The sequence below is a fragment of the Ruegeria arenilitoris genome, from assembly GCF_013035315.1.
Classification (GTDB): Bacteria; Pseudomonadota; Alphaproteobacteria; order Rhodobacterales; family Rhodobacteraceae; genus Ruegeria; species Ruegeria arenilitoris_D.
In genome coordinates this window covers 54,938-144,420 of the sequence record NZ_WQHP01000010.1, presented here as the reverse complement: position 1 = coordinate 144,420, position 89,483 = coordinate 54,938, and the positions used below count along the sequence as shown (strand labels likewise).

80 protein-coding genes (1 of these 80 cut by a window edge) are annotated in these 89,483 nt (G+C 56.5%); 50 read left to right on the top strand and 30 right to left on the bottom strand.

Annotated elements, in window-relative coordinates:
* Positions 1-65: 65 nt before the first annotated feature.
* The 5 genes from GOV53_RS18770 to GOV53_RS18750 all read right to left on the bottom strand — a co-directional run bounded on the left by GOV53_RS18770 (position 66) and on the right by GOV53_RS18750 (position 8,567).
* On the bottom strand, positions 66-872 hold the full coding sequence (locus tag GOV53_RS18770; RefSeq protein ID WP_170469327.1) for a hypothetical protein: 807 nt from the start codon (positions 870-872) through the stop codon (positions 66-68).
* A gap of 58 nt (positions 873-930) precedes the next feature.
* Positions 931-2,394, bottom strand: a complete 1,464-nt coding sequence (locus GOV53_RS18765; RefSeq protein ID WP_170469324.1) for a sulfatase-like hydrolase/transferase — start codon at positions 2,392-2,394, stop codon at positions 931-933.
* Positions 2,395-2,499: 105 nt separating this feature from the next.
* Positions 2,500-4,425 (bottom strand): DUF3604 domain-containing protein, encoded by a 1,926-nt coding sequence (locus GOV53_RS18760; protein WP_170469321.1) that lies wholly within the window; start codon positions 4,423-4,425, stop codon positions 2,500-2,502.
* Between the two features lie 112 nt (positions 4,426-4,537).
* On the bottom strand, positions 4,538-6,109 hold the full coding sequence (locus GOV53_RS18755; RefSeq protein ID WP_170469318.1) for a DUF1214 domain-containing protein: 1,572 nt from the start codon (positions 6,107-6,109) through the stop codon (positions 4,538-4,540).
* A 100-nt stretch (positions 6,110-6,209) separates the two neighbouring features.
* On the bottom strand, positions 6,210-8,567 hold the full coding sequence (locus tag GOV53_RS18750; RefSeq protein WP_170469315.1) for an arylsulfatase: 2,358 nt from the start codon (positions 8,565-8,567) through the stop codon (positions 6,210-6,212).
* 246 nt (positions 8,568-8,813) lie between these two features.
* On the opposite strand from GOV53_RS18750, the gene GOV53_RS18745 reads away from it, so the two are divergent.
* Entirely contained in the window at positions 8,814-9,767 is a 954-nt protein-coding gene (locus GOV53_RS18745; protein WP_170469312.1) for a helix-turn-helix domain-containing protein, read from the top strand.
* A gap of 81 nt (positions 9,768-9,848) precedes the next feature.
* On the opposite strand, the gene GOV53_RS18740 is transcribed toward GOV53_RS18745, so the two are convergent.
* Positions 9,849-10,976 (bottom strand): AI-2E family transporter, encoded by a 1,128-nt coding sequence (locus GOV53_RS18740; RefSeq protein WP_170469309.1) that lies wholly within the window; start codon positions 10,974-10,976, stop codon positions 9,849-9,851.
* Positions 10,977-11,527: 551 nt separating this feature from the next.
* On the opposite strand from GOV53_RS18740, the gene GOV53_RS18735 reads away from it, so the two are divergent.
* Positions 11,528-11,926, top strand: coding sequence for a hypothetical protein (locus GOV53_RS18735; protein ID WP_170469306.1), 399 nt, complete (start codon positions 11,528-11,530; stop codon positions 11,924-11,926).
* Between the two features lie 452 nt (positions 11,927-12,378).
* On the opposite strand, the gene GOV53_RS18730 is transcribed toward GOV53_RS18735, so the two are convergent.
* Both GOV53_RS18730 and GOV53_RS18725 read right to left on the bottom strand, forming a co-directional pair.
* Positions 12,379-12,681 carry a hypothetical protein gene (locus GOV53_RS18730; RefSeq protein WP_170469303.1) on the bottom strand — a complete coding sequence of 101 codons (303 nt, stop codon included), beginning with the start codon at positions 12,679-12,681 and terminating at the stop codon, positions 12,379-12,381.
* Between the two features lie 9 nt (positions 12,682-12,690).
* Positions 12,691-13,038 (bottom strand): hypothetical protein, encoded by a 348-nt coding sequence (locus GOV53_RS18725; RefSeq protein ID WP_170469300.1) that lies wholly within the window; start codon positions 13,036-13,038, stop codon positions 12,691-12,693.
* Positions 13,039-13,519: 481 nt separating this feature from the next.
* On the opposite strand from GOV53_RS18725, the gene GOV53_RS18720 reads away from it, so the two are divergent.
* Positions 13,520-13,843, top strand: a complete 324-nt coding sequence (locus GOV53_RS18720; RefSeq protein WP_170469297.1) for a hypothetical protein — start codon at positions 13,520-13,522, stop codon at positions 13,841-13,843.
* A 262-nt stretch (positions 13,844-14,105) separates the two neighbouring features.
* Here the strand turns inward: GOV53_RS18720 and GOV53_RS18715 are convergent, their stop codons facing one another.
* Entirely contained in the window at positions 14,106-15,500 is a 1,395-nt protein-coding gene (locus GOV53_RS18715) for an alpha/beta fold hydrolase (protein ID WP_170469294.1), read from the bottom strand.
* 636 nt (positions 15,501-16,136) lie between these two features.
* On the opposite strand from GOV53_RS18715, the gene GOV53_RS18710 reads away from it, so the two are divergent.
* From GOV53_RS18710 to GOV53_RS18700, 3 genes are all read left to right on the top strand, one after another.
* Positions 16,137-17,234 (top strand): efflux RND transporter periplasmic adaptor subunit, encoded by a 1,098-nt coding sequence (locus GOV53_RS18710; protein WP_170469291.1) that lies wholly within the window; start codon positions 16,137-16,139, stop codon positions 17,232-17,234.
* On the top strand, positions 17,234-20,326 hold the full coding sequence (locus tag GOV53_RS18705) for an efflux RND transporter permease subunit (RefSeq protein WP_170469288.1): 3,093 nt from the start codon (positions 17,234-17,236) through the stop codon (positions 20,324-20,326). The genes GOV53_RS18710 and GOV53_RS18705 overlap by 1 nt, the downstream gene beginning before the upstream one ends.
* 82 nt (positions 20,327-20,408) lie before the next feature.
* Positions 20,409-20,579: a hypothetical protein gene (locus GOV53_RS18700; protein WP_170425586.1), complete on the top strand. Its 171-nt coding sequence runs from the start codon at positions 20,409-20,411 to the stop codon at positions 20,577-20,579.
* A gap of 498 nt (positions 20,580-21,077) precedes the next feature.
* On the opposite strand, the gene GOV53_RS18695 is transcribed toward GOV53_RS18700, so the two are convergent.
* Both GOV53_RS18695 and GOV53_RS18690 read right to left on the bottom strand, forming a co-directional pair.
* The gene (locus GOV53_RS18695; RefSeq protein WP_058283652.1) at positions 21,078-21,281 is read right to left on the bottom strand and encodes a hypothetical protein; all 204 of its coding nucleotides are present in this window, start codon (positions 21,279-21,281) and stop codon (positions 21,078-21,080) included.
* A gap of 236 nt (positions 21,282-21,517) precedes the next feature.
* A complete protein-coding gene (locus GOV53_RS18690; protein ID WP_331252683.1) occupies positions 21,518-22,285 on the bottom strand; it encodes a helix-turn-helix transcriptional regulator in 768 nt (255 codons plus the stop codon).
* Positions 22,286-22,438: 153 nt separating this feature from the next.
* On the opposite strand from GOV53_RS18690, the gene GOV53_RS18685 reads away from it, so the two are divergent.
* The 8 genes from GOV53_RS18685 to GOV53_RS18650 all read left to right on the top strand — a co-directional run bounded on the left by GOV53_RS18685 (position 22,439) and on the right by GOV53_RS18650 (position 30,025).
* Positions 22,439-23,539: an ABC transporter ATP-binding protein gene (locus tag GOV53_RS18685; RefSeq protein WP_254439337.1), complete on the top strand. Its 1,101-nt coding sequence runs from the start codon at positions 22,439-22,441 to the stop codon at positions 23,537-23,539.
* Positions 23,540-23,573: 34 nt separating this feature from the next.
* On the top strand, positions 23,574-24,737 hold the full coding sequence (locus GOV53_RS18680; RefSeq protein ID WP_093962198.1) for an ABC transporter substrate-binding protein: 1,164 nt from the start codon (positions 23,574-23,576) through the stop codon (positions 24,735-24,737).
* Between the two features lie 38 nt (positions 24,738-24,775).
* Positions 24,776-25,627 carry an ABC transporter permease gene (locus GOV53_RS18675; RefSeq protein ID WP_093962199.1) on the top strand — a complete coding sequence of 284 codons (852 nt, stop codon included), beginning with the start codon at positions 24,776-24,778 and terminating at the stop codon, positions 25,625-25,627.
* 7 nt (positions 25,628-25,634) lie between these two features.
* Positions 25,635-26,456, top strand: coding sequence for an ABC transporter permease (locus tag GOV53_RS18670; RefSeq protein ID WP_010442232.1), 822 nt, complete (start codon positions 25,635-25,637; stop codon positions 26,454-26,456).
* Between the two features lie 18 nt (positions 26,457-26,474).
* Positions 26,475-27,233: an SDR family NAD(P)-dependent oxidoreductase gene (locus tag GOV53_RS18665; protein ID WP_170469284.1), complete on the top strand. Its 759-nt coding sequence runs from the start codon at positions 26,475-26,477 to the stop codon at positions 27,231-27,233.
* A gap of 209 nt (positions 27,234-27,442) precedes the next feature.
* Positions 27,443-28,075: a tyrosine-type recombinase/integrase gene (locus GOV53_RS18660; RefSeq protein ID WP_170469282.1), complete on the top strand. Its 633-nt coding sequence runs from the start codon at positions 27,443-27,445 to the stop codon at positions 28,073-28,075.
* A 658-nt stretch (positions 28,076-28,733) separates the two neighbouring features.
* Positions 28,734-28,940 (top strand): cold-shock protein, encoded by a 207-nt coding sequence (locus tag GOV53_RS18655; RefSeq protein WP_170328727.1) that lies wholly within the window; start codon positions 28,734-28,736, stop codon positions 28,938-28,940.
* Between the two features lie 71 nt (positions 28,941-29,011).
* Positions 29,012-30,025, top strand: a complete 1,014-nt coding sequence (locus tag GOV53_RS18650) for a fatty acid desaturase (protein WP_170469280.1) — start codon at positions 29,012-29,014, stop codon at positions 30,023-30,025.
* Here the strand turns inward: GOV53_RS18650 and GOV53_RS18645 are convergent.
* The 3 genes from GOV53_RS18645 to GOV53_RS18635 all read right to left on the bottom strand — a co-directional run bounded on the left by GOV53_RS18645 (position 30,017) and on the right by GOV53_RS18635 (position 32,001).
* A complete protein-coding gene (locus GOV53_RS18645) occupies positions 30,017-30,265 on the bottom strand; it encodes a ParB N-terminal domain-containing protein (RefSeq protein ID WP_170334757.1) in 249 nt (82 codons plus the stop codon). The two genes, GOV53_RS18650 and GOV53_RS18645, sit on opposite strands and share 9 nt — an antisense overlap.
* A gap of 74 nt (positions 30,266-30,339) precedes the next feature.
* Positions 30,340-31,029 carry a hypothetical protein gene (locus GOV53_RS18640; protein ID WP_170334759.1) on the bottom strand — a complete coding sequence of 230 codons (690 nt, stop codon included), beginning with the start codon at positions 31,027-31,029 and terminating at the stop codon, positions 30,340-30,342.
* Between the two features lie 183 nt (positions 31,030-31,212).
* Positions 31,213-32,001 carry a hypothetical protein gene (locus tag GOV53_RS18635; protein ID WP_170469277.1) on the bottom strand — a complete coding sequence of 263 codons (789 nt, stop codon included), beginning with the start codon at positions 31,999-32,001 and terminating at the stop codon, positions 31,213-31,215.
* Positions 32,002-32,556: 555 nt separating this feature from the next.
* On the opposite strand from GOV53_RS18635, the gene GOV53_RS18630 reads away from it, so the two are divergent.
* Positions 32,557-33,342 carry a hypothetical protein gene (locus tag GOV53_RS18630; protein ID WP_170469274.1) on the top strand — a complete coding sequence of 262 codons (786 nt, stop codon included), beginning with the start codon at positions 32,557-32,559 and terminating at the stop codon, positions 33,340-33,342.
* Between the two features lie 436 nt (positions 33,343-33,778).
* Here GOV53_RS18630 and GOV53_RS18625 read toward each other — a convergent pair whose 3' ends face one another.
* Together GOV53_RS18625 and GOV53_RS18620 are read right to left on the bottom strand one after the other, a co-directional pair.
* Positions 33,779-34,678, bottom strand: a complete 900-nt coding sequence (locus GOV53_RS18625) for a linear amide C-N hydrolase (protein WP_170469271.1) — start codon at positions 34,676-34,678, stop codon at positions 33,779-33,781.
* 393 nt (positions 34,679-35,071) lie between these two features.
* Positions 35,072-36,619, bottom strand: a complete 1,548-nt coding sequence (locus GOV53_RS18620) for an arylsulfatase (RefSeq protein WP_170469268.1) — start codon at positions 36,617-36,619, stop codon at positions 35,072-35,074.
* Positions 36,620-36,884: 265 nt separating this feature from the next.
* Between GOV53_RS18620 and GOV53_RS18615 the strand changes: the two genes are divergently transcribed.
* Both GOV53_RS18615 and GOV53_RS18610 read left to right on the top strand, forming a co-directional pair.
* Entirely contained in the window at positions 36,885-38,759 is a 1,875-nt protein-coding gene (locus GOV53_RS18615) for a DUF3604 domain-containing protein (protein ID WP_170469265.1), read from the top strand.
* 660 nt (positions 38,760-39,419) lie between these two features.
* Positions 39,420-41,033 carry an adenylate/guanylate cyclase domain-containing protein gene (locus tag GOV53_RS18610; RefSeq protein WP_170469262.1) on the top strand — a complete coding sequence of 538 codons (1,614 nt, stop codon included), beginning with the start codon at positions 39,420-39,422 and terminating at the stop codon, positions 41,031-41,033.
* Between the two features lie 30 nt (positions 41,034-41,063).
* On the opposite strand, the gene GOV53_RS18605 is transcribed toward GOV53_RS18610, so the two are convergent.
* The 5 genes from GOV53_RS18605 to GOV53_RS18585 are packed head-to-tail and all read right to left on the bottom strand — an operon-like array spanning position 41,064 to position 45,039.
* Positions 41,064-41,447, bottom strand: coding sequence for a carboxymuconolactone decarboxylase family protein (locus GOV53_RS18605; RefSeq protein WP_170469258.1), 384 nt, complete (start codon positions 41,445-41,447; stop codon positions 41,064-41,066).
* A 17-nt stretch (positions 41,448-41,464) separates the two neighbouring features.
* Positions 41,465-42,205, bottom strand: a complete 741-nt coding sequence (locus tag GOV53_RS18600) for a sulfotransferase family protein (RefSeq protein WP_170469255.1) — start codon at positions 42,203-42,205, stop codon at positions 41,465-41,467.
* A gap of 17 nt (positions 42,206-42,222) precedes the next feature.
* Positions 42,223-43,047 carry a hypothetical protein gene (locus GOV53_RS18595; protein ID WP_170469252.1) on the bottom strand — a complete coding sequence of 275 codons (825 nt, stop codon included), beginning with the start codon at positions 43,045-43,047 and terminating at the stop codon, positions 42,223-42,225.
* A gap of 16 nt (positions 43,048-43,063) precedes the next feature.
* Positions 43,064-44,155, bottom strand: a complete 1,092-nt coding sequence (locus GOV53_RS18590; protein WP_170469249.1) for an aromatic ring-hydroxylating oxygenase subunit alpha — start codon at positions 44,153-44,155, stop codon at positions 43,064-43,066.
* Positions 44,152-45,039, bottom strand: coding sequence for a MurR/RpiR family transcriptional regulator (locus GOV53_RS18585; protein ID WP_170469246.1), 888 nt, complete (start codon positions 45,037-45,039; stop codon positions 44,152-44,154). Before GOV53_RS18585 ends, GOV53_RS18590 begins: the two co-directional genes overlap by 4 nt.
* 68 nt (positions 45,040-45,107) lie before the next feature.
* On the opposite strand from GOV53_RS18585, the gene GOV53_RS18580 reads away from it, so the two are divergent.
* The 7 genes from GOV53_RS18580 to GOV53_RS18550 all read left to right on the top strand — a co-directional run bounded on the left by GOV53_RS18580 (position 45,108) and on the right by GOV53_RS18550 (position 53,925).
* Positions 45,108-47,561, top strand: coding sequence for an FAD-dependent oxidoreductase (locus tag GOV53_RS18580; RefSeq protein WP_170469243.1), 2,454 nt, complete (start codon positions 45,108-45,110; stop codon positions 47,559-47,561).
* A complete protein-coding gene (locus GOV53_RS18575) occupies positions 47,561-48,643 on the top strand; it encodes an alcohol dehydrogenase family protein (RefSeq protein WP_254439335.1) in 1,083 nt (360 codons plus the stop codon). Before GOV53_RS18580 ends, GOV53_RS18575 begins: the two co-directional genes overlap by 1 nt.
* Positions 48,640-49,218: a dimethylsulfonioproprionate lyase family protein gene (locus GOV53_RS18570; protein WP_170426914.1), complete on the top strand. Its 579-nt coding sequence runs from the start codon at positions 48,640-48,642 to the stop codon at positions 49,216-49,218. Before GOV53_RS18575 ends, GOV53_RS18570 begins: the two co-directional genes overlap by 4 nt.
* Positions 49,215-50,321, top strand: coding sequence for a mandelate racemase/muconate lactonizing enzyme family protein (locus GOV53_RS18565; protein ID WP_170469240.1), 1,107 nt, complete (start codon positions 49,215-49,217; stop codon positions 50,319-50,321). The genes GOV53_RS18570 and GOV53_RS18565 overlap by 4 nt, the downstream gene beginning before the upstream one ends.
* A complete protein-coding gene (locus tag GOV53_RS18560) occupies positions 50,318-51,433 on the top strand; it encodes a mandelate racemase/muconate lactonizing enzyme family protein (protein WP_170469237.1) in 1,116 nt (371 codons plus the stop codon). The genes GOV53_RS18565 and GOV53_RS18560 overlap by 4 nt, the downstream gene beginning before the upstream one ends.
* A gap of 109 nt (positions 51,434-51,542) precedes the next feature.
* Positions 51,543-52,646, top strand: coding sequence for a mandelate racemase/muconate lactonizing enzyme family protein (locus GOV53_RS18555; protein WP_170469234.1), 1,104 nt, complete (start codon positions 51,543-51,545; stop codon positions 52,644-52,646).
* Position 52,647: 1 nt separating this feature from the next.
* Entirely contained in the window at positions 52,648-53,925 is a 1,278-nt protein-coding gene (locus GOV53_RS18550) for an aspartate aminotransferase family protein (protein WP_170469231.1), read from the top strand.
* Between the two features lie 215 nt (positions 53,926-54,140).
* Here GOV53_RS18550 and hemC read toward each other — a convergent pair whose 3' ends face one another.
* Entirely contained in the window at positions 54,141-55,100 is a 960-nt protein-coding gene (gene hemC, locus GOV53_RS18545) for a hydroxymethylbilane synthase (RefSeq protein WP_170469228.1), read from the bottom strand.
* Positions 55,101-55,207: 107 nt separating this feature from the next.
* Between hemC and hemE the strand changes: the two genes are divergently transcribed.
* Positions 55,208-56,251 carry a uroporphyrinogen decarboxylase gene (gene hemE / locus GOV53_RS18540; RefSeq protein ID WP_170469225.1) on the top strand — a complete coding sequence of 348 codons (1,044 nt, stop codon included), beginning with the start codon at positions 55,208-55,210 and terminating at the stop codon, positions 56,249-56,251.
* 47 nt (positions 56,252-56,298) lie between these two features.
* Here the strand turns inward: hemE and GOV53_RS18535 are convergent, their stop codons facing one another.
* Positions 56,299-57,408, bottom strand: coding sequence for a CaiB/BaiF CoA transferase family protein (locus tag GOV53_RS18535; RefSeq protein ID WP_170469223.1), 1,110 nt, complete (start codon positions 57,406-57,408; stop codon positions 56,299-56,301).
* A 123-nt stretch (positions 57,409-57,531) separates the two neighbouring features.
* Here GOV53_RS18535 and GOV53_RS18530 point away from each other — a divergent pair, with 123 nt between their 5' ends.
* The 7 genes from GOV53_RS18530 (at position 57,532) to uvrC (ending at position 65,601) form a co-directional block, all read left to right on the top strand.
* On the top strand, positions 57,532-58,797 hold the full coding sequence (locus GOV53_RS18530) for a TAXI family TRAP transporter solute-binding subunit (protein ID WP_170469220.1): 1,266 nt from the start codon (positions 57,532-57,534) through the stop codon (positions 58,795-58,797).
* A gap of 101 nt (positions 58,798-58,898) precedes the next feature.
* A complete protein-coding gene (locus tag GOV53_RS18525; RefSeq protein ID WP_170469217.1) occupies positions 58,899-59,828 on the top strand; it encodes an ABC transporter ATP-binding protein in 930 nt (309 codons plus the stop codon).
* Positions 59,825-60,586, top strand: coding sequence for an ABC transporter permease (locus tag GOV53_RS18520; protein ID WP_170469214.1), 762 nt, complete (start codon positions 59,825-59,827; stop codon positions 60,584-60,586). Before GOV53_RS18525 ends, GOV53_RS18520 begins: the two co-directional genes overlap by 4 nt.
* Positions 60,587-60,706: 120 nt before the next feature.
* The gene (locus tag GOV53_RS18515; protein ID WP_170469341.1) at positions 60,707-61,504 is read left to right on the top strand and encodes a S49 family peptidase; all 798 of its coding nucleotides are present in this window, start codon (positions 60,707-60,709) and stop codon (positions 61,502-61,504) included.
* Between the two features lie 168 nt (positions 61,505-61,672).
* Complete coding sequence (locus tag GOV53_RS18510) at positions 61,673-62,635, top strand: calcium/sodium antiporter (protein ID WP_170426925.1); 963 nt, start codon at positions 61,673-61,675, stop codon at positions 62,633-62,635.
* Positions 62,636-62,656: 21 nt separating this feature from the next.
* Positions 62,657-63,436: an SDR family oxidoreductase gene (locus GOV53_RS18505; RefSeq protein ID WP_170469211.1), complete on the top strand. Its 780-nt coding sequence runs from the start codon at positions 62,657-62,659 to the stop codon at positions 63,434-63,436.
* 290 nt (positions 63,437-63,726) lie between these two features.
* Positions 63,727-65,601 (top strand): excinuclease ABC subunit UvrC, encoded by a 1,875-nt coding sequence (uvrC, locus tag GOV53_RS18500; protein WP_170469208.1) that lies wholly within the window; start codon positions 63,727-63,729, stop codon positions 65,599-65,601.
* On the opposite strand, the gene GOV53_RS18495 is transcribed toward uvrC, so the two are convergent.
* A complete protein-coding gene (locus tag GOV53_RS18495; protein WP_170469339.1) occupies positions 65,598-66,482 on the bottom strand; it encodes a DMT family transporter in 885 nt (294 codons plus the stop codon). The two genes, uvrC and GOV53_RS18495, sit on opposite strands and share 4 nt — an antisense overlap.
* A gap of 175 nt (positions 66,483-66,657) precedes the next feature.
* Between GOV53_RS18495 and pgsA the strand changes: the two genes are divergently transcribed.
* The 3 genes from pgsA to GOV53_RS18480 are packed head-to-tail and all read left to right on the top strand — an operon-like array spanning position 66,658 to position 68,022.
* Positions 66,658-67,326, top strand: a complete 669-nt coding sequence (pgsA, locus tag GOV53_RS18490) for a CDP-diacylglycerol--glycerol-3-phosphate 3-phosphatidyltransferase (RefSeq protein ID WP_170469205.1) — start codon at positions 66,658-66,660, stop codon at positions 67,324-67,326.
* 3 nt (positions 67,327-67,329) lie between these two features.
* Positions 67,330-67,575, top strand: a complete 246-nt coding sequence (moaD, locus tag GOV53_RS18485) for a molybdopterin converting factor subunit 1 (RefSeq protein WP_170426929.1) — start codon at positions 67,330-67,332, stop codon at positions 67,573-67,575.
* A gap of 3 nt (positions 67,576-67,578) precedes the next feature.
* On the top strand, positions 67,579-68,022 hold the full coding sequence (locus GOV53_RS18480) for a molybdenum cofactor biosynthesis protein MoaE (RefSeq protein ID WP_170469202.1): 444 nt from the start codon (positions 67,579-67,581) through the stop codon (positions 68,020-68,022).
* A gap of 50 nt (positions 68,023-68,072) precedes the next feature.
* On the opposite strand, the gene GOV53_RS18475 is transcribed toward GOV53_RS18480, so the two are convergent.
* From GOV53_RS18475 to ubiA, 4 genes are all read right to left on the bottom strand, one after another.
* Complete coding sequence (locus GOV53_RS18475; protein WP_170469199.1) at positions 68,073-68,603, bottom strand: hypothetical protein; 531 nt, start codon at positions 68,601-68,603, stop codon at positions 68,073-68,075.
* 173 nt (positions 68,604-68,776) lie between these two features.
* Entirely contained in the window at positions 68,777-69,097 is a 321-nt protein-coding gene (locus GOV53_RS18470) for a hypothetical protein (RefSeq protein WP_170426932.1), read from the bottom strand.
* Position 69,098: 1 nt separating this feature from the next.
* Positions 69,099-71,021, bottom strand: a complete 1,923-nt coding sequence (locus GOV53_RS18465; RefSeq protein WP_170469197.1) for an OmpA family protein — start codon at positions 71,019-71,021, stop codon at positions 69,099-69,101.
* Positions 71,022-71,086: 65 nt separating this feature from the next.
* Positions 71,087-72,049, bottom strand: a complete 963-nt coding sequence (ubiA, locus tag GOV53_RS18460) for a 4-hydroxybenzoate octaprenyltransferase (RefSeq protein WP_170469194.1) — start codon at positions 72,047-72,049, stop codon at positions 71,087-71,089.
* Between the two features lie 12 nt (positions 72,050-72,061).
* Here ubiA and GOV53_RS18455 point away from each other — a divergent pair, with 12 nt between their 5' ends.
* From GOV53_RS18455 to GOV53_RS18400, 12 genes are all read left to right on the top strand, one after another.
* Complete coding sequence (locus GOV53_RS18455; RefSeq protein ID WP_170469191.1) at positions 72,062-72,787, top strand: 16S rRNA (uracil(1498)-N(3))-methyltransferase; 726 nt, start codon at positions 72,062-72,064, stop codon at positions 72,785-72,787.
* Positions 72,784-73,632, top strand: coding sequence for a GNAT family N-acetyltransferase (locus GOV53_RS18450; RefSeq protein WP_367648801.1), 849 nt, complete (start codon positions 72,784-72,786; stop codon positions 73,630-73,632). Before GOV53_RS18455 ends, GOV53_RS18450 begins: the two co-directional genes overlap by 4 nt.
* Positions 73,629-74,156 (top strand): hypothetical protein, encoded by a 528-nt coding sequence (locus GOV53_RS18445; RefSeq protein WP_170469188.1) that lies wholly within the window; start codon positions 73,629-73,631, stop codon positions 74,154-74,156. Before GOV53_RS18450 ends, GOV53_RS18445 begins: the two co-directional genes overlap by 4 nt.
* A 66-nt stretch (positions 74,157-74,222) precedes the next feature.
* Positions 74,223-75,593: a glutamate--cysteine ligase gene (locus GOV53_RS18440; protein ID WP_170469184.1), complete on the top strand. Its 1,371-nt coding sequence runs from the start codon at positions 74,223-74,225 to the stop codon at positions 75,591-75,593.
* A 119-nt stretch (positions 75,594-75,712) separates the two neighbouring features.
* On the top strand, positions 75,713-76,780 hold the full coding sequence (locus GOV53_RS18435; protein ID WP_170469181.1) for a Hint domain-containing protein: 1,068 nt from the start codon (positions 75,713-75,715) through the stop codon (positions 76,778-76,780).
* 64 nt (positions 76,781-76,844) lie between these two features.
* A complete protein-coding gene (gene pheS / locus GOV53_RS18430; protein ID WP_170426939.1) occupies positions 76,845-77,918 on the top strand; it encodes a phenylalanine--tRNA ligase subunit alpha in 1,074 nt (357 codons plus the stop codon).
* Between the two features lie 11 nt (positions 77,919-77,929).
* Positions 77,930-78,463, top strand: a complete 534-nt coding sequence (locus GOV53_RS18425) for a hypothetical protein (RefSeq protein ID WP_170469178.1) — start codon at positions 77,930-77,932, stop codon at positions 78,461-78,463.
* Between the two features lie 231 nt (positions 78,464-78,694).
* Complete coding sequence (locus GOV53_RS18420; RefSeq protein ID WP_170469175.1) at positions 78,695-79,501, top strand: alpha/beta hydrolase family esterase; 807 nt, start codon at positions 78,695-78,697, stop codon at positions 79,499-79,501.
* Between the two features lie 81 nt (positions 79,502-79,582).
* Positions 79,583-80,356, top strand: coding sequence for a type 1 glutamine amidotransferase (locus tag GOV53_RS18415; RefSeq protein ID WP_170469172.1), 774 nt, complete (start codon positions 79,583-79,585; stop codon positions 80,354-80,356).
* 71 nt (positions 80,357-80,427) lie between these two features.
* Complete coding sequence (gene pheT / locus GOV53_RS18410; protein WP_170469169.1) at positions 80,428-82,824, top strand: phenylalanine--tRNA ligase subunit beta; 2,397 nt, start codon at positions 80,428-80,430, stop codon at positions 82,822-82,824.
* An 81-nt stretch (positions 82,825-82,905) separates the two neighbouring features.
* A complete protein-coding gene (locus GOV53_RS18405) occupies positions 82,906-83,352 on the top strand; it encodes a YtoQ family protein (RefSeq protein ID WP_170469166.1) in 447 nt (148 codons plus the stop codon).
* A gap of 73 nt (positions 83,353-83,425) precedes the next feature.
* On the top strand, positions 83,426-85,033 hold the full coding sequence (locus tag GOV53_RS18400; protein ID WP_170469163.1) for a GMC family oxidoreductase: 1,608 nt from the start codon (positions 83,426-83,428) through the stop codon (positions 85,031-85,033).
* Here GOV53_RS18400 and GOV53_RS18395 read toward each other — a convergent pair.
* The gene (locus GOV53_RS18395; protein ID WP_170469159.1) at positions 85,014-85,712 is read right to left on the bottom strand and encodes a glutathione S-transferase family protein; all 699 of its coding nucleotides are present in this window, start codon (positions 85,710-85,712) and stop codon (positions 85,014-85,016) included. The two genes, GOV53_RS18400 and GOV53_RS18395, sit on opposite strands and share 20 nt — an antisense overlap.
* A gap of 262 nt (positions 85,713-85,974) precedes the next feature.
* Between GOV53_RS18395 and GOV53_RS18390 the strand changes: the two genes are divergently transcribed.
* Positions 85,975-86,736 carry a mechanosensitive ion channel family protein gene (locus tag GOV53_RS18390; RefSeq protein WP_174823503.1) on the top strand — a complete coding sequence of 254 codons (762 nt, stop codon included), beginning with the start codon at positions 85,975-85,977 and terminating at the stop codon, positions 86,734-86,736.
* A 191-nt stretch (positions 86,737-86,927) separates the two neighbouring features.
* On the opposite strand, the gene ald is transcribed toward GOV53_RS18390, so the two are convergent.
* Positions 86,928-88,046, bottom strand: coding sequence for an alanine dehydrogenase (ald, locus tag GOV53_RS18385; protein WP_170469153.1), 1,119 nt, complete (start codon positions 88,044-88,046; stop codon positions 86,928-86,930).
* Positions 88,047-88,183: 137 nt separating this feature from the next.
* Here ald and GOV53_RS18380 point away from each other — a divergent pair, with 137 nt between their 5' ends.
* Positions 88,184-88,642 (top strand): Lrp/AsnC family transcriptional regulator, encoded by a 459-nt coding sequence (locus GOV53_RS18380; RefSeq protein WP_058278916.1) that lies wholly within the window; start codon positions 88,184-88,186, stop codon positions 88,640-88,642.
* 267 nt (positions 88,643-88,909) lie between these two features.
* Positions 88,910-89,483: the 5' portion of a polyphosphate kinase 2 gene (gene ppk2 / locus GOV53_RS18375; protein ID WP_170469151.1), read on the top strand. Its footprint extends 344 nt past the window's final position; the window shows 574 of its 918 coding nt (coding positions 1-574); its start codon is at positions 88,910-88,912; its stop codon lies off the right edge, out of view.

Below are 89,483 nucleotides of genomic sequence, written 5' to 3'. Positions count from 1 at the left end.
TCAGCCATCGCCCTCGCAGCCCTCGTTATTTACTGGCTATGAGTCCTGACCCTAAGTTTGGAGGATCAAAGAAACTGCATGTTTAGGGCGAAATAGACCTGCATCTTTGGTTGGCCAGCGCCCTTGTCGCGAACCGACCATTGCGGTTCTACAAACAGGTTGAAGACGGTCTTGTCACGCTTGACGACTTTGCCCAAGCGAATGCCCAGGGGAACAGAGTAGTTGTTGTTGCGGAAGTTGTATGTCCAGATAGGCGCACCGCCCGTGTACCAGCCGTTGCCCAACTGGTAGAAGGCAAAAGGCTGGAAGGCGCCCAAGCTGACACGGGGCCCGCCTTTTGTATCGCCAACCCCTCCACGCCAGGTCAGCAGGTATCCGTACTGGAACTTGGGCGATGTGGCATTGAAATAGACATTGGCGATGCCCAGCTGCCATTGATCCGATCCCAGCCGATTGTCGGTCGCCGTTGGCGCGACAACCTGCGGTCCTACCGCAAAACTGATTGCCGGGTTGCCGGTATCTATCTGGTAGGCGGCAAAAATGTCAAAATCACCGATCCCATTGACGGTCGATCCCCCGGTGCCGACCGGGAAGCTGTTGTACGGCAGCGAGGCGCGGATCAGCCATTTGGAATTCCCCCATTGCACGGGTTTGGCATAGCGCAATACAAACTGGTTTCCCGATTGGTTTCCCGGCCCGGTGAACTCGTCGATGTAGTAGTTCTGAATGTTGAACGCCGTTATGTCGGCCAGCGGGTTGTTTGCCTGTGCTTCTGCGTTCTGCGCAGCGGCTTCTTCCGAGTGCAGAGCTAATGCAGTCAGAGTGGCAAGAACCAACACCCTGAAAATTGAAAAATACCTAGAAGAAGTCATATACCAATTCCTTTCCAACAGGGTACAAACGCCGCCGTTTTAGTGCTGTGGGTTTGATTTACCTAAAGTCCGTCATATTCGGCGGCGACGGATTGGGGTGATCCTTCAGCGTGGCGAGATAGGTGTTGATGATTTGCAGATAAGGCGCCATCGCCCAGCCTGCGCCGGCATGAGCTAAGTTCACTCGTTCCTTTGGGTCCGCTTCGATGTTAAAAATCTGCGGGAAGCCGGCGGTATCGGTGATCGCACCCATGTAGCCGCCTACAGCCGGGTTGGTTTCGGTAACCCCGACTTCGAACGGATAAAAACGGAATTGCCTCCAGCGAACGGCGGCGATGCGGTCGCCGATGAAGGTGATAAGACTTTCGCGGGCCGATGTGTCCGAGTTACCAAGCAAGAAATCAGATTGGTCCACTCCGTCAATGGGGCGGTCGGTTGGGATATCTGCGCCAATCAAGTTGGCAAGTGTCGGGAAAAAGTCGTGAATGGCAAACATCTCGTTGCTGACCCTTGGTTCGACTGCTCCCGGCCACCGGATCATGCCCGCCGTGCGGATTGAGCCTTCGTAGGCGTCCCCCAATTCCCCTCTGAATGGCCCGTTGTCGCCCTGATGCACTTCGTCCAAAGACGTTGCGGTCACCGTCGCACCATTGTCCGAAATCCAGATTACCATTGTGTTGTCGCGGATGCCCGCCTGATCGATAGCAGCCAGAACCTCGCCGGTGCGAATGTCCAATTCCATAACCGAGTCGCCGTATTTGCCAGCGCCAGACATGCCCATGAATTCGTCGGTTGTGTCATTAGGGAAGTGTGGCCGGGTCCACCCGATCATCAGGAAGAATGGGGCCTCCGCCTTGGCTTGCTCCGTGATGTAGGCGGCAGCCGTAGTGGCAATGTCACCTTCGATCTGTTTGCGGTATTCGAAATCATAGGGCCGCACAAAGGAGGTTTCGCCCGGCCCCCTGGCCTCGATGATCTTCGCACCGTATGCCTCTGCTTCGGCATCCGACATACCAAGCGCCTTGATATTTGTGCTGTAGGCGGAACTGTCGCTCGTGCCGGAAAATCCCACCAGCCATTGATCAAAACCCTGGTTCTGTGGCTGGCTGACAGCCTGCGGACCCAAGTGCCATTTGCCGACATAGGTCGTGTCATAGCCGACTGATTTGAACAACTCACCCAAGGTGACGTCATCTTCCTGCAACCCGCCACCGGCCCCGGGCGCGATCACCAGGGACATGCCGTTGCGGATGGAATACTGCCCGGTCTGCAATGCCGCCCGCGACGGAGTACAGCCCGGTTCCACCATGAATTGCGTCAGTCGCAGGCCCTCGGAGGCAAGCTGGTCGATATGTGGGGTGCGCATCCCGCCCCGGGTGCCACCGTTGTAAACACTGAGATCACCGAACCCGAGATTGTCGGCCAGCATCAACACAACATTGAGACGTTGCTGAGCGATGGCAGCAGTCGAGGCAAATGCAAAGAAAATCCCGACAAATATAGCCGCATAGCGCAGTTTCATAGTGTTCCCCTTTTGAGGTTTGAAAAGTTGATGCCGCTGGCTCGACAGAGTTGTCATCACTATCCTGGCGGAAACGCGGGTCCTGTCCCACGCTTCCATTTGCGCTCAACCTTCAGGGGTGTACCAGATCGGCGAGGTGTAGGCCCTGTCCTGCAAGATCATAGGAACCTCTGGCGCCATTTCGATGCCATAATACTTCGCGTCATGAGCTTGCCAGGTCGGCTTGGGGATCTCCAAAACGCGAACATAGTAAAAGGCGCGCTGGGAAGGATCGAAGTCCGGATCGGTCCAAACCACAGCCAGCATCGGATCACCAACGGTATTGGTATAGCTGGCGTTGGCGATATCCACCGTGTTGCCAACATCGCTGTCGCAGGCATGATTGCTAATCGTACGACCGTCAGAACAGGCCATGTCGTAAACCTTTTCCGAGGTTGTCCCATCTGCATTAAGCCAGCCTTTGACCATCTGTAGCCGGTCTAGGTTCGCATTATCTGGATCACGCAGGGCGCGTACCATGAAGGTTGGTGCCTCGTCGGCTGGCGCATTTGTCAGGTCTCCCCCCATCGGCACACCTGCGGCATAGCCACGCTCAGCGAAATCGGGCCGTTCCACCTCGTCTACTTTGAAGTCCCAACCACCGAAGACCCGCACGGTTATGCGCGACCCTGTAGTGGCGTAAACTTCTTTGCGGTTGATCGCGTCAAACAGCGCTTCCCGGGTATTCTCGCGAGCCCAGACACCGGTCAGGCCGGAAGCCAGAGTTTCCCAGTTGTAGTAATCGGTTCCCTCCAGTTCGCCCTTCATGAAGACATGGCTCCAGCGACCCGGATCCGGTTCAGCCGGAGGGTTTTTGCCAAAGAAGTTGTCCTCGCGGGTAGTGACCAAAGAGGTATGCGCATCAGTCGAACCAATCATGCCGAACTTAAACGGGTTGGTGCCTAAGGTTGCCTCATGTCTCAGACCAAGTCGTAAGGCAGATCGTGCGTATTGATGCGGCAACATCTCTTCCGTGATCCGATTGCGCCCACCAAGGTCCCCTTTGTCCCAAGTGCCAAAATCGGCCCAGCGATCATCTGGCGAGAGGGCCGGATGAGTTTCACCATCCCCCTTGATCTGCGTCATCTCGTAGATCGGTTCAAAGCGCATCCGCTTCCTAGCATAGGATTCATCTAGCGGTTCGCCATTGTTGCGGTTGTCAGAAAACATCAACCCGGTGCCCCAATTGCCATTGTGCGCGGCCGCAAGAGTACGCCCTCCTGTGTTGTTCTCGTAGGCTTCCATCCAATCCCAAAGGTCTTCAGGATCGTCCGAATCAAAGGTTGCAAAGGGAATAATCTGGCCAGCGCGATCCGCACCATCGCGGAACATAACCACTCGGTGCAGATTGTTGCCGTTAGAGGAGGACGACCACTCAAACCCAATGATCGACGTAAACACACCGGGGTCATAATACTGTTCAGCGTAGGCTGTTGATTTATCCCAAGCCGTACGCTGAATCGAAGGGTTTTCGACCAGATTTTCTAGTCGGGCAGCGGAGTCCACAACCTCATAGAAAGCTTGCATTCCCTGATCCGGATCGCCGCTTTGGCGCATCTTGTACCAGCGCGCGGTTACCGGATCTTCTTGAATGACCGGATCGCCTTTGGCCAGCATGTCCGCCAGCCCGAAATACTCGGCATGGTCAGCCACAACCAACCAATCCAGAGGCCGATGAAGCCTAACGCGGCTACCAGTGCTAGATACCATTTCTTCACCACGGGCAAATCGATAGGCATCGCCTGGATCCAAAGTATTTCCAAAAAAACCGCCATCAATAGAATACGACGTGTGGAGGTGGGTGTCTCCCCAGAACACCTGATTAGGCATGTGCTGGTCGACAAAAGGTGAATAGTCTGGGGTGTTCACACCGACGTCAGCGGGATCAAGTGTACCGTAGCCAAGACCTTCTTCCCGGTCCTGTGCGGCAGTTGCGGTTCCTAAACCTGCTACAAGGCCTAAGGAAACTAGGCTCGAAGTCAGTCTGTTCATAGCATTCTCCTCGGACTTCTTAGTGACATTTCTCCTGTGGCGTCTCTTGCTCAAGTACGCGAGTTTCGGTGCCACGACGGGCGGATGCCTTATCGCAGGCGGCAGTTTTGTATCACTTCGTGTATTCGTCGAAATTCTCGACCCGGTGGATGTTTGGCAATTGGTAGGTGCCGTCAAAGAACTCGGCATGTGCCCCGTACGCCCGGATATACGGGAACCAGCCCCGGCCTGGTAGTGTACGGACATAGTTGGTTTCCCACCCCTTCGGAGCGGCGTCCGGCCCCAACATCACGGCAAAGGACCCGTCCTCGTTCTTTCTCGGTTTGTGCTCGAGACTGTCGATGGTCACATCATCTCCAGACTCAAGCCCGCGATTGTCCAAAAGAACACGTGTGTCAGGATCATAGATCGTTAGCGACCAGAACAAGTCTGTCTTTGGTTCTCGGTCAAACAGCATAACATATCGCTGTTCGCCCTTGAGCCGCTCTCCATTCGAGTCTTCGAACTTGGCGACATATCCCTGCGCTTTCCCGGGCCGGGGTACGGTCATCGAAGGTGAGGTCAATTGCGCCTCGTAGGTATACCGGGCCCGGGGATCAAAAATGTCAAAGTTCTGAGTGCTTTGATCGTACTTGATTCCGTCACCCCATTCCCCGCCGAGCACGTAGCGCCAGTCGAACTCTCGCAAAACGCCATCCAGACGTTCGCTGAACACGAAGGACTTGGCCATCATCTCGCCCACCTTGGCCCCGTCCAGCAGCGCCGCTGTTTGACGTTCGTTCGGTTCGAACGGCTTCCCTCTCTCGATGCCAAGAGACCGCAGCCAATACATGAACAGGCGGTCTCGTTCGGCAAGATGCTCATTGTTGATAGCGGCGTGCAGGACTTTCCAGAATGCCATGCCACGAGGCTGAATCGTCGGAAGGAACTTGTCCCCGCCGGGGTGAACCGTCGTGGCCGGTTCGGAACCGTAGCGATACATCTGAATCTGGTTCCAGGTTTTCTGCACTGTATCCACATCCGCTCCGGCCACTCTAGCCAGAACGACGGCCCGGTCTGTTCCGATCTCGTGAACCTGGAAGTCATCGCCAAGCTTTTTCTGGTCGGGTCGCATGTGTTGTGGCGTGTTCGGGCCTACAATGACGTGCTTGCCGCCTTTGCCTTCAAACGGTCCGAAGATGCCAATATCCGTCGGAGATTCCTGCCACATGTCGATGACCATGCCGATGACGATCCCCGGCGGGACATCCAGCACAGTCGCGGCACCCTTAGTGTTGAGCAGACCCAAGGCGTAGTTTGTAGTTTCGTTCGCAGTCAGGTATCCGCGACGCTCGTTAAACGACTCGATCCGTACGAAATCACCGTAGTCAAAGTCGAAGTTGTTGAAGTAATTCTGGGCAAGCCGTTCCTGCGCTACGATTGGCAAGGCCCACAGATACAGCTGTGCGGCTCGTTGGTGGTCGATCAACTCATAAATCCGAGCAGCAGATTCTTCCGTTGGAAAACTGTGTTCGAGATCAAAATCACCAAAGAAGGTTTCGACAGATCCCGTGACCGGCATCGCTGCGGAGAACTCGTCATCGCTTTGAATGTCAGACAGCCGCATCTCTTCGGCTACTGCATGTGTGCCCAAAAAGGCAAAGCTCGTGAGAGCCGACACCAGCAATAAGATTTTAGCTTTCATAATCTAAACCTCCAACAAAGGGGCAACTGGCCAGTTTGACTGGCCAAGGAATAAGATCCCGCCCAAGAGATGCATTTCTTTCGGGCGGGTGCCTGATCAATCAGCCGCCCAAATCAAGGTTGACCACAACCTTTTCGATCCCACCCGGGAAGTCGAACGGCACATGGTAACTTTCGCTCACAGGCTCACCCGCGTCCGAGCCAACATCAAAGGTCTCGTCCAGCGAAATGCGGAAACCCATGGTGCGGTCGATCCGGCCTTCACCAACGAGAGTGTCATTTACGAACAACTTGCCGGTGCCACCCTTGCCAGGCCCGCCGCCGTCGTATTCGAAATCGTAGCGAATGACATGTTTGCCCGGTGCCAGCACATCGCCTTCGATGTTGTACCGCTCGAGATTGGCAACGTTGTATGTGTAGACCGGCTTGCCGTCGAGCACATAGAGCGCCCATCCACCAAAACGACCGCCTTGAGTCACCAGCATGCCGTCAGTGTCCCCTTCGCCAATCTCGACATGCGCCGTGATCGTGTGCGACTTGTTTTTGAAATCAGGCGCGGTGCCTTCAGGTATACGCTTCATGTTGTCGTAGTACGTGAACGTATCGCGACCCAAAGTCAGGCTGGGGCGAAGGGCCACGTCTAGTCGCGGCTTGCGTTGGCTATCAATCGGGAAGGCATCATATTTTCGCGCCTCGCCGTAGAACAGGATCTGTAGTTCTTTCAGCTTTTCCGGGTACTGATCCACCACGTTGTTGGACTGGGAAAAGTCCTCGGCCACGTGGTAGAGTTCCCACTCCCAGTCATTAATTACATCGCTAGGTCTGTTCAGACTGGCCCAAGGAACGTCGAACGGTGTAGTCGCCGCGACCCAACCATCATTGTATATGGCACGGTTGCCGAACATCTCGAAGTACTGCGTGCGACGGGTCGATGGGGCTTCGGCATCGTTGAATGCATACATCATGCTGGTGCCTTCGATGGGAGATTGCGCCACACCATTGATCGAATGCGGTGCCGGCAGGCCAGCGGCCTCCAGAATGGTCGGCATGATATCGATCACGTGGTGGAACTGGTCACGCACTTCTCTTTTGCCTTCGATCTTGGCAGGCCAGCGAATGATCATGCTATTGCGTGTGCCGCCAAAGTGGCTGGCGATCTGCTTGGTCCACTGGAACGGCGTATCCATAGCGTGCGCCCATCCGACCGGGAAGTGACCAAAGGTATTCGGCCCACCCAGCTCGTCCATCCGTGCATAGGTGTCCTCGAAAGGCACTTCGATGGCGTTGAACATGGTCATCTCGTTCAACAGACCGTCTGGGCTGCCCTCGGCGCTCGCTCCATTGTCGCCCATTAGGTAGATGACCAGCGTGTTGTCCAATTCGCCTGTATCCTCGACCGCATCCAGGATCCGGTTGATCTGGTGATCCATATGCGCCAGCGCGGCTGCGTAGACTTCCATCATACGGGCGTAGAGCTCTTGCTGCTGGGTCGTCAGTGAATCCCAGGCGCGAATATCCGCTGGGCGTTCAGTCAGTTTTGTGCCTGGGGGAATGATCCCCATTTCCAGCATGTTGGCATGGGTCTGCTCGCGGACGGAATCCCAGCCCATGTCAAACTGACCTTTGAACTTGTCGATCCATGCTTTCGGCGCATGGTGCGGCGCGTGGCTCGTTCCCGGAGCATAATAGACAAAGAAGGGTTTGTCGGGCGCCAGCGCGTGTTGTTCGCGGATATAGTTGATCGCACGGTCGGCCATATCCTCGTCGAGGTGATAGTCCTCGGTGTTCGGTGGTTCGACCGGTTTGGTGCCCTCAAAGATTGCCGGCGTGAACTGGCTGGTGTCGCCGCCGATGAAGCCGAAGAATTGTTCAAAGCCCAGCCCTGTTGGCCACAGATCGAACGGACCGGCCTGGCTGGATTGCCAATCCGGCACATTATGGTTCTTACCGTACCAAGCCGTATTGTAGCCGTTGCCTTTTAGGATTTCGGCAACGGAGCCGTTCTCCTTCGGCATCAGCGAGTTGTAACCCGGGAATCCGGTTCCCAGTTCCATGATCACACCGGTGGCGTTGGAATGGTGGTTGCGACCGGTGATCAGCGCAGAACGAGTTGGGGAACACAGTGCCGTGGTGTGCATCTGCGTGAACAGCAGCCCATCCTGTGCCAGACGCTCATACGCCTCCGTCGGAACCGGCCCGCCGAATGGCACACTGGCCCCAAAGCCCACATCATCCGGCATGATCAGGAGAATGTTCGGAGCGCCTTTGGGGGCCGTAACCTGTCTTGGAAAATCCAACGTCGACTCGTTGGTTCGCAACCCGGCATGACCACGGAACTCGGTCATGGGTATCGGTAAAACGGAACGGTCCCAATGGTCTTTGTCGTCTGCTTGCACAGCAGCAGGCAGACCACCCAACGTGAGTAACCCAGCTAACAAACAAATGAACCCAGCTTTCATTAGATTGCCTCCTAATTTCTTGATCTGTCGGTTCTGGTCGCCGAGGCCATCTGGGTCGGAAAAATTGACTCCTTCAGGGAACATCAGCGGATCCGTAGTCCCCCTATGATGCACAGACCGAACCGGGCACGCAGCAGCTTTTACTATCCCAAAAGTGCAATCGGGCTTCAGAAATTCACCCTTTCGAGTATTCTCTTATGCAAATTTATTTCGGTTTCGAAATAGTTGAGAAAAGGAGCGAGACCATTGAAGACTCTGCCTTTCATGCAGCACTCGACCTACGAAACGACCGATTTCGAGGACCTGCAAGTGGCTGCATCGGCGTGGGACCAGGAGTACACTCAGCTATCACCGGGACAGTTTTTCGGGAGCATGGAACTGACGGAAGTTGGCACCACTCAGGTGATGCGCGAGAAGTGGGGGCGCAAAATGAGGTACAGAGGTGTTGGCATTCCGGGTGGGTATGGCTTTGCACTGCCGCTGGGGTCTACGAACTCTGTGAATTGGCTCGGCAGCAGTGTTGAGCAAACCTCAGTTGTAATGCAGTCGCCTTATCTAGAGGCTCAACTCGTTTCCGACGACACTTGGGACAGCTTAGTATTATCATTCCCCATGGAAGAGGTTCAGGCGATTTTGATCGCGCTTTCCGGGGGAATTGACTTATCTCACCGACTCCATGGAAACCTTGTATTGAATCAGGCGAAGGCCGATAGGATCAAACGCGGGGGCCTAAGCCTTCTGCAAAAAACTAAATCCTGTTCCCCAAAAGACCATGCCGTGTATGCTGCTCAAGTAGACCAATTCAAAAAACAGTTCTTGTGGACATTGTTAGAATCCTTCAACGAATTCTTGGTTCCTTCTCCGCCGTCGAAACAGGGCATTATCGTTCAAAAAGCAACAGACCTTGCCCTAGCTGATTTTCCAGAGGTCCTCGGGCTGATTGACATTTGTACAAATTTGGGGATCAGCCTTCGCTCGTTACACTACGCTTTCCAGGATGTAGCCGGGATTTCGCCCGCAACTTGGCTGCGTCGCGTTCGGCTGAACCAAGTCTACAGAGTCCTCAAAAACTCAGACCCGATGGAAACCAAGATCAAGCGTGTCGCCGCCGAACATGGATTCCTGCATCTCGGACATTTCAGCAATCAATACAAACAACTTTTCGGACACTTGCCCTCGCACACCCATCGGGTGAACTAAGGCTGTTGTCTATGCTCAAGCGGCTTTGAGATTATGCACTTTGTATTGAGTTTGGCAGTAATGGCGTTTGAAGTTATGAACCTAACCGTCTCTGTTTTCGAACTCGGCCCGCAACTGCTTAGCCTCTTCCTCTAGCTTTTGTTTCGTTGAGAGAGGCGACCGACGGACACTCGCGTATTCGGTCTGTTCGTCTAGTTCGACGGACTCTTTTCCATCTTGCAATTGACCGTCGCTGGACAACAGAACAGCGATCCAACGGGTGGCCGGGATTTCCGAACAGATGACCATGGTCACAACCATCATCGGTATTGCCAGAAATGCTCCCACACCGCCCCAAATCGTTGCCCAGAACGTCAGCGAAACCATTACCATGAATGTGCTGAGGTTGAGGGACTTGCCCTGCATCGTAGGTTGTATCACGTTGGCAATGAATTGATCAGCAGCGCCGTATCCAAATAGTACGATCAGGAAAGGCGTAAGGCTATCGAACTGTATCAAGGCTACAAGAGATGGAAGCGCGATCCCAATAAATGCGCCGATATTAGGGATGAACCCCGCAACGAATACGGTCAGTGCCAGAAGCGGTGCGAAATCAAGGCCGACCCATGAAAAAATGACAAAGGCAACTCCGCCGCTCATGGCGCTGGTGACAGCATTGACCCACATGTACTGTTTCACGCCAACTGAAATTTTGTGCAGGACTTTCCGGGCGCGACGGGTTCCTTCTTCAGTCGCAACCAGCCTCGGCAATTTGTCGACCCAAGCCAGACGTTCGCCGATCAGAAAAGCAAGGTACAGCGCGACGAGACCGATTGTCGACATTGCGCCTCCAAACTGCCCCACAGCCGTTCCTAACCAAGACCCTATCTCGATGTCTTCAGCTGCCTGGCGACCAGCTTCAACGAATTTGGGACCCAGAAACCCTTCTAGTTTCTCCGTCAGGCTCATCAACCGTTCCTGATACCTGGGCAGTGCGTCTTGTACGTCGTCCACCGAGGAGGAGACGATCAGCCCAAGGACCAGCAGCGCCCCCACTATCACGATGATGCTGAGGAGTTGGGCCAGCCAGCCTGGAGGAGACCACCCAAGCAGGTTTGTGCGCTGGATCCTGTCCACGAGCGCAGAAGAAAGAATGAACAGAAGCCCTGTGATCGCCAACGGAATCAGAAAATCGCGCCCAAACCACAAGAAACAGATCAAAAAAGCCATGGTCCCCAGAGCAAAGAACCAATTCGAGATGAGAGTCCTGTTCAAGTTGTCAGAGGTCATGTAACGCCGCACGTTGATCTGGTGTTCCGCCGCAGTAGAAACGCCATAAACATTCGGTGCAAGTTTTAGCTGGTGAAACTATCTTTCCGAGAAGCCAAGTTCCATGAAAACGAACCTCCAGCTCATAGGATTCGCGCAAGAGATACCGACAACAACGTCGGCTATTCACAGATTTCGAATTTGGCCAAATTCCTAGCGAAGGTTTTTTGCCGGTCAAAGCGCCTTCGGGCAATGACGGCTTTGGGCTGGACCTGCCGAACGCAAGTGCAGCATGCCTTCGACTTTTGGTGGCAGGTCTGGGCTCGAACCCAACTTTCGGCAGTGCTGAGTTGCCTCGGACTTTTGCACATTTTGGATGTCTGCTTAAGATGAGAAACCCGTACCACCTCGCAGACGCAGCTAATGACCGGAATCCGCCCAATCTACCGAAATAGCCCCCCAACTTGCCCATTGCATCTGCTCGCACACTTACCTGTGCAAGGGGGCGCCAAATGCCTGGAAAAATTAGCTTCAGATTGTACAGAGACATCATTCTCAGCGAGCCCGGCCAACCGGTTTGGAGCGCCGTCGGCAAGATTTCTGAAGGCCGATTTCTTCTTCTAGGACAAATCGAGACGTACTCGAAATCCGAAGGTGCGCTATGGCTGGAAATCAGCCAAATAGGTGCAGAGATCGGCAAGAGCAACCGTGGCAAACTGGATGTCCTCCGGCATCGAAGAAAGGACACTGATCCCCACTTATTTGGCTATCTGAAGGTTCTCGAGGAAATGTATGCGGCGGCGGCCTGGATGTGCCGAGATGACGAGAACGCCAAGTATCTTCATCTGACACTGCTGAAAACAAAAAAGCCGCCCATTCTGAAGGCGGCGCTTTCAAGAGCTGCAATGTGAGCCGCAACGCAGGCTCATGATACCGGCGCTCAGAACAGGGCTCTTTCACTTATCTGATAGACCAAAAATTCCATGATTTGCTCCTGGTCACGCGTGTGGGATCAAATCATAGACTTCGCCGATAACCAGCGAAACATGAATGATGACAGCTGCAATGTGCAACTGGTGGTAAGCCTCTTTGATGAAATGGAACATGTTGTTCCCTCCCGTTTTGAATGCGCATTTTCTATCGCGTAAGTGCGACCGAGTCAACATATAAATATTTGATAAAAAACAATAAAGTCAATAATTCCACCAATTCCACGCCGCTCAAAATCGGTTTCCTAATCTTTTGGAAAAATAAGAGGTCAGCACCAAAAATAAGAGGGGGCCACGGGAAAAATAAGAGACCCAGAAAACGGCACGACTCCCCACATAACGAAGGCAGGGAGCCGGGCTTTTTAGGGCTGGTCTTACAGATCGAACGTTTGTCCGTGCTTTTCCAAATACGCGATCAGAGACAGCTCGACGGCTCGCACAACCGCTTGCTCTTTGTCCTCTCGGATTGCGTTCCAAGCAGCATAGAGATCTGGATTTACACTTACGGAAAGCTTTTGCGTACGCGCGGCCGCCCTGCGCTTTGAAGGGCTCATCTCTGGTTGGAGTGCGAGGCTCGGCTTACTGGTCGATCCGAGTGGGAAGCCCATGTCACCTTGCTCGACTTTGTTAATGTCGCCGAGACTGGGCATATGATTGTGTTTTGTTTTATCCATCATTGTTTTTCCTTATGCAGCTTGGAGAATTTCTGAGAGGGTCGTTGAGATTTCCTGCGCCAAAGCGGCAACGTTTGCGTGCGCTGATTTTGGGGAGGATCCTTGGAACGCTTTTGGTAAGTCCAGATAATCCCCACCGAAGCTCACCATCGCTTGAAAAATAGGGCGATTTGCAAGCTGAGTTGCAAAAACGGGCGCGTTTGCTTGCTGTAAGACTGCTTTGATTTCTGCGGTGATCCGATATTCGACCGCCCCTGGTTCTGTCTTGGTCAGCAAGACACGAGCCGCAATATCGCGCCTCAATACGAGGCTTTTCTGGCGCACCTGTTTTAGAACTTGGACCACCGCCAGCGCATCCAAACGAGATGTCTGGGTGGCAAGGCGATCCTGACAGGAGCCGCAAAGAAAGACCCCCAGCGGTACAGAGGACGGAACAAACCGGAAGGTCTAGGCGAACTCGGGGGCCCACCGGACTATCTCAACGAGACTGAAAAGACTGTCTGGCGCGCCTTTGCAGAGGAATTGCCTTGGTTGGTTCAAAGCGACCGTGCCTTGCTGGAATCGGCGTGTATCCTGAGGGCTCGAGTACAGGTCCATGAGAATCTCAATGCGGCTCTTTTGCGAGAACTTCGTTTGCACGTGAGCGCATTGGGCGGGTGCCCAACAAACCGCAGCAATATTCAAGTTCCCGAAAGAGAGGAGGAACACAATCCATTTGATCGGTTCGTGTAGAGCAAAAGCGTTATGTATATGCACGATTGGAGGCTGCTTTCTCATGGAAAGCGGCCTTTGATCAAAGAACAGCACCATAAGTTAGTCAGATTTTTCCAAGTCAGTAGGTATGGAAGTCAAAGAAGGTAGCCAGGCATTGTCGGCAACGTGCAAAACAGGCGGCGGCAAAATGAGAAAAAGCAACGACAAACTCATGGACCCTACGAAACGGTTCAGGAATGCGCCCAGATGCGCAGCCAGGGGTAATGGCCTCGTAACGGCCGCCCTTATTCGAGCTTTGGTGCGTATCGCGGAGGCAGCTCCAGAAGAAGATTTGCGGGCTGTTGCAGATGAACTGTCTGCGATCAGAGATGAGATCCGAGAAAGCGATATGCTTGAGCGCGATATTGATAAGTTTTGCGGCCAGGTCGAAACCGCAATTGAAGGGTTTTAGTCACCCGTCCTAGACAATTGCAGTCCAGTGCGGCTGGGGGGTGGTTTGTGAGTGGGCCATCCCCCAACTTATTGAAAAGTGCTCTTCCATAGGTCTTAGTTACATTTCATCGAAAGGTAGTCAGTGAGTGGCGAAACCAAACGGCTACTTTGGCCTGACTGCACTTATCGAAACTCTGTGTTCCATTGTTCTGGCGAGGTACTCTTGTAGCATTTGTTTTGAGAGATATAGCGCCAAACCCGAAGGCACTTGGAGCAATAGTTCAGCTGTGTTCAGCCAAGAAAGCCAGGGCATCCCTCTCAAAACGTGGCCATTCCGGGTCGTTGTCCGGGATGGTATGGTTCGAGCTTTCGTAGGCGATGAATTTCGCGTTGGGTAATCCCCTTGCAAACAACCGTCCTTGTTCGACCGGCTGCATCCTGTCACTGGTCCCATGACAAACAAGGCATGGCACCTCGACCTTGGACAAGATCGGTGTGATATCGATATTATCAATCACGCCGCGATACCGCCCCATGTTTTCGGGTGAAATCATCTTGCGCATATCTTCGGCATATTGCCGCCGTTCTTCTTGGCTCGCGCCCGGCACGATGATTTGCGCCATTAAATCACGCAGAGACGGATAATCATCGTCCCACCCGGCAGTCATCATTTGCTTAATTGCGTTGGCGCGTTCCACATCTTTTTGCGATGTTCTTTTTGCCCGACCAACGGGGAACCCACCTATCATTACGATCGCAGACACGCGGTCAGGTCGGCGCGCTGCGAAGGCGGCTGCCACTGCGGACCCCTGCGATATCGCAAGGATCGGCGCGCGCCTTATATCCGCTGCGTCGAAAACAGTTTCCAAGTCATCAACGAACCGTTCGAACGTACAAGTTTCGGCGTCCCAGTCGGATAGACCGTTGAGCCTGGCGTCAAAACGGACCAAGCGATGTCTTTGAGCGATGGAAGTGTAAATTGGAGCTTTCCCGGGATTGCGCCAGTCAAGCTCCAAGTGTCCAATCCAACTTGGCGCCTTTACGACCGGAGGACCGTCTCCAACTGAGCTCCAGGCCAGACTAATGTTGTCGTCAGTTTTGCAGAAACGAATTTCCTGTGTTTTGGCGAAGTTAGCGCGCGATTTGGACACATGTTCATCGGTGAAGTTGAACGACAGCACTTCGATCGGCTGTTCAATGCCTTTGAACGTATGCAGCCCTTCTCGGCGCAATCGTTTGGCGTAGTCCGCTCCGGCAAGATCACAAAGTACCTTTGAGGCCAGAATGCCCCCGGGTTCAGCTGCCGATTGGAGCCGCGCAGCGATGTTAACGCCGTCTCCGAAGATATCTTCGCCATCGACGGTAACGTCGCCGACATGCAAACCCGCTCTAAGCTGAATACGTTCCGGAACCAGATAGTGATGGTCTGGATCTCTTAGTTCGGTTTGAATCGCAATTGCCGCTTCTAAAGCGTTCCCTGCTGACGGAAATTCAATCAATGCTCCATCGCCCAACAGCTTGACCACCCTGCCAGATTTTTGTTCAACGATCGGCGTAACCAAATCGCGGTACAAGGTGTTCAGTGTTTTGAGAAGTAGCTTGGAGCCGCCCTGCATCATCCGACTGAAGCCGACGACATCCAGAGACATGATTGCAGCAAGGCGACGTTGGCTCATAGTTACTTCTCGTAAGTTGGCTCGAAGACACTACCACTTTCATAGATTGTTAGAACCGGCAACTTGCCTAATACCTGTGAACGTGCGGTGGAAAGATCAGTAAATAAGATATCGAATTGTCGGAAGACCGCGGAGGCGATCATTCAAAAAGGTGAGCCTATCCGTCTTCGTGGAGAACGGCGGGTTTGTCCCGTAAGTCAGACTTTGAGCGATTTTTTCCAAATGACCGATATGCGGACAATGCCGCCATTGGCTCAAAAGTAGGCAATAGCAGCGGTTCGCCAAATGCGGACATGTCCGCTCCACACGTTAGCCGGGACAACGGTCGTGGCTTTGCTCAATCGCGGTGTAACCTCTGCACGCTTACCTTTTGACGCAGCTACACTAACTCGAAAACCAGCCTTCTGTGCTGCCGATAAGACAAACAGCAGCATCGAGGCGACGTCGTACTGCGAAGTTGTCTTGTCAGTTTGACAAGAGTTACTCGGGTTTCTCTCCACCACACCTAAACAAATTCGGATTTTTGACTTTGATTGGTAAGCGCGTACAATTGTAGCAGCTTTAGGCGCAAAATCCGCAAGTTAGGCCACCTTCAAAGAGACGAAGATGGGAACGCGTGCGGCACGGGAGGGGGATATGAAGAGATTATCGGTTTGGCTTTTAGCCTTCGTGTTGCTTGCCGGCTGCTGGGAGAAAGAAGAAGAAGCGACCCAATCACTAATACGGCCTGTCAGAGCCACCGAGATCTCGGACCTATCCAGTTTGCATGACCGATATTTTGTCGGAACGGCGAGAGCCGCACGCGAAGTGTCGTTGGCGTTTCGCGTGCCGGGCAGTGTTGTCGGTGTCAACGTTCAAGTTGGCGACCTTGTGACGAAAGGTGCTGTCATCGCGGCCTTGGACCCAGCCCCGTACCAGGCCGAAGTCGATCGGCTTACTGCTGAACTTGAGAGCGCACAGGCGACGTTTGAAAACGCCAAGTTGCAAACAGATAGGCAACGATCACTGGTCGAAAAAGATGTTGCTGCTCAGGCTACACTCGACCGGTTTGTCGCGGGCGAAACATCTGCTCAGGCAGCAATCAATTCCGTCCAAGGCGCTCTGGATAGAGCCACTCTGGATTTAACTTATACAAGTTTGTCAGCGCCGTTCGATGGCCGTGTGGTCGCCAAATACATTGAAGATTTTGAAGAAGTTGCGGCACAGACTCCGGTGCTGCGCATACTCGATGCTGAGCACATCGAAGTGGTAATCGATATCCCGGAACGATACATTGCCCTGATCCCGCATATTGAAGACATAACCGTAACTTTTGACGCTCTGGGGGATGTAGTTTTACCGGCGGAAATCAGCGAGATTGGATCGGAGGCTTCAGCAACGACCCGAACCTTCCCTGTCACGTTGATTATGGAGCAACCGGAAGACGCACTTGTTCTTCCGGGTATGGCAGGGCGCGTCCGTGGCCAGCCAAAGGAGGGGTACGAACCATTCGATGCGATCATGGTTCCAGCTAGCGCGGTTTTCGTGCCTGAAGGGGAAACAGATCCGCATGTCTGGGTGTTCGATGCCGGCTCAGAAACCGTAACGGCAAGGAAGGTTTCGCTTGGCACGCCACGGTCGCAAGGGGTGGCCGTTAGTGAAGGTCTGGAATTTGGTGACGTCGTAGTCACTGCCGGAGCGAACTCTTTGCGAGAGGGTCAGAAAGTTTCGTTACTTTCTGAGGATACAGAGTAATGGGTCTCGCGGCGTTCTCAATCCGCAACGCCAAATTCGTTTGGTTCACGGTTGTCATGCTCACGTTGGGCGGCATTTCGGCTTTCTTCAGTCTGGGGCAGCTAGAAGACCCCGAGTTCACTATCAAAACTGCGGTTGTGACTACCCTCTATCCTGGCGCCAGCCCCGAAGAAGTTGAGCAGGAGGTCACAGAACGGATTGAGCTAAAGCTCCAAGAGATTAAAGAGATTGATTACATCTCGAGCGAAAGCAGGGCGGGTGTGTCGACCATTAAAGTCGAAATCCGCCCAAACTATTGGTCCGACCAACTGCCACAAATCTGGGACACGCTGCGCCGCAAAGTAAGAGACGTGGAAACAGACCTGCCCCCGGGCGCAGGTCGTCCTGCTATCAACGATGATTTCGGTGATGTCTTTGGTCTGCTTCTGGCTATGACGTCTGATGGGTTCTCCGCTCAGGAGCTTGATAGCTTCGCCGAAGACTTCAAGCGAGAGCTCTCGTTGATCGACGGTGTCGGCCGCGTTGATCTGTGGGGAGAAAGCGACAGGGTCATTTACCTGGAAACGCGGGAAGAAGCCTTGGCCGCGTTGGGCGTTTCAGCTCAGACGATTCTCAATACCTTGCAAACTCAGAATGCGGTTGTGGATGCAGGGCGGGTGAATATTGGTGACTACCGCATGCGTATTGCGCCAAGCGGTACTTTCACCAGCCCGTCGGACATTGCGGATCTGGTCGTAAGGCCAAGCGGTCTGGATCAGGCCCAAAGCGGTCAAGAACGCGGCCCCGAGCTGTTGCGGCTGGGTGAAATCGTTGACGTAAAGGAAGGCTACGCTGATCCACCGGTGACGATGATGCGCTATAACAGTCTTCCGTCCATAGGTTTGGCGATATCCTTTCAGTCCGGTGTCAATGTCGTCAGCGTTGGCGAGGCCGTAGACGCGAGAGTATCTGAGCTGATCGCAGCCCTGCCGGTGGGCATCGAGGTCGAACGGGTGCATTGGCAGTCCGATGACGTAAACCTAGCGGTCAGCAGTTTCCTGATCAGCCTTGGCCAAGCTGTCGCCATCGTTCTGGTCGTTTTGACTCTGGCGATGGGTGTTCGCATGGGGATCATCATCGGCAGCGGGTTGATCCTGACGATCCTTACCACCTTCATCCCATTGGCGGCACTGGGCATAGACCTGCAGCGCATGTCCTTGGGGGCGTTGATCATCGCGCTTGGCATGATGGTCGACAACTCAATCGTCGTTGCCGATGGCGCGATGGTCCGGATGTCGCAGGGAATGGATCGCGCGAAAGCTGCGATTGATGCCGCTACGCGTCCGGCCATGTCACTGCTCGGGGCCACCTTCGTTGCGGTCATGGCCTTCTATCCAATCTTTGCCTCCGTTGAGAGCGCCGGAGAGTATTGCCGGTCGCTCTTCTCGGTTGTTGGGATTGCGCTGCTGGTCAGTTGGTTGTTGTCGATGACGGTCACGCCGCTGCAATGCGTTGCCATGCTGCCAGAGCCAAAGGGAGGGGCCGCCGAGACTTTTGACACAGGCCTCTACGCTGTTTATCGCCGCTTTCTGGCCGCCGCGATCCGCGTTCGCTACCTGACCATTGGAGTAGCTATGGGTGCTCTGGTCATTGCTGGGGTTGGTTTTGGTTCTGTAACGCAGCTTTTCTTCCCGACGTCGTCCATGACCAAATATATGATCGACTACTACGCGCCCGAGGGAACCCGCATCGAAGCCGTTGCCGAAGCGATCACGCGGATTGAAGCACAGGTGGAATTGGATGATCGGGTGACTGGTATTGCCAGTTTTATCGGAGCTGGCCCGCCGCGTTTCTACCTGCCGGTCGACCCCGAAGGAACAAACCCTTCCTACGCGCAAGTCATTGTGAACGTCGAAGATTACCGCGATATTCCCGAGATGACCAAAGAGATATCGCTTTGGATATCAGCCAATATGCCCGAGGCGACTTCTTTCACACGCCAATTCGGTGTCGGGCCTAGCAATACATGGGCGTTCGAGAACCGCATAGTCGGCCCAGCAAATGCCGATCCCGAGACTTTGCGCGAAATTGGAGACAGAGCAGTTGCGATACTGGATCAGCATCAATGGACGAAAGTGGCCCGCACCGATTGGCGCAATCGTGTCCTGAAAACTGTCCCAGACTATGACCAGGACCGAGCACGGTGGACCGGTATCACCTATGAAGATCTTGGTAACACGACAAAACGTGCATTTGACGGGCGTTCGGTCGGCCTCTACCGCGAGGGTGACGAGTTGCTGCCAATCATCGTCCGGCCTGGCGCGGAAGACGTTGCTGCCGTTGATAACTTTGAACTGCTGCAACTGCAGTCACCGTTTTCTGTTGAGCCAGTCCCATTGGCGCAGGTCGTACGCGGCGTGAATATCCAGCCCGAAGACCCGACGATCAATCGTCGCGACCGGCGTCGTGTTCTGACGGTGCAAGCCAATCCAATCGATAGCGTAACTCTGCCAAGCTATCGCGCCGCGGTTCTTGCCGATTTTGAAGCTTTGGAGGCTGAATTACCGCCGGGCTACAGCATGGAATGGGGTGGAGAGTACGAGGACACAGTGTCTGCGCAAGCGTCTTTGATTCCGGGTATGATCCCTGCGTTTTCGATCATGGCATTGATTGTAGTTGGGCTGTTTAACTCATACCGCAGACCGCTGGTCATTTTCCTGACTGTACCTTTTGTGCTGATAGGTATTGTTCCGAGCCTGCTCCTCACAAACACACCGTTTGGGTTCGTTGCATTGCTCGGGGGCATGAGCCTGGCGGGCATGATGATCAAAAATGCAATCGTTCTGATCGATCAGATCAACGATAACTTGGCCGAAGGTCAGCCGGGCTACGACGCCGTTTTGAATGCCGGAGCCTCAAGACTTCGCCCTGTCGTACTGGCCGCCGCCACTACAGTCTTGGGCGTGATACCGCTACTTCCAGACGTGTTTTGGGTGGGTCTTGCTGTCACGATCATGGGCGGTTTGACGGTGGGCACGATGCTCACAATGATCCTGGTCCCGGTATTGTTCGCCACGCTGAGTGGCATTCGACAGTCACCGAAAGCCGTTTGACGTCACCTTCATTGGTGGTCTTTGGATCGTTTTTTTTGGAGCATGTAGTTGTTGAGTGTAGACAGCTTATTCGGGGGTAAAGATGGACAATACAGTACTCTACTTTCTGGTCGGCATCTTCGTGGTTGGCCTAGTCTCATTGGGATATTTTGCCAAAGGTAGCGGAGCACTGCTTGTGATCGTGATATTGGTTGGCGTGTTGTTGGCAATGATCGCATTTTTTGGAGGTTACTTTGGCGAAACACCGAAGTGAGCTTGTAATGGCATTATTGAAGACGCGTCGCTAGTTACAGAAAACGTCAGTTGATCCGAGAATGAGGCTCATTGTATTCGCTTTGTTTTTGTTGCTCCGAGAAAAAGTGGATTACCCGTTCTAGTGGCCGACTTTCACCAGCGAATCCTGAGAACGTTGCCGCTGCGAAACTCCCGCTGCTGAACCGTTGTTGCGTGGCTCGCTGTAAAGCCCACTCTGGAGAATGTCGGCTTTGGGCTCAACGCAGACGTTCGTCGAAAATTCGTGAAGGACCGCATCGCGGACAAAGCGGTCTGTGGTTCTCCAATCAAATCGGCCGACCTTGGGTTTACAGTACACGGTTGTGGAGAGTGAGAAGGATTAGTTGTCTTCACTTCCGGAAGTATAGTGTCTCAATTGGCACCCTTTATTGCATGCTGAGCAGGACGTTATGGCTCACGAGCGTCCAGATACCCTCCGGTTAAGCCCTTTTGAGTGTCAGATGGTATCGTCCCAAAATTAGGTTGTTGGTTGTTCGGGTGCGTCACCTAGAGCCAGCAGCAAAAGAATAGCCAAAAGGGGTGATCCAACCAGACCGATCAGGAACCAGATCAAACCGGATCGGTTGCGCCGCCCTGCCATCGTGATCGGCAGGATATAAAGCCAGATCACGACAACCAGCAAGATGAGCATAAAAATCAACTGGATAACTGGTGCATCCATGAAATTTTGCCTTTCGTATCTTGACGCCATTTTTAAAACGGCTGATCCGGTTAGATAGACAATGGCCCGAAAGCGTTTTCGGGTATTAATTTAGCCCAACATGGGTCCCGGGCGTCCCAACCCTCTCCCTTTGGGTTCCTTGGCTATCAGACAGTGCCGTCCAAATGTTTGGTGCTTTCTGGGTCACAAGGTAGCAAGGTCGGCAAAACGGATAAAGTGGGTGTTCAAGGAACCTTTTAAAGCGCCTTTTCAATGAACTTTGAAAAAAGCTCACCCTGCGAGTTGATCCTAAGTTTCGCGTAAATGTTGCGTCTGTGGATGCGGACTGTGCCTGGAGAGATGCCGAGAATTGTGCCAACAGCTTCTGCCGAATGGCCCTTCAATGTGAACTCAACGACTTCTCGTTCTCGTGGCGTCAGAACGCCATCGCCAAATGCCTGGAATGCTAGATCAACGCGACGACTAACGCCATTCGCTGCGGCGCCTCGGGCCATCGTTGGAAAGTCACTCCAATGTTTGCAACAGGCTGCCCGAACGAGCGGCCATAGAGCGTGCAAATGACGAATTTCCTTGGCGGAAAAAGGCTTCTCTGCTCGCATGAGCGAGACCACAACCATCCCAGCGCCTGGGATATCGATAAAGTAGCCAATCTCCTCTGCTAACCCAGTCCTTTTGTAATAGCTGCGATAGTATTCGCCCTGATAGAACCTGTCCGGTGCGATATCGCGCATGCGGTACAGACCCGGTGTTATTGGCTTTGTCGCGGCCAAAAAAAATGGATCAAGTACGTAGGGCCCGGCTTGGTAGTCCTCAACAAAAATACGCCGTTTGCTTTTGGGGAAATCGTCGTGAAGGTCTATTGGTGCTTCGGTTCCGACATGGCCAAACACCACCGTAAAATCAAATGGTGCGACCTGCCGTATGCCATCTGCCAAAGCACATGGAAATTCTGGGGTTCCGATCTTCTCCACGACCCTGCCGGCCTCTTCCATCCAATCGTACACGCGCCGCTCCAGATTTTCGAAAAGCACCTCTATACCCCAATTGTGGTATATACAGCTATTCCGAGTTATTGTTACTTTTTCCTTGTTTGAGTGGTATGCCAACAAATGCCAAAAAATCAAGCAAAAGGAAAACGGCAGTATATGAGCTTTGACATGAGCGTCACCATGCAGACGATTGCGGAACTCCGAGGAGTGACCAAGACCTTCGGGAATGTGGTCGCCGCCAAAGACCTGAATCTTTCCATTGGGAAAGGAGAGTTCCTGTCGTTCTTAGGCCCATCTGGTTGTGGCAAAACCACTGCGCTTAGAATGTTGGCAGGTTTCGAGAAGCCAACCGAAGGTCAGGTGTTGCTCGATGGAGAAGTCGTCAACGACTTGGATGCGCACCATCGCCCAGTCAACATGGTGTTTCAGCACTATGCTCTTTTTCCTCACCTAAGCGTGTTCGACAACATCGCGTACGGCCTGCGCCAACAACGACCACGCGTAGACAAACAAACAATCGCGACAAAGGTTGAGCAAGCGCTGGAAACTGTCCGTCTTGGTGGGTTTGGCCCACGTCGCATCTGGGAGATGTCTGGTGGTCAGCAGCAACGCGTCGCTTTGGCGCGTGCGATCGTAAACGAGCCCAAGCTTTTGCTGCTTGATGAACCAATGGCTGCTCTGGATCGAAAGCTTCGAAAAGAAATGCAGTTTGAACTGCAGAACCTGCAACGACAACTGGGAATAACTTTTGTCCTCGTCACGCACGACCAAGAAGAAGCGCTTTCAATGTCCGACCGAATTTGTGTGATGGAAGGCGGCAGTATTGTGCAGGTTGGCAGCCCACGCGAACTCTATGACATGCCCCGCAGCCGCTACGTGGCTGGATTTGTAGGCACCTCAAATTTCTTTGATGCAACTGTGACTGACTCAGCAGCCGACCAAATCACTGTGCGTTTAGCGAGTGGCCAAAAGGTGCACGGAACTCCGGAGATTCCAATAGATGCAGGGCAGGAAGTGTGCGTTAGTATCCGTCCTGAACAGATCACGCTGACCCGCGCGCTACCCACAGCTGAAATCGCTCTGCCAGTTACCATTCAAAATCGGATCTTCCTTGGGGAGCACACAGAATACCTTGCGCGCAACGAAGCACTGGGTGATTTCCACGTACTTGTGCCAAGGCAAGCGGAATTGAACGAGGGGACGTTCAATGCAGGAGAGCAGGCCGTTGTTTCATGGGGCGAAGGCGCACTGCTGATCCTGGAAAAATAACAAATCCCGCAATCCAACAACAGAGAGGTTCACAATGACCAAGGATAATGGGACTATTTCCAAGCAAAAGTTCATGGAAGAGCTTCGCCGGTACCAAAAGGGTTCGGTTACACGGCGACATTTCTTAGGCGTGACAGGTCTTGGGATGGCAACGGCCGTTCTGGGCACGGCCATTCCTGGGTTGCGTCCACGCCCGGCATTTGCTGCCGGGGACATTGGCGACCGAGTGATCCTCGCCACATGGCCGAACTACCATGACGAGATGAACTTCGAAGCCTTCACGGAAGCCACTGGCGCCCATGTTCAGGTCAATGTTTTTGGCTCGAACGAAGAGATGTTGGCAAAACTACAGGCTGGAGGGTCTGGCTGGGACGTTTTCGTTCCAACCAACTACACGATCACTACGTATGTGGGTGAAGATCTGATCATCCCGCTCGATACGTCCAAACTGCCAAACTACGACGCAGGTTCATTCGAACAGCGCTTTTCCGATGCCGGTTCTGTCGATGGCCAGCTTTACGCGGTGCCAAAAAACTGGGGCACGACTGGCTTTGCAGTGAACACCAGCAAGCTTGACGGCGCTCCGACTCCAACCACATGGAAAGAGTTCTGGGACCTTACTATGGAAGGTTACTCAGGCCGGACAATGGTGCATGATTACCAACTCACCACCATCGGTAATGCCCTGAAATACTTCGGCTACTCCTTCAACTCGGTCGATGAGAAGGAACTGGCGGATGCCGAGAAATTGTTGCTGGATGCCAAACCGCATCTGTTTGCAATCTCGTCGGATTATCAGCCACCGATGCGTAACGGTGACGCCTGGATGACGATGTGCTGGACAGGTGACGGCAAGCAGATGAATGTCGACATGCCTGAAATCGCCTACGTTCTGGGAACTGAGGGCGGTGAACTCTGGTCCGACTACTACGCTATTCCTAAGGGCGCACCCCATATGGATGCCGCTTATGCCTTGATCGACTTCCTGCTGAACCCGGAAGTTAATGCGAAAGAAGTTCTCGCTCACGGCTATCCATCGGCTGATGCTCGCACCAATGCGTTGCTGCCGAAGGAACTACTGGAAGATCCGATCCTTTATCCGGCAGCTGACCTTCTGAATGCACTCGAGTTCGGCGCGGCGGCTACACTAACCGATCCAAACCGTGCCGAGTTGCTCGCCCGCTTCAAGTCGGCCTAAGCAGCAAGGCCGCCAATATCGGAAAAGACGAGGACAAAATGACCGAACGAGGCAGAAAAGCACTGTTGCTGGCTCCAGCAGGAATATGGCTTTTGGTAATGCTAGCCCTTCCTCTGCTGGTCGTCTTCGTCTTTTCCTTTGGCGAACGGGGTGCCGCCGGAGGCTACGTTCCAGCGTTCACGTTGGAACAATATGCCAACCTTCCTGCGCGATGGACGGCGTTTAAGAACACTTTGATCCTTGCACCTCTGGGGACTATCGCTGCGTTGGTAATTGCCTACCCGCTCGCCTACTTTCTTGCAGTGCGTTGTTCACCAAAGTGGAGAACTTCGCTGTTGATCCTAGTGATCGTGCCGTTCTGGACATCGATCCTGATCCGGTCATACGCTTGGATTTTCATCCTTGGGGGGCGTGGCTTGCCCGCTTTACTGGAGTCGATCGGCATCGATGATATCCGCCTGATAAATACGCCGTTCGCTGTGCTTGTCGGGATTGTCTATGGGTATCTACCTCTGATGGTTTTCCCGATTTTTGTAAGCTTAGACAAACTGGATAAACGCCTACTGGAAGCATCGGCTGATCTCGGCTCTACCCCATGGCGTACGTTCCGTCAGGTGACACTTCCTTTGTCGGTGCCTGGTATCGCAACTGGCTGCATGCTGGTCTTCATCTTGCTGATGGGCGAGTTTCTGATCCCAGCGATCTTGGGCGGCGGAAAGGTCTTTTTCGTCGGAAATGCGCTGGTGGACCTGTTCCTGCAGTCTCGGAACTGGGCGTACGGATCGGCGGTCGCAATGACTCTGGTTGTCGTAATGCTTGTCACTGTCTCAATTTACATGAAATTCATCTCGCGCCTGGGTGGCCAGCGCGAAGATGTCTCGCTGATGTGAGGGTCCGATGCGCTTATACGCGATTTGCGTCTACCTTTTTCTCTATATTCCAATCGGCATCATCGCGCTTTTCAGCTTTAATGCCGGACGACACGCAAGCCAGTTCATGGGGTTCTCGACCCAATGGTATGGTAAAGCGCTGAACAACCCATTTGTAATGGACGCGCTCGAGACCAGTCTGCTTGCGGCATTCATAACTGCTTGCCTCGCATCCACTCTCGGAACCATGGCAGCCATCGCTTTACAAGGGGTTAAGGGATGGCTCCGAACTTTGTTTGATGCGATGATTTATATTGCGATAATGATACCCGGTATCGTCATCGGCATCGCGACGCTCATTGCCCTGGTCACCGTATTCGGCTGGCTAAACCCGCTTCTTGCAAGCCTATGGCCCGATGGAGCAAATCCCCCGCAACTTTCCATGGGGATGCCCACGCTTGTCGCCGCACACACCATGTTCACAATGGCGCTGGTCATAATCATCGTACGTGCAAGGCTATCGGGTATGGACCGCGCGCTCATGGAAGCTTCGGCTGACCTCTTTGCGACGCCCTGGGGCACCTTTCGACAGGTGACCCTGCCGTTGATAGCACCGGCAATTTTGGCAGGCTTCCTGCTCAGCTTCACTTTCTCATTTGATGATTTCATCATCGCGTTCTTCGTAGCTGGCTCAGAAACAACGCTGCCAATCTACATATTCTCATCCATCCGGCGCGGCGTAACACCCGAGATCAATGCCATCGGCACTATGGTTATGGGCGCGTCGCTCTTGTTGCTCGTAGCAGCGCAGCTGCTTTTGCGCCGAGGCGCCTCAAAATCGAATAATTAAATAAAGGAGCCAAGTGACATGCGGCTTGCAGGTAAGGTCGCGCTCGTGACGGGCGCGGGATCAGGAATTGGTCGGGCGGGTTCAATGGCAATGGCACAAGAGGGTGCGCATGTTGTGGTAACCGATCGCGATGCAACACTTGCTGAAGCCACTTTGGCCGCGATCGTTGCGCAGGGAAATCAAGCATCTGCCATACAGCTTGATGTGACCGATGACGATGCCCTTACCAGAACCATAGACGAAGCAGTTAAAAACTTCGGTCGGCTTGACGTGTTGCACTCTCACGCTGGGTTGCAGATCGAAGGAACGCTGGAAGAAGTGGAACCAGATGGAATGGATGCTTCTTGGGCATTGAATGTCCGCGCTCACTTCATTGCCGCGCGTGCAGCCGTCCCCCATATGAAATCACTAGGTGGAGGCAGCGTGATCGTCACGGCCTCCAATTCTGGGGTTCAATATGACCGGGGTATGATCGCCTATGCGACTACAAAGCACGCTGCTGTTGCGATGGTCCGGCAGATGGCAGCCGACTACGCTGTCCATGCAATCCGTTTCAATGCCCTATGTCCAGGATTTGTAGACACCCCTTTCAATGCAGGCTTCGAAAAGCAGATGGGAGGCCGTGCCAAACTGGAAAGCTACATCGAGCAGGCGATCCCCATGAGTCGATGGGCGACAGTTGAAGAGATTGGCCATGGGATCGTCTATTTAGCTTCAGATGAATCCGCTTTTATGACGGGGCAAGCCCTGGTTATCGATGGCGGTGAATGCATTTAGTGGTGGGTTAGACCGCTCAAGAGAATGTCTATCGCCGCAATTCATTTTGCGAGCACATTTCAGTCCGCTTTGGGCTCGATGCGGTCATACGCTGCGCTGCTAACGAACGTCGCGTACTCTGATGAAACCTGTCTTTAGCTCCCTGATAGATTCAGTTGGTCGACACGGTGTCGGTGCCTGGAGAGGGAGGGAAGGATGGAGGACAAACGATGTCCATTATTCAACTTCCTGCCATCACACCGAAGCGCCCGCCGTGGAACAAAGGTCGCCATATAGGCCAGAAACGCCCGCTTCTCGCGAAGCAGGTCTGGGCCATCCGCGCCCGGCTTGAACTCTCGGACAATCTCAGGGACTTGGCACTCTTCAATCTTGCGATCGATAGCAAGCTGCGAGGCTGCGATCTCGTTCGTTTGAACGTAGCCGATCTTGTTGCTGGTGATCGGGTCCGCGAACGCGTGACAGTTGTCCAGAGCAAAACAAATCGGCCAGTCAAATTCGAGGTTTCGGAAAATACCCGCCAGTCCATCTGGACCTGGGTATGTCGCCCGGAGATGCTTGGACGCAATTTCCTTTTCCCAAGCCGCTTCCACGAAAGGCCGCATATATCGACGCGACAGTACGCGCGTTTGGTCCGCGATTGGGTGTCGGCGATTGGTTTGGAGCCAAACGGTTACGGCACGCATTCGCTGAGACGCACAAAAGCGGCACTGATCTACCGGAAAACGGGCAATCTACGCGCGGTGCAGCTCTTGCTTGGCCACACCAAGGTTGACAGCACAGTTCGATATCTTGGCGTTGAATTGGAAGACGCGCTGAGTATCGCAGAAAAGATCGACGTGTGAAGATTAAGCGGGCGGCAAGAGTCGCCCGCTTTTCGTGACTGGCAATTGTCGCATGAGTGTCGACCATCCACCGGGCTTCTGAGCCGAAACGAGCGTCACCATCGTCGTCGATTGAGTTGAATCTCCCGCCCGGATCGCTGGGCTCAGGTCAGTAGCTGGGGCGTCATCACACCCAAGTGACTGCTTGTGCGAAGTAAGCAGTCACTCATGAAAAGTGCGGCGAACATCCTCTTCGAGCCCAAAGTGCAGTTTTCTGCGCGATGCCCCAACGACTGCAATACGCAGAAAGCGGACTTTGCAAAGTCTCGCCAAGGCACCAAAACGGACGCTTATCGCTGTCTCGTATGCAGCAGGATAATTTCCCAAAAATGATCGTTAGTCTTCTGTGCCGCTGACCCAAGCCACCTTCAAGTTTGGATCGAAGAGCAACGGTTTCACCTCTACTTGCCTAGTTCTAAGCCAGACAGGCTCAAATTCTCTGTTGTCCGCCAAAGCATCAAGGCTTGTATCGTGCGTAGTCGAAGTCCATATACACGAGGCTTACGTTTTTCTTTTTCGACCTGCTGTCTCCCCAATTCGGCGTTCAGTCTTTCGATTCAGACCGACCACGCCGAGTCGCCGCAATGATGCGGGCGGCACGTATTAGGAGACTTCCACCATGGCAAATGGCACAGTAAAATGGTTCAACTCAACCAAAGGTTTTGGCTTTATCGAGCCTGAAGATGGCAAGCGCGACGTGTTCGTGCATATCTCAGCAGTTGAACGTTCCGGCCTTAGCGAATTGAAAGACGGTCAGAAAGTTACTTTCGACGTCGAAGCTGGCCGTGACGGACGCGAAAGCGCCGCCAATCTGGCACTCGCCTGACCTTTCACGGGCACCCATAAGGGTGCCCGTTTGAACAATGGGCGACTATAAGCCGTCGGAGACCAAGTAAGTTGCAACCTAAAGACTGGACGCGGGTGCTCGCGCAGTACCGTGTGCCCGATGCGAAGCGCAGTGTTTTTGAACTTGCGATCACTGTTTTCCCCTTATTCGCGCTATGGGCCCTAGCGTGGTTTGCGTTGTCATTCAGCGTCTGGATCGCAATATTTCTGGCCATCCTGAATGCCGCATTTCTGGTCCGTATCTTCATCATCATGCATGATTGTGGTCATGGATCTTTCTTTAGAAGTCGCCGCGCATGCAATTGGATCGGCCGGGTTCTGGGTGTTCTTACCGTTACTCCCTATGACGTTTGGCGGCAAAGCCATGCGATTCACCATGCCTCAACCGGTAACCTTGATCGGCGTGGTATGGGTGACATCCCTACATTGACCATTGAGGAATACCTGAAACGGAATTGGTTCGGGCGTGCCGCGTATCGTCTGACCCGGAACCCCGTCTTCCTGTTCGGTGTTGCGCCGATCTATACGTTCTTTATTCAATACCGCTTACCTGTTGGCTTCATGCGGTCGGGCTGGCTGTATTGGGCAAGTGCGATGGGAACAAACGCCGCAATTGCAGGGTTATTGGCTCTGATTTTATGGGCCGGAGGCTTTGAGGTGTTGGCGTGTGTTTTCCTGCCAACCGTGATTGTCGCATCATCCATTGGTATTTGGCTTTTCTACATTCAACACCAGTTCGAACACACGACTTGGGATCGGGAAGAGGGCTGGAACCTTCAGAACGCCGCGTTCTATGGCAGTTCTCACTATGCCCTGCCAGGCATCCTGCGGTGGTTCTCTGGCAACATTGGTGTGCACCATGTTCACCATCTCGCCAGCCGCATACCGTTTTATCGGCTAAACGAGGTTTTGTGTGACCATTCTGAGTTGGAAGATTGCCAGCGTATTACTTTATTTGAGAGCCTTCATTGCGCACGGTTGCATCTTTGGGATGAAAAAAGTCAACGTCTGCTGACATTTTCCGAGGCTTTGTCGAACGCCAATTCCAATAGGTATTTAGTGTAGTCTGGCGCGGACCAGATAGGCTTCGACGGTATCACCTCCTAGGGCGCGAATGGCCTCTAATCGGTGAAGGCCTTCAATCAGTACGAACCTCTTGTTGTCCGAGCGTATCTGGATCGGGGTCTTCTGGCCGTTCTTCAGAATATCTTCGGCCAGCGTCAGCACTTTTTGCTGATCAAGTGTTTTTGCACGTTTCACAGGTACATAGATCAATTCAAGCGGATATGGTCTTTTCTCCAACATAAGCTACGTGAGCAACCTTTCGTGCACTTGTTCCGTTTCGGGTTTCGCTTCAAAAGCAGGCGCTGGAACGCACGTCATAGAACCGAACGAACAGCGTCGCGCAGTTCCTGATGCATGATCCAAGTTGCTGGCTCATCGTCACTTTCGATGTGAGAAAAGGCCAGGACCTGGGCGGCGCCATCATTCTGTGCCGATCCGGCTTCGGGAAGTTCGAGTTCCAGATATTCAGCAATTAATAGTCCGATTTTCTTGAAGACCTTGATGCAGGCCTCGCGCGATTTGTAACAGGCTGCCTGAGACAAGTGACCAATAGTCAGACCTTCCTTGCCTGCGATTGTAAGTGCTTTGAGCATTGTTACCTGCGCAGGGGTGAGCCTGATCTGGCGTAATGCCTCTGCATATTCTCTTTCACTGGGAACGAAGGTGCCGGAGTTTCCCTCCAAACGGCGTTGACCGCTTCGCTTCCTGTCTCGTTCTTCGAGAATTTCTTTTAAGGCTTCAATGGCCAATGCTGGTGTTTCGCCAACTGCATCGGCAATCATTGCCTGCGTTTTAGCCGGTGGCTTAGGAAATGCCCGTGCAACACTATTGCCGCTCAGAACGCCAGCCTTAATCAAGTACTTTCCAAATTCTTCTTCAATCACTCCTGATACGTCAGCGTTCCGCGACTTACGAACACTGCGGTCCTGAAATGCTCTTTGTTCCAGACCATGAGCTGACATCTTTGAACCGGGAAGAGTTACTTGAGGGGCATTTTTACGCATCAGAGAAACACCACGGTAATTATCGCCACAACACACACCGCTGACGCAATAGATATCTTAATCCTGTAGGACCGGCGACGCGCCTTTTCGGCTTTGAGACTTTTACCCAGGTTTTCGTCAATCGAGTTATAGTTCACGGCTTAGTCCTTCCGGATTTGTCAGGCGACTTTGGTTTCCACTAACTTATTGTCGCGGCACATTTTCGGTGCACTGGTCGTTCTGTCTCGTGAACGGCCGGTTACATTCCCAACCATCACCTCTTCGATTCAAATGAGCGTTTGAAGGGACAAGGATCGCAACGCACTTGTCCCGGTTTGCGCGAAAACCACGTTCGCATTTCCATCCGGAATAAGTTTCAGGCGCGAGGTATGCATGCTGTGGAACTGCCACAGGCTCACAACCGCTCTCCGCTGCCCTGTAACCTCTGAGGCACACCCAACCATCCGCGCTGTTTTTGTCAGTCAGGCGGCCGTTGCTCGGGACATTAATCGCAACACAATCCTGATCCTCCTTACGAAATCCCCAGTTGCAGTGTATTTCCTGCACGCCAAACCGGGTTTCGACGTACCCATTTTGAGGTGCCATCACTTCTTCACAGAGTTCCCCGACACGCTGGAACAGCCGATTGCACTCCCACTGATCTCCGGTTGATGCAAGATAGGCATTTTCAGGAACTCTTATTTCCTCACAGAGTTCTCCGACATTCTGGAAACCGTGATTGCATTCCCAGCCGCTACCATAGGAGCTACCCGTCAAATATGCGTTTTCTGGTACGTCTGTTCTTTGGCACGATCCGTTCTTGTTTTCGAAACCTTCGTCACAAACCGATCCATCGGCATTGCCTGCGACTTGGGCAGGAAGCTGCGTTCCTGAGAGCAACACCAAGAGTGTCGGGATCAGACAAAGAATGCAGCGCGTAAACACGATGAACGACTGATTGAAACTGAGCCTGAGACCTGATCTATCGGGCATCAAGCACGCAATTTAAGAGCCATGTGCTGTTCATACGGCGCCTTCTTTCATGGGTCACGCGATGACTGGAGCACGTCAGGTGACAGTTGCAAATGCTTGCGAGGAACGAGCTCATAGCGAAGACCCCAGCGGAACCCGTTCCTATGCTGAGGCACATGCTACAATTAGTCTGAAGGCCATTGGATTATCGTAACCGGCAGCATCGCGGCAGCGAGTAATTTTTTACCAATACACACTTGTCGTTCCTAGTCTGTGAAGAGTCAAGGACGCACGCTCGTCAAGAAGCGTGTGCTGCGGAATGGTCAATTTTTGAGACCGGCGAGTTATTAGGTGGTTAAGAGAGTAACTGAGAGGCAAAATTCACTTTGGGGCAATTTAGGTTGACAATTCATCTGTGAAATCGCCGGATTTCTTGGGCAACAATCTTGGAGGTGGTGAACGCTCGCCGCTCCAGCCTATTGCCGACACCGAACTAGGAGATTCGCAATTTCTATCGACAGTTTTGCGGACACTGAGATTGGAAGACACCTGGCCGACGCTGCACGTCGTTGCCGCATGGTTTTCTTCACTGGATTACCAGCATCAGGAAAGTCATTCCTGTTGCGTCAGCAGATATCCATTTCGGTCTCCTTGGGACGTCGCGTGCATATTATGCGTTGGGATACAGGTCTCGCGGCGTTTCAGACCGAAGACATACTCGCAAAGTATCCAGATGTTTCGGATGGAACTCATCCGTTGATCCGAAAGGCAGCCGGGCTGTGGGGGCGGAAAGCCCTGGCGCGATGGCTGGCGAAGCATGCCGACCCCACAGACATGATTGTCGGTGAAGTCCCTATCATCGGAAACAGGTTTTCAGAGTTCATCCAGACGCAGCCGGATCAGATTGAGCCTGCCTTAGCTTCAGAGGAAACCAAATTCATTTATCCGGTTCCCACAAAGGGCTTGCGTGCCAATCTCGAAGCTATTCGAAGGTCTACGTTTGCGAACCCTAAACATCCTGATGAGGCCAGGGACGCGCCACCATCCACAATGGAACTGGCTTGGCGTTTGACGTGTGCCAAGGTCGCAGAATTGGGTTTGATCTCTGAAGCGGACAGTCATTCTCCGTACGAGGAGATGATTTATGTGCGGTTTTTTGAGCACCTACTGCAACACCGAAACGCTATCAGAATTGGGGTTGATACAATTTATTCAAATGCCGGTTCAGCCCATGACCTAGATGCGAACGTCTTAGAAATCAGTGCTAGCTCAGGCGAAGTAAAGTACGCAATCGCAGAGGTAGAGACTACTTTTACAGCCGAAGAAGCCGCCCGAGAAGTTGAAAACTGGTATCGGGTGTAGCCCTCGTGCGAAAGTTCGCTCTTTGGCGTTTTGGAAACTGCAAAGTCTAACTGTGAACGTCCGGTTTGGGCTGCCTCCAGTCACTAGTGCGAACAGTGGTGAACGCGGCTTCGAGCCTAGCGCCGGTAACTCGCTGGAGCGGTAAACCCTCCATTCCGAAGTTTTATTGGGCCGCAGCTAGCGGTGATGCCGCCACGGCCCACGTGGTAAAACGTCAATTCGTTGGGGTCACATCGATTAACGTTGGTTCGCGATCACCGCTGGTTTCAAAGACGATCATCTCGCCTCCCATAGCTCCGAAGTCAATCTGCTTCATATCAACCATGTGCACCGTTCGGTCGTACATCGTGTGATAGTAGTAAACGAGGTTCAGGGAGTCCGCAGCGGTTGTGATCTGTGTTGCGCTGTAAAGTAGGTCATCCGACTGCACATCGTCTTAAGCGCCCTCAGCGGCATCGGCAGGAATGTTGAAGTTGTCCAGTATTCGGAATGCCTCGCGTACGGTGTCATAGCCACCTTGCGTCTCCCGCGCTGTCTGGGAAAAGGCGACTGCGCGGACAAACCGGGATGGGGGTGTGAAGTCGCCTGGCAGTCCTATCATACCGCTCCCAGCGCCCAGGGGCGCGAAAGTAACGCCGCTTGCCTCAACTTCGGGAAGCCCAAGAGCCGACAGGTTTACATAGTTGTTTAGGTTCGTCATGTGCCAATCGTAGTTTGGCGAATTGGTGATCACGCCAAGCGGGGCATCGAAAACCGTCAGGTCACCATCAATGTACTCGACGACGATCCTTCCGCCGAACCGGTCAGCAACCAACATATGAAACGGGAATGGAAATCCTAAGGTCTCATCCACGACCCCGACGACACGGACATTCGCCAACCCTGTGGCAGCCTCTTCAACTGTCTCAAATTGGGAAAGGACATAGCTGGCGAGCAAATCGCCGGGAATCGTGTTGCCGGAAAGGTCAGGGTCGTACTCCTGATACTCGGTGAAGCCGGGCAGATAAAACAACCCGGCGGTCAACCCAGCTTCGTTGATCCCATCTGCGGGAGCCCCATGATCCAACATGCTGATACCGACCATTCCAAATCGGCCGGTCCAGTTTGCTCCGTCTTGCCCATCTGGCATTTCGCCTGCGGTATAAGTGAAACCTCGCGGAATAATGTTGATCTTTGTCTCAAGATCGAACGGCCCCCATTCGGCGGTCCTTGCGCGAACGATGCTTCCATCCTGCCCTGTCAACATGATGCCAGTGCATCCCCAGGCCATCGATACTGAAGCCACAAAGGCTATGGTCGCTTTTGGTAATATCCGAAATAACTCGATATGACGCATGGTCGTTCTCCAATTGGACTGATCTGATCTCATGAACTCACTCGACCAAGCTACCACACCGGTTCTCAAGTTGAATGAAGTTTGCATGATCTTCAAATAGGCAAGAAAGTCCGCCTATTCCGTCCGCCGGACTTTGCAAAGTCCGACTCTGAATGTCTGGTTTGGGCTGACTGCGGTCCTTTGGAGTAAATATGCGGATGGCTGCAAAGTCCGCAAAGCGGACACTGGAGCATGCTTCATCGAACGTCTACTCTGCGGACAAAGCCGATGTTCCTCTTCTCCCTTGGACTGCGCTAGTTTTCAGTCCAAGGGGACAATATATGTGCCCAACTTCGACAGACGGTTGTCTTTGAATTCAAGCTGGCGAACCAAGCTTGTTGGGTTCCGATAGAGCTATTGATTGCCAGCGCGGCTAGTGAGTTCTTCCATAACGTTGTCGAGGTTGAAGCTTCCAGGTTTTTGCCTTGGCGGAAACTCCTCGAAGCTTTGCAACCATTGCCCAACATAGGCGGCAGCAGGAGCTATTGCGAACATATGCTCAAGGAACCAACGCTGGTAACCCATAGCGTTCTCTTCTTCGGCTCTCTCGAACGGATCGCTGCGTAAGTTTGAAAGCATGGGTGCGCGCAAAACCTCGAAAGGCGAGAGCCAAACATCAAGTCCATGTGCGTTCTGTTTTAAGAATGTCACCTTGTATTGTTCATAGCGCAAGGCGGCGACGCTACCATCGTCAGTCCAATAGATGAATTCACTGCGTGGCCAATCATCGCTTTCACCTGAGAACGACGGAAGAAGATTGTAGCCGTCCAGATGTGCCTTGTATTGGCGGCCGATGGCTTCAACGCCACCATCGAGTAGCCTTTCTTTGATGTCTGGCTCACCAACAGAAGCCATAATGGTTGGCAACATGTCCGCGTGCGATGCTACGCCATTGATCTTCGACCCTGGCTCGATGACGCCTGGCCACTTGATTACCGTTGGAACACGATAGCCACCTTCCCATTGCGTGTTTTTCTCGCCTCGGAAGGGCGTTGTTCCGCCATCCGGCCATGTAAACGTCTCCGCTCCGTTGTCGGTTGAGTACATAACGACAGTATTCTCGGCGATCCCAAGCTCATCAAGTTTATCAAGTAAAACACCGACGTGCCCATCATGCTCGACCATGCCGTCAGGATAAATTCCAAGTCCTGTCACCCCGTCGGACTCTTCTTTCAGGTGCGTAAAAATGTGCATGCGAGTGGAATTCCACCAAAGGAAGAAAGGCTTGTCCTGTTCAACAGCTCTATCCATGAAGTCCAACGCACTTGCCGTGACTTCTTCGTCAACGGTTTCCATGCGTTTTTTTGTAAGCGGCCCGGTGTCCTCAATCGAACCGTCTGCGGTTGACTTGATTACCCCACGCGGGCCGAAATTCTCTCTAAAGGTTTCATCCTTGGGATAATCAGGATTTTCAGGCTCTTCTTCGGCGTTGAGGTGGTAGAGGTTCCCGAAAAATTCATCGAAACCGTGATTGGTGGGGAGGTGCTCGTCACGATCACCCAAATGGTTTTTGCCAAACTGGCCTGTCATATATCCGTGGTTTTTGAGTAATCCGGCGATGGTGGGATCTTCCACGGGCATGCCCTCAGGTGCGCCGGGAAGGCCGACCTTAGTTAGACCCGTACGAATGGGAGATTGCCCAGTTATGAAAGCCGCTCGACCTGCCGTACAGGACTGCTCTCCGTACCAATCGGTAAAAAGGGCGCCTTCTTTGGCTATACGGTCGATGTTGGGAGTCTGATAGCCCATCATGCCATGGTTGTAGGCACTAATATTCCAAAACCCGATGTCATCTCCCCAAATAATCAGGAAGTTCATAGGAGGTTCATCTTGTGCGCAAACGGCTGTAGCAGTTGCAGCAAATAAGGCCGCGAGTATTGTAGATTTTGTTCTGTATTTCATATTTTTCCTCCCTAAATTTCTTGTCAATGCTGAATAACCTACCACAAATCCGGGACTTTTATCGGAAGCACTAAAGGCTTCAAATATTTCCGGCAGAAACCCGCAAAAGCGTTTGCGGGACCCTTCTTCTGCCGCATTCGGCTCGGTGGGGGCATTCAGTGAAATTTGCTCAAAGTCCGCGTAGCGAACGAAACGGTTATTGATATTGCGTCTTAGATATTTGCAACAAGCATAGTATTCTCTCTGCGAAATATGAGGTTACTAAATGCTCCGTTTAGCGTCTATTTTGACTGTTGCGTATACTGCTGCCGCGTATGCCGAGGACGTCCCAAGCACTCAACCCGGCGACAGAGAATATTCTCCCTACCCACAACAAGACTTTCCCAATCAGGTCTTTTTCGGCGACACTCACTTGCATACCTCTTACTCCACCGATGCTGGTATGATCGGCAATATACTTGACCCTGATGCAGCGTATCGTTTCGCCAAAGGCGAGGTGGTGACATCTAGCACTGGCGTCGAAGCTAGGTTGCGCAGACCATTGGATTTTCTGGTTGTTGCCGATCACGCCGAGAACCTTGGTCTTGCGCCGCTGCTCTCAGCCAAAGATGCCACGCTGCTTTCCACGGAGTTTGGCCAGCAACTGAACGCGGCCGTCGAAGCCGGTGATCCCGTCGGCGCATGGTCCATTTGGAGCCAAGCCAAGTCCACTGGCACAGACCCATTGGCAGATTATCAGGAGATTTACCAAACTGCGTGGAGCAACATTACCTCTGCCGCTGAGGCACACAATCAACCGGGTTTGTTTACTGCGCTTATCGGGTTCGAGTGGACCTCGAACCCACAGCGGAACAACCTACACAGGAATGTCATATTCAACGGTGGCAAAGAGGGCGCTGACAAGATCATCCCGTTCTCGAACTTTGATAGCTTCGACCCCGAAGACCTTTGGGCATGGATGGAACAAGCCGAAGAGAAAACAGGCCAAAAGTTGCTTGCGATCCCGCACAATGGCAATTTGTCAAACGGGTTGATGTTTGACGAAGTGCGCTTGTCGGGCGAACCGTTCGACGTTGAGTATTTCAAACAGCGTGCCAAGTGGGAACCGATCTACGAAATCACGCAAATGAAAGGTGACGGCGAAGCACATCCCATGCTGTCACCAGACGATGAATTTGCCGACTTCGAAACTTGGGACAAAGGACAACTTGGACCAGAGCCCAAAACACCGGAGATGCTTCCGCGCGAGTATGCACGGGCCGCGTTGCGCCGCGGACTTGGATACGAGGCGGCAACTGGGATAAATCCGTTCAAGTTTGGCGTGATCGGCTCAACGGACGCTCATACATCGCTGTCCACGGTTGGCGAGGACAATTTCTTCGGGAAAGTCGCGGCTGTTGAACCTACTGCTGACCCGATCCGTTTTGAAGAGGTCGTCGGCGGTATTGGTGGTGACGAGAGTGTTGCCCAATATGCATGGCAGACTTCGGCGTCGGGTTTGGCGGCCGTTTGGGCAAGGGAAAACACCCGCGAGGCCATTTGGGATGCTTTTGCTCGAAAAGAAGTCTATGCCACCACTGGGCCGCACATGCGTGTTCGCGTTTTTGCAGGATATGAATTCGACGAAACCGACCTGCCACGTGCGGATTTTGCCGCGTATGGATATGAAAATGGCGTCCCGATGGGGGCGGATTTGCCAGTGGACAGTAACGGTCGCTCTCCGCGCTTTCTGGTCCGTGCGCTTCGTGATCCCGATGGGGCGAACCTCGACCGCATTCAGATTGTCAAAGGCTGGCTGAACAGTGACGGTACAACGTCGGAACGTGTTTATGATGTAGCTTGCGGTGGGCGTGAACTTATTAACGCGGCGTGTGACGGCCCTGTTGGCAATACGGTAGACGTAGAAACCGCTTCTTGGACAAACGACATCGGCCAGGCAATTCTCGCCGGATATTGGGAAGACCCGGACTACGACCCAACGCAAAGCGCGTTCTACTACGTGAGAGTGTTGGCAATACCGACACCACGGTGGACGACATATGATGCAAAGGTGTTCGGAACGCAGATCCCTAACGAAGCCCCGCTTTCGCTACAGGAGCGAGCCTACACATCACCAATTTGGTACACACCTCGCAGATGATTTTTTGACAACCCAATACTGCCATTCACATAATTTGCTTCGGGCTCAATGCGGCTGTTTGCTGCAATCCGCGTGAGGGTTTGCTATAGTATATGACCAACGTCCTATCACTTGACATCGAGTTTTGTGTGGTAGGTATCGTGGTATTTCTCCCTCAATTTCCAGTTTATTTCATACTTAACAGGATCTTATGGGCTTAGTTATGCTGACTTCGTCTCCGCCACCTACTATCTGTAGTCGTTCGCGCCGGGTGCCATTCAATCGCTCGCAAGGTTGAGATTTGGCCAGAAAGACCAAAGGCTGTTTCGAGTGCCTGACGTTGCTTGGAGTTTATGCGCCGAAAGGCCGGTATGTCAGTCAACGCGTGATCGACCAGCCATGTGAAAAGGCACTATATGTCGGCCTTCTCTGTACGAAACCTGCGATTCTGAGCAGCGTGTTCCTCTTATGCCTATGGGTGTTAAAGTCACCAGAAATCACGCTAAAATTGCGGATGTCGGAGTTTTGCGGGACACTGTGGCAATTGAAACGTCAGATAACTTGAAAAACAGCCCTTCATATCATGATTTGTGCAGACATTAGGCCCAGAAACATGGAAATCTTAGGCTTATTTGTGTAAACTCACCCCAATTCTGCCGCGTATTTCGGCGGGGGTTACACATGCCACACGACCGCAACATTGGCCAATTCGGGCTTCGATTTGTTGCACTCAGCGTCGCAAGGATCGCTTTATCGGTTCGGGCCAAGCTGCTTGCCGCTTTTCTTGGGATTACCGGGCTGCTTGTCATCCTGGTGTTGTTTGGTTTGTTCGCTTTGCATCAGGCCAATCTGCGGACCGAAGCCATGATGCGCGATCAGGAGAGGATCGCGTTTTTTAACGACACCTACACAACAATTTCCAACCTGAACGCATACATACTGGCCTTGTTCGTTCCACAAAATCTGCAAGACGAAACCAGCCATAATGGGGTGTCTGGTGCCTCGACGAGGTCGATCCAGCACGTCACTGCGGGGTTGGAACGGAATTTGGCGCTGGGTTTTCGCCGGTTCGGGCAACCGGGCATGCCCGATGAAAAGGCTATCGCAAGCCTGCGGGCGGATCTTCAGGAGCTTTTGCCTGCCATCTCAGAGCTTCGGCGCCTGAGCCAAGCAGGGGATTTGACGGCAGCAGCGCGCCATGGTCTGGACCAGTTGTTCGGCCCGCTTCAGGCCATGCAGCGAGAGGCATACACTGTTGCGCAGGACGTTGAGCAAGAGGTGCGCGACCTCGCGGACCTCACATCTCAGGCTTATTTGACCTCGCGCCTGAACATCATGGCAGCGGCGGTTGCCGCCATTGGGATTGCGCTGTTGCTGGGGTATTCGATCTCGTCCTCTCTGCTCTGGCCGATTGAACGCATCCATGCCGCGCTCAGCAAGCTATCCCGTGGCGGGTTTGACAGCCGTATCACGGTGCCCAACCGGGACGAGCTTGGCGAATTGGCCAGCCACGTGAACCAGACCAGCGAAAAACTGGGCGCGCTTTATGGACAGGTCGAGGTGCAAAAGGCGCAATTGGCCGATTGGAACGCCGCATTGGAGTCTCGCGTGGCCAAACAGATCGAAGAGATTGAGCGTACCAACCGTCTTAAACGGTTCCTGCCGGCGCAGGTCGCTGCAATGATTGTCGGAGCCACTGATGAGGCGGATGTGCTGCGCACGCGCAAAGCCGAGATCACGGTCCTTTTTGCTGATCTGCGCGGGTTCACAGCCTTTGCTGCTGCTGCCAGCCCGGATCAGGTTATCGCTGCCCTTAATGCATTCCACGGCACCTGCGGACCGCTGGTCGAGGCGTGTGGCGGCACGCTCGAGCGGTTCTTGGGCGATGGGTTGATGGTCCTGTTCGGCGCACCTGTGCCGCTGGACGACGCGGCACAACGCGCGGTTGATCTGGCCCAAAAAATGCAGGTGGATGTCCGCAGAGTCATGGCCCCGTACCGTGCCGGTCATGGTCTTGGCTTGGGCATCGGCATTGCCACCGGCCCTGCAACGTTGGGCCGGATCGGATTCGAGGGCCGCTTTGACTATTCTGCGATCGGGCCAGCGCCCAATCTGGCGGCGCGCCTATGTGAGATCGCCAGCGATGGTCAGGTTCTGATTTCAAATGCCACGGCGCGGCAGGTTCGGATCAATATGGATCCCGCGGGACCGTTCGATTTGAAAGGCATCGGAAGTCAGGTGGCGGCCTATGAGCTGACAAGCCTGATCAAACCCCGGGCCGCGCTGCCGATGTGACGACAAGCGGCAGCGCGATCAGCCGCCATATCACGCCAAGTCGAGAACCTTGCGGGCGACGCGGAAGCACTCCAGCGCTTGCGGTACGCCGCAATAGATTCCGATCACATGGATGATGGCGCGGATTTCTTCGGGCGAGACGCCGTTGTTGATCGCGCCTTTGCAGTGGATTTCCCATTCATGCATTTTCCCCAGCGCACCGATCATTGACAGATTCATCATCGATCGTGTCTTGGGGTCGATCACATCATCGCCCCAGCCAAATCCCCAGCACCATGCGGTCATGGCCTCTTGGAAGGGGCGGGTAAAGTCATCTGCCGCCGCCAGGTTCTTTTCCACGTATTCCGCGCCCAGCGTGTTCTTGCGCTGCTCAAGCCCTTTTAGGAAAAGGTCTTCGTCAAAAATGTCTGCCATATCGTGTCTCCGGTGTATCAGGCCGTCAGGCGGTGTTTGTAGAGGTGGTCATAGTGGGGTTTCATGCGGCGATACACATGTTTCACCCGGTCCGGCGCGTCCGTGATCGAGATGTGTTTACGAGGCTGTGGTGCCAAACCGGTTGAGTTGGCCAGATTGGCGTGAAATGACCCGCCATCCCACCAACTATGGGCCGAGGGATTGCCACCAGCCTCCCAGGTCAGGGCGTCCGGCAGGAACGGAATACCAACGGCCTGACAGAACCGATCGGTCATATTATGCGGGTTCTCCAACAGGTCGTCGCTGTCAATGACCGGCGGCGGTGTGCCGTTCAGCGCGGTCAGCAAGTCGAACAAGGCGCGTTGTTCGGGAAATCCGACCTCGCCTTCGGCAAAGTCGGGCCATTTATTGTACATTGAAGTGATCGTCTTTGCCGGATCGCGGATCAGGAAGGCATGGTTGAAATTCGCCAGAAAGTCCGCGTCCCACATATGATTGATGTAGTGCGGGAAGTCCTTGATGAACACAGGCCCCTTTTGCGCGCGATCCTGAATGTCGGCCCAGACCGAGTCCAACGTCAGGCCGGGCGTCGTTACATCGCCGGGTTTGAACCTGTGCCAAAGTGGGTCTTCGCCTTGATACCAAGCCTCGCCAAAAGGCTCGTGTAAACAATCCAGATCCCCGCGCTGTCGCATCATCCATTCAAAAGCGGTCGACGTGGACCGGGGCACTGCCCAAAGCGCGAGGATCTTGTGCATGTCGATTGTCCTTTTCGTCAGTTCTGAAGTCGCCTCAGAAGCTGCCCGTAGGGTTTTTCGGGCGCCAGGTTGAGGGACTTGAAAATGCGCCAGTACAGCGCGATGTCGTGACCAATCACCGGCTTTCCCAGGGCAGCCTCAAGCGTGTCGGCCAGATGCAACGGGCGCTGGGGCAGGCCATTTGGCCCGGTGCGGAAATTACACATGCCGTTGATCAGGATTGCATCAGCCTGCGGGGCCTTGTCCGCCACGTATTCAAAGCTTTTTTGGGCAAGGTCACCGTCGAATATCCAGCGATACGAATTGACTTGTTCCTGCGAGTCGAACCACCCTTGATCGTGGAAATTCCCGGCCCAAAGGACGTCAAACCCGGCTTCTTTCAGAAAACCGACCGTACCCTGCCACCATTCGGGCCAGTGATAGGTGGCGTTCAACGCGACCTTTTCGATGTTCATCTCACGCAGAGCTTCGACCATGGCGTAGCCGGCCATGTGGAACTGGATACCGTGCTTGTCTGACAGGTCCGCGCAGTGTTGGCGCACGCCCTCAACCCCCAGACCGCAGGCGTGTACCCAATTCGATCCGACCTGACCGCAGACATCGACCCCGTTTCGGGACATGCAGTGGACAAAATCCTCGAGCATGCCAAAGTTCTGCTTCCGTTGATCCAGCCCATGTACGTAATCCGGGACGTGCAGCATCCAGCCATGAACGCCAACAGTCTCGGGGCACATGCGCAGGAAATCCGACGGTGCCGCGTCAAAGTCGAAGGGCGGGCTGGTGAAGCCGACCTGATAGGGAAACAGCTTATGTTCGGGACGCCAGTCTTCGGGCATTAGCATGAGATTAAGGGTCCTTTCACGGGTCTACCGCTTCGCGCATCCATTGCTGAAGGCGGGCGATCGAGTGTTCCGACATCACCCCACATCCTGGGTCCAGAACCAGAGGGCCGGGCCGGTACCCGCGCGATTTGAGGCCGCGGTGGACGGATTCGACCAACCGAATGTCCTCTTCAACGGTGGTTTCGCGGTCCTGTACCGCCAGTTGCCGGATGACGGCGCTTTCTGATCCGCCCTCGGTGTACCAACCGCGCCAGACGGTGCAGTGATCGGGGTCCTCAGCGCGCCAGTGATAGGTGTTCAGAACGTTGCCCGGGTAGCACTGGAACGAGAACATCGGCCACAAGAACCATGACTGATAGTCGCCCGCATGTGGCACCGTCAGGTCGATGGGATAGGTCATCTTGTCCAGGCTCTGACACTCGGTCGTATGGCGCAGGACATAGCCGCCGCCTGCATCGGGTTGGATGTCATAGGTCTCGGGCTTGACGACGCCCTCGGCAAAGGTGGGGTGGTTGGTCGGGCAATGGTAGCATTCCGAGTAATTCTCGATGCTGACCTTCCAGTTACAGTTCTCGGGGATCTCGACCCATTCCAACGGTTCAAGCTCGTCGATATGCGGAACGAAAGCGCGGATTTCTTCGCGTACGCCGGGGTACCATTCATCCATCGGGGCGGCGTCGTCATCGAGGTTCACAAAGATGAAGCCATTGAAGACCTCGGTGCGGACCGAGGTCAGACAGATTGCGCTGCGGTCGAACCCCGGAACGGATTTGATGTTCGGTCCGGCACGCAACTGGCCGGACAGTTCATAGGTCCACGCATGATAGGGGCACACAACGACGCGCGTATTGCCTGCGCCGGTCACCATCTCGTGGGCGCGGTGCTGACAGACGTTGTAGAAGGTGCGGATTTCACCGTCGCGCCCTCGGACGCAGAACAGGCTCTGCCCGGCGATTTCAAAGGCGAAATAGTCCCCCGCTTCCCGAACCTGAGCTACATGGCCTGCGAATTGCCATGTCCGGGCCAGAAGTCCCTGCATTTCCTGCTCGAAAATCGCCGGGTCTGTGTAATAGCGCGCGTCCAGTGAGTGCGTTAGGGGTGCGTTCATTCGGGCTCCTCCGCGTAGAGGCCAAGTTGGTGTCTGCGTTGGTGAAACCGTTCCACCCGCTCGACGATCTCATCGCTGGAAACCGCGATCACGAAGGACAGCAGCGTTTCCAACAAGGCGATGGTCGAGACGGAGGACGGGAAGAATTGCGGGGTATCTGCGGCGACGACAAAGCCGTGCTGCGCGTTCAGGATGACGGGGCTCGCCGGGCTGTCCGAGATGCCAATGACTGTAAGCCCCTGCAGGCGCGCCAGCTTGATCGCGTCGATCACCTCGGTGCGGTATGGATGGCAGGTGATGGCGATCAGCACGTCCTGCTCATCGGCCCAGGCCAGATCGTCCACCGGGGTCGAGCCGGGACGGGGGATGGCATGGAACTGCTTCATCCCCGTTGAGGCAAGATAGGTGAAATTGCGCGCGTTCGAGTTGTTGACGCCCACACCCAACGTGAAAATCTGGCGGCAGTTCCAGATGTCTTCGGCTGCACTCTTGAGGCTGGCGGCGTCGATTCCGGCGAAGGTCTCTTCGATATTGCGGATCGCGGCCCCGACCATATCCGCATAAAGCCCACCCAGTTCGCCAGACTTTCCAATATCCTGCAACCAACGGGCGCGGTCTGGAAACGACACGCCGCCTTGCCGAATCGCATCGCGGAACGGTGCGCGGAAATCCTCGTACCCTTCAAACCCCACCTGCCGTGCCATGCGGACAAATGTATTGGGTTTGACCTTTGCCGCTTCGGCAATCTCGCGCACGGTCGAAACCCCAACGTCTGTTGGGTTTTCCAGTACGTAACGCGCAGCCTTCTGCGCCTCGGGCGTGAGGGCATCCCACTCTTGGCTGAGGCGGTCGAGAACGATTGATGATACATTTGTGTCATTCATGATTGACGATGGTACAAATGTGGAATTAGCCTGTCGAGCAGAAACGCGACTCGGGAAGAGGAAAAATCATGTCCGAGAAGAATTTGCCGTCACATGCACGTGTGGTCATCGTCGGAGGCGGCGTCATGGGGGTCGGTCTGGCCTATCATCTGGCGCACGAAGGCTGGGGCCACGATACCGTCTTGCTGGAAAAGGCCGAGCTGACCAGCGGCAGCACTTGGCACGCGGCCGGCCAGATCACGCATTCGACCTCGAGCTTTGGGCTGGGCAAATGCGTGGACTACAACATCGGTCTATATTCCGGTCAGTTAGAGGCCGAAACCGGTCAGCCGGTGACGTGGCATGGCTGCGGCTCTTTCCGTCTGGCCTATACCGAGGATGAAATGGACTGGCTGCGCCACACCCTGTCTGTAGGCCGGTCTCTGGGATTCAACATCGAGCTGGTCGGGCCTGAAAAGGTGGCCGAACTGCATCCGTTCTATAACCTCGAAGGTGTTTTGGGTGCTTTGCACACGCCGGATGACGGCCATGTGGACCCGACCAACGTGACCATGGCGATGGCAACGGGCGCGCGTCAGAAGGGCGTCCGTATCTTCCGCAACTGCCGCGCGACCAACATTACACAGGCCGACAATGGCGAGTGGGTGGTTGAGACCGAACAGGGCACCATCACGTGTGAGCATGTGGTGAATGCGGGCGGAACCTATGCCCGTCAGATGGGTGAGTGGTCGGGGCTGCAGTTGCCGATGACCTCGATGACCCACCACTATTTCGTGACCGAGCCGGTGCCCGAGTTCCAGAACCTAGACAAAGAACTGCCGGTGATCCGCGATGACCGCAAAGTCTCGGGCTACATCCGGATGGAGCAGCAGCGAGGGCTGATCGGGATTTACGAGAAGGAAAACCCGAACTCGGTCTGGCATGATCACTGCCCGTGGGAATACGAGAACTGGCTGTTCGACGCAGATTACGACCGGGTGATGCCGTGGCTTGAGGAAAGCCTGAACCGCATGCCGATCTTTGCCGAACTGGGCATTCAGCGCGACGTGCACGGCGCGATCTCACATCCGCCAGATGGCAACCCGTTGATCGGACCTGCACCGGGTGTTCGGAATTACTGGTGCTGCTGCGGAACGCAGATCGGGATCGGTTGGGGGCCGGGTCTGACCCGCGAACTGGCGCGCTGGATGGTGCATGGCGCGGCCGATATCTCGATGCGCGAATACGATCCGCGCCGGTTCGGCAGCTATGCGACCAAGGATTGGCAGGTGATCAAGGCCGAGGAAGACTACTGTCTGCGCCACGAAATTCCATTCCCGCATTTCAACCGTCTTGAGGGGCGTCCGATCAAGCCGTCGCCGCTGTATGAGCTGCTGAAATCCAAGGGCGCGGTGCATGAAGAGGTGTATGGCTTTGAACGCCCCCGCTGGTTTGCACGGGACGGTGTGGAGCAGCGCGATCACTATTCCTTCCGCCGGACCCCTGCCGACGACATGGTCGCGGCTGAGGTCAAGGCGGTGCGCGAAAGCGTTGGCATAATGGATGTCACCGCCTTTACCAAGGTCGAGGTCTCCGGTCCGGACGCTTACGCTCTGCTGGACCGGCTGACCGCGAACCGGATGCCGCAAAAGGTCGGCTCGATCACATTGACCCACATGCTGAACCGTCGCGGGCGGATCGAGTTGGAGACGACGATTGTCCGCATGGCCGAAGATCGCTTCTACCTGGTTTGCGCGGCCTTTTTCGAACAACGCCTGCTAGATCATCTGGCGCAGCAGCGTGCGAATGAGGATGTGCAGATCACCGCTCTGTCCGCCGACTGGTCCGCCCTGTCGTTGAACGGCCCCCGCTCGCGGGACGTGCTGGCGCGATGCACTGACGCCGATCTGACCAATGCCGGGTACCGTTGGCTGTCCGCGCAGGAAATCACCGTCGCGGGTCACAAAGTCTGGGCCTTCCGCATGTCCTATGCGGGTGAATTGGGCTGGGAATTGCACATGCCGAACGCCGCGTGCCTTGACGTTTACAACGCGCTTTGGGCCGCGGGTGAGGCGCATGGCATCACCGATTATGGCAGCTTTGCCATGAACGTGATGCGGATGGAGAAAGGCTTCAAAGGCGCGGGCGAATTGACCAATGAGGTCACTTTGGCCGAAGCCGACGTGTTGCGCTTTGCGCGTACTGATAAGGAATATCTGGGCAAGGACAAGACCCACAATACCGACCTGCCTTGGGTTTGCGCATACCTTGAGATCGAGCCGGATGGCGAGATTGACGGTCACGGCGGTGAGGCGGTCATGTTGAATGGGACTGTTGTGGGCTCGACGGCTTCTGTTGCTTACGGGCACACCGTCGGCAAGATCCTTGCCTTTGCCTACATCAAGCCCGAAGCGGCCGACGCCGGAACCGCGTTGGAGGTCGTGATCCACGGCAAACCCCGCGCAGCCCGCGTGCTGGGCGAACCGGCCTATGATCCGCAAAGTCTGCTGCCACGCACCGACGCCATTCTGGAGACTGCATAATGAGCTTGCCCGACACAATGAAAGCCATGGTCACAATGGGCCATGGCGGTCTGGAACAGATGGTGTTGCATGAAGACTGGCCGCGTCCAGAACCCGCCGCCGGAGAGGTACTGATCAAGGTCGCAGCCTGCGGTCTGAACAACACTGACGTCAACACGCGGTCGGGCTGGTACTCCAAGACGGTCACTGACGCGACGACCGGAGGCGCTTTCGAAGAAGTAGGGCAGGACGACCCGACTTGGGGCGGCGCGCCGATCACCTTCCCGCGTATTCAGGGGGCCGATATCTGCGGGCACATCGTGGCCGTCGGCGACGGCGTCGATCCTGCGCGGATCGGCGAGCGCGTCATCACCGACGGCTGGCTGCGCGACCCTGCTGACCCGGAAAACATGGACAAGACCGGATATTTCGGGTCCGAGCGGGACGGAGGCTTTGCCGTATACGCCACGACGCTTGCGGTGAACGCGGTCCCGATCTCATCGGACCTGTCGGACGCGGAACTGGCAACGTTCTCGTGCTCTTACTCAACGGCCGAGGGCATGCTGGCCCGCGCCAATGTATCCGACAAAGACACTGTGCTTGTGCCGGGTGCCTCGGGCGGTGTCGGCGGGGCCCTTGTGCAATTGGCCAAACGTCGCGGTGCCCGGGTGATCGCCATGGCGTCCGAAGCAAAGCACGCCGATGTGGCCGCGCTGGGCCCGGACAAGATCCTGCCCCGCGCGCCGGAAAACCTGCGTGCCTCTCTGGGCGATGAAAAGATCACCGTCGTTGCGGATGTGGTGGGCGGTCCGTATTGGCCGCACCTGATCGACATCCTCGAGCGTGGCGGTCGTTATACTTGTTCGGGCGCGATTGCCGGACCAATGGTCGAGTTTGATCTGCGCACTTTCTATCTGCGTGATCTGACCTTCACCGGATCAACCGTGATTGACCCGCAAGTCATGCTGAACCTCGTGAAGTACATCGAAGCTGGCGAAATCAAGCCTGCACTCGCCGCAACCTATCCTTTGGAAGAGCTGCGAGACGCTCAGGCTGCCTTTATCGCGAAGAAGCACACCGGCAACATTGTGGTGACCCCATGACACTGGACGCCGTTCTTCAGGCCGCCCGGCATGTGCATCAGTCGCACCCCGCGCTGTCCGCGTTTGGCGCATGGCCAGACGATCTGGAGCCAACAGATTTGGCCGCGAACGCGGTCCCTGCAATGGAATTGGTGCGGCGAACCGATTTTTCACCGGACGCGGCAACTCAGGCGCTGTCGGATGCGATCCGGGCCAGTGCCCATCTGGCCCACTGGAAGCAAACCTATACCGAAGAAGAAGTTGGTGCCGATTTCCTAAGCCGCTATGGGTATTACGAGTTGTTTGGTCCCACTGGCCATTTCCACTCGAACCAGTTGCGCGGCTACGTGGCCTATTGGGGTGCGGGCCTGAACTATGGCTGGCACAGTCATCAGGCGGAAGAGTTGTATCTGACCCTGGCCGGTGGCGCGATCTTTCGCACCGAAGGCGATGAACGGTTCGTTGGCCCAAACGAGACCCGCCAGCACGACAGCTGGCAAAGCCACGCCATGACCACGACAGATCAGCCGATCCTGACCTTTGTCCTCTGGCGGGGCGAAGGGTTGGGCGATCTGCCACGGATGGATGCGGCATGAAGATCACTCGTATTCGCGTATACCAGACGGGCCTGCCCTATGTCGGCGGTGCCTATGTCTGGGGCGCGGGCAACGCGATTGAGACGGCCACCGCTTCGGTTGTCGTAATCGACACGGACGCTGGTCTTCAGGGATGCGGAGAGTTCACGCCCTGCGGCGAGAACTATATGGTCGCCCATTCCGAAGGTGTGGTCGCACTCGCCCGGTTGGTGGCCCTAAAACTTCTGGGCGAGGACCCGCGGCAGGTAGGCCGGATCGAGCAATTGTTGGACCATTTAGTCCAAGGCCACGGCTATGCAAAAGCCCCCTTTGACGCCGCATGCTGGGACATATTGGGCAAGTCATGCGATCAACCTGTCTGGATGCTACTGGGCGGTAAGTTGACGGATGGTGCCCCGATGTACCGCGTCGCGCCCCAGAAGGCGGTGGATGAGACCGTTGCCGAGATGAATGCCTACAGGGATCAGGGTTACCGGCAGTTTCAGATCAAGGTGGGCGGCGACTGGGCAACGGATATTGAGCGTATTCGCACCACGGTGCCTCTGTTGCAACCCGGCGAAAAGGCGATGGCGGATGCCAATCAGGGTTGGCGCGTCGACAACGCGATCCGGGTCGCCCGAGCCACGCGCGATCTGGATTTCATTCTGGAACAACCCTGCCGCACCTATGAGGAATGCCAGCAGGTTCGTCGCGTGGCTGAACAGCCGATGAAACTGGACGAGTGCGTCACCGGCATGCATATGGCCCAGAGGATCGTCGCGGATCGCGGGGCCGAGATATGCTGTCTGAAAATCTCGAACCTTGGGGGGCTCAGCAAGGCGCGGCGTGTGCGGGACTATCTGGTCGAAAACCGGATTCCCGTTGTCAGCGAAGACACTTGGGGCGGCGAAATCACCTCGTCGGTCGTGGCCCATTTCGCGGCGTCGACCCCGGCTGAGTATCTGCAGAACACGACGGATTTGATGAACTATAACACGCGGTCGACTGGAAACGGCGGGCCGATGTCGCGGGATGGCAAGCTTTTCGCCTCTGATACGCCTGGACTGGGCGTAACACCCGATTTCGAAAGCCTCGGCGCGCCGGTGGCGGAGTACACTTTATGAAGATCAAGACGATCACCGTCTACCACGTCGACCTGCCGTTAGAGCATCCCTATTGGCTGTCCGGCGGACGGCTCAAGTTTGAAACACTTGACGCGACAATCGTTAAGGTCGAAACAGACACCGGGCTGATCGGATGGGGCGAAGGAACCCCATGGGGTCACACCTATGTCCCGGCGCACGGTCCGGGTATCCGCGCCGGGATCGAAACGATGGCCCCGTTCATTCTGGGCCTCGACCCACGCCGCGTTCTGGATGTCGAGCGCGCCATGGACATTGCCCTTCCCGGCCACCTGTACGCCAAAAGCCCGATCGACATGGCTTGCTGGGATATTGCGGGTCGGGCGGCGGGTTTGCCGATTGCAGACCTCATGGGCGGCGGATCGCGCACGCCGCGCCCGATTGCCTCATCCGTCGGAGCCAAAACCGCCGAAGAAACCCGCGAGGTGATGGAGCGTTACCGCAGCCGTGGCTACGTCGCGCATTCAGTCAAGATCGGCGGCGACGTAGAACGCGACATTGCCCGCGTCCGCGATGTGGAAAGCATCCGGCGACCCGGTGAGATCGTTTTGTATGACGTGAACCGCGGTTGGACGCGGCAGCAAGCCTTACGGGTAATGAGCGCCTGCGAGGACCTGAACGTCATGTTCGAACAGCCGGGCGAGACACTGGATGACATCGCCGCCATCGCTGGCCGCCATTCCTCGCCCGTCTCGGTGGACGAAAGCCTCGTGACTCTGCAAGACGCGGCCCGCATCGCGCGTGACGGGCTGGCCGATGTTTTTGGGATCAAATTGAACCGCGTCGGCGGCCTGACCAAGGCGGCTCGGATGCGAGATATTGCTCTGGCGCATGGGATCGACATGTTTGTCATGGCGACCGGCGGCACAGTTCTGGCCGATACCGAGGCGCTGCATCTCGCGGCCACCATTCCGGATGACAATTGCCACGCGGTCTGGGCATGTCAGGACATGATCACCATTGATATCGCTGGCGGACGTGGCCCGCGTAACATCGACGGTCACCTGCACCTACCGGAAACGCCCGGCCTAGGCGTTCACCCGGACGAAGACATGTTGGGGGCTCCGGTCGCGACATTCGAGGCCCCGCGATGATCCGCTGCTTCATCTGGCCCAAAATACCTCGGGGGGTGAATTGGCCGCAGGCCAAGAGGGGGGCTGGCCCCCTTTCGAGCCCGCCATCGGTTTTCAAAGGACGTTCTGAATGAAGGTGACTCGGATAACGCTCTGGTCCGTCGATCTGACCAGCCATGAGACCTATCACATGGCCGAGGGCAAGACCTGCGCGACCGTGACCTCTCATATCCTGTGCCTTGAGACAGATACTGGTCTGAAAGGGTGGGGAGAGGTCTGCCCGATCCCGCATTACCTGCCCGCCTATGCCGGTGGCGTGCCAAGCGCCGTGACCGAGATGGCCTCTGAAATCCTCGGCATGTCCCCATTTGGTGTGGACGCCCCGATGCGTAAGCTGGACGGGTTTCTGCAGGGCCATCGCTATGCCAAGTCCGCGATCGACATCGCCCTGTGGGATTTGTTCGGGCAGGCCACGGGCCAGCCGATCTATGCGCTGCTGGGCGGGCGCACGCGCAAGGATATGCCACTCTATCACTCGATCACCTGCATCGCGCCGGACGACATGGCACGGATTGCCAAAACTGCTTACCAGACCGGCATCCGTCAGTTTCAGGTCAAGTTGGGGGTTGAGGGCGATTGGCAGGCCGATGCCGAGCGTCTGATCAAAGTGCGTGAGGCTGTCGGACCCGGGCCGCTTGTCTATGGTGACTGGAACTGCGGCGCTTCGCGCTTGCAAGCGACGCGGACGGGCCGGGCGGTCGCGCATCTGGATGTGATGCTGGAACAGCCCTGTAAATCACTGGAGGACTGTGCCGCCGTCCGGCAAGCGACCGGGTTGCCTATGAAAATCGACGAAAACGCCCATGATCTGGCGTCGCTGCACCGCGCGCATGACCTAGGCTGCATGGATGCCGTCGCACTGAAACTGTCGAAGTTCGGTGGCCTGTCCGCCATGCGCCGCGCCCGTGATCTGACCGTGCATTTCGGGGCCGAGATCTGCGCCGAATGTACGTGGGGTTCAGATATCGTCACCGCCGCCTCGCTGCATTTTGCGGCCTCGACCCCGCACGGGTCATTGATGAATACCTGTGACCTGTCATCCTATGTGTCACCGCGCATCTGTCCGGAGGCACCAAACCGTGAAAATGGACGGATTGCTCCGCCCGAAGGTCCGGGGTTAGGTGTTGTACCAGACCCGGATGTTCTTGGCTCATCCCTACTGGAGATCGTTTGAGATGCTGAAAATCAACACCCAATCTGAATGGATCGATCGCGCAAACACGGTTTTGCCCGCCGGTGGTTTCGGTAACTTCGATCCGGGCATCATTATCGCGCGCGGCGAAGGGAGCCGCGTCTGGGACGAGGATGGCAATGAATATGTGGATTATCTGATCGGCTCCGGCCCGATGCTTTTGGGCCATGGTCACCCCGAGGTGATGGAGGCCGTTCTGGAACAATTGCCCAAGGGCATGACCTTTTTCGCCAACAACGCGCGCGGAATTGAACTGGCCGAAGCTATCGTGGACGCAGTGCCATGCTGCGAACAGGTGCGCTTTGTTGCCTCGGGCGGTGAGGCCGATATGTACGCCATTCGCCTGGCGCGCGCCTATACCGGCCGCGACAAGATTTTGAAGTTCGAAGGCGGGTATCACGGCATGAGCGCAGAGGCGCAGATGAGCCTAGCCCCCAGTCGCCGCGTGAATTTCCCACAGGCCGTACCCGACAGTGCGGGCATCCCCGAAAGTGTGGCCGAGCAAATGCTGGTCGCGCCGTATAATGATCTGGAGGCGGTCGAAAACCTGCTGAATGAGCATGACGACATCGCCGCCATCATGGTCGAGCCCTTGCAACGGATCATCCCGGCGCTGCCTGGATATCTTCAGGGATTGCGCGATCTTTGTGACAAACACAATGTCCTGCTGATTTTTGATGAAATCGTCACCGGGTTCCGTCTGGCCTTTGGCGGTGCGCAGGAACGATATGGGGTGACACCTGATATCTGTACGCTTGGCAAAATCATCGGCGGAGGCTTCCCTCTGGCCGCGCTGGGCGCAAGCGCCGAGATCATGAAGCATTTCGACAAGGCCCAGGTCGGCGAGGAAGGCTGGCTGATGCAGCTGGGGACGCTGTCAGGCAATCCTGTCGCCTCGGTCGCGGGGTTGAAAACGATGGAGGTTCTGGGGCGCGAGGGTATGTATGACCGCCTGCGCGAAATCGGGGCCGAGTTGCAGAAAATGCAGGTGGATGCGCTGACCCAAGCGGGGATCCCGCATCGGATCTGTGGCGACGAAACTCTGTTTGATATCTATTTCACCGATGCAGATTGCCGCGACTATCGCAGCGCGCAACATGACGATCCGCAGCGCGGCGCGCTCTACAACGCGACCCTGCGCGCAAATGGTGTGTTTAAGGCACCGGGCAAGGTATATCCCTCGTTGGCTGTCACCGCAGCCGATCTGGAGCATACGCGACTGGCCGTCGAAAAAGCGGTTCAGGCGATAAGTGCAGCCTAAGAAACTAAGCGGGCCGCTGTCTTCTCAGACAACGGCCCTTACTGATCGGAGTTCGGGATGAGGCCTCGCCCCCTCGAATACCACTTACAAAAAAGAACGGACTAAAAAAACTTTCGACTTTTTCGAGACCGTCCCGACTTCTCAATCGGTATGACACAGTTGTGCCTTATTCGAACGGTCGCCTCAGTGAAGTAGTTCACTTTTCTTAAACTTTTTTAGTTTCTCCAGTCGAAAAATCCCGGACCGGCCTGCTTTAGCAGGGAGTCCGCCAAGGCGCGGCCCATGTCTGACCCGTCTGCGATGGCACCTGTAACGTCTTCAGAGATTGCCTCGGACCCGTCGGGGCGCAGCACCTCTCCGCGCAGGCGCAGTTGGCCTTCTTGTATCTCGGCCAGACCCGCGATGGGGGTTTCACATGAGCCATCCAGCGCCGCCAGCAAGGCGCGTTCAGCGGCCAGGCGCTGACCGGTTTCCGCATGGTGGATTGCTTCGAGCATTTCAGCCGCGCGGGTGTCGTCGCTACGCCGTTCGATGCCGATTGTGCCCTGCGCGATAGCGGGCAGCATATCCTCGGTTGAAATGGCGGTGGCGGGAACCTCGTCCATTTTCAGGCGCCGGATACCGGCCATGGCCAGAAAGGTGCAGTCCGCCACACCGTCGGACAGCTTTTTCAGGCGCGTCTGCACATTGCCCCTGAATTCAACCACGTTCAGATCGGGACGGCGGTTCAGCAATTGCGCCCGTCGCCGCAGTGATGACGTGCCCACCACAGCCCCTTGGGCAAGCTCGTGGATCGAACTTAGGCTGGGAGAGATAAACGCATCCCGCACGTCTTCGCGTGGCAGGAACGTGTCCAGTACCAGCCCGTGGGGTTGAGCGACCGGCATATCCTTGGTGGAATGCACCGCGATGTCGATATCGCCGCTTAGCAGTGCCTCTTCGATTTCTTTGGTGAACAGACCCTTGTTGCCAATCTCTTTCAACGGCCGATCCGCATCGATCATTGCCCGGTTATCGCCGGTGGTTTTGATCACAACGATTTCGAACGCCTCATCGGGCAGATCAAAGGCTTTGCCCAGGCGTTCGCGGGTTTCATGGGCTTGTGCCAGCGCCAGCGGTGAGCCACGAGTGCCGATCTTGAGCGGTGATGCGGGGGTTGGCAGGGTCAGTGTCATACGCACAGCTTTAGTCGCGTCACATTGCCCTGACAATGGGGGCAGAGCTTGACAAATTGCCACTGAGGCACGACCCGTTGCGACAAACCAGACGATTGGGGAAAAAGATGGCCGAGACAAAGAAACTGCTGCGGGCGCTGGCGGGCGAGGTGCAGGATGTGCCGCCGATCTGGATGATGCGGCAGGCCGGGCGTTATCTGCCCGAGTATCGCGCAACCCGTGCGCAGGCCGGCGATTTCCTGTCTTTGTGTTACAACCCCGAACTGGCGGCCGAAGTGACGCTGCAACCGATCCGCCGATACGGGTTCGACGCGGCGATCCTGTTTGCCGATATCCTGCTGGTGCCACAGGCGCTGGGCGCTGATCTGTGGTTTGTCACGGGCGAGGGGCCGCGTTTGTCGACGATCACGCAGCAATCAGAATTTGATGCGTTGAAACCCGTCGCCGACATCCATGAAACCCTGTCGCCAGTCTATGAGACGGTTCGCATCCTGTCGCGCGAATTGCCATCCGAAACGACTCTGATCGGGTTCGCTGGCGCGCCCTGGACCGTGGCCACCTATATGATCGCCGGACGCGGCACGCCGGATCAGGGACCCGCCCATGCGCTGCGCGAAGGCAACACGGCGCTGTTTGAAGCGCTGCTGGAGCGGATTACGCAGGCGACGATCGAATACCTTTCGGCCCAGATCGAGGCCGGGGCCGAGGTGGTCAAAATCTTTGACAGCTGGGCCGGGTCGCTGAAAGGCGAAGCGTTTCAAAAATACGCTGTTGAGCCGTGCAGAGTGATTACTCAGGCGATCAAGGAGCGCCATCCCGGAATCCCGGTGATCGGGTTCCCGCGTGAAGCGGGCGACGCCTATGTCGGTTTTGCCAAGGCCACTGGCGTTGATTGCGTTGCACTGGACAACTCTGTTTCGCCGGACTGGGCGGCAGAGCATGTGCAGGTGGATGGCTGCGTTCAGGGCAATCTGGCTTCGTCCCACATGGTGACGGGTGGGCAGGCGCTGGTGGATGAGACGAGACGCATCGTGCAGGCGTTCTCGAAGGGGCCGCATATCTTCAACCTGGGCCACGGGATCACGCCCGATGCCGATCCTGAAAATGTTCAGTTGATGATCGACACTGTGCGGTCGTGGCGGGACGGGTAGAGGGGCCAGCCCCTCTTGGCCTGCGGCCAATTCACCCCGAGGTATTTTTAGCCAGGAGAAGAGGCGGGGGCTGTATTTGTGGCCAACTCCTCCAGAATGTCCTGTCGGTGTTCGCCGCGGCTTGGGATGGGTTTGGGCTGCCATTCGTGGTTCGCAAAACGCGGGGCGGCGGCGGCCTGAAACACGCCGTCTTGTTCTATCCAGGTTTGGCGTGCGGTGTTCATGGGGTGGGCTTGGGCCTCTTGCGGGCTGAGAACTGGCGCAACGCAGGCATCGGTGCCCTTGAACAGGTCCGCCCAGTGGTCACGGGGTTGCTGCGCGAAAATCTCTGCGAGTCGCTGCGCAAGCGCGGGCCAGAGCGCGGGCACATACTGTTTTTGAAATTCGGGATCGTCGGTGAGGTCCAGTCTCTGCAGGAACTCGGCATAAAATTTCGGCTCGAGGCATTGCACCGAAACAAATCCCTGATCTGCGCATGCGTAGGTGCGGCTCCAATGGGGGCCGTCCAGCAGGCTTGCGCCGCGCGCGTCGGATAGGTTGCCGGTTTGGCGCAGGCTCATCAACAGGTTCATCATATGTGCCGATCCGTCATAAATGGCAGCGTCAACGACCGTGCCTTGTCCGGTTCGTTGAGCGTTCAAAATCCCGGCTAATATCCCGGCGACCAGATACATTGCGCCGCCGCCAATGTCACCGACCAGCGTGGCAGGGGTTTGTGGGGGGTGGCCGGGGGCGGAGGCATACCACAGGGCGCCCGACAAAGAGATATAGTTCAGATCGTGGCCAGCCGTGTCGGAAAGCGGGCTGTCCTGTCCCCAACCGGTCATGCGACCATATACAAGCCCAGGATTGTTATCCCTGAAGGCCTCGGGGCCTAAACCCAGCTTTTCCATCACCCCCGGGCGGAACCCCTCGATCAGGGCATCGGCTGCGGCAATCAGGCGACGGGCGATTTCCAGATCGGCGGGGTCCTTGAGGTCCAGATCGATTGAACGTTTGCCACGATCCAGGACGGATTGTTCCGGCATGCCCGGCGCGGCGTGTTGCCCTTTGCGGTGGATCGTGACGACATCTGCGCCCAGATCCGCCAGTAGCATCGCCGCGAATGGGCCTGGTCCCAAGCCCTCGACCTCTATGATCCGAATTCCGTTGAGCATTGGGTTCCTCCTTTCGGCGCAGGTTTTCGGGGATGGCTTGGAAATGCAAGGCTGGATTCTGCTGTCTTGTCAGATGGTCACGCAATCCTTAGCGTCTAACGCGGGATGGAGAGCGAGGCTCGGATGCGGTTGTGGATCCTTTTCGGGGGCGCCGTTGCGCTGGCTGTGGTTGTGGGTGTGCTTGCGCGCTTGCATCCGCCGGGCAGTTTGCTGTTGGCGGCTGGACCAGTGGGTGGGGCCTATGAAACGGACGCTCAGGACTATGCGGCGATTCTGGCGCGCGACGATCTGCAGTTGGATATCGTGGATACCGCAGGGTCGGTTGAGAATGCCGAGTTGCTGAATACGGGACAGGTGGATGCGGCTTTTCTGCAGGGTGGTATTCGGGTTGATCCGGGAAAGGCCGAAGCTGTTGGGGCCGTGTTTTTTGAACCCATCATTTTTCTAGTGAACGCTGATGCAGATATTCCGCGCAACCCGGCGCTTTGGACTGGTTTACGGATAAACAGCGGCGCGCCGGGGTCCGGTACCGCAGCGGCGTTTCGTGATTTCGAAAAAGCGGTGGGGTTGAGTGAGGCACAGAATACGCATGCTTCAATCCCTTATGCCGATGCAGCAGCGGCTTTGCTGGCCGGAGAGTTGGATATCGCCGTTTTTGTCGCGCCGATTGAGGCACCGTACCTGAAAGCGGCCTATGACGAGCCGGGGCTGCGGGTGCTGGCGCTGGATCATGTTCAGGCGATCTCGCGCAGGTTGGAATACGCGACGGTGGTGACTGTTCCTGCCGGGGGGATGTCCCTTGATCCGGTTTTGCCGCCGCGGCCGGTGGATCTGATCGCACTTGAGGCCCGTCTGGTCGTGCGGCCAGATCTGCATCCTGCGCTGATCAACAGGCTGACCATGGCCGCGATCGAGCTGCACAGCACGCGCGGTATTCTCGCCGATCCTGGCGCGTTTCCGAACCTTGAAGGTGCCGGAATGGTCGTCAGCAATACGGCGCGGCAACTGATCCTCGACGGTCCGTCGACCTGGCACAACTGGCTGCCCTATTGGATCGCGGCACAGATCAATCGGGTGTTGTTGCTGTTACTGCCGTTCTTTTTCATCGTTGTTCCTTTGATGCGGCTGTTGCCGTTGGCCTATGCCTACGCGATGCGGTGGCGGGTCTGGCAGCACTACCCCGAGATCCGAGATATTGAACAGGAACTGGCCAATGATCCTGACGCCGATGCCTTGCAAGACATGCAGTCGCATCTGAGCGCTTTGGACGAACGGCTGGCGACGCTACGGCTGCCTGCGGCCTATCGGCAAGGGCAATACGATGCCCGCCTGCATGTGGAGCTTGTGCAAAAGCGGATCGCCGAGATGCAGCAGCACGCCCGCACCTGACGCAACATATCACCTACAAAAAAGCGCAGAACTCTGTGCGGAATTGACCTGTTCTGCGCCGATCTGCCGGGGTAGTGTGCCCGCCAGAACAGGGAACGTGCATGACAACCATTCTGTCCATCAAGGAATTACGCAAGTCCTACGCCGACGGATTCGAAGCGCTGAAAGGCGTGACGCTGGATATCGAGCAGGGCGAGATTCTGGCGCTGCTTGGGCCGAACGGGGCCGGCAAGACCACGTTGATCTCGACCATTTGCGGTATCACGACGCCGACCTCGGGTTCTGTGACCGTCGGAGGGCACAACATCCAGACCGAGTATCGCGCCGCGCGTCGAATGATCGGGCTGGTGCCGCAGGAAATCGCTCTGGAGCCGTTCGAGAAGGTTTGGAACACCGTGCGGTTCTCGCGCGGGCTGTTCGGATATGGCAGTGACAATGCACGGATCGAAGAGATATTGCGCAAGCTGTCGCTTTGGGAAAAACGGAAAAACGCGATCAAAGAGCTGTCCGGGGGCATGAAGCGCCGGGTGCTGATCGCCAAAGCTCTGGCGCATGAGCCGCGGGTGCTGTTTCTGGACGAGCCAACCGCAGGGGTGGATGTCGAACTGCGCAAGGATATGTGGGAGATTGTGGCCGAGCTGAAACGGGCCGGGGTCACCATTATCTTGACCACGCACTACATCGAAGAGGCTGAGGCGATCGCCGACCGGATCGGTGTGATCGACAAGGGTGAGCTGCTGCTTGTGCAGGATAAAGACACCTTGATGGCTCAGATGGGCAAGAAACAGATCGAGGTCATGCTGACCGAGCCCATTCAGGCCATTCCCGATAGTCTGGCGGCGCACAATCTGACACTGAACGGCAACGGTGATGCGCTGGTCTATACCTATGACACACACGCGGATCGCACCGGGATCACCACATTGTTGAACGATGTTGCGCAGGCCGGGCTGGTGTTGCGCGACGTGCAAACCCGGCAGTCGAGTCTGGAAGAGATATTCGTGAATCTGGTATCGGGAGAACCCGCATGAACTGGTCCGCCGTTGCCGCAATATATCGGTTCGAGATGGCCCGGTTCTTCCGAACCCTGGCGCAGAGCTTTCTGTCGCCGGTCCTGTCGACCTCGTTGTATTTCGTGGTCTTCGGCACCGCGATTGGCAGCCGCATCCAAGAGGTCGAGGGCGTGTCCTATGGCGCGTTTATCGTGCCCGGCCTGATCATGCTGTCAGTCGTGATGCTGGCGATTTCCAACGCGTCGTTCGGAATCTACTTCCCCAAGTTTCTGGGTACGATTTTCGAGTTGCTGTCCGCGCCCGTGAATTTCATCGAGATCGTCATCGGTTACGTCGGGGCCGCTGCAACGAAGTCCCTGTTCGTCGGGCTGGTGATCCTTGTAACGGCCACATTCTTTGTGGACATAAGGATCGAACACCCATTTGCGATGGCTGCTTTCCTGATCCTCTCTTGCCTCAGCTTTTCTTTGTTGGGATTCATCATCGGAATCTGGGCCAGTAACTTTGAACAGATGTCCCTGGTTCCTCAACTAGTCGTCACGCCACTGATCTTTCTTGGAGGCACGTTCTACTCGATCTCGATGTTGCCGCCGGTGTGGCAAACGATTTCGCTGTTCAATCCGGTCGTCTATCTGATTTCCGGGTTTCGCTGGTCGTTTTATGGCTTGGCGGATGTTCCGATCGGTCTGAGCCTGCTGGCGATTTTGGCCTTCACCGGTTTGTGTCTGGCTGTGATTGGCTGGATCTTCAAAACAGGTTGGCGCATTCGCAGCTAGAGCGCGGGCCGCATGGTGCGTTGCATTTTTGCCCTCCATGTGTGGGAATTTAGTTCACGTCGCGTATTAGGCCGGAACGGTCCCTTGTTTCGCGCAGACCCGCACTCTACATCGGCACCCATGAAACTCAGCCTGCCGTTTGTCAAAAAACAGCCCCTTGTGGCCGTGGTCCGTCTGTCGGGCGCCATCGGAATGGCGGGGCGTGGGTCGTTGAACGACACCGCGCTGGCCCCCGTTCTGGAAAAGGCGTTTCGCAAAGGCAAACCCGCCGCCGTGGCGCTTGAGATCAATTCGCCCGGCGGTTCGCCGGTCCAAAGCTCTTTGATCGGGGCGCGCATCCGGCGGCTGTCAGAAGAACTTGATGTGCCGGTCATCGCCTTTGTCGAGGATGTCGCGGCATCTGGCGGGTACTGGCTGGCTGCGGCCGCCGATGAAATCTGGGCCGACGACAGCTCGGTTCTGGGGTCGATCGGCGTAATCTCGGCTGGGTTTGGTGCGCATGTGTTTCTGGCGCGTCAGGGGATCGAACGGCGCGTACACACAGCGGGCAAATCGAAGTCCATGCTCGACCCGTTCTCGCCCGAGAAAGAAGAAGATGTCGCGCGGTTGCAGGGTCTGCTTGGCGATATCCATGAAAACTTTATCAACCACGTCAAAACCCGCCGCGGGGACAAGCTGGACCAAAGTGCGGACTTGTTCACGGGCGAGGTCTGGCTGGCCAAACGCGCGCAGGAACTAGGCCTGATTGAGGGCGTCGCACATCTGAAGCCGAAACTGCAGGAACGTTTTGGCGACAAGGTCAAGTTCCGCCGCTATGGCCTGCGCAAACCGATCTGGTCGCGCTTCGGGGCCTCGCTGGCCCAGGACGCTATCACCGGCATTGAGGAGCGCGCAGCCTTCGCGCGCTTTGGTTTGTGACGTGATTATCAAGATTGTCACCCTTTTCCTGATTGCCATAGGTGTCCTGGCGATGTTCGGCAAGCTGCGCTTTCCGGGACAGAAAAGGCTGCAGTCTGCAAGATGTCCGCGCTGCGGACGGTTCAGGATCGGTAAAGGCCCCTGTGCCTGCGAAAAAGGAGGCCGTACATGACGGCATGGCTGTTATCCGGCCTTGGATTGTTGATCCTGCTGCTGGCAGGGGATGCATTGGTGCGCGGCGCAGTAAACCTGAGCCTGCGTCTGGGCGTACCGGCCCTTATCGTCAGCCTGACCATCGTGGCCTTTGGCACCTCGGCCCCAGAGCTGCTGATCGCGATCAGCGCGATCAAGGAAAACGCGCCGGGGATCGCTTTGGGGAACGTCGTGGGTTCGAACACAGCAAACATTCTGTTGGTTCTGGGCGTGCCCGCGTTGCTTGCCACGCTGCACACAAGCGAGTGCGACAGTCGTAAGAACTACGTCTTCATGCTGCTGGCCACCGTTTTGTTCATCGGATTGGCCTTCTGTGGTGTGTTCAATCTGACCAGTGGTGCAATTCTTTTGGCAGCTTTGGCGTTGGTTCTGTTCAACGCATTCCGCGAGGCCCATGCGCATCGCAAAGCTTGTGGCGACGCCTGTGCCGAGGATGACGAACTGGAAGGTCTGGAAGAGGCTGATCCAGACATGCCGTATTGGAAGCTGTCGATCTATCTGGTCCTTGGCCTGATCGGCCTGCCCATGGGCGCGCATTTGCTGGTCGACAACGCAACTGTCATCGCGCGCACCTATGGTGTCAGCGAAACCGTGATCGGCCTGACTCTGGTCGCGGTCGGAACGTCGCTACCGGAACTGGCCACAACAGTCATGGCGGCTTTACGCAGGCAGGCCGATGTTGCGCTGGGCAATGTGATCGGGTCGAATATGTTCAACCTGCTGGCCATTGTCGGCATTGCAACGCTGTTCGGCCGCATTCCCGTGGATCCAGAGTTCCTGCATTTCGATCTTTGGGTCATGCTTGGCGCGTCGCTGCTGTTGATCCCGTTCGTGTTTTTCAAAAAAGATATCACGCGTGGTTGGGGTCTGGTGTTGACCCTGCTGTACGGGGTCTACATCGTCTCACTGCTGGCGTAATCTTGGAGTAAGGGGATAGGCATGGCCCGTGCATTGGTAACCGGTGCTGGAATTCGTCTGGGCCGGGCAATGGCCCTGTATCTGGCGCAGCGGGGATATGATGTCGCTGTGCATTATGCGACCTCTGAACAACCCGCGTCAGAGACCGTGGCTGAGGTGCAGGCGTTGGGGGGCAAAGCGGTTGCCTTGCAAGCTGACCTGTTGGACGAGGCACAGGTTCAGGCTCTGCTACCCCGCGCGGCCGAGGCGTTGGGTGGACCGATCACTTGTCTGGTGAACAACGCATCCATCTTTGAATACGACAACATCCACACTGCGACGCGCCAAAGCTGGGACCGCCACCTGGACAGCAACTTGCGCGCACCTTTTGTCTTGACGCAGGCCATGGCTGAGCAGGGGTTGAAACCAGATACCGACGAGGCAGGCGAACCCGTAGCTACGGGTTTGATCGTCAACCTGGTCGACATGCGGGTGCGCAAGCTGACGCCGGAATTCATAACCTACACGATTGCCAAGATGGGCTTGTGGGCGCTGACCCGCACTGCCGCACAGGCTCTGACACCAGCGATCCGGGTCAATGCCATCGGGCCGGGACCGACGATGCAGGGCCACAGGCAAAGCGAAGAACACTTCAAAACACAGCGCGCCAACACTGTGCTTGAGCGCGGCTCCAACCCGTCGGATATCACGGCTGCCCTGGGCTATTTTCTGGATGCGCACGCGGTCACCGGGCAGCTTTTGTGCGTCGATGGAGGCCAGCATCTTGGGTGGAAAACCCCGGATGTTCTGGGGGTTGAATAAGCATAACTGCTGCAAGTTTTGCACCGCTCTCGTTTCCGTTACGTGCGCGTTACAAAATTGTCTTTTTTTTCATACACTTGCCATGTGTACGAAAAAATTTTGTTCAAAATCAAAAGGTTATTTATGCGCCTATTTTTTGTGCAACTCAAGGAATGCCTATGTATACAAGGGAAAATCGACACCCTGAGAAACTTATCTTCACACTTATCCACAGAAACCGTGGATTTGTTTTCTCTTGAACTGAGACCGACAAGATTGCAGCCATAGTCAGAGAATCATATTTCAGGCAAATGACCACAGACAGCGACCCGACCTCTGAGACACAACTGACCGGCTATGCCTGCATCCAGCGCTATGTGAAAACGCTGGACAGTTCGCCGGGTGTGTACCGGATGTTAGATGCGGACAGCCGGGTTCTGTACGTGGGCAAGGCGCGCAACCTCAAGGCACGAGTGTCGAACTACGCGCGGCCTGGCCATTCGGGGCGGATCGAACGGATGATCGCCGCGACAGCGTCGATGATGTTCCTGACCACCCGGACCGAGACCGAGGCGCTTCTGCTGGAACAGAACCTGATCAAGCAGCTCAAGCCCAAGTACAACGTGCTGCTGCGCGACGACAAAAGCTTTCCGAATATTCTGGTCGCCAAGGATCATGCCTTTCCGCAGATCAAGAAACATCGCGGTGCGAAGAAAGAAAAGGGGGCGTATTTCGGCCCCTTCGCCAGCGCAGGAGCGGTGAACCGGACGCTGAACCAGCTGCAGAAAGCGTTCCTGCTGCGGAACTGTTCGGACTCGATGTTCGACAGCCGTACGCGGCCTTGCCTGCTCTATCAAATCAAGCGGTGTTCGGGGCCGTGTGTTGGGCTGATTTCCGAGGCGGATTATCTTGAAAGCGTCAAGGATGCGGAACGGTTCCTGTCCGGCCGTTCGACCAAAGTGCAGGAAGAACTGGCCGACCAGATGATGGCCGCATCCGAGGCGATGGAGTTCGAGCGCGCCGCCGGGCTGCGCGACCGAATTCGCGCGCTGACGCAAGTCCAGACCTCTCAGGGTATCAACCCGCGCGGCGTGGCCGAGGCGGATGTGATCGGCCTTTATATGGACAGCGGGCAGGCCTGTGTGCAGGTGTTTTTCATCCGTGCGAACCAGAACTGGGGCAACAAGGACTTCTATCCTCGGGTCGGCGCGGATGTGTCTCCGGCGGAAGCAATGGAGGCGTTCCTCGGTCAGTTTTACGACAACAAGGAACCTCCGCGGCAGTTGATCCTCTCGGACGCAATTGAAAACGCAGATCTGATGCAAGAAGCGCTGAGCGAGAAGGCAGGGCGCAAGGTTGAAATTCTTGTCCCGCAACGTGGCGAGAAACAGGAACTGATCGCCGGGGCGCTGCGCAACGCACGGGAGTCTCTGGCGCGACGTATGTCGGAAAGCGCGACACAGGCCAAATTGCTGCGCGGCGTGGCCGAGGCGTTTGATCTGGATAGCCCGCCGAACCGGATAGAGGTTTACGACAACTCGCACATTCAAGGGACTAATGCCGTTGGTGGGATGATCGTGGCAGGCCCCGATGGCTTTGTGAAGAACGCCTATCGCAAGTTCAACATTCGCGGCGACGACCTGACCCCGGGTGATGACTTCGGCATGATGAAAGAGGTTCTGACCCGGCGGTTCACTCGTCTGCAAAAGGAAGACCCCGACCGCGACAAGGGCCATTGGCCCGACCTGTTGCTGATTGACGGCGGCGCGGGGCAGGTGAGCGCTGTGCATGAGATCATGGTCGAATATGGCGTCGAAGACATCCCCATGGTCGGTGTCGCCAAAGGGGTCGACCGTGATCACGGCAAGGAAGAGTTTCACCGAACCGGGCAGCGTCCTTTTGCGCTCAAGCGCAATGATCCGGTGCTCTACTTCATTCAACGTCTGCGAGACGAGGCGCACCGCTTTGCCATCGGCACGCACCGCGCGAAGCGGGCCAAGGCTGTGGGCGCGACACCTTTGGATGAAATTCCCGGTGTTGGGGCCGCACGCAAGCGTGCCTTGCTGGCGCATTTCGGTAGCGCCAAAGCCGTCAGCCGGGCGAATCTGGCGGATCTGAAAGCAGTCGAAGGGATTTCAGCGGGGCTGGCGCAAAAGGTTTACGACTTCTTTCACGACAAGGGCTAGGCCTTGCGTCCGCGCCAAAGGATGTACAGCCCCGAGGCGACGATCAGCGCGCTGCCAATCCACATGGTCTGGTCTAGGTCTTCGCCGAAAAAGAACACACCCAAGGCCACGCCGAATAGCAGCCGGGAATAGCGGAATGGGGTGACGGCGGATACCTCGCCGGTCCGCATGGCCTTCATCAAAGACGCATAGGCGATCGAACCCAGAACCACAGCACCGGTCACATGCAGGCCGGTATTCAGGTTGATCGGCGCGACCGGGGCTTGCTCCCATAACCCATAGGCAACACCCGCGACGATCACGCTGACAAACCCGTAAAAACCCAACACCTCGGTGCTCAGACTCGCTGGGGCGACCCGACTGGCCAGATCACGTCCGGCAAATCCAAGCATCCCAAGCACGGCGAGCAGCGACAGAATGGTGAAACTGTCCCCGGTCGGCTGGATGATGATCACAACGCCGAGGAGGCCAACAAGAACGGCGCTCCATCGTCGCCATCCGACGGTTTCGCCAAACAGCAGGGCTGCACAGGCGACGACTACCAGTGGTGTAGCCTGAAGGATCACGGTTGCCGAAGACAAAGGTGTCAGTGTGAAGGCAAGGATGTAGAACAGTCGACCGAGGATTTCGAAAACGGCCCGAATTTTCATTGCTGGCGATAGAACATCCGGTTGCAGCAGGCGAGTGCCCCTGGCCAGTGCGACACAGGCGAAAATCACCGATCCACCCGCGCCGAATAGCACCAGTATCTGCCAGATGGGCAAGGTGATGGCTGACGCCTTAAGTAACGCGTCTTCCAGCGCAAAACACGCCATAGCGCCAATCATCCATGCGCTTCCAATCAGGTTCGAGCGTGCGTCGGTTTGAATGTTCGGGGTCATCTGGGTCATTTCGCGGTGGGCCTGATTGCGCCCACTGTGACGGCAATCGGAACAAAGGCCAAGGTGAATAACCGGGACACGGGACACTGCGGCGCTTTGACCAAGCCCCTGTGATCGGTGCAGTTTTTTTCCGGCCCGTCTTTTCTGTCCTTGCCCGGCAATGTAGGGTCCGAGCATGAAGTGGAACCTGCCGAATATCCTGACCGTCCTGCGCTTGTTGGCTGCGCCCGGTCTGGCCGTTATGTTTCTGTATTTCACCCGGCCCTATGCAGATTGGTTTGCGCTGATCCTGTTCCTGTCGGCAGCTATCACCGACTGGTTCGACGGCTATTTGGCGCGTGCGTGGAAGCAAGAAACCAAGATTGGTGCGATGCTGGACCCGATCGCGGACAAGGCGATGGTGGTGATCGCGCTAATGATCCTGGTGGGTTATTCGACCGAACACTGGACGCCGTGGCTGGTGCTGCCAGCGACGGTCATCCTGTTCCGCGAGGTCTTCGTTTCGGGCCTGCGTGAATATCTGGGCGATACGGCCGGGACGCTCAAAGTCACGAAACTGGCCAAGTGGAAAACGACAGCGCAGATGGTGGCGATTGCCGTCCTGTTTTCGCAGGGGATTTTCGAGCACTATTTTGTGATGTCTACCTTCGGCATGGATGCTGCCACAATGGATTTGGTGCTGACCGGCCAGCTGGAAGATATCAACCACATGCGCTGGCATCTGGAGGGGATGTTCTGGGCAGGCCGGATTGGGCTGTGGTTGCTGTGGATTGCTGCGGCGCTGACATTGATCACCGGCTATGACTACCTACGTAAAGCTATGCCCCACCTGAAGGAGAGCTAAAGGATGGATGTGCTGTATTTCGCCTGGGTGCGTGAACGCATCGGTCTGCCGAAAGAGCGGATCGAGACCGAGGCCGCAACCGTATCCGACCTTGTCGCTGAGCTGAGCGCGCGCGAAGACCGCTATGCAGCCGCCTTTGAAGACCTGTCGGCCTTGCGCGTGGCACTGGATCAGGAGCTTTCCGATTTCGACGCGCCACTGGCTGGTGTGCGCGAAGTGGCCTTTTTCCCGCCAATGACCGGCGGCTGACGCATGCGCATCGTGGTTCAGGAACAACCGTTCGATCTGGGGGCTGAGGCCAATGCCTTTGCCGCCGGAGACGATGCGAACGGTGCCATCGTGACCTTTACGGGCGTCGTGCGCGATCTGGCATCCGGCGATCTGGATGTGATGGAAATCGAGCATTACCCCGGAATGACTGAGAGGGCGCTAACTAAGATCGCACAAGAGGCGCAGGAGCGCTGGTCTCTGGGAGATGTCCTGGTGATCCACCGCCACGGGCGGCTGGCTCCCGGCGATCGGATCATGATGGTTGCGACGGCTGCGCGACACCGCAAGGACGCATTTGAGGCGGCCGAATACCTGATGGATTACCTGAAATCCCGCGCCCCGTTCTGGAAGAAAGAGATTACTTCATCCGGCGCGGAATGGGTGGATGCCAAGGACGAAGACGAAGACGCGCTGACCCGCTGGTAGGCGCGGTACCCGGCACCGGGTCAACAGGTGCCGGGTTTTCCCAATGTCGATTAGGCGTTTTGTTCTGTGTTGCACTGCCGTGCCGCTTCGATGGCTTTCTTAGTGCCATCGAGGCTTACGGTGAACGCGAACTCTTTTTCCGGGAACACAGTCATTTCGTATTTGTTCATGACGTCGTCCACAAACTGCGCGTTGTTCGCAAGGATGTAGCCACCGGTATACCCTTCGGCCAGATGCTTGGTCTTCTTGTGCGCTTCGGCTTCATAGACATTGCCGTCAAGCGACAGGAAAATCTTTTCCTTCTTTCCCTTCAGGCCGATGTCATTCTGGGTGAATACGCCGAGATAGCCCATTTCCTGATCTTTGGTCAGGCCCATTTGAACAACGTTTCCATTTGCGTCAACACGCTCGATCAGGCAGGAGCCACGTGTGTCATCCACAAAAATGGTCCATCCGGACTCTTCACCCCAGTTGGTGAATGTGTCGTTCTCTGAGGGGATCACGTCACTCGACGCCAGTGCGGCAGATGCAGTGAAAGCGCTAAGTGTTGCGGCGGTCAGTATTGATAGTTTGAAATTCATAGTACACTCCAAGTCTCTTGATAGTGGACAGTGATGTGTGCAGGCAAAAATGCACCAATTCAGAATATTGAATTTATTGAGGTAAATGAAGGCATGTGTATGCGATCGGCCAATTCGTGCCGACAGCAAACGTGTGTCAGAGATTTTGTATCCTTGAAACTGGGCGGTCAGCGTCAGTCGGCGTTGTTGATGCGCCCGCGCAACTCTTCGGCCTCTTGCCGGGCCGCGCGCAACCCATCCATGGCGGCGGCCAGTTCTGCCTCGGTCTGGGTCAGCTGGTTGGTCAGCTCGGCCTCACGCTGCTGCAGATAGGTGATCGCCTGATCGCGGGTTTCTTCCGCCTCGTGCAGTTCCTGGCTCATGCGGTCAAGGTCGGCCACATCGCTTTGACGAACTCGAGACAGGCGATGCGCCAGCCAGTTGGCGAACCATCCCAGGCAGAAGGCTGCGAACAGGATGACGGCGGTGGCGATGATGAATTCGATTCTGTTCAACTTACTGGTCCCCTGCGTCCGCGTCTTCGTCCGTGGCTTCGCCCTCGGCCGGCGCGTCTTGTGACGTCTCTGATTCCGTTTCGACCGCCTCAAGCGTTGTCTCGATTTCTGTGATGGCTTCCGGTCGGATCAAACTGAATACGATGCGTCGGTTTTCCTCGCGACCCTCTTCGGTGTCGTTGTCGGCGATGGGTTGCGTTTCCCCGTAGCCCATGGCGGTATAGCTGGCGGTTGGTACCCGTCGCGCGCGCAATTCGTTCAGGATGGACTGCGCGCGCGCCTGGCTAAGCTGCTGGTTCATCTCTTCACGGCCCTGGCTATCCGTGTGGCCCTGAATCTCCAGCCGGATCGGTCCGCATTCCCGCAAGATTTCAGCGATTTGATTGACCGTATCGCGCGAGTCCGCTGCAACCGTGGCCGAGCCCGGCTCAAACGCGATCTTCGAGCCTGCCTGAACCTCGACGATCCGCTCCTCGCATACTTCTGGATCAGGCAGTTTGTCTTCGGGCTCTGGCGGTTCCTGATAGGTGATTGAAAGGGTGAAATCCTGTGCGTCGCCCAGCTTTTCCGACAAAAGCCCTGCAACGTAGGCCCGGGTTTTCGGGTCATGACTGACACCGCTGAGCACCACATCATCCGGTGTCACCGTCAGCGCGCCGTTGTGCAGTTGCGACAGGGCCTCCAATCCGCTGAGGACGCGAATGGGCCAGTCCGCGGGCAGGTCCGGGGCGATGCGGGTTGCGGTGTGGACCTGTTCATAGCCAAAAGCAGCGCGGGCATAGCTGTCGACCATGTCGCGCAAAGTCTCGTCCCCCAGTCGTCCGCGCATTTGCACAAGGCCTTCAGGGCTCCGTGTGGCCGAGAATTCGGGCGGGCCAGATTGGTCCTCGGTCTCCGGTTCGGGCAGAACGGCGTGAAGGACAAAAACCTCGGGCAGGGCGTTTTCCAACTCGCCAATGACCCGATCGAACAGCGCGGTCTGCGTGCCTTCAACCGCAACCAGAGTAATATCGGCATCTGACAGCGTGACCGAGCCCTGGCCGATTTCCGACAGCGCACGAATACTTAGCACAGCGGCGTCAGGCCAGCGAGGTGAGGGTTCGCCCAGACCGATGGTGCAGGAGTAAGGACCGGATAGTCCCGCGTCCTCTGCTGCCGCGATGATCCGGTCGCGGGCTTTTTCGTCCTGTGCCGAACAGGCGTCGAACCGGCCGCCGTTTTCGTCGATCAGATAGCGCACGGTGAAGGGCGTGATGACGGGGCGCGGGGCCGAGATCGACAGGCCAATGCGCAGGCTGGGCGGTGCAGCACGGGTTAGTTCTTGTTCCAGCCGTTCTTTTTCTTGCTGGCTGTCGGCGATTGCGGTGATCTTCACAAGGCCGGGGCTGGCCGAGATTTTCGCACGTGGCAAACGGGCCAGGGCCTCGACCGCATAGTCAATCGCATCTTCCCAGCCTTTGGGCTTGGGGTAGTCCGCAGTTTCCATCAGGTCTGAAACCGGCCCGCCATCCAGATCGCGCAACCTGTCGGTCAGCGCGTCACGATCTTCGCTGACCGGTATCAAGCCGATGACCGAAATCCCGCTGTCGTTACGCAGGATTTCCGCCGAAAAACGTGGAGCTGCCAACTGCGTCGTGGGCGCGACCTCCATTTCGTCGATGACGCGCGAGGTATCGACTTCGGTTCCCGCTGCGGTCAGGGCGTTGAACCGTGTGGCTTCGTCCTTGGCGGTGCCGGTGAGAACCACCCGCAACCCGTCCGATTGGACCTCGGCCCAGTCGTGGCCCTTCAGGTCCAGCGCGCGTCGCACCGCAAATTCCGAGGCTTCCTCGACCTTTGTCACCGAAAAGCTGGCCGCCAGCAGACACAGCCCGGCAGACACGAGAAAGACTAGTGTAACGACTAAGAAATAAGGCAGGCGCATGTGCGGGCAATCGACTCCTCGAGTGAGTGTGCAGGACTCTTACAGAGGCCTTGGCCGAGGTGCAATCAGAGCAACAAGGCGACGCAGAGGAAGATCAGCGGAATAAGGCCGGTATCGCGATTTGCACGGAACAATTGCAGCAGTTTGGCGTTGTCCTCGGTGTCCAATCCGCGCAACTGCCATGCCATATGCCACCCCATCGCCCAAGGCCCGGCAAGAGCGACCACCAAAGCCATGACCGATGCCTGCGGTGTCGCCGCGTCGATGATGGCCATTCCCATCAACGCAACTGTCGCCACCAGGAAATACTTCAACCACCTTGCGGTATCCGTGCCAAATAGCCGCGCGGTAGATTTAACCCCGATCAGTTCATCATCTTCAGCGTCTTGGTGTGCATAGATCGTGTCATAGAACAACGTCCACGCGATGCCCGCCAGATACAGGATAATCGCCGGTATTCCGACCGTCCCGGTATGCGCCGCCCAGGCCAACAGGATACCCCAGTTAAAGGCCAGACCCAGAAACGCCTGCGGCCACCAGGTGAACCGTTTGGCGAAAGGATAAATTGTTACCGGCAGCAGCGACAAAACACCCATCGCAATCGCCGCTTGATTGAAGGTCAGAAGAATCATCAGGCCCAGCAGGCATTGCAGCCCCATCCAGATCACCGCCTGCTTTACGCTGACCTGCCCCGAGGGGATCGGGCGCGACCTTGTGCGTTCGACCTGACCGTCGAACTCTCGGTCGGTGATGTCATTCCATGTGCAGCCCGCACCGCGCATCAGGAAAGCACCAATCGCGCAACCGATGGCAATCCACAGATCCTCCCACCTTGGATTGCCGTCGCTGAGGATGGCCAGAGCCAAGCCCCACCAGCACGGAATCAGCAGCAGCCATGTCCCAATGGGCCGGTCCGCACGGCTGAGCCGCAGATAGGGGCGGGTGAACGCAGGCGCATAGGTGTCGACCCAGTTGCCGCTGACTGCATCGGCGACTTGTCCGTCTGGTGTTGGCGCATTGCCTTGCATATGTAAGGTCTCATGAGTGCAAAGATCAGACTGTATGTAGAGCACCCTCTGGGGCAGGGGCAATCGGTTCCTTTGACGCGCGATCAGGCCCACTACCTGTTTGGCGTCATGCGTCTGGCCGTTGGCGGGCAGGTCGCCCTGTTCAACGGGCAGGACGGAGAGTGGCTGGCCGAGGTGGCCGAGGCGGGCAAACGCGGTGGTGTTCTGACGTGCGTTGCACAGACCAAACCGTTGCAATTGCCGCCCGATCTGTGGTTCCTGTTCGCGCCGATCAAGAAGGCGCGGACTGACTTTATCGTTGAAAAAGCGGCAGAAATGGGCGCGGCGCGGATCATGCCTGTGCAGACCGAATTCACCAACTCCGAGCGTATTCGGCAGGACCGCCTGCAGGCCCACGCCGTTGAGGCGGCCGAGCAGTGTGGGGGCACCTATGTGCCCGAAGTTGCCGATCTTCAGCGGCTCGACCGGGTGCTGGACGGCTGGCCGGAAGGTCGCCAATTGATGTTCTGCGACGAGGCTGAGGTTGGCTCGGCCCTGTGTTTGGCGGCTAACGAAAAGGGCCAATCTTGGGCCATTCTGATCGGACCCGAGGGCGGATTCTCAGATCGTGAACGCGCGCGCTTGTCGGCGTTGCCCTATGCCCATGTGGTCAGCCTTGGCCCTCGCATCCTGCGCGCGGACACAGCAGCCGTTGCGGCGCTGACCATGTGGCAGCAGGCGCTGGGGGATTGGGCGTGAACTGGCAAGAAGCGCGGGAGGTGGACGTTCCCAAGATCGATAGGTTTCTGTTCGACCATATCCAGACCTCGATGTTCCCTTTGGCCAATCTGAGGGATTTTGGCTTGCGGGGACCAGATCCGCGCGCTGTTAACCTGTGGACACTTGGCGACGGTCCGCGTGCTGTTTTTGGGATCACCAACGAAGGCATGGTCCTGCCGCAGTGCCCCGAATGTTCAGACGAAGAACTCAGAGCGGCGATTCGGCTGATCCGGGGCCGAAAACTGTTCGGTATGGCGGCGGAAGCGTCTCAGGCGTGCCGCATCATGCGCCTTGCCGGGTGGCAGGACAGACCCGCCACGCTGAACAGTGATGAGCCCGGATTTACATTGGATCTGCAACAGATGGTCGTACCGAATACGACCGGGGCTGATCTTTTACCGCTTTGTGATCAAGACCGCACCATTACTGAAGGTTGGCGGCAGAGCTATCTGGTCGAGGCGATGGATTTCGATGCCGACCGTGCGAAAGGGCAGGCCAAGAAGGATATCGCGGCCTATATTGAACGCAACTCGCACCGGGTACTTTTGATGAATGGCCAACCGGTTGCGATGACCGGGTTCAATGCCCGCTTGCCCGAGGTGGTTCAGATCGGGGGCGTTTACACGCCGCCGGACCTGCGGGGTCGCGGCTATGCGCGACTGGCCGTGGCGCTGCACCTTCGCGAGGCGCAAAGCAAAGGCGCCACACGCGCGATCCTGTTCGCCGCTAGCGATGCTGCTGCGCGTGCCTATATTGGAATTGGGTTTCAGCCTGCGGGCCATTACTCACTGATTCTGTTCAAGAACCCCGAGGACACGGCATGAGCTTTATCCGACCCGAAGCCAAACTGGCCCTGTGGCGCTGGCGCGAAGTGTTGATCGCGGGCGCTGTTCTTTTGGTTGGTTTCAGCTGGATCAGCGGACCCGGTGGGTTGCTGGGTTGGCTGGGATGGGTGCTGATCGCAGCGTCTGCCGCCCTGGCAGTCATTGGCGTACAGCGTGCCCGGTTCCGCACCGGTGCAGGCGGCCCCGGTCTGGTGACAATCGACGAAGGTCAGATCACTTATCTCGGCCCACTGACAGGGGGCATTGTCGCGACCCGAGAAATTGAGCGTCTAGCTCTGGACCCGACATCGTCTCCGGCACATTGGGTTCTGGATCAACCGGGACAACCAACGCTTCACATTCCTGTGAATGCGGAAGGTGCCGAGGCTCTGTTTGATGTGTTCTCGGCCCTGCCGGGGCTGAAAACCGAACAAATGCTGTCTGAACTGAACGGTGGCGGGGCGCATCCGGTCGTAATCTGGGAGCGGACGCCTTCGCGGCCTGCGCATCTTCGGTTGCATTGACACCGGCGCGGTTTGCGCTCAGGACTGACCCAACGACAGACACATCAGGATCGGAGCACGGGTCTTATGTCCATCCCTCAGTCAGGCGGCGGTCCTATCGAGCGCCACGAGCAACTGGCCGAATATCTGGAATCGGGCTGCAAGCCCAAGCAGGATTGGCGCATCGGAACCGAGCATGAAAAGTTCGGCTATTGCAAAGACACGCTGAAGCCGCTGCCCTTTGAGGGTGAGCGCTCGATTCTGGCCGTACTGCAGGGGTTGCGCGATCTGCATGGCTGGGCGCCGGTGGAAGAGGCCGGCAAGTTGATCGGTCTGGAAAAAGACGGCGCCAATGTCTCGTTGGAGCCCGGTGGGCAGTTGGAACTGTCCGGCGCGCCGCTCGAGACCATTCACGAAACCTGCGACGAGGTGAACGCGCATCTGCGCGACGTGAAAGACATCGCCGACAAGATTGGTGTTGGGTTCATCGGCCTTGGCGCTGCTCCGATCTGGACGCATGAGGAAATGCCGCTGATGCCCAAAGGGCGGTATCGGCTGATGAACGACTACATGGAAAAGGTCGGCACGATGGGCCGGTCGATGATGCGCCGGACCTGTACGGTTCAAGTGAATATCGACTTTGGGTCCGAGGCCGACATGGTGCAGAAACTGCGCGTCGCACTGGCCTTGCAGCCTGTGGCAACCGCACTGTTCGCCAATTCTCCGTTCTTCGAAGGCAAGCCCAACGGTCAGAAAAGTTGGCGCAGCTATATCTGGCGGCATCTGGATGATGCCCGCACCGGTATGTTGCCTTTTGTGTTTGAGGATGGGTTCGGGTTTGAACGCTGGGTCGAGTACGCTTTGGATGTGCCGATGTATTTCGTCTATCGCGATGGCAAGTATATCGACGCGTTGGGTCAATCCTTCCGAGATTTTCTGGAAGGCGAGCTGCCCGCCCTTCCGGGCGAAACGCCAACGCTGTCCGACTGGGCCGATCACTTGACCACCGCCTTCCCCGAAGCGCGGATCAAGAAGTTCATGGAGATGCGCGGGGCCGATGGTGGCCCGTGGCGGCGGCTGTGTGCTTTGCCCGCGTTCTGGGTCGGCCTGACCTATGATCAGGGCGCGCTGGATGCGGCATGGGATCTGGTCAAAGACTGGGACGCCGAGACGCGCGAAGCGCTGCGGGTCGAGGCCGCCAAGGACGGTCTGCAGGCTAAAGTTGGTAACATCAACATGCACGATCTGGCGGGTGAAGTCGTTGCGATCGCAGAGGCGGGGCTGAAAGCGCGAGCGCGCCCTGGTGCAGGTGGAATGGTGCCGGATGAAACGCATTTCCTGAATGCTCTCAAAGACAGTATCGAAACCGGCAAGGTTCCGGCGGATGAGTTGCTGGACCACTACAACGGTGACTGGAACGGCGATCTGACGCGGATTTACCCCGAATTCAGTTACTGAACTGTCTCGGCGCTGTGTTGCCTTTAGGAGAGCATTTGCCAATTCATTCGATGTGACCTTGCCAGCAAGCGGGGTGTATCGGGTATCCTTGGCAGGAAACTCCTGAGCTTGATGACATCATGGCCCGTATCAGTGAACTGCACTATTCCAATGCCTATGCTGCGCAGACGGGTGTCTCGGAGTTCCTCGAAGTTGCGCTCAGGTCTGATGAGGATCCGGCGAATTTCACGGTTTCTTTCTATCAGGCCAACGGTCAGGTCGGGATCGAAATTCCGCTGAACCATCCTTTGGTTCAGGTTTCGACCGACCCCGACAATAACGAACAGGTCTTTGTGATCTCAGCGGATTTCTTTCCGATCCTGCTGACAGACCCCAATGGGGGCGGTTCAACTAACTATGAGGCCTACGCGCTGACCGACACCTCTACGGGAGAGGTCATCGATTTCTACGATATCGGTGGCGGGACCACCAACATCGTTGCGCAAAACGGGCTGGCCGCGGGCGAAACATCTGTGAACCTGCCGGTTTTAGTCGGGCCGAACCAAACGACGACGACTCTGCAGTTCAATCAGCCCAATCCCGATACGCTGGTCTATGGAACATTGTCCCCCGGCGATACCGGCCCACCTTGCTTTACGGCTGGTACGCTGGTGGATACAGCGGACGGCTCGCGCCGGGTTGAAAGCCTGAAGCCGGGCGATCTTGTGCTGACGCAAGATGACGGGCCCTGTCCGATCCGCTGGGTTGGTGGGCGCACCGTTGCCGGGCGCGGTCGTTTCGCACCGGTGCGTATCCACGCCGGAGCGTTTGGGGCGGAACGGGACATTTTTGTCTCGCCTCAGCATCGTCTGTTGGTAAGCGGCTGGCAGGCGGAATTGCTGTTTGGTGAGGCTGAGATTCTCGTCGCGGCCAAATCGCTGATCAATGACGCGACTATCACGTCCGCCCCGTGCGACATTGTCCACTACGTGCACCTATTCTTTGACCGTCATCAGTTGGTCTCGACCTCGGGCCTGATCTCGGAGAGTTTCTTTCCCGGTGATCAGGCACTGTCGAGCCTGGACCACGCGGCTGCGGATGAACTGTTCTCGCTGTTCCCCGAACTGCGCAACTACCCGCAAAGCTATGGTCCGACCAGCCGCCCGGTACAGTGCGGCCCGCAAGCGGCAATGGTGCAGGCGATCTGATCGCCCCTCTTGCTTTCGCGGACTGCTGTGATAGCAGAGCCTCAACAGCATTCAGGAAACCGTCATGGACGATCTTAAGGCAAAATATCTGGGTCAGATCGCCGATGCAGGCGACGAAAACGCGCTCGAAGCGATCCGTGTCGCGGCCGTCGGCAAAAAGGGCGAGGTCGCGTTGAAGATGCGCGAGCTGGGCAAGATGACGCCCGAGGAACGCCAGGTCGCAGGCCCTGCGCTGAACGCCCTGAAGGACGAGATCAACTCGGCGCTGGCAGCGAAGAAGGCAGCCCTGGCCGATGCCGCGCTGGATGAGCGTCTGCGCACCGAATGGCTGGATGTGACCCTGCCGACCCGCGCGCGTCGTCAGGGTTCGATCCACCCCGTCAGCCAAGCGACCGAGGAGCTGACCGCGATCTTTGCCGAACTGGGGTTCTCGGTGGCCGAAGGGCCGCGGATCGAAACCGATTGGCACAATTTCGACGCGCTGAACATCCCCGGCCACCACCCTGCGCGGGCCGAGATGGACACGTTCTACATGCACCGCGCCGAGGGCGATAACCGCCCGCCGCATGTGTTGCGAACCCATACCTCGCCGGTGCAAATCCGCTCGATGGAGCTGCAGGGCGCGCCGATCCGCGTGATCTGCCCGGGCGGCGTGTATCGCGCCGACTATGACCAGACCCACACGCCGATGTTCCATCAGGTCGAGGGGCTGGCCATCGACAAGGACATCTCGATGGCGAACCTTAAATGGGTTCTGGAAGAGTTCGTGAAGGCGTTCTTCGAGGTTGACGACGTCGAACTGCGCTTCCGCGCCTCGCATTTCCCCTTCACCGAACCGTCGGCCGAGGTCGATATCCGCTGTTCCTGGGACAACGGTCAGCTGAAGATCGGCGAGGGCGACGATTGGATGGAGATTCTGGGGTCCGGCATGGTGCACCCCAAGGTGATTGCTGCCGGTGGGATCGACCCCGAGGTCTATCAGGGCTTTGCCTTCGGCATCGGTATCGACCGTTTGGCGATGCTGAAATACGGTATTCCGGATTTGCGGGCCTTCTTTGATTCCGACCTGCGCTGGCTGCGTCACTATGGGTTTGCAGCGCTGGATATGCCGAACCTGCATGGTGGTTTGTCGCGTTGAATGGGCAATGGGTGACCTCTGCCGCTTTGGTGGCTTTACTTGTAGCCGTAGTGGTTTTTCCGTGGCAGCGAAGTCTCGAGCATAAATACCAGATAAAAAAAGAAAAAAGAGAGCTATTTCGAAAATTGATTGCCAAGTTCTCCGAAGTGGGACAAGCGGTGACATTGCAGGACTACAAATCTGCAACGCGGTCACTCGCGGAATTTGAAGGACTATCCTACGAGGTTGAACTGTTGACTTCCATGGGAGTGTCAAACGCGCTGCGTGAAATTTCTGGTCATTGTAAAAGGCAAATCAAACCATTGCCTCAGTTGTACGAAGATTTCTGTTATCAACATAAGAAAGAACCTGAAAAAGCAGGCGCTACACTTAAGAAGCTTGAAGAGGCTTCGTTCAAAATAGGTTCTGCAAGTGGGTATCTTTCAACATTGTTGAAGGAAGATATTGTACAAACAGCGGTGGATTTTGATTGGCGGAAGAAAAAGCGAGTCCCAAGGCTCGTAGGGGCTATCAAAGAAAAATTCGGAGAAACATCCGGTTCTTAGCAACGCGGAACAAAGGCCGATAGGCCGCCGCGCTATCGCCAGACCGCCCGGGCGGGCTGGCGATTTGCCTCCACTAGCGCAACGCTCGTACGTCACACGGATTTGGCCAGAATAAATCACCGACTACAGCCCGAGGATCGCCATCCCGCGGTCTGGCGATAGCGCGGCTTGTTGCATTGCCCCACGGGGTTGTGACGTGACATGGGCCGCAAGGCGGTTAGGGTCGGTCGCATGATCTATCGACTGCTTGTCCTCTTTTTCATGTCCGCTTCTGTTGCCTATGCCATGGGGCCTTGGCGCGATGACTGTCATGGCGATACGGCCTGTCAAGTCGGGGACCGCTCGTACCATGTGCTGGAGCCGGACGGATGGGACGGCGAGACGCCTCTGCCGGTGTTGATGCATTTCCACGGCTGGGCGCGGCAGGGGACCGTGGTGGTCAATCACGAACGCATTGCGGGGGCCACGAAACTGCGCGGCGTGCTGCTGGTGGCCCCTAATGGGCTGGGCAAAAGCTGGGATTTCTGGACCTCGAACACCGGCGATGTGCCTTTTGCGGACCGGGTGCTGGAGGATGTGGCCAAGCGTTACCCGATTGACGCGGACCGTATCTATGTCTCGGGCTATTCCTACGGCGGCGCGATGGCGTGGCGCTATGTCTGCCAGTCGGGCAATGACACGGCGGCTTTGCTGGGCATCGCAGGCAGCATCCGGCAGACCGAGGATTGCCCTCAGGCCCCGGCAGAGGTGCGCCATGTGCACGGCACCAGCGATACGGTGATGGATTTCCCCTTAGGGCCGGGCGGGGATACGACCTATCCGGTGGCGCTGTGGCGTCAGAAATTCGGCTGTGACACGGCCACGCCGCGCGGCGATTGGAGCGTGGTTCCGATCCTGACGCTCAACCGCGTGGAATGGACCGACTGCGCGCAGGGACGGGTTGCGCTGGATACCCATCCGGGCGGGCACTTTATCCCTCATGGCTGGGTCGGGCGGCAGTTGGATGAGCTGTTGGGGCGCGAACCGACATATCCCTGAACTGGAAACGACCCGGCCTTGTCGCGAACAGGTTTGCTGGAGCGCGTTCCACCCGTTTATCCATGTGGAAACGGGGATGTCATGACCACAATTCTGATCGTTGAAGGCAATACACCGGACATGGTTGCCAAGGGCCATGCAGGAGCGAACGGGTTCATCCGGACTTTCTCGGGCTTGGCTCCGGAGGTCCGTATTCGTCTGGCCAATCCTTATGCCGCAGCATTGCACCCCGATGAATTGCAGGGCGTGGACGCCGTAGTGCTGACCGGATCGGGTGTCAGCTGGTCTGTGGACGCGCCCGAGGCGGTCCCCCAGCGCGCCGCGGCCGAAGTCGTGCTGACCGCCGGTCGACCGATATGGGGGTCGTGCAACGGGCTGCAACTTGCGATGTTGATGCTGGGCGGTTCTGTTGGTGCGTCTCCGGTTGGCATGGAAGTCGGCATGGCGCAGAATAACGTGCTGACCCAAGAAGGTGGCCAGCATTCCATGATGGAGGGGCGCAGTGCCGGCTTTGGCGTTCCGTGCATCCACCGGGATGAGGTTCAGAAGCTGCCTGACGGAGCAATTCTGTTGGCAGGCAACGCCCATTCCCCGGTTCAGGCAGCAGTTTATGAGCAGGGCGATCTGCGTTTTTGGGGCACGCAGTATCATCCTGAATTGAGTCCACGGGATATCGGAATCTATGTTCGTGCACGGGGCATCTTTTCCGACCACGCCAATTTGGCTGATGATCTTGAGCAGGCCGAAACGGATATCTCGGCTGCGGCGCGTCTGGGAACCCACCCGGACGCCTTGGTGTTGCCCCAGCGCAGCCGTGAGCTGGCCAATTGGCTGCAATTCGTCTCTGGCCACTAAGCGGCCCTTCCACCTGCGGGGAATATCCGCTACATGCGATCCGACCCGAAAATTCTGGCGGATAGCGACCGATGAAATTCACTCTTTCCTGGCTGAAAGACCACCTCGACACCGATGCGTCGGTTGATGAGATTGCTGAGACGTTGACCGATCTTGGACTTGAAGTCGAAGAGATCGTGAACCCTGGGGACCGGCTGGCGGGCTTTACGCTGGGCTATGTGAAGCATGCCGAGAAACATCCCGACGCCGATAAGCTGCGCGTCTGCACGGTTGCGACGGATGAGGGCGATCTGCAGATCATCTGCGGCGCGCCCAATGCGCGCGAAGGGATCACTGTCGTCGTCTGCAAACCGGGCATGTACATCCCCGGTCTGGACCTGACCATCAGCGTCGGCAAGATCCGCGGTGTCGAAAGCTTTGGCATGATGGCATCCGAGCGCGAGCTGGAGCTGTCGGACGAGCATGACGGCATCATCGAGCTGCCTTCGGGCGAAGTGGGCGACAAGTTCGTCGACTGGCTGGCCGAGAATGAGCCGTCCAAAGTCGATCCGATGATCGAGATTGCGATCACGCCGAACCGCCCCGATGCGCTGGGTGTCGCGGGTATCGCGCGTGATCTGGCGGCACGTGGGGTCGGCACGCTGAAAGAGCGTGACTACGTGCCGGTGCCGGGTGATTTCGAAAGCCCGATCAAGGTGACGATTGATGAGGATACGCTGGACGGAGCACCGCATTTCACCGGTCGTCTGATCAAGGGTGTTAAGAACGGCCCCAGCCCGCAATGGCTGCAGGATCAGTTGAAAGCGATTGGTCTGCGCCCGATCTCGGCTTTGGTCGATATCACCAACTACATGACCTTCGACCAGAACCGCCCGCTGCACGTATTCGATGCGGATAAGGTTCAAGGCAACCTGCGCGTTCACCGCGCCAAGGGCGGTGAAAAGCTGGTTGCGCTGGATGAAAAGGAATACACCCTGCAGCCCGGCATGATGGTGATTTCGGATGACAAAGGTCCCGAGTCCATTGCTGGCATCATGGGCGGTGAGGAAACCGGTTGTACCGAAGAGACCGTGAACGTCTTCCTCGAAAGCGCGTTCTGGGATCACGTGCAGATTGCTCTGACCGGGCGCGCGCTAAAGATCAACTCGGACGCGCGCTACCGCTTTGAGCGGGGTGTGGATCCTGAATACACGCTGGAAGGTCTGGAACAGGCGACGCAGATGATCCTGGATATCTGCGGCGGTGAGGTTTCGAAAGTGGTCGAAGCAGGGAAGGCTCCGAACCACGCGCGGGCCTACAAGCTGGATGCAGAGCGGGTGCAATCGCTGGTCGGCATGGATATTCCCGAGGCTGAACAACGCCAGACCCTGACCCGCCTTGGCTTCCGACTGGAAGGCGAGATGGCGCATGTGCCCAGCTGGCGTCCTGATATCATGGGTGAGGCCGATTTGGTGGAAGAGGTCGCGCGGATTGCGTCGCTGACCAAGCTGCAGGGCAAGCCTCTGCCGCGCGTGACTGCTGGTATCCCGAAACCGGTGATGACCCCGACACAACGCCGTCAGTCGATGGCGCGCCGCACCTGTGCAGCTCTGGGGTACAATGAATGCGTTTCCTATACCTTCATTGATCAGGCCTCGGCCGCGTTGTTCGGGGGCGGCGATGAAGCGACACAGCTTGAAAACCCGATCTCGTCCGAGATGAGCCATATGCGCCCCGATCTGCTGCCCGGTCTGCTGCAGGCCGCTGCCCGCAATCAGGCGCGCGGCTACGCAGATGTGGCCTTGTTCGAGGTTGGCCCGGTGTTCCATGACGGCGAACCCGGCGATCAGAAAACCCAGATCACCGGTCTGCTGGTCGGTCGCAATGGTCCCAAGGACGTGCACGGAGCCTCGCGTTCGGTTGACGTGTTCGATGCAAAAGCGGATGCCGAGGCTGTTCTGGCCGCCATCGGTGCACCGGCCAAAGTTCAGATCCTGCGCGATGGTGATGCTTGGTGGCATCCGGGCCGTCACGGCAAGATTTGCCTGGGCCCGAAAAAGGTACTGGGCGTGTTTGGTGAGTTGCACCCGCGTATCTTGCAGGCGATGGATATCAAAGGCCCTGCGATGGCCTTCACCATCTGGCCGGACGAGGTGCCATTGCCCCGTAAATCCGGTGCCACCCGCGCCGCACTTGAGTTGCGTGACCTGCAGGCGGTCGAGCGGGACTTTGCCTTTGTCGTGGATGAGGGCGTCGAGGCGCTGACGTTGGTGAATGCTGCGGCGGGTGCCGACAAGGCGCTGATCGAAGACGTCCGCGTCTTTGACGAGTTCATCGGCGGCAGCCTGGGTGAGGGTAAGAAATCTCTGGCCATCACCGTGCGTTTGCAGCCGACGGATGCGACGCTGAAGGAAAAAGACATCGAAGCGGTGGCTGAGAAGATCATCGCCAAGGTCACCAAGGCAACCGGCGGCGTTCTGCGCGGGTGACGCCGGATCGTAAACGGCGCGAATAGAATGGAAAAATGAAAGGGCGGGTGCGCCCTTTCGTTGTTTAAGGAGGAGCAAAAGATGCTGAACGTTTACCTCTCTGGCGAAATCCACACCGACTGGCGCGAACAGATCATCGACGGCGCGCAAGGCTTGGACGTCACCTTCAACAGCCCCGTCACCGATCACGCAGCCAGTGATGATTGTGGGGTCGCCATTCTGGGCGAAGAGCCGAACAAGTACTGGCATGACCACAAAGGTGCGATGGTGAACGCGATCCGTACCCGCAAGGGCATCGCGGATGCTGATGTTGTGGTCGTTCGGTTTGGTGAGAAATACAAACAGTGGAACGCGGCCTTTGACGCAGGGTATGCCGCGGCGTTGGGTAAATCGCTGATCGTATTGCACGGCCCCGACCACCAGCATGCGCTGAAAGAGGTTGATGCCGCAGCATTGGCCGTGGCCGAACATCCCGCGCAGGTCGTGGAGGTTTTGCGCTATGTCCTGACCGGTCAGCTGCCGCAGTAAATACGTTACGTTTTTCTTGCCCGAAATCAGGCTGCTTTCTACCGTTTGAGGAAACGAAACGGGAGAGGCAGCCATGGAATTCGATTATGTCGTCGTCGGAGGGGGATCCGCTGGCTGCGTGATGGCCGCGCGCCTCAGCGAAGATCCAGAAACATCTGTGTGCCTGATTGAAGCGGGCGGTGCGGGCGAGGATCTTGTGATCCGCGCGCCAGCATTGGTGGCTGCCATGATTTCGGGGCGGCCCAAGCTGAATAACTGGGCTTTTGAAACGGTGCCGCAACCTGGCCTGAACGGGCGCAAAGGGTTTCAGCCCCGAGGTAAGACATTGGGGGGATCGTCAGCGATCAACGCGATGCTTTATGTGCGTGGACACGCCAGCGACTACGACGAATGGGCCGAGTTGGGGTGCGAGGGATGGGATTGGCAAAGTGTGCTGCCCTACTTCCGCAAGGCAGAGGGCAACGCGCGCGGTGCGGATGACCTCCACGGCGCGGATGGGCCCTTGCAGGTTTCGGATCAGTCCGAGCCGAGGGCGATCTCTCATGCCTTTGTCGAGGCGTGCGGCCAGCATCAGATTCGCGAAACACAAGATTTCAACGGACCCGACCAGGAAGGGGCGGGCCTGTATCAGGTGACACAGTTCTATGACGGCGATCACAAGGGCGAACGGTGTTCTGCGGCGGCTGCCTATTTACGAGACGTCAAATTGCGGTCGAACCTGACCATACTGACCAGCGCTGAAGCTCAGAAGGTTCTGTTCGACAAAAAGCGCGCCACCGGAGTGCAACTGCGTCAGAAAGGCAAAGTGATCGAGGCCCGCGCGCGTCGCGAAGTGATCCTGTCTGGCGGTGCATTTGGGTCGCCTCAACTGCTGATGCTGTCAGGGGTCGGACCAGAGGCGGAACTGAGCCAGCATGGTATTCCGGTCGTACATGATCTGCCCGGCGTTGGTCAGAATCTGCAGGATCACCTGGACTATGTGCTCAGCTATAAATCCAAGCGAAAGGATGTCATCGGCCTGACACCGGGTGGATTGTGGGATCTGGCCAAGGCCGGATTGGACTGGCGGCGAACCGGCACGGGGTTGTTTTCGACGCCTTTTGCCGAAGGTGGCGCGTTCTTCAAATCCGACCCTTCTGTGTCCAAGCCTGACCTTCAACTGCATTTTGTCGTCGGAATTGTCGACGACCACATGCGGAAAATCCACCTTCAGCACGGGTTCTCTTGCCATGTCTGCGTGCTGCGTCCGTTCAGTAAGGGAAGCGTGGGGCTAAGCTCGGATAAAGCCGGCGCGCCGCCGCGGATAGATCCCGCCTATCTGAGCGATGACCGTGACCTTGACCTGTTGAAAAGCGGCGCGCGGATCATGGAATCAATCCTCGAGGCACCGCCGCTGGCGCCGTGGCGTGCGAAGCGCCTTTACCCGAATGATGGCAGCGATCAGGCGCTGGAAGCCGATATTCGCAACCGCGCCGACACGATCTATCACCCGGTGGGCACCTGCAAGATGGGCATCGACGATATGGCAGTCGTCGATACCGAAGGCCGAGTGCATGGGGTCGACGGGTTGCGGGTTGTGGACGCCTCGGTCATGCCGACGCTGGTGGGCGGCAACACTAACGCGCCCACCATCATGATCGCAGAAAAGATCGCAGACGGGATCAATCCCGCGGCGGCGTAACCAATCCCTTCTGCACAGCAGGGCGGTCCAGGAACCGATCAAGATACGATACGACGTTTGTGTAGTCTTCCCAGCCCACAAGCTCGCGAGCCTGGTAGAACTCTAGCCCGCGCAGCCAGGGGGCGATGGCGATGTCCGCGATCGAATAGTCACCAACAATCCAATCCAGCCCTTCAAGCTGTTGGTTCAGGACGTTCAACAAGCGTTTTGCTTCGGCGACATAGCGTTCGCGGGGGCGGGGGTCTGGGATTTCGCTTCCGGCGAATTTGTGGAAATAGCCCAATTGCCCAAACATCGGGCCGATTCCGCCCATCTGGAACATCACCCATTGGATGACACGGTACTTGTCGGACTGGGTCTGGCCCAGAAACATGCCGCTTTTTTCGGCCAGGTACACAAGGATGGCACCGCTTTCGAACAGGCCCAGAGGCTGCCCGTCTGGGCCGTTCGGATCGATAATCGCCGGGATCTTGTTGTTGGGATTCAAGGACAGGAAGGCGGGGCTTTTGACATCCGTGTCCGACAGCGTGACCTTGTGGGCCTCATAGGGCAGGCCGGTCTCTTCCAGCATGATCGACGCTTTGACACCGTTGGGCGTCGGGAAGGAATACAGCTGGATACGGTCCGGAAACTTGGCAGGCCAACGGGCCGTGATCGGGTGAGAGGCGGTGTCCAGCATGATTTGCTCCTGTCTGTGGGCTGCATTCAAAAGGTAGGCAGAGCACCCTCGTGTTACCAGTCTTTGGGTTGTGCGCAGCCGGTCAGAGCCTGTTTACACGGGAACAACGGGGAAATCCTGCGAAACTGCCACCTAGACCGATGCGGGCGAATAGATCAATATTCCGGAATTCCTGCGCTGTTGACGCGGGTTTGTCGTGAATCGAAAGGAGAAGCGCGTGGATGACGTCGTAACACAGGTGGGTGCGTTCGCCCCGCTTATCATGAACGCGGTCAAGGCGTTGGTCGTTCTGATCCTTGGTTGGATCGTAGCCGGGGCCATTGGTGGCATGGTGCGCCGTCGGATCAATGCGACGCCGCATATTGACCAGACGCTTGGGAACTTTGTCGCCAGTCTGGTGAAATGGGTGATCCTGGCCATGGTGCTGGTTGCCGTGCTGGGCATCTTTGGCATTCAGGCGACAAGCATCGTTGCCATTTTGGGCGCGGCTTCTCTGGCCATCGGTCTGGCTTTGCAGGGCACGCTGAGTGACCTTGCTGCGGGCGTTATGCTGGTCGTTTTTCGCCCCTATAAACTGGGTCAATATGTCGATATCGGTGGCACAGCGGGAACGGTCAAGGACCTGAACCTGTTCACGACTGAACTGGTCACTCCGGACAACGTTCAGATCATCGTGCCCAACGGGCAATCCTGGGGTTCGATCATCACCAACTACTCGGCCCATGACACGCGCCGTGTCGATCTGGTGTTTGGTATCGACTACGGGGACAGCGCAGACGAGGCGATGAAGATCATTCTTGATGTCGCGCGGGCGGATGAGCGTATTCACTCGGACCCGGAACCCTGGGTGCGTGTGACCAACCTTGGCGACAGTTCGGTCGATCTGACCGCGCGCCTGTGGTGCAACGCTGCGGATTATTGGGACGTGAAGTTCGAAGTCACCAAGGCGGTCAAAGAAGCGTTCGACGCCAAGGGCGTTTCGATCCCGTACCCGCACTCGGTCGAGATTCAAAAGCAGGGCTAAGCCCTCCCGCCCGTCGATCGGGCATAAAATGCCCTCCTCCGGTTGGGCCCGGCGCCGCGCTGATCGCGCGGCGCTGTTTCATTTCTTGCAACCGTTGCCCCCCAAAACAAACGCGCCGCGTCCAGGGACGCGGCGCTTGGTCCAACGCTGTAACGCACCCCCGATGGGGGTGCTTTCAGGGACGGGAGAGGTCAGGCCTTGATCACAACGTTGGGGGATACGACGTCGATACCCAGTGCCTTGCCAACCGCGTAGTAGGTCAGCTGACCTGCGTGCACGTTCAGACCGTTCAGCAAGTGCGGATCGTCCTGGCAGGCTTGTTTCCAACCTTTGTCGGCCAGCGCCAGCATGAAGGGCATCGTCGCGTTGCCCAATGCAATGGTCGAAGTGCGCGCAACGGCACCCGGCATGTTGGCTACGCAGTAGTGCATGATGCCGTCGACGTCGTAGATCGGATCGGCATGGGTCGTTGCCTTCGAGGTTTCGAAGCAGCCGCCCTGGTCGATCGCCACGTCAACCAGAACCGCGCCTGGTTTCATGGTCGACAATTGGTCGCGGCTGATCAGCTTAGGCGCGGCGGCACCCGGGATCAGAACCGCACCGATAACCATGTCGGCGTCTTGGATCAACTCCGCAGTGGCACCAGCTGTCGAGTACTGGCTTTTGAAGGTGCCGCCAAAGACGTCATCGAGGTAACGCAGGCGCGGCAATGAGCGGTCCAGTACGGTGACATCCGCACCCATGCCTGCCGCGATCTTGGCCGCGTGTGTACCCACGACGCCGCCACCGATCACGATGACCTTTGCGGGGCCAACGCCGGGCACGCCGCCCATCAGAACGCCGCGGCCACCATTGGCCTTCTGCAACGTCCAGGACCCGACCTGCGGTGCAAGGCGACCAGCAACTTCGGACATGGGTGCCAGCAGAGGCAGGCCGCCATTGGCGTCGGTCACGGTTTCATATGCGATAGCAGTACAGCCGGATTCGATCAGGTCATGGGTTTGATCCGGATCGGGTGCCAAGTGCAGGTAGGTGAACAGCAACTGGCCTTCGCGCAGCATTTTGCGCTCGATGGCTTGGGGTTCTTTGACCTTTACGATCATGTCTGCGGTGGCAAACACTTCTTCGGCGGTGTCGACAATGCGCGCACCGGCCGCAATGTAGGACTCGTTATCAAAGCCGGAACCCATGCCGGCATTGGTTTCGATGATGACTTCGTGACCACGAGCAACCGCTTCCTGCGCGGCGTTCGGGGTCATGCCAACGCGGAATTCCTGGGGTTTGATTTCCTTGGGGCAACCGATCTTCATTTTTGCTCCTCCATTCATAAACTGCTCAAATTATGTGCAAGTTGGGATGCAATTTCTGTGAAACTCTGCCCGCGTTTCGGTTTTTCTTTGCGAGAAAATTCGGTACATTGATGCATCTGTGCAAAGGAATTGCGTGAATGAGCCTTGATACGACCGATAGAAAGATTCTGGCCGCCTTGCAGCGAAACGGCAGGATGTCGAACGCAGAACTGTCCGATCAGGTGAATCTGTCTCCGTCCGCCTGCCACCGGCGCGTTCAACGGCTTGAAGCGGAAGGCTACATTCGCAACTACGTGGCGCTGCTGGATGCGCGCAAGATGAACGTTCCAACAACCGTCTTTGTCGAAATTACACTGCAAGGTCAGGCAGAAGAACTGTTGGATGCCTTTGAAAAAGCGGTAGCGCGCATCCCGGATGTGCTTGAGTGTCACCTGATGGCAGGCACTGCAGATTATATCCTGAAGGTTGTTGCGGAAAACACCGAGGATTTCGCCCGTATCCACCGCCAGTACCTGTCGCGCTTGCCTGGGGTGGCGCAGATGCAAAGCTCGTTCGCACTGCGCACCGTGTTCAAGACCACGGCTTTGCCAGTGTGATAACTGCGTCGCCTCAATAAGCCTTTGAATTAGTTACCGTTTTTGACCAATGGTCGCGCCAGTTACTTACCCTTGCGGCAATTCTGACGCTTGTATCCCGGCGCAGCTGGGTCCACAAACGTATAAAGACCGTACAATCGCCTGTTTTCTCAGATCCCGTCGCGCCCGGAATTGAACCCGCGCGGGGCGTCATCAATTCTTCGGATGACATCAGGCGGTTACACTCTCCCGGTACGGTCGCAACCCGTTGACTATAAGGAGCAGATCTTGGCTTACGAAAACAATGGTGCCCCAAAGGATTGGCTGGAAGCCGAGTTGGAAGACACGCTGGACGAAGATTTTGAGATTGAGTTTAGCGAGCCGATGCTCTCGATGGAGATCCGCAAGATCTATAAGGATCAGCATCCCGACATGCTGGATCGCAAGGTCTATTTCCGCAATCTGCTGCGCTTGCAAGCCGAACTGATCAAGGTACAGGATTGGGTTCAGCACACGGGTGCCAAGGTCTGTATCCTGTTCGAAGGACGCGACAGTGCCGGGAAGGGGGGCGTGATCAAGCGTATCACTCAGCGTCTGAACCCGCGGGTCGCGCGCGTGGTGGCCCTGCCTGCCCCCAGCCGCCGCGAGCAAAGCCAATGGTATTTTCAGCGTTACGTGCCGCACCTGCCAGCGGCGGGTGAGATCGTTCTGTTCGACCGGTCTTGGTACAACCGCGCGGGCGTTGAACGCGTGATGGGTTTTGCCACTGAAGACCAGGTTGAACAGTTCTTTCAGGACGTTCCGGAATTCGAACGGATGTTGGTGCGCTCGGGTATTATCCTGCTGAAGTACTGGTTCTCGA

Excerpts from the sequence above, each read along its gene's own strand:
- uvrC (WP_170469208.1), top strand. The coding sequence starts at position 63,727 with ATGACCACAGACAGCGACCCGACCTCTGAGACACAACTGACCGGCTAT.
- GOV53_RS18625 (WP_170469271.1), bottom strand. The coding sequence starts at position 34,678 with ATGCGTCATATCGAGTTATTTCGGATATTACCAAAAGCGACCATAGCC.
- GOV53_RS18750 (WP_170469315.1), bottom strand. The coding sequence starts at position 8,567 with ATGAAAGCTGGGTTCATTTGTTTGTTAGCTGGGTTACTCACGTTGGGT.
- GOV53_RS18645 (WP_170334757.1), bottom strand. The coding sequence starts at position 30,265 with ATGTTGGAGAAAAGACCATATCCGCTTGAATTGATCTATGTACCTGTG.
- GOV53_RS18580 (WP_170469243.1), top strand. The coding sequence starts at position 45,108 with ATGTCCGAGAAGAATTTGCCGTCACATGCACGTGTGGTCATCGTCGGA.
- GOV53_RS18575 (WP_254439335.1), top strand. The coding sequence starts at position 47,561 with ATGAGCTTGCCCGACACAATGAAAGCCATGGTCACAATGGGCCATGGC.
- GOV53_RS18665 (WP_170469284.1), top strand. The coding sequence starts at position 26,475 with ATGCGGCTTGCAGGTAAGGTCGCGCTCGTGACGGGCGCGGGATCAGGA.
- pgsA (WP_170469205.1), top strand. The coding sequence starts at position 66,658 with ATGAAGTGGAACCTGCCGAATATCCTGACCGTCCTGCGCTTGTTGGCT.
- GOV53_RS18390 (WP_174823503.1), top strand. The coding sequence starts at position 85,975 with ATGAACGCGGTCAAGGCGTTGGTCGTTCTGATCCTTGGTTGGATCGTA.
- GOV53_RS18415 (WP_170469172.1), top strand. The coding sequence starts at position 79,583 with ATGACCACAATTCTGATCGTTGAAGGCAATACACCGGACATGGTTGCC.
- GOV53_RS18570 (WP_170426914.1), top strand. The coding sequence starts at position 48,640 with ATGACACTGGACGCCGTTCTTCAGGCCGCCCGGCATGTGCATCAGTCG.
- GOV53_RS18420 (WP_170469175.1), top strand. The coding sequence starts at position 78,695 with ATGATCTATCGACTGCTTGTCCTCTTTTTCATGTCCGCTTCTGTTGCC.
- GOV53_RS18695 (WP_058283652.1), bottom strand. The coding sequence starts at position 21,281 with ATGGATGCACCAGTTATCCAGTTGATTTTTATGCTCATCTTGCTGGTT.
- GOV53_RS18440 (WP_170469184.1), top strand. The coding sequence starts at position 74,223 with ATGTCCATCCCTCAGTCAGGCGGCGGTCCTATCGAGCGCCACGAGCAA.
- GOV53_RS18715 (WP_170469294.1), bottom strand. The coding sequence starts at position 15,500 with ATGAGCCAACGTCGCCTTGCTGCAATCATGTCTCTGGATGTCGTCGGC.
- GOV53_RS18445 (WP_170469188.1), top strand. The coding sequence starts at position 73,629 with ATGAGCTTTATCCGACCCGAAGCCAAACTGGCCCTGTGGCGCTGGCGC.
- GOV53_RS18465 (WP_170469197.1), bottom strand. The coding sequence starts at position 71,021 with ATGCGCCTGCCTTATTTCTTAGTCGTTACACTAGTCTTTCTCGTGTCT.
- GOV53_RS18455 (WP_170469191.1), top strand. The coding sequence starts at position 72,062 with ATGAGTGCAAAGATCAGACTGTATGTAGAGCACCCTCTGGGGCAGGGG.
- GOV53_RS18505 (WP_170469211.1), top strand. The coding sequence starts at position 62,657 with ATGGCCCGTGCATTGGTAACCGGTGCTGGAATTCGTCTGGGCCGGGCA.
- GOV53_RS18600 (WP_170469255.1), bottom strand. The coding sequence starts at position 42,205 with ATGCACAAGATCCTCGCGCTTTGGGCAGTGCCCCGGTCCACGTCGACC.
- ald (WP_170469153.1), bottom strand. The coding sequence starts at position 88,046 with ATGAAGATCGGTTGCCCCAAGGAAATCAAACCCCAGGAATTCCGCGTT.
- GOV53_RS18720 (WP_170469297.1), top strand. The coding sequence starts at position 13,520 with ATGGAAGTCAAAGAAGGTAGCCAGGCATTGTCGGCAACGTGCAAAACA.
- GOV53_RS18685 (WP_254439337.1), top strand. The coding sequence starts at position 22,439 with ATGAGCGTCACCATGCAGACGATTGCGGAACTCCGAGGAGTGACCAAG.
- GOV53_RS18495 (WP_170469339.1), bottom strand. The coding sequence starts at position 66,482 with ATGACCCCGAACATTCAAACCGACGCACGCTCGAACCTGATTGGAAGC.
- moaD (WP_170426929.1), top strand. The coding sequence starts at position 67,330 with ATGGATGTGCTGTATTTCGCCTGGGTGCGTGAACGCATCGGTCTGCCG.
- GOV53_RS18630 (WP_170469274.1), top strand. The coding sequence starts at position 32,557 with ATGGTTTTCTTCACTGGATTACCAGCATCAGGAAAGTCATTCCTGTTG.
- GOV53_RS18615 (WP_170469265.1), top strand. The coding sequence starts at position 36,885 with ATGCTCCGTTTAGCGTCTATTTTGACTGTTGCGTATACTGCTGCCGCG.
- GOV53_RS18705 (WP_170469288.1), top strand. The coding sequence starts at position 17,234 with ATGGGTCTCGCGGCGTTCTCAATCCGCAACGCCAAATTCGTTTGGTTC.
- pheT (WP_170469169.1), top strand. The coding sequence starts at position 80,428 with ATGAAATTCACTCTTTCCTGGCTGAAAGACCACCTCGACACCGATGCG.
- GOV53_RS18770 (WP_170469327.1), bottom strand. The coding sequence starts at position 872 with ATGACTTCTTCTAGGTATTTTTCAATTTTCAGGGTGTTGGTTCTTGCC.
- GOV53_RS18675 (WP_093962199.1), top strand. The coding sequence starts at position 24,776 with ATGACCGAACGAGGCAGAAAAGCACTGTTGCTGGCTCCAGCAGGAATA.
- GOV53_RS18700 (WP_170425586.1), top strand. The coding sequence starts at position 20,409 with ATGGACAATACAGTACTCTACTTTCTGGTCGGCATCTTCGTGGTTGGC.
- GOV53_RS18525 (WP_170469217.1), top strand. The coding sequence starts at position 58,899 with ATGACAACCATTCTGTCCATCAAGGAATTACGCAAGTCCTACGCCGAC.
- GOV53_RS18475 (WP_170469199.1), bottom strand. The coding sequence starts at position 68,603 with ATGAATTTCAAACTATCAATACTGACCGCCGCAACACTTAGCGCTTTC.
- GOV53_RS18550 (WP_170469231.1), top strand. The coding sequence starts at position 52,648 with ATGCTGAAAATCAACACCCAATCTGAATGGATCGATCGCGCAAACACG.
- GOV53_RS18660 (WP_170469282.1), top strand. The coding sequence starts at position 27,443 with ATGTCCATTATTCAACTTCCTGCCATCACACCGAAGCGCCCGCCGTGG.
- GOV53_RS18670 (WP_010442232.1), top strand. The coding sequence starts at position 25,635 with ATGCGCTTATACGCGATTTGCGTCTACCTTTTTCTCTATATTCCAATC.
- GOV53_RS18755 (WP_170469318.1), bottom strand. The coding sequence starts at position 6,109 with ATGAAAGCTAAAATCTTATTGCTGGTGTCGGCTCTCACGAGCTTTGCC.
- GOV53_RS18610 (WP_170469262.1), top strand. The coding sequence starts at position 39,420 with ATGCCACACGACCGCAACATTGGCCAATTCGGGCTTCGATTTGTTGCA.
- GOV53_RS18405 (WP_170469166.1), top strand. The coding sequence starts at position 82,906 with ATGCTGAACGTTTACCTCTCTGGCGAAATCCACACCGACTGGCGCGAA.
- GOV53_RS18435 (WP_170469181.1), top strand. The coding sequence starts at position 75,713 with ATGGCCCGTATCAGTGAACTGCACTATTCCAATGCCTATGCTGCGCAG.
- GOV53_RS18480 (WP_170469202.1), top strand. The coding sequence starts at position 67,579 with ATGCGCATCGTGGTTCAGGAACAACCGTTCGATCTGGGGGCTGAGGCC.
- GOV53_RS18640 (WP_170334759.1), bottom strand. The coding sequence starts at position 31,029 with ATGCGTAAAAATGCCCCTCAAGTAACTCTTCCCGGTTCAAAGATGTCA.
- GOV53_RS18765 (WP_170469324.1), bottom strand. The coding sequence starts at position 2,394 with ATGAAACTGCGCTATGCGGCTATATTTGTCGGGATTTTCTTTGCATTT.
- GOV53_RS18585 (WP_170469246.1), bottom strand. The coding sequence starts at position 45,039 with ATGAATGACACAAATGTATCATCAATCGTTCTCGACCGCCTCAGCCAA.
- GOV53_RS18735 (WP_170469306.1), top strand. The coding sequence starts at position 11,528 with ATGCCTGGAAAAATTAGCTTCAGATTGTACAGAGACATCATTCTCAGC.
- GOV53_RS18590 (WP_170469249.1), bottom strand. The coding sequence starts at position 44,155 with ATGAACGCACCCCTAACGCACTCACTGGACGCGCGCTATTACACAGAC.
- GOV53_RS18605 (WP_170469258.1), bottom strand. The coding sequence starts at position 41,447 with ATGGCAGACATTTTTGACGAAGACCTTTTCCTAAAAGGGCTTGAGCAG.
- GOV53_RS18510 (WP_170426925.1), top strand. The coding sequence starts at position 61,673 with ATGACGGCATGGCTGTTATCCGGCCTTGGATTGTTGATCCTGCTGCTG.
- GOV53_RS18395 (WP_170469159.1), bottom strand. The coding sequence starts at position 85,712 with ATGCTGGACACCGCCTCTCACCCGATCACGGCCCGTTGGCCTGCCAAG.
- GOV53_RS18635 (WP_170469277.1), bottom strand. The coding sequence starts at position 32,001 with ATGCCCGATAGATCAGGTCTCAGGCTCAGTTTCAATCAGTCGTTCATC.
- ubiA (WP_170469194.1), bottom strand. The coding sequence starts at position 72,049 with ATGCAAGGCAATGCGCCAACACCAGACGGACAAGTCGCCGATGCAGTC.
- GOV53_RS18730 (WP_170469303.1), bottom strand. The coding sequence starts at position 12,681 with ATGATGGATAAAACAAAACACAATCATATGCCCAGTCTCGGCGACATT.
- GOV53_RS18565 (WP_170469240.1), top strand. The coding sequence starts at position 49,215 with ATGAAGATCACTCGTATTCGCGTATACCAGACGGGCCTGCCCTATGTC.
- GOV53_RS18740 (WP_170469309.1), bottom strand. The coding sequence starts at position 10,976 with ATGGCTTTTTTGATCTGTTTCTTGTGGTTTGGGCGCGATTTTCTGATT.
- GOV53_RS18555 (WP_170469234.1), top strand. The coding sequence starts at position 51,543 with ATGAAGGTGACTCGGATAACGCTCTGGTCCGTCGATCTGACCAGCCAT.
- GOV53_RS18520 (WP_170469214.1), top strand. The coding sequence starts at position 59,825 with ATGAACTGGTCCGCCGTTGCCGCAATATATCGGTTCGAGATGGCCCGG.
- GOV53_RS18400 (WP_170469163.1), top strand. The coding sequence starts at position 83,426 with ATGGAATTCGATTATGTCGTCGTCGGAGGGGGATCCGCTGGCTGCGTG.
- GOV53_RS18595 (WP_170469252.1), bottom strand. The coding sequence starts at position 43,047 with ATGCTAATGCCCGAAGACTGGCGTCCCGAACATAAGCTGTTTCCCTAT.
- GOV53_RS18655 (WP_170328727.1), top strand. The coding sequence starts at position 28,734 with ATGGCAAATGGCACAGTAAAATGGTTCAACTCAACCAAAGGTTTTGGC.
- pheS (WP_170426939.1), top strand. The coding sequence starts at position 76,845 with ATGGACGATCTTAAGGCAAAATATCTGGGTCAGATCGCCGATGCAGGC.
- GOV53_RS18760 (WP_170469321.1), bottom strand. The coding sequence starts at position 4,425 with ATGAACAGACTGACTTCGAGCCTAGTTTCCTTAGGCCTTGTAGCAGGT.
- hemE (WP_170469225.1), top strand. The coding sequence starts at position 55,208 with ATGGCCGAGACAAAGAAACTGCTGCGGGCGCTGGCGGGCGAGGTGCAG.
- GOV53_RS18530 (WP_170469220.1), top strand. The coding sequence starts at position 57,532 with ATGCGGTTGTGGATCCTTTTCGGGGGCGCCGTTGCGCTGGCTGTGGTT.
- GOV53_RS18515 (WP_170469341.1), top strand. The coding sequence starts at position 60,707 with ATGAAACTCAGCCTGCCGTTTGTCAAAAAACAGCCCCTTGTGGCCGTG.
- GOV53_RS18710 (WP_170469291.1), top strand. The coding sequence starts at position 16,137 with ATGAAGAGATTATCGGTTTGGCTTTTAGCCTTCGTGTTGCTTGCCGGC.
- GOV53_RS18620 (WP_170469268.1), bottom strand. The coding sequence starts at position 36,619 with ATGAAATACAGAACAAAATCTACAATACTCGCGGCCTTATTTGCTGCA.
- GOV53_RS18680 (WP_093962198.1), top strand. The coding sequence starts at position 23,574 with ATGACCAAGGATAATGGGACTATTTCCAAGCAAAAGTTCATGGAAGAG.
- hemC (WP_170469228.1), bottom strand. The coding sequence starts at position 55,100 with ATGACACTGACCCTGCCAACCCCCGCATCACCGCTCAAGATCGGCACT.
- GOV53_RS18535 (WP_170469223.1), bottom strand. The coding sequence starts at position 57,408 with ATGCTCAACGGAATTCGGATCATAGAGGTCGAGGGCTTGGGACCAGGC.
- GOV53_RS18560 (WP_170469237.1), top strand. The coding sequence starts at position 50,318 with ATGAAGATCAAGACGATCACCGTCTACCACGTCGACCTGCCGTTAGAG.
- GOV53_RS18380 (WP_058278916.1), top strand. The coding sequence starts at position 88,184 with ATGAGCCTTGATACGACCGATAGAAAGATTCTGGCCGCCTTGCAGCGA.